Here is a 112286-nt window from a genome sequence, read left to right on the forward strand (position 1 = left end):
GGGACCGCCCGATGAGTGCCCTTCGACTCGCTGCGCTCGCTCAGGAACCGGCTGTGGTCGCGGCCTTCCGATCCGAAGGGACCGCCCGATGAGTGCCCTTCGACTCGCTGCGCTCGCTCAGGAACCGGCTGTGGTCGCGGCCTTCCGATCCGAAGGGACCGCCCGATGAGTGAACTCGTGCTCCTGCTGCTGCGCATCGGCTTCCTGGTGCTGCTGTGGTTCTTCGTGTTCGGTGTCGTCTACTCACTCCGCGCCGACCTGTTCGGCGTCCGGGTGCGCAAGATGCCGGCCGGTGAAGCGGCCGCTGCTCCCCCGGCCTCCCCCGCCCCCGCGCCGGCGCGTGAGCCGTCGAACGGCCGGGCTCCCACCCACCTGATCATCACCTCCGGCCCCAAGGCCGGGCTCGAGGTGCCGCTGGGCTCGGCGGACTCGCTGTCGATCGGGCGATCCAGCGAGTCGGGCCTCGTGATCCGCGACGACTACACCTCCAGCCACCACGCGCGACTGTCCAAGCGCGGCGACATCTGGACCATCCAGGATCTGGACTCCACCAACGGCACCTATCTCGACGGGCGACGCCTGGGCGACAAGCCCCTCCAGGTCGCGATCGGAACTCCCATCAAGGTGGGCGCCACGACCTTCGAGCTACGATCCTAAGGTCCCGCATCCAGATGGTCTTCGAGGGCTCGAGCGCAGCGATCTCCCACACCGGGAAGGTCCGCTCCAACAATCAGGACTCCGGATACTCCGGTGCGAACCTGTTCGTCGTCGCCGACGGCATGGGCGGTCACGCCGGCGGAGACGTCGCCTCGACCCTGGCCATCGCACGCATGGAGGCGCTCGATCGCGCATACGCGTCCACCGACGACGCGCAGGCCGAGCTGCAGGCGGCGGCCACCACCGCGGCCGGCGACCTCGTGCGAGCGTCGAAGGAGCGCCCCGAGCTCGCCGGACTCGGCACCACGGTCTGCGCCATCGTCATGGTCGACGACTACGCGGTCATCGGCCACATCGGCGACTCGCGCATCTATCTGTACCGCGATGACGCGCTCACCCAGATCACCACTGACCACACGTTCGTGCAGCGCCTGGTCGACTCGGGCCGCATCACGCTCGAAGAGGCCCGCTACCACCCCCGCCGCTCGGTGCTCATGCGCGTGCTCAGCGACATGGACATCGCTCCTGACCTCGACATGTTCGTCATGCCGACGCGGCCCGGCGATCGCTGGCTGCTGTGCTCGGACGGACTGTCCGGCGTCGTCGACGACGAGCACATCGCGAAGGCGATGCGCCTCGGCCTCGCCCCGGGTCGCACGGCCGACAATCTGCTGAAGCAGGCCCTCGACGGCGGCGCGCCCGACAACGTCACGATCGTGCTCGTCGACGTCGGCGGCGCGCATCCCCTCTCCTCCGGCACCCCGACCATCGTCGGCGCCGCGTCCAACCCGTCGGAGCTGCCGGTGCCGGCGCCGCGACCCTCGCTCACCGGGTGGCTGCATCCCGTGCTGCAGGCCGCGAACGAGCCCAGCCACTTCGAACCGGACTCCGACGACTTCTTCGAGGAGATCATCGAGGAGGATCGGCGTCGTGCCCGCCGGCGACGCTTCGCCTGGCTGTTCGCGCTGTTCCTCGCCGTCCTCGCCCTGGTCGGCGCCGGATTCCTCGCGTACAACTGGACGCAGACCCGCTACTTCGTCGGGGCGGACGACGACAGCGTCGTCATCTACCGCGGCGTGCAGCAGAGCATCGGCCCCCTCTCCCTGTCGACAGAGGTCAAGGACACCGGCATCCTGCTCGCCGATCTGCAGTCGTACCAGCGCTCGTCGGTCGAGCGGACGATCAACGCCCGCTCGCTCGCCGATGCGGAGGCGATCACCGATCGCCTCGCGAAGATGGTGCTGCCCGTCGAGCCGCCGCTGCCCCAGCCCTCACCCACCGCGACCACGGAGGTGCCGACGCCATGACCGCCGTCTCGGCCGACACCAGCGTGCTGAAGGCGCTGAAGAAGATCCGGATGCCGCAGAAGCAGCGCAACCGGGAGTTCTGGCTGCTGCTGTTCGCGCTGCTCATCTCCGGGGCGGCGCTGACCCTCGTGCAGCTGGGCGCCCAGCAGGCCATCAACCCCACGATCCTGCTCTTCGCCGGAGGTCTCGGCGTGCTGGTCTTCGCACTGCACGTGGTGCTGCGCATCGTGGCATCCGACGCCGACCCCTTCGTGCTGCCCATCGCGACGGTGCTCACGGGTCTCGGCATCGCCATGATCCACCGCATCGACATCGCGACGAAGCTCACCGGATGGGACGCGTTCTCGAGCAAGCAGCTCGCATGGACGGCGCTCTCCCTCGCCGGCGCGATCGCGATCGTGATCGCGCTGCGCAACTACCGCGTGCTCTACCGGTTCACCTATGTCTCGGGCCTCGCCGGCATCGTGCTGCTGATCCTGCCGTTCATTCCCGGGCTGCGCGCGCGCGGCGTGAACGCAGACGTGTGGGTGTCGCTCGGCGGTGTCGTGTCGTTCCAGCCCGGCGAGCTGGCCAAGATCTGCCTGGCGATCTTCTTCGCCGGCTACCTGGTGCGCACGCGGGAGAGCCTCAGCTCGGTGGGCCGACGGGTTCTCGGGATCACGTGGCCCCGCATGCGCGAACTGGGCCCGGTGCTCGTGGTCTGGCTGCTGTCGCTGCTGATCATCGTGACGCAGCGCGACCTCGGCACCGGTGTGCTGATCTTCGGCATGTTCATCGCGATGCTCTACGTCGCCACGGGGAAGACGAGCTGGGTGCTCATCGGTCTCGCCGGCGTCGCGGTCGGAGTCTTCCTCGCGACCCGTGTGCTCGCCTACGTGCAGGGACGCTTCAGGAACTGGCTCGACGCGTTCAACCCCGATGTGATCTCCCGCGACGGCGGCAGCTATCAGCTGGTCGAGGGCATCTTCGGCCTGGCGCACGGCGGTCTGATCGGCACGGGGTGGGGCCAGGGCCGCCCGCAGATCACCCCGCTCGCGCACAGCGACTACATCATTCCGAGCCTCGGTGAGGAGCTGGGCATCGTCGGGCTGTTCGCGATCCTCTGCCTGTACATGGTGTTCGTGAGTCGCGGTCTGCGCATCGGGATGGCCGGGCAGGACGACTTCGGCAAGCTGCTCGCCGCCGGGCTGTCGTTCACGATCGCGCTGCAGGTGTTCATCATGGTCGGCGGAGTCACCCGGGTGATCCCGCTCACCGGTCTGACCACGCCGTTCCTCGCCGCCGGCGGCTCGTCGCTCGTGGCCAACTGGCTGATCGTCGCGCTGCTGTTGCGCATCAGCGATGCGGTGCGCCGCCAGCCCAGGGTGGTGATCGGCTGATGACCAAAGAGCTGCGCCGACTGAGTTTCGTCATCCTCGCGATGTTCCTGTCGCTGTTCGCTGCGACGAGCTGGATCCAGGTGGTCGACGCCGACAGCCTGGCGCAGAACCCCGCGAACACGCGCACGCGCCTGGACAGCTACCAGATCCAGCGCGGGTCGATCATCGTCGACGGCACCGCCATCGCGACATCCGTGCCGGCCGACGATCGGTACCAGTACCAGCGGATGTACAGCGACCCCGCGCTGTGGGCGCCGATCACCGGCTACTACAACCCCGTGCTCGATTCGCGCACCGGCATCGAGGGCGCCCTCAACTCCGATCTCTCCGGCACCGGGTCGAACGCGTTCTTCGGCGAGATCGAGCGCATCCTCTCCGGTCAGCCGCAGCAGGGTCTCAGCGTCCAGCTGACCATGGATCCGCAGGCGCAGCGCGCGGCGTATGACGCCATGCAGGGCCTGAAGGGCGCCGTCGTCGCCATCGAACCGGCGACGGGCCGCGTGCTCGCCATGGTCTCGACCCCCGGTTTCGACACGAACGCCCTCGCCGCGCACGACCCCGCGGTCGTCGAGGCCGAGTACGACCGTCTGGCGGCCGATCCCGACAAGCCGCTGTACAACCGCGCCATCGGGGGCAACCTGAATCCGCCAGGGTCGACATTCAAGGTCGTCGTCGCCGCCGCGGCGCTGGCATCCGGCGAGTGGACCCTCGACTCGACCTTCCCGAACCCGGCCCGCTACACACTGCCCGGCACGAGCACGACCGTGTCGAACGCGTGGGGCGGCGCCTGCGGCGACGGCGAGACCACGACGCTGGCGCAGGCGCTGAAGCTCAGCTGCAACATCCCGATGGCCGAGCTCGCCGTCGAGCTCGGCGACAAGCGCATCCGCGAGATGGCCGAGAAGTTCGGCTTCAACACCGACCTCGAGATCCCCCTCGCCGTCACGCCCTCGAGCTACCCGTCCGGGCTCAGCGACGACGCGACCGCCCTCACCGGGTTCGGCCAGGGCAAGGTCACCGCGACACCGCTCACGATCGCGATGGTCGCCGCCGGACTGGCCAATGACGGCACGGTGATGAAGCCGCGGATGGTGGATGCCGTGATCGGCGACGACTTCGCCGTGCACACGCAGTTCGACGACGAGGTCCTGGCCGAGGCACTCGACCCCGAGGCGGCCGATGCCCTGACCGCTGTGCTGGTCGAGGGCGTCGCGTCGGGAGCGGCGACGGGTGCAAGAATAGACGGCGTCGATGTCGCCGGAAAGACGGGCACGGCGGAGAACGGCGGCAAGCCGTACACGCTGTGGTTCACAGGTTTCGCGCCTGCGGAGGATCCGCAGGTCGCGGTGGCAGTCGTCGTCGAAGACGGCGGTGGAAGAGGCACATCGGGCAGCGGCAACGCGATCGCCGCTCCGATTGCGAAGAAGGTCATAGAGGCGGTGCTGGGCAGATGAGGCCGACGCAGGGTGTGTCTTTCGGAGGACGCTACGAGCTGTTGTCGCGGATTGCGATCGGCGGCATGGGCGAGGTGTGGGAGGCGACCGACCACGTGATCGGTCGCACCGTCGCCATCAAGATCCTCAAGGACGAGTACATGGGCGATCCGGGCTTCCTCGAGCGCTTCCGCGCCGAGGCTCGCCACGCCGCGCTCGTCAACCACGAGGGCATCGCCAGCGTGTTCGACTACGGCGAGGAGAACGGCTCCGCCTTCCTCGTCATGGAACTCGTGCCAGGCGAGGCGCTGTCGACGATCCTCGAACGCGACGGAGCGCTGAGCCCCGACAAGACGCTCGACATCGTCGCGCAGACCGCGTCGGCGCTGCAGGCCGCGCACGCGGCCGGTCTCGTGCACCGCGACATCAAGCCGGGCAACCTGCTGATCACGCCCGATGGGCGCGTGAAGATCACCGACTTCGGCATCGCCCGCATCGCCGACCAGGTGCCGCTGACCGCCACCGGACAGGTGATGGGCACCGTGCAGTACCTGTCGCCCGAGCAGGCCTCCGGGCATGCGGCGTCGCCCGCGACCGACGTGTACTCGCTCGGCATCGTCGCGTACGAGAGCCTCGCGGGCAAGCGGCCGTTCACCGGAGAATCGCAGGTGGCCATCGCGATGGCGCAGATCAACGAGCAGCCTCCGCCGCTGCCCGATTCGGTGCCGGCGCCCGTGCGCAACCTCGTCATGGCGATGATCGCGAAGAAGCCGGCCGATCGGCCGTCGTCGGCGGCGACGGTCTCGCGCGCCGCGCAGGCCCTGCGCCGCGGCGACCTGAACTCGGCCGCGATCGCCGTGCCCGCCATCGCGGGTGCGGGTGTGGCGGATGCCGATGATGCGACGCGCATCCTCACCGGGATGGGCGGCGAAGAGGCCACGCGCATCCTGCCGACGACCGCCCAGCTTCCCTCCGGAGCAGCCGTCGCCGCGACGACCACCGAGCCGGAGGAGCCGAAGAAGCGCAAGCGCAGCCCGTGGACGTGGCCGCTCATCGCCCTGATCGCGCTGCTCGTGCTCGTGCTCGGCGGCACGCTGATCGCCATGCTCAGCAATCAGGATGAGGCCAAGCCCGCGGCGTCGACGTCGAGCCCGGCGTCGCCCAAGCCGAAGCCGAGCTCGGCCACGCCGAGCGCACCCGAGAAGGCACTCGTCAACGTCGGCGACCTCGATCTCGTCGAGCGGCCGTGCGAGGACGCGAAGCAGACCCTCATCGAGGCGGGTCTCGACGGCGACTGCGTCGAAGGCAACACCGCCGCCCCCTCCTCCGACCGCGAGGGCTGGGTGCAGAGCGTCAGCCCCTCGGGCAACGTCGAAGAGGGCACCGTGATCACGCTCACGACCTACAAGGCCGCGGTCAGCATTCCCGAGCCCGGCTCGGCGCCGAGCCTCAGCGACACCCCGACCACGGGCGCCACGGTCACCCTGAACTGGACGAACTTCGAATGCCCGTCCGGTGTGCCGGCCCTCTCGGCGTACGAGGTCAAGCTCACCAACGCGACCTTCGATGACGGCAGCGCGGATCGCACGTTCAGCCGCGGTCAGCTCAGCGCGCCGATCACCATCACGGGCACTCCCGGTGCCACGGTGACGGCCAGCTACGTCGCGTTCTGCGGAAACGACATGCCGTCCCCGCGTTCGCCGCAGATGGAGAAGCAGATCGAGGCCCCCGCCACCCCGACCCCGCCCGCCGACGGGGGCGCCGGTGAGGGCGCCGGTGACACCGGGGGCACAGCCCCCACCCAGTAATCTGGAAGAGGTCGTCCGAGAGGTCTGAGGGGAGTCGTCTGTGTCGCCAGAGCCGCGCATCATCGCCGGTCGCTACCGCGTCGATGAGGTCATCGGTCATGGCGGCATGGCCAGAGTGCACCGCGGCTACGATCTGACGCTCGGACGCGAGGTCGCGATCAAGATCCTCGACCCGGAACTCGCGCGCGACACCGCGTTCCGCACCCGCTTCCGTCTCGAAGCGCAGGCGGCATCGCGCATGTCGCACCCCTCGATCGTGCGTGTCTACGACGCCGGTGACCCGTCGACGGCGTCGCGGACGCAGCAGCCGGGCGACGCGGCGGAGCAGACCGAGCCGTACATCGTGATGGAGCTGGTGCAGGGCACCCTGCTCAAGGACATCATCGCGAAGGGTCCGCTTCCAGTCGCCGACGCGATCCGCTACGAGGACGGCATCCTCGAGGCGCTCGAGTACTCGCATCGCGCCGGCGTCGTGCATCGCGACATCAAGCCGGGCAACGTGATGATCACCGACAAGGGCACCGTGAAGGTGATGGACTTCGGCATCGCCCGCGCCGTGTCCGACTCGTCGTCGACCGTCGCCGAGACGACGCAGATCCTCGGCACCGCCGCGTACTTCTCCCCCGAGCAGGCCAAGGGCGAGGCGGTCGATGCGCGCACCGACCTCTACTCGGCCGGAGTCGTGCTGTACGAGATGCTCACGGGTCGCCAGCCGTTCCGCGGCGACTCCCCCGTCGCCGTCGCCTACCAGCACGTCAGCGAGACGCCGCTGCCCCCGACAGAGGTCAATGAGCAGCTGCCGCGGTCGATGGATGCCATCGTGCTGCGCGCCCTCGCGAAAGACCCCTACCAGCGATTCCCCGACGCCGGATCGTTCCGCCTCGCTCTGAAAGCGGTCGCCGACGGCCATGCGCCGAGCAAGAGGGACATCGGAGCCCTCACCAGCGAGCTCTACGGCTCCAACCCGCGGCAGGCGCAGGAGACCGCGCGGTCGCTGCGTCAGCTGAGCACGGACACGACGATGACCCGCACGCAGTCCGGCCCGCCGGTGGCCTGGATCTGGGCGGGCGTGGCCCTGCTGGCGGTGCTGCTGATCTCGGTGCTCATCTGGGTGGTCACCCTGGCCATGCAGCCGAAGGATGTGCCCACGTCGTCGGTGACCGTGCCGAACCTCGTCAATCTCACGGCCGACGAAGCCGAGGAGGCCCTGCAGGAGCGAGGGCTGATCCCCGACATGCGCGAGGAGTCGAGCATCGACTTCGACGAGGGCCGCGTCATCCGCTCGGCGCCCACCACGGGCGCGAAGCTGACAGCGGGCACCTCCGTGATCGTGTACGTCTCGAGGGGCATCGACACGGTCGAGATGCCCATCGTCGAGGGCCTCTCGCAGGATGCCGCGAAGCAGGTGCTCGAGGAGGCCCGGCTCGAACTCGGCACGGTGCGGCCGCAGAACGACAAGGACGCTCAGGCCGGAACAGTGCTCAGCGCCAGCGAAGAGGCCGGAGCTCAGGTCGCCCCGGGCACGGTCGTCGATCTGGTCATCGCCAACGGCCAGGTCACCCTCGAGGACATGACCGGCTTCTCGATGGAAGCCGCGAAGGGTCAGCTCGAGAAGCTGGGCCTTGAGGCCGAGCCGGTCGAGCTCGGTCCGTGCGCCGACGGACAGACGCCGAACGTCGTCGCCTCGATGTCGAAGGCGCCGGGCGAAGTGCCGATCCACTCCACGGTCGAGCTGCGCTACTGCGTGCCGCCGGCCGGCTGACGCTGGCTCGCGCTCGACGGCACAGACGAGAGCCAGTTGCCGAGCAGGCGGTGCCCGTGATCGGTCAGCACGCTCTCGGGGTGGAACTGCACCCCGAGAATCGGCAGCGTCTCGTGCTCGACCGCCATGATCGTGCCGTGCTCGGCGCGAGCGGTGACGCGCAGCATCGGCGGCAAAGTCGCATCATCGAGGGCGAGCGAGTGATAGCGTCCCGCCGCGAACGGCGAGGGGATGCCGTCGAACAGGGCTGATCCGTCGTGGCTCACCTGCGAGACCATGCCGTGCATCAGCTCAGGGGCGGCTCCCACCGCGCCGCCGAAGGCCTCGCCGATCGCCTGATGACCGAGGCAGACACCGAGCAGCGGCATCCCCGTCTCGGCCGCGAGATGCACGACGGCGATCGACGCGCCCGCATCGGCCGGTGCGCCCGGCCCGGGAGAGATCATCACCGCGTCGTGAGCGCGAAGGCGCTCCCGCCAATGACGGATCACCTCGGCATCCGGAACTGCGCCTGCGGCATCCGCCTCCACCATCACCACCTCTGCACCCAGCTCACAGAGGTAGCCGATGAGGGTGTGCACGAAGCTGTCGTGGTTGTCGACCACGAGCACCCTCGGTGTCACTGCAGGTCCACCTCGCCGGGGGTGATCAGCGGGCTGATCCAGGGGAACACGTGGAAGAACAGCGCGTAGAGCACGGCCGCAACCAGCAGGAGGACGATGAGCAGGCGCATCCACCACGGACCGGGCAGGAGGCGCCAGAGGGCTGCGTACATCAGCGGACTCCTTCGGCAGACGGAGTGGCTTCCTCGACGGATGCGAGCGACGCGGGCGGTCCCTCAGCGCGCGGCTGGAAGCTCTCGAACACGCCGTACGCCACGATGCGCTCCGCCAACGAGTACAGCGGCGAGCACGCGGTGAGCGTGATGAACCGATCCGAAGGGGCGACCTCCGGCATCTGCGGCACGTCGAGCAGCACGTCCCCCGCGGACGGCTTCACATACTGCAGGTTGCGGAACCGGTACGTGTACCAGCCGCCTTGCGTCTCGACGACGATCGCGTCGTCGAGCCGCAGCTTGTCGATGCGGTTGAACGGCTTGCCCCAGGTCGTGCGGTGACCGGCGAGAGAGAAGTTGCCGACCTCTCCTGGCATCTTCGACTGCTCGTAGAGACCGATGCCGATCCGGTCGAGCGTCCGCTCGCGCGACGTGCCGCCGGCAATGTGCACGTTGTAGTCGTCGCCGAAGCGCGGGATGCGCATGTTCGCGAACACCTCCGCATCCGCCGGGTGCGCCAGCACGGGCGGCTCGTATACCGTCTCGTCGCCCTGCTGCACGACCGGTGGCGGTTCGGGAGGCGGGACCCGCGCCCACTGCTCGGAGAGCTCGGCGCCCTTCGCGTTGTTCTCGGCGCCGATGATCAGATCGCCGATCCACATCTGCCACGACACGAACAGCAGCACCAGCACGCCCGCGGTGAGCAGCAGCTCGCCGAGCACACTGGCGAAAGTCGCGCGGGAGCGACGACGGGCCGGTTTCGAGCGTCGCGACGGAGCCTGAGACGTCGCGAACGCATGCATAGGGGGAAGTCTATTCGCCCGGCTAGAATGATGCGCATGGCACGTGACCGCAATCCTGAAGAACCCGCCGTCGAGCGTCCCGAGGGCGATGCCGCCCCGAACGCCGTGTGGTTCAAGCCCGTCATGGTCGGCTTCATGCTGCTCGGCCTGGCGTGGATCCTCGTCTACTACATCTCCGGCTCGCGCTTCCCCATCCCCGGTCTCGACTCGTGGAATCTCGGGATCGGCCTGGGGATCGCCCTCATCGGTTTCCTGATGACGACGCGCTGGCGCTGACACTCCAGCCGGCGCGGGCCGACGAGCCCGTACTCGACGCCTCCTCACCCTGTGGTGAGGGGGCGTCTCGCTTTCCCCAGGTGGTTGTTAACAACCTCCTCCACCTGTGAATAACACCGGTGTAATTCTCCCCAGGTGTGGACAGCCCTGTGGATAACCGCAGGGAATACTGTGCAGAGCGGTGTGGAGAGCCTGTGCAGAGGATGTGCAGAGGATGTGCAGAACCGCGCTCCCCGCCTCTCGGGCGGCGTCAGAACAGGTTGCGCAGCACGACCGGAGTCACCAGGAAGGCGACGGCCAGAAGCGCGATCGTGAGCACCACGAGCAGCAGGATCTGGACGAGACGCTGCGACTGACGGCGGGTGCGGGCGAAGATCAGGCCGACCAGAGCGCCGACCGCCGCTCCCCCGATATGCGCCTGCCAGGCGATGTTCAGCGTCTGGATGAAGCCGATCGCCAGGTTGATGGCGAGGATCACGAGGATCCCGCGGATATTGGCGCCGATGTGGCGGCCTATCACCAGAAGCGCACCCATCAGGGCGAAGATCCCGCCCGAGGCGCCAACGGTGGCGGCGAGCGGATCGAATACGGCCATCGCCACCGAGCCGCCGAGGCCGCCGATGAGATACAGGGCGACGAATCTCCACCGTCCGAGCAGCGGCTCGAGACTGCGACCGATCATCCACAGCGCGAGCATGTTCAGCAGGAAGTGCGTGATGCCCGAGTGCACGAGCATCGTCGTCAGCAGCCGCCAGGGCTGGAACGAGAAGTCGCCGCCGAACATGTCGGGGAACAGGTAGGGCGCGGCGAAGAGCAGGGTCCGGTCGATGATCGGGCCGAGCAGCAGCTGCAGCACCCCGACGACCGAGGTCACGCCGATGATCGCGTACGTCGCGATCGGCTTCGAGGAGTCGACGCCGGAGCGCCAGGCCCGGTGGGCGCGGCGCTGCGCGGGCGTCTGCGCCTTGCGGTCGGCCTTCATGCACTCCGGGCAGATGACGCCGACGGGCGCCTGGGTCTGGCAGTCGGCGCAGATGGTGCGCGTGCAGCGCTGGCAGAGCACGAAGCTCTGCCGATCCGGATGCCGGTAGCAGAAGTTCTCGCGGTTGCGCGTGAAATCAGGAGAGGTCATCCGGATCGGCTCGAGCGGTCGTTTCTCAGTTGGCGACGATGTCGACCGAGTGCAGCACGACGTCCTCGACGGGACGGTCCTGCGCGCCGGTGCGCACCTTGGCGATCTCATCGACGACGGCCTTGGACGCGTCATCGGCGACGACGCCGAAGATCGTGTGCTTGCCCTGCAGCCACGGGGTCGGGTCGGTCGTGATGAAGAACTGCGAGCCGTTGGTGCCCTCGGCCTGGCCCGTGATGGCGTTGCGGCGCAGACCGGCGTTCGCCATGGCGAGCACGTACGGGTCGTTGAAGTTCAGCTCGGGGTGGATCTCGTCGTTGAAGTTGTAGCCCGGACCGCCGATGCCCTGACCGAGCGGGTCGCCGCCCTGGATCATGAAGTTGGGGATGATGCGGTGGAAGATGACGTCTTTGTACAGCGGGCCCTCGCCCGGCTTGCCGGTGGCGGGGTGCGTCCACGCCTTCGAGCCGTCGGCGAGGCCGACGAAGTTGGCGACCGTGTTCGGAGCGTGGTCGCCGAACAGGTTGATGACGATGTCACCGTGGTTGGTGTGCAGGGTTGCGACGTGAGATGCGTGAGGCATGGCTCCATTGTCGCAGAGCCCTCCTGTGCGGGCGCGGCGTATTGTCTCGTTTCCGCGCGCCGACCGCCAGACTCTGCTCCAATTCAGTGTGTTGTGGTTGGATGATCAGCGGAACGGACATCGACCGACCGACGGGAGAGCAACGTGAATCTCAGCCGCAAGCGCAAGAAGGAACTGCGTCGACTTCAGCAGGACGCCGGACGACTCTGGGAGTCGCAGCAGGTTCTCGTCGGACACGCTGCCGACGTCGCCCGTGAGGCCGGACGCCAGCTGGGCAACTTCAACCGCGAACAGGTCATGCCCTCGGTGCACGACTCGTACGAGCGCCACCTCGCCCCCGCCGTCGACCGCGGCGTGAAGTTCGGCAAGCACGTCGTCGACCACCGGGTCGTTCCGGTCGTGGGCGGCGTCGTCGGCACCGCCCTTTCGGCGTGGGATGTCGCGAACAAGAAGCGCGCCGACCTCGGCTGGGGCCCCCGCCACGTCGCTCCGCAGAAGAAGAGCATGGGCTTCGGCTCGGTCGTCGCGATCGTGCTCGGCGTCGCCGCGGCGGTCGGCGTCGTCGCCGCCGCGTGGCAGGCGCTGCGCGCAGACGACGAGCTGTGGGTCGCCGACGACCCACTGTCTCCGCCCAACGCGTGATCCAAGCCGACCCGCATGAGCGGGTGCGTGCTGCTGCGGCCGCTCGAGGACTCGACATCGAGATCCGAGAGCGGCCGCAGGCGCGCAGTCTGCGCGAAGCAGCCGCGCTTCTCGGGCTGCAGCCGTCCGACATCGTGAAGACCCTCGTCGTGAAGACCTCCGCGACCGGCTCAGCGACGCGCCCTCGATACCTCTTCGCCCTGGTTCCCGGTGGGCGCTCCATCTCGTGGCCGAAGCTGCGCGCCGTCGTCGGCGTGAACAGGCTGCGCCTCCCCGAGCCCGAGCTCGCGCTGGAGGCGGCGGGTTTCGAGCGCGGCACGATCGTGCCGATCGGAAGCACCACCGATTGGCCCGTGTACGCCGACGAGACCATCGTCGGCCGACGCATCGCGATGGGCGCGGGTGCGCACGGTTACAGCCTGTTCACCGATGCCGACGACCTGATCCGCGCGTACGGCGCGACGGTGGCCGACATCTCCCAGCCCGAGCCGCCTGGCGACAGCCCCCGCTGACTCAGGCGTCGCCGTCTATCACGGTGTCGAGCACGCCCGCAGCGACCGCCGCGGTGTCCCGCCACGTCGGCAGGCGTGTGCCGGCGCGCGCAGCCGCCGCCGCGAGACGGGCGCGGTGCGCATGGTCGACGAGCAGCGGGCGCAGCGCGTCGGCGAACGCCGCGGGGTCATCGGACGGCGCGAGCACACCGGCATCCGGTGGCACCGTGTCGGGAACCGCGCCCGTGCGACACGAGACGATGGGCAGGCCGTAGGCCAGCGCCTCGTCGAAGACGAGACCGTACCCCTCGTAACGGGTGGCGAGCGCGAACACGTCGGCTGCTCGGTAGAGGCGGTCGCGCTCGGCGCTGCTCACGGCGCCGGCCAGTCGCACCCGCGACTGCAGGCCCAGTCGCGCTGTCAGCCGGCGCAGCTCGGCGACGTACTCGGCGTCGTGCGGGGTGCCCGCGATCACCGCGCGCCAGGGCACATCGGCGAGATGCGCCAGTGCGCGCAACAGCACATCGTGTCCCTTGCGCGGGTGCTGGATGCCGATCGCCAGAACGAGCGGGGGCGCCACGTCGCCGGCGCGTCCCGGCGACGGATCGGGGGTCGCAGCGGGCGGCTCGGTGCCCGGCCGCGCGACGGTCACCCGATGGGCGGGAACGCCGTACTCGCCGATCAGGATGCGAGCGGTGTGCGGACTGGGAACGAGCACTCCGCGCAGCAGTGCCAGGTTGTCTCGCTCGTTGCGGTACAGATGCGCTCTGCGTGCGTCGTCGAGTCCCTCCTCGTGCGCGAGGGGGTGGTGCACGATCCCGACCATGGGCGCTGCGACCTTCGCGAGGGCTGCGGTGGGCATCGCACCGACCAGGAAACCGTCGAGGATGAGCGGCACCTCGCGATCGACTGCGGCGAGCGCCGTGGCCGCTTCAGCGAGATCGGCCGGGGTGGGCTCGGGGAAAGAGCCGCCGAGCGCGAGGTGGGCGACGTCGCGGCCGAGGTCGCGCAGACCCTCGAGCAGATTGCGTTCGTAGATGTAGCCGCCGGTCACCGTGTGCAGGTCGCCGGGCACAGCGAACACAGCCCGGCTCATCGCTGCTGCTCCGGGGCGTAGCGGCGCAGCACGCGAGATTCCACCGCTCCGACCAGTGCGTAGCCGAGCGCCGAGGCGGCTGTGACGAGCACCGTCGCCCCCGCGAGCAGGTCGTATCCCGAACGCGAGGCCGCCAGCGCCATGAGGTTGCCGATGCCTGTTCCGGTGGCCAGCCACTCCACCACGGTCACGGCGAGCACGGCCGCCGGGACGCTCATCCGCGCGGCGGCGAAGAAGCTCGGCAGCATCGCGGGTACGCGCACGCGCCGCAGGGCGGTGAGGTCGGATGCCCCGTAGCTGCGCAGCACGTCCAGTGCCTGCCCCGGTGCCTGGCGCAGGCCCTGCAGGCAGGCGATGAGCGTGGGGAAGAAGACCATGATCGCCACGAGGACGATGCCGCCGAGCGGTCCTCGACCGAGCAGCAGCACCACGAGGGGCGCGGTGGTGACGATGGGAACGGCGCGCAGGGCGATGGCGAGGGGCATGCTCACCGCTGCGATGCGAGGGGCGAGCACGAGCAGCATCGCCAGCCCCGCGCCGACGGCGAGGCCGGCTAGATAGCCGGGCACCGTGAGTGCGGCCGTCTGGCCGAGAGCCGCGACAAGGGTGTCGCGGATCGCTCCCTGGTCGTCTGCGCCGACGAGCACGCGGCCGACGTCGACCGGCGTGCGGGCGAAGAACGGATTCAGCCCGGTGACGATGATGCCGCCCCACCACAGCACCAGGATCACGACGACGAAGCCGGCGGCGGATGCCATCGCGCCGCGCACCCGGTGCGCGGCCGAGGCCGGCGGGCGCGGCGTGGCCAGGATGAGCGGCGGCGGACCTGCGTGCATCCGGCGACCGACCGCACCGACGAGCGCGTACGCGAGCACCGAGACCACGGTGGCGACGGTCGCGATCGCCCAGGTCAGCTGAACGTCGAGGTCACGCGCAGCACGCACCGTCAGCACCCCGAGACCGCTCTCGGCGCCGGTGAACTCCCCCACCATCGCGCCGAGGAACGCCGCTGGTGCGGCGATCCGCAGCCCCGCGACCAGGTAGGGCAGGCTGGCGCGCGCCCGGACGTGGCGCAGTGCCGCCGCTCGCCCCCGCCCGTAGCTTCGGACGAGATCGAACCAGCCGGCCGGGGCCGCCCGCAGACCGACCAGCACCGGGATCATGGTGGTGTAGTAGACCGCGAGCGCGGCGAGGGCGATCTGCGGGCCGTCGTCCGGGCCGAGCATCACCCGCAGCACCGGCCCGGTCGCCACCAGCGGAAGACAGAAGACGACCAGTGCCACCGTGCTGACCACCGGCTGGGTGCGCGGCAGGACGACAGCGAGCGCGGCTAGGGCGACGGCGGCGAGATTGCCGACGACGAAGCCGATCAGCGCCGTGGTCCCGGTGACCCTCAGCGCGCGCAGCAGCAGTCCGGCGTCGTCCTTCAGCGTGATCAGGATCTCGCTCGGCGCGGCCAGCACGTACGCGCCGGCGAGCAGGCGCGCCACGCCCTCCCAGACCAGCACGACCGCGACCACCGCGAGAAGCGTCCGCAGCCGGCGCCCTGTCGCGTCATGACGGGCGCTCATGCGGCAGTCGTACCCCGCGAGCGGGCGAGCGCGAGCGTCACCTCGTCTACGAGCGCCTCGAATGCCGGGGTGCGGACGATCTGCCCCGCCCTGGGATGTGGCAGATCGACGATCACGTCGTGGACGACGCGGGCCGGGCGCGGGCTGAGCACGACGATCCGGTCGGCGAGTCGCACGGCCTCGACGATCGAGTGGGTGACCAGGAGCGTCGTCGCACCACCCTCGCGCCAGAGCGGTGGCAGGTCGGCGAGCAGATCCTGACGGGTCAGCTCGTCGACCGCGCCGAACGGCTCATCGAGCAGGAGCAGCCGCGGGCGCGTCACCAGCGCACGCGCGATCGCCGCGCGCTGACGCATCCCGCCCGACAGTTCGGCGGGGCGCGAGTCGCCGAATCCGTGCAGTCCCACCAGGGCGATGAGTCGGTCGACGGCATCCGGATCGGCGGGACGACGCGCCAGCTGCAGGGCGAGAGCGATGTTGCTCCGCACGGTGCGCCACGGCAGCAGGGACGGATCCTGGAACGCCACTGCCAGCTCGCCGCGCCCGGCCACCACTGCCGGTGGCGCGTCGTCGATGACGACTCGGCCGCTGCTGGGGTGCTCGAGGCCGGCGACGAGGCGCAGCAGGGTGGACTTGCCGCAGCCCGACGGTCCGACAAGAGCAGTGGTCTGCCCCGCGGTGAAGATCAGATCGGTGGGCGCGAGCACCTCGAGATCGCCGAATGATCTGCTCGCCTCCGCGAGATGGACGATCGGCGGCTCAGTCACCGTGGATCTGCTCCAGAATCGACCGGTCCCACAGGTCGGCATCGACGTCTCGGCCCAGCAGCGCCAACGTCTTGCGGTTGGCCTCGACGGTCTCGTCGGTCCACCACCCGAAGCCGTTCTCATCGGTGAGGTCGGAGAACATCAGCGGCACCTGGCGCTCGGCCTGCAGTCGCTGCACCTCGCGGTCGAGCCCCGCATCGGGGAACATCTTCAGGGTGAGTTCGGCGGCCGCATCCGTGTCTTTGCGGTACTGCTCCCAGCCGCGGATCTCACCGGTCATCAGCGTCACCAGCTCGTCGCGTCGCTCGGCGAGGCTCTGCTCGGTGGCGATGTAGGTCTGCGAGTGCAGCGCGTAGCCGTGGTCGGCCATGAGCATGGTCACGGCTTCGACGCCCTGCACCGCCATCGCCACCGGCAGATCGGTCTCCCAGCACAGCAGGCAGTCGACTTCACCCGCCAGCAGCGGCTGCGCGGAGTACTGCGTGGGTACGACCCGGATGCGGTCGATGTCGACGTCGTTCAGGGTGCACAGCGTCTCGAGCACCGGAGTGTTCGCGATCGCCATGCCGATGCGCAGGCCTTCCAGGTCCTTCGGCTCGTTCACCGGCTTCGCCGGCAGCGACGCGATCACGAACGGGTTCTTCTGCATGGCGACGCCGATGATCTTGAACGGCGCCCCCTCGGCCACCGCCGCGGCCGTGTAGTCGGCTGCGGATATGCCGATCAGCGCCGCTCCCGACACGACCGGCGGTTCGACGGGTGCGTTCGGGCCGCCCTGCAGCAGGCTGACCTCGAGGTTCTTCCACCAGCCGCGGTCGAGGGCGATGTAGCTGCCGGCGAACTGCACCGAGTGCAGCCACGAGAGCTGCAGAGCGGCCTGGGCGGGATCGCCGGCCGACGAACGGCCGCCGCCGGGGGCGCTGCAGGCGACGGCGCCGAGACCGATCATGCCGAGCATCCCGGCGCCGAGAAGCGTGCGACGTGAGAGCACGGGTGTGTGACGCAGGTCGTTCATGGGATCTCCTGGTGTTCGGGGCGGGTCATCGGTTCGGCGGCGGTGCGGGTGCTGCATGTGCATCGTCCGCATGGTGGGTGTGTGCCTCGCGGTGCGTCGACCGGCGACGCCGCGCCCACAGGGCGCCGATCCCGGGCACGGCGGCGAACAGGGCGGTCAGGCCGAAGGCGATGCTGACGGCCAGCGACTGCGATGCGCTGATGCCGGCGATGGGCAGCAGCGCCACCGCGGCGCCCTCGCGCACGCCCCATCCCGCGATCGAGACGGGGATGAGCATGGCCAGCAGCACGACCGGCACGACGGTGACGACCGCCGCGAAGCTCAACGGCGCCCTGACCGCGAGCGCGCAGCAGGCGAAGGCGCCGAGCACGCAGCTCGCCGTCGCCGCAGCGAGCGCAATCTGCTGCCACGGTGCGGCACCGAGGCTGCGGCGCAGCGACTTCGCGGCCCGAGCCAGCCGCCCCGAGCCCGTCCGTCGAGAGCGCAGAGCGACGAGCACGGCGAGCGTCGCGATCCACGCGAGGGGAATCAGCACGGCGAGAGCCGACAGCACGGGGCGAGGCCAGTCGATCGGGGTGCCGACGACGAGCGTGCCCACGAATCCGGCGGTGAGCACGACGAGCATCGCGAACTGCCCGATCGTCCGCTCGACGACGACCGCGCCGGTCGCGGCGGCCACTCCGGCATCGTGGCGCGAGCGCGCAGCACGGCCGACGTCGCCGAGAACGCCACCGGGAACGGTGGTGTTCACCAGCTGCGCCAGGAAGTACTCGCCGATCGCCCGCCGGGCACCCAGCCGGATGCCGAGCGGCGCGGCGGTCAGGCGCCAGCGCAGCGCGCTGAGCACGGTCAGCGCCATGAGCAGCGCCGCGGCGATCGACAGCCATCCGAGGTGCGCTCCGCGCACGAGGTCGAGGGCGGACGCGCCGCCCGCGACGCGCCAGACGAGCAGCAGCAGTGCGACGGCCGCGGCGATCTGCAGCACTCGCACCGGCCAGCGGCGCGCGAATCGCCGCGTTCGCGGATCAGCGGCCGCGCTCATGACGGCACCCGGCGTCGCCGGAGCGCGCGCACGTCGACACCGAAAGACCAGGCGAGCGAGAGTCCGGCCGCCGCCACCAGCCCGATCGCGAGCGGAGCGGGCAGGATCGGCAGCTGCAGCGCGAGCAGCGCGATCAGCTGCACCACGCACACCACTTTGCGGCTGTAGCGCTCGTCGAGTGGGCCGTTGAGCCAGGGAGCGACGACGGCCGCGATCGCGAACAGATACCTGGGCAGGCCGAGCAGCAGGGCGATCGCCCCGGCGGGGCCGTGCATGGCGAGCAGCGCGAGCACCAGACCGAAGGCCGCATCGACCTCCATGTCGAAAGACGCACCGAACGCCGAGACGGTTCGCTGACGGCGCGCGAGGTAGCCGTCGACGCCGTCGAGGATCAGAGCGATCGTGCCGGCCCCGAGGGTGAGCACGACGGCCACGTCCGCAATCGAGTCGAAGGCGGCCACGACACCCAGCAGCAGCGCGACCACGGCCATTCGAATCACGGTGACGACGTTCGCCGCACCGAGTCGGCGGTGCGGGTGACGCCGCGACAGCAGCACGGCGAAGAGCGCCGTGGCCGCGGCGAACGACGTGCCCGCCGTGAGCAGTCCTGCGGCCGGCATTCCGAGCGAGTGCGCGAGTGTCAGCATCCCGGTCATGCTCAGTGCGGCGACCGCCAGGAAGCGGCCTACAGGTGCGAGCCGTGCAGGGCGACGGCCGTCTCGACGACCGTGCCCGCGATCGGCTCTGCCCTGCCGGCGGCCGTCGGATTCCGGCCGGCGGCCGAGCATCCCAGCGGGTGCGGCAGCCATGCTCGCACGATATCAGCGCGCGGCGCTGTCGCGGCGCTCTCGCGCCGCAGTCCCGCCATGCGGCATCGGTCCGCGGAATCTCCGCACTCGCCGGAACGGCTCCCCGAGCAGTGTCAGCCGGCCTGCGCCGGCAGCAAGGCCGCCATTCGCAGACCGATGTCGACGAGCTTCACCCGCTGCAGCGCGGTGACCTCGTCGAGCGTGAACCAGCCCGCCATGTCGGTCGAGCCGTTCTTCTCGAAACGAAGTGCGCCGCCCGTGATCTCAGCGCGGTAGACGATCCGCAGGGTGTGCAGGGGCACCTTGTTCTCGTCGCGGCGCACGCGACGAGAAGCCGGGATCACCCGGGAGTGGATGCCCAGCAGCGCCGTCGTCTCGATGCGGAATCCCGTCTCCTCACGCAGCTCCCGCCGCACGGCGAGCTCGGGATCCTCGCCCTCTTCGAGTCCGCCGCCGGGGAGCGTCCACGCCACGCGTCGGCCCTCGACCCATCGGGCCAGCAGCACGCGGCCGCCGTCGTCGGTGACGATCCCGTAGGCGGCGACGCGCAGATCCATGCACTCACAGTAGTCGCGGTGCCGGCGGCTGCGGGTCAGGCGGTCTCGAGCGGCTCGATGTGCTCTTCGGTGAGCAGGATGCCACCGCTGGTGCTCGCGGAGTTCGACAGCTCGCTGAGCCACTGCTGGCTCAGATCCGGGGCGACGGGCTCGTCGAAGCTGAAGCGCAGGGGGATGGAGGGGTGCAGCCACAGCGTCGATCGTCCCGAGCCGTCCGGATGGCGCCATGACAGCGTGAAGCTCTCGTTGCGACGCAGCTTGAGGGCGATCACGACCTTGAGGTGCGCGAGCGTGCGATCGTCGACCTCGATCGGATCGGGTGAATTGCCGTAGTAGATGAATCCCATTGGTGCTCACCGTACGAGGAACGCCCGGCAGGTGCATCCGCACGCGTCACCGAGCGACGCCGGACGCACGTGCTGTTCGTTCTCTGACCGCTCGGGCCGGTCAATGACCCTGCAGGGTGTCCTTCGCGGACCGACCGTACGTCTGCCGATACAGGGAGTTGAAACGTGAGCTGTTCGCGAATCCCCATCGTCGTGCGATCCGCGTCACCGACTCGTCGGCGCCGCCGTCACGCAGATCGCGGTGTGCGCCGTCGAGGCGAACCCGGCGCAGATACTCGGTCGGAGTGGTGTCGATGCCGCGCCGGAACGCGTACTGCAGCCCGCGCGTCGAGATGTGCACCGCCGCGGCGACGTCGTCGACGGTGATGGGCAGGTGGGCGTGCTCGTCGATGTACGCGAGCGCTCGACGCACGGTCGCGGCGCTGTGGCCGCCGCCGTCGCGAGCGATCGCCGACGAGAAGGTCGAGGGGAAGCAGCTGAGGATGCTCGTCAGGGCGTGACGGATGAGGCCGGCCTCGATCAGCTCGTCTTCCGCGCCGTCCAGCGCCATCGCCGAGGTCAGCAGGTAGTCGAAGGCGCGAACCCATTGACGCGCCGCGAGGTCCGAACAGGGGTGCACCGAGGTCACGCGCAGCGACAGCAGCTCGTCGCCGGTGACACGGCGCGCCAGTTCCTGCGCGCCCACGCGGTCGAGGATGAGCGCTGAGACCTCGGCCGTGCCGTTCCACTCCGCCTCGACCTGGGCGCTGTCGGTGGCCCAGGGCATGCCCGGCTCTATGATCGACCGGCGCGTGCGCACCTCGCTGTCGGCGGCGACGAGTCGGCTCGCGAACAGCTGATCCTCGGGCTGCACCCGGGAGTGCACCTCGGCGGTGAGCGAGTACCGCACGATCGCGACGTCGCGGAGTGTCGCCGATCGCCAACGGAATGCGAAGTTCTCGGGGTCGATGCGCAGCAGCGACGCCGACGGAACGAACGTCTTCCAGATCTCCTCGACGTCATCGACGTCGTCGGAATCCATCCGCAGGATCTCCGCCACGAAACCTCCCGTCCCCACCCTCGGAGTCGTGCTCCGCGCACCCTTCAGAATAATCGGGGATGCCCGTCTGCGCCCGGAACGACGGCCTCGGCGCGCGCGTGGCGTCAGTCGCGCACAGCGAGAAGCGCTCTCTCGAGCCGCGCCACCGCGGCATCCACGTCGTCGAGTTTGTCGAGGCCGAACAGTCCCACCCGGAACGACGAGAAGCCCTCCGGCTCGTCGCAGTGCAGGGGCACGCCGGCGGCGACCTGCACGCCGTGCTGCCGGAACGCCGCGCCGGTTCGCAGCTCGGGATCAGCGGTGTGCACGACCACCACGGTCGGCGAGGCGAAGTCCGGTGCCGCGACCGACGGCAGCCCGTGCTCGGACAGAAGCGCGCGCACGCGGGCGCCGAGCTCGATCTGGGCATCGCGCAGCGCGTCGAAGCCGCGCTCGCGCGTCTCGATCATCTGCCGCAGGTTTCGCGCGATCGTGTCGGTGGGCATGGTCGAGTGGTACCCGGCCGAACCGTCCCGGTAGGCGTCTGAGATGCTGAGCCAGCGGCCCAGATCGAGAGCGAAGCTCGTCGCCGTCCCGGATGCCACCGCCCGGCGTCCCTCGCCGCTGAGCATCACGTAGCCGACCCCCGGCGACCCGCTCCAGCCCTTCTGCGGCGCGGAGAGCAGCACATCGACCCCGAGATCGCGCATGTCGACCCACATCGCACCGGAGGCGATGCAGTCGAGCACGAGCACGCCGCCGACCTCGTGCACGGCGTCGGCGAGCGCGCGGACGTAGTCGTCGGTCAGGATGATGCCCGCCGCCGTCTCGACGTGCGGCGCGAAGACGACCTCGGGGCGCTTCGCCCGGATGGCCGCGACCACCTCGTCGATCGGTGCAGGGCTCCATGCCGCCCGCACGTTGTCGCCGTCTGACCGGGCGAGGCAGACGGTGATGTCGGATGCCACGCCGCCCATCTCGAGGATCTGCGACCAGCGGTACGAGAACAGCCCGTTGCGCACGATGAGGGCGCGCCTGTTCGTCGCGAGGTGGCGGGCGACGGACTCCATCGCGAAGCTGCCCCCGCCGTTGACGAGCGCGGCGCTGTCGGCGTTGTACGCCTCGCAGAGGATGTCGATGGTCTGCTGCATGATGCCGACGAACCTCTGCGACATGTGGTTCAGCGACCGGTCGGTGAACACCACCGAGTACTCGAGCAGTCCGTCAGGGTCGATGTCAGCGTGCGGCAGCGTCATGCGTCCACCCTGCCACTGTCGCGTGTGGAGGGAACAGGGCTTTCCGTGAAGCGGAAGAAAGCCCCGGCGATGCCGGGGCTTTCGATCTTGTGGAGCCTAGGAGATTCGAACTCCTGACATCTTGGTAGGAGGTCAGAATTCTATTACCCACCTAAGCCGTCAAAGCGTTGATTTTCCGGGCTTCTGTTCATCCGCCAGAGCGGTCGGAACAGTATGCCGGGAGCTGTCTGCTTGAATGCTGCTTGAATGGAACCCGCTCAAGGACCCGCCTCCGCGGCACCGTTGAACGCCTGCACGACGACGCCCTGATCACCGAATACCTCATACATCCGCTGCGCCGGGACACCCACACCGATGAGCATGCTGGCGAAATGTGCCTCTCCGCGCCCTGTCCTTGTGGCGCCGCGTCCAGGCTCGAAACGCAACCGCCCGGCTAGCTCAACGCGTGGGAAACCTCGGGCGGTCAGCGCGGAGACGTAATCACTGCCGAGCCGGGCGGGAAGCAGGATGACGGCCTGCTCCACGCGGCCAGCATCGTGCTCGGCGAGAAGCCGCCTGACGAAGAGGTGCGCGCGATCCCAGGGCGGGTTGACGAAGACCTGCGCTGGCGTCCCATCCGGATTCGCCCACGGATGGCGTAGCGCATCGTGCTCCTCGGTCATATGCCAAGAAGCCGGGATGCGCCGGCCCGGCTCTGCGCACGGGTCACCGTCGATCTGTCCGAGCACGTGTATGACGCCTTCGACGATGCGCCACGGTGTCAGCCACTCCTGCGTCTCGCTCTCGCGGGCAAGCTGCAGCCGCAGGGCACCGCGGGCGCGCCGTTCCGCTTCGGTCACCGTGAGCTCACCGCGAATGACGGCGTCGGTCAGCTCGGTATCGTCGGCGAAGGTACGCGCCGCCCGAACCAAGCGCTCACTGACGCCGACTACAGCGGCCGCCTCTGCCTGTGTCAAAGCGGCAGCGCTGCCGCTTTGACCACGCCCACGCGTCGCGAGGGCCGCCGCGGCTGCCGCGCGCTGATTCGGCGTGAGGTGCCGGCGCAACACGTTGGCGCATAACACGAACGCGCGCGCGGTGGCCTCGTTGCCGTCGAGGCGCTCCACGCGAAGCGGTACGCGTGCTCCTTCCGTTTTAGCCCGGCCGCGTTCGTTCCCGTGCTTGGGATCCTGATTTGGCTCCTCTTCTGGTTCGCCGACGGCATCTGGTACCACCGGCTGCTGAGCGGCGCGGGCTATGCAGCTGAACCGGTTGAGAAACAGCTGAAAGCGCACGGTGTCACCGCGGATCTCTCCACCGAGATTCAGAAGGCGAGCCACCGCGAGTGGCTGGGCTGGGAGATGAACTCGACTAGGAAGCTCAACATCTTCTACGGGATCGGTGTGTGCACCTTGACGATCACGGCGTTGGCGCTCCTTTTCCTGACGGGAAGCTTCGACGTCTCTGTCCCGACACCGAGTTCTACGCCAGCGCTGTGACACGCCTGAGACACTGAGGACGATCCAACCACGCCGCGATGATCTGATGGCGCACCGAGGGAGCATGCGAACGTGGCCAACCCGGTCTAGCCGTGACCGCTACTACGATGAGCCGTCAGAGCCTTGAACGGAGACCACCGCTATGCGACTTACTGCGGGTGTACGTCAGCAGCTGCTTGATGTCAATGAAGGTTTCACACGCAAGACATCGTTCGAGAGCAAGAACAGCAGCGACTACCGCACGTATACGATCTCGGGCGGCGAGTTGCACATTCGCGCCAGAGGCAAGGGCTCCTGGGCCGATAGCCGTTACGACAACTCATGGGTTGCAACGGACGAGGACGTTCACAGGTTCCTCCACAAGCACTACGACGAGCTCAATTGGGATGGCGTCGTCCAAACGCCCGCTGTGCGGAAGCCGAAGCTCGCCGCCGAGTCACCGAACGCTGGCTCGGTCTCCGACGTATCCGCCGACGAAAACGAGCAGATGGATCCTCGGGAAGCTCTCGACAAGCTGAAGGACTGGCTCAGTATAGGTTTTGTCGCCGTGGCGACCGTCTACCTCGCTGGCGAATGGGCGTGGAGTCGAGGCATCAAGCCCGCAGTCGACAAGCGGCGCGCAGCGCGTGCCGAGCGTAAGGCAGACTTAGTCAAGCAGAATGAGGATGGCCAAGCAGGAGCATCTGACGAAATCCTCGGGCCGGAGGATTGAATCCGCCCGCGGTCCGCGTCGTCACCGACTTCGAGCTCGACCATGAGCTTGAGCGGCGGAGGGTTTGAGGGGGACCGCGTCCTCCGGGATGGCAAGGTCCAGCCTGCACGGTCCGCTCTGTGGACGGCTCCGCCCCTCGAACGTAGAACAGGGAGGAGCTTCCCGCTCACGACGCACCACGGCGCGTGGAGTGTGCATGCACTCCTTCGCGCTCCCGGATCGCCCCATCTCCATTGCCGGTGATTGGCACCGCAACGTGGTCTGGGTCACGCGAGCCCTCCGAGCGATCCAGCGCACTGACGTCCGCATCCGCACCGTGCTGCATCTGGGCGACCTCTGGCCGGATCCGACCCTCTGCCGCCTTCTCGACACACGCTGCGCTGAGACAGGCATCGAGCGCATCGGCTTACCACCGGCGACCACGAGCCTTGGCCGCTGCTTACCGCTGCGCCAGGGCAGCCCCCGGGGTTCGATTCACACGGCGCACTGTGCGCTCCGAGACGCCGAGGATTGCCGCGACCTCGGCAGACGGGCGGCCCTCACCGCGCATCCGGACGACCTCGCGGCGCTGCGCTTCGGTGAGGCCTGCCGGGCGTCCGCCGACGCGACCACGAGCGCGGGCTGCAACCAGGCCCTCACGGGTTCGGAGGCGCAAGGTTTCGAGCTCCATCTCGGCGACGGCACTGAGCAAAGTGACCAACAGCGTCGCCATGGGCGACCCGTCGAAGACCAGCGCCGGTTGAAGGCAGCGCACCGTGACACCCCGGCCGTTCAGCTCACGAAGGAGCGAGAGGACTTCGACCGTTCGGCGCCCGAGGCGTGAAAGCTCGGCGACCAGGACCTCGGCACCTTCCCGGACGCGGAGCAGGAGCTCATCGAGCCCATCACGCTGCGCCGCGTCGCCGCTGACGCCGTGCTCAACAACGATGTGATCGCGCGCGACGCCGGCTGCGCGCAGTGCATCGAGTTGCCGATCCAGGGCCTGGCGATCTGTTGAAACGCGAGCCAGAGCAAATGTGCGAGAGGTCATGCCGCTCACATGCGCGGCGGCCACAAACGCGCGTCACGCGGGAGCGGACAGATGGTGCGTTTCTGGCCACGTTGCGGACCCGGGATGGCGCGGACGGAGCGCGCCGATCCGACCGGACAACTTGACCGGCCTCAAACCATCGTTTTCAGCAGCAAGCTAGGTACCCACGAGCTTTCGCACAGGCTCCCACAAACGAGTTAGTCCGCGAACGCCCCGGGACTGCTGCACGAATAGGTGACAGGTTGTAGTCACGCCGCCAGTGCGACGGTCGTGTTCATGATGGTCTCGAACTCGATGGGCGTCAAACGGCCCAGGCGGGCCTGGCGTCGGCGGCGGTGGTAGGTGCGTTCGATCCAGGTGACGATGGCGATGCGCAGTTGCTCGCGCGTGGTCCAGGAGCGGCGGTCGAGGACGTTCTTCTGCAGCAGCGCGAAGAAGCTTTCCATGGCGGCGTTGTCTCCGCTCGACCCGACTCTGCCCATACTTCCGACCATGTGATGACGGGTGAGCGCGCGCCGGAATTTTCGGCTTCGGAACTGAGATCCTCGGTCCGAATGCACGATGCAGCCGGCGACGTCACCGCGCATGGCGACCGCGTTCTCGAGCGCTTGGACGGCCAGTCGGGACTTCATCCTTGAGTCGATGGAGTACCCCACGATCCGTCCGCTGAACGCGTCCTTGATCGCGCAGAGGTAGAGCTTGCCCCCGGCGGTTTGGTGCTCCGTGATGTCCGTCAACCACAGCTTGTTCGCAGTCTCGGCGGCGAACACGTGCCGGGTCCGGCCGTGCTCATCGACGACGGCGCAGAGATCGTCGTGCACCGGCGGTCCCGGCTTACGGTGCTTGCCGCGCTTAGGTTTCCCGAACGCGCTGAACCAGCCGTTGCTGGACGCGATCCGCCACGCGGTGCGATCCGACATCGCCTCACCGGCATCGCGGGCTTCGTCGGCGAGCAGCCGGTGTCCGAACTCGGGGTCGTCCCGGTGGGCGTCGAACAGCGCGTTCGCACGATACGCCTCCACCACCTCGCCCGGCGTGATGGGGGTCGCCAGCCACCGGTAGTAGGGCTGGCGGGAGAGCTTGAGCACCCGACACGTCACCGTCACAGGGATCCCTGCATCGGCGAGCTCCGTTACGAGCGGGTACATCATTTTCCCGGCAGGTTCGCCTGCGACAGATACGCCGCCGCGCGGCGGAGCACCTCGTTCTCCTGCTCGAGCAGCCGGTTCCGCTTCCGCAGCTCACGGATCTCGGCAGCCTCGGTGCGGGTCTGGCCGGGCTTGGCGTCCTCGTCGACGTCGGCGCGGCGCAGCCATTTCTGCAGCGTCATCGGGTGGACACCGAAGTCCCTCGCGATCTGCTCGATGGTCACGCCGGGCTCGCGACCCCGGGCAACGCGAACCACGTCGTCACGGAACTCGCTCGGGTAGGGCTTGGGCACAGCAACATCCTTCCAGGCCCACCCCCACGGGCAAGCCAGATCAGATGTCACTTATTCGTGCAGCAGTCCCCCCCAGCTGGGACACGAAGTTGACACTCACCGGAGTGCGAAGACAAAGCTCGGCCATCAAGCTTGGGGATTCAAGCGTGATGGCCGCAGTCATATGCTCGGACCGTGACGGTCGAGGAAGATGATGATTTGGTGGTCGAGTACCTGGCCGCAATCGACGAGCTGTTCGAGCACTGGGAGGCCGTTGATGCGAAGAACCCTCGTCTGGCGCAGCCGGCAGCGAGGAGTGCTTCCCGGTTCAGTAGCAAGGATCTCGCGCGGCTGGCAATTGTGAAGGGACTCGCCTGTTACGTGTTCGACACAGGCAAAGCCATCCGCATTCTTCACACTGCAGGACAGATAAATGCCATGATCCCGTTAGTGAGGTTGGCGTACGAGTCTGCGCTGAATGTTTCGCTCCTCGTTCAGAGTCTGGAGCAGCACGGCGTGGATGCCTTCTTGCACGAGTACTCTCGTCAACGCGCTGCGCTGCAGACGAACGCTTCGCGGTCTCCCGCCGAGGTGTTTCGTGAGGGGGCCCCCGATGTGTCGGGCGTCGACGGGTCGCCTTTCAAGGATTCGCGCGATTCTGTACGTCACCTCCACCAGATCTGTGACGACCTCACACCCGGAGGTCCGGACGCCTACTTGTATTACCGGCTCCTGTCGGCCTATTCACACCCCGGAGTGAGCGTGACAGACCTCTACTTCGAGGAAAATGATCAGCCGGGCCTACCAACCTTTCTCGGAGAAGCGAAGGAAGCGCTGCCACGAGGCATGCTGCTGTTCTTCACCGCAGCGTCGCTGCTGTGGAGCGCGCGGGCATACTCATACCTCACCCGTGACCGAACGGACAGGGATTTCCTCCGTTCAGTTGGCCGCAGAATCGGTGTCGCCGACTCACTGGCTCTGAGTGATGCCTACCGTCGGCGGCACGCTGCTCGCGCTCGGGCAGAGCGAGAGGCACGCCGCCGCAGCCGGTGAGCGAGGATAGCGACCGCCCGTCCATCCTCAGCCTGCGGCGAATGACCTGAAACTTGCGGCTGCAGCTACGACAGGCGTAGCGAAATCGGCGGCCACCGTCCCGAAGTCGGTCGCGCGAGTGCAGGACGCCCAGAACGCGAGTTCTAGCCCGAACGGGCGACTGCCGTGACCAGCCTGGTGCAGGGCTTGCCACCAGAGGTCGACTGCCCTCTCCGACGCATTTCCTGCCGTGAGGTACTGCTCGGGTTTGTGGATGCCAAGCTCTTCGCCGACGCGGATGTCGTCGGCGCCGGCGTGTTCCGTGACTGACGTCTTGAGATGGCTGGCGAAAGTCTCGCCTAAGGTCTCAACGATGAATCCGTCGTATCCGATGGCCGCGGCGAGTAGGAAAGGGGCCCAGCAACTCAGTCGCAACCCAGTCTCGGTCGCACCACGCCGCAGGGCCTCTTCTGCGTCATCGACGACGAACTCTACGGCGTCGAGCGCCTCTCCTTCGGGATGGATGTAGTACTCGGGGTGATTGATTTCGAAATGAGCGCTCGTTTGAATGGCGAGTCGTCGCATCGAGCGGTCGAGGATTGACATGGCTGTGTGTTCTTTCGGATAGGGGATGCGGGGGTCTCGAACGTGGTTGCCGGAAGTAGTCGTTGGGTGCTTCATAAGGGAGAGTGGGGGTCCGGCCGTCCCCCCGGCGACCGGACCCCTTCGCCGCTCACACGCCGACGCGTTCTGCGAACGTGGCGCCGGAGCTGGCTCTCCATCTCTATGCGCGGCGCGATTGCAGGTGCGCACCAATCGCTAGAGACGCGCGCGTCCGTTGGTACCGCGACGCAGCACGCGCGCGCCAGCACGAGCCAACGTGGCATCGCTTGGAAAATGTGTCGTGAGCCACGAGCTCTTCATGTTGCGATTGATGCCGCGCCCAGCCGCGGTCAGCCGCCATCCGTCTCGGGTACGGCGCAGACATGCGAAGGTGGCGCGGGGGATGCCGCGGTAGGACGCGGGGAAGTGTCGTTCGGAACTACTTACCTCAATCTGGATGCCGATGCGGTCCTTCTGCGTGAGCCCCAGCCCGTCAAATGCGCGTTCTGCCTCGCGGCACGCCGTGAGAATGTCCTCGGCACTCATCAGTCGGCTTCGGCATCGTGCTTGCGTGAGGTCGAGGATTACCTTGACGACAGTCGTGTCGGTGACGGGGATGTTGATGGTCTTGGCCACGGGTGACCTTTCTGTGGAGGGAAGTGACGGGGTTCGTCGCATCCCCTATGCCCGAGGTCTCGGCAGTACCAAGGTGACGCCGAGGCTTGGGTACCCCGGTGGATGGCGGGCATCGGCCGCAACGCGGTTGCGCTTGCCATACCTCAGGGGTCGAGCGCGACTGTGTCTGGGCCGGAATCACACCCGCCGAAGAGATACCCGCGCGTGAATTCGAAGAGTTGCGAGCTACGTGTACCAGTCAGGACGGGCGACCGCGTTAGTGCGCTGCCCATCCCGCAAACAGCGGAGGGGTGTTCGAGTTCATCTCAACCGACAGCTCCTGGGCGTTCGCGCTTCATCGCCTGCGCACGGCGACCGCACGACCTGCGCTGCTGCGGCAGTATGTAGCTATGACCGATCCTGGGGCTATGTCAGCGACTGTCAAGCGGAAGCCAGCTGAGCACAAGCAACCGGTTACCTCCATCGGCGTTCTGGTGTGGTCAATGGTGGGCTCTCTGCTATCGGGCGCCGTAGTTGGTTTCGCGGTCACCGCAGCGGTGTCTAAGCCACATCTTTGGGGCTTCGGAGCTTGGTTCGCGGATTTCGCCAAGAGCTCCGGCCTTGCCGGCGTGCTCGCCGTCGTTGCAGCGCTCATCGCGTTCCTCGGGCTCAACCTGCAACTGTCCCACCAGCGCCGTGCGGAAGCTAACCGTTCGTGGTGGGAAAGTTTCCAGTGGGCGTCGTCTCGCACACTGCCAGGTGAACCTGAGCACACCGCGCTCCCGTACGAAGCTATCCTCGGCACGTTCACGGCGTTGTCGGATAGCGCCTCCGATGACGTGCAACGCGGTGCCGTCGGCGCGGTCATGGACATCGCGAGCAAATCGGACAGACCCGGTTTCCCGATGCCGCTCACCCTGGCTAGCGACGACAAGATCCCACAGGCGTTCCAAGAACAGTTCGCCGACCCCGCCGCGGGAACGGGGGAGTTCCTCGCCTTGGCCGAACGCCGTCTGATGGCCCTCACGAACTATGTCGACGCCACTGCGGGAACCGCCGCGGAATCGCCTGCGACTCGGAAAAGACTGCTCGATTCGCAAGTTACCGCGGCACTGATCGGTGCCGGATTTCCGTTGCGCTTCGGGCGCGCTGCCGACCCAGACTTTATCGTGGAAGTCGGAACACGCCGCATCGGAATCGATGTCAGGCAATTCCGTGATGTCGAACGATCCGTATTCACTCGCTCCCTCCTTCACCAGCAGCAGTCATACCTGCGCGGCGGCCTCGACGCAGCACTGCTTGTATCCAACGCGAATCTGCAGCTTCCCGCGGAAGCGGCCGACACTGGCGTGTACGTGTTCCAGTGGAAGGGAATGGACGAGGATGCAGCCCGTCTTGTGCAGCGCATCACCAAGCTGGCGCGGGAGACGGGAACGCAGGACTGACATCTCTTGGTCGTGGAGAAGTCTCGTCCGTTGGTGACGCGATGGGCCGCAGCATACTGAAGACATGGTGCAAACTGGTCGACGGGTAGGGGTGCTGCGCTCCTTGCTGCAGGACGCGGGCCTCCGGTTCTGCCGGAGCGGTACCTCGCTGCGAATGCCTGATCTGACGGCACCCGCACGGGCTGAGGTGCTGCGGATCCACACGATGCTCGGCGGCCTGTCGGCAGCACCGACGCTCCGGCCCGGGGCGTGGGACCTACAGACGCTCGACCGGTTCGCCATCGAGTTGGACGAGGAGTTCCACTTCACCCGCTACCGCGCCTCCACGCTGCAGCAGCCGGCCCTGCAGCACCTCCCGTGGACGGCGACGCATCTCGCGCACTGCGCCGCGTACGAGGCCGCCGCAGCTCGCGGCGGTGGCCGGTGGACGAGTGCATCGACGGAGACGATGTTCGGCCCGTCAGATCCGGTCGGCGTGTTCGGGGAGCGTGGCAGCGCACGGGCGAAGCAGCGCGCGTTGTACGACGCGATGAAAGACATCGCTGCGTCCACGGGTGCGGTGCGTCTCACGCGCATCTCGATCTACGACCGGGTCGGCGAGGCCACGTTGGGCGACATCCTCAACGGAAAGCGCGCGGTGTCAGCGGACGCGGTCCGGGAGGCGGTCGAGGCTCGCGTTCACCCGCCGACGTGACGCGCTGCTCGACCCAGCTGCGCAGTGCCCGCGGGTAGGCTCGGCCCATGAACGCTCAGGCCTCCGACCAGGATGCTGGGGACGCGCAACCGATGCGCGCCGACCGCATTCGCTCGGTGCGGAGCGTTCTCATCGTCGCCGCGGTGCTGGTCGCACTGTTCTATGCCCTCCACGTGGGATGGCTGTTCATCTCGGCGGACGAGGGCGATGTGCCTCCCCTGTCGGCCGTGCCCCTTCCTGCAGGCACGGTGGTGCTCGACGAGACTGTCGGGTGTGGGAGTGGCGGGTGCTCAGTGGTGTACCTCGTCGAGCCTCCTCAGGGTCAGACCGCCTCGGAACTCGCGGCGCAGTTGAGTGCGACGGAGCAGCTGTCAATCTCGGGGAACCTGTGGGACCCGCGCACCATTTGGGTGCGCGCGACGCCGGCGGCGGGAAACTTGAAGCTCACCCTCGACTACAGGTCGGGCGAGTGGGTTCCGTAGGCACTGCGAGGACAGATGGATAGTGTCCGCGTGATCCTCTTCTATCTCGCGCTCAGCGCCGTCATCGGTGTCACGGGCGTCGTCATGGTCCTTGGACAGCAACGTTTCGCGAGGAACGCGTCGCACGTTCCGCAGTTGGCGCGCTACTACTCGAGCCCGCGAGCCGTGACGCTCTGGGGAACGACCCTCGTGCTGGTGTCGGCCGCGTTGGCCACGATCTCTGTCGTGACGCTCTTGGTCTGACTCTGCCAGCAGCACGCGGGTTGGCGAATGTCTGACGAGGACGACATGATATGCCGATGAGACACATCGACTCCCCCGATGGTGCCCGTGAGATCGCGACTGAGATCCTCCGAGAGCGCACGCGACCTCTCGTGCTCATCAGCGCGGCTCCTGACGGCACGTTCTCGTTCGACCCGGACACCGTCGCACACGGGCTGAGCGAGGACGCGGATGTGGCGACCATCTCCACCGGGGAGGCGACCTACGCGCTGGAGAATCTGCTGCCGCCGAAGTGTCACGTGTTTAACGGTGCGGCCCGCTCCTACCCACCCGACTTCGGCGAGGACCCGGACTGGAAGCGATCCCTCCTTCGCTTCCCGGGACGTGACACCGAGGAGCTCATCGAGGATGCGCTGGCGCAGGTGATCGTGCGTCCCGTCGCTGAGCCGGTCCGCCGAGTGTGGACGCGTGCGACGGTGGAGCGGCTGTCCGGCTCTGCCACCGGGAACGTCGCGCGTCTCGCCGACGGGCAACGGGTGATCGTCGTGTCCGATGCGCTCCCCTCCTCCGTCACGCTCGCGGACGGTCTCGTGGAAGGAGGGCCCGTCGAAGGATGGCTGACGGGGATGGATCTTGCCCCGGAGCCGGAACAGGTGGACCTCTCGCGGTTCACGGAGGGGACGGTGACTCTGGCGCGTGTGGTGAAGGTGACCGACCTGCGGGCGAACCTCGTCCTTCATCCGCTGGCGCCCGAGCTGGCGCTGCGCCGCCGCGCGGTGGTTCCCGGGGTCGATGACGGCGCCAACAAGGACGTGAAGGTGAGCGACGTTCTCCGCGTCGGCCAGACCGTCCGGGTTCGCGTCGTGGCAGACAAGGGCGGTATCGGGCTCACGCTCATCGGAGCCAATGACGACCTGTCGTTCGTGCCTCCGCTGCCCATTCTTCGCGGCGGTTCGCCGTGGCTCCGAGAAGGGGTTCACGGTGCGGCCGAAGTGCCCGAAGCAGTGCCCGTCGAAGGCGCTGCAGAGCACACGGCGCCCACACAGAGCGCTGCGCCCACCTCGGCCGCCGGCGAGTCGCTGGCAGACGCAGCAGTGACCCGGGAGCTCGCTCTGGTTCGTGAGGAGCTTGCAGGGCTTAAGGATGCGTTCCTGAGGCTCGGACGAGAGGTTCGAGCGGGCACGGACCTGGAGACACTCGACCAGCTCCGCGACGAGAACGCGAGCCTGTCCAGCGAGCTGCACCGTGCGCGGGTGACGCAGCGTGAGCAGGTGAGCGCGATGGCTCGCCTCCGGCAAGAGGCACGTGATGCTCGCAGCTCTGCACCCGAGCCGCAGGTATCCGGGACACGCACGGATCGCTCGGTGTGGCCGAACGAAGAGTCCTGGTTCCGCCACGAGGTGGTAGCCACCTGGGCCGCGCGGACAGGAGCGTCAGACAAGCGGGAATACCCGCTCACGGACTACGTCATCGGCCCCCGATTCCTCGCCAGCGTTCGCGAGCTCGGCGACGCCTACACGGAGAAAGTCTTCCGCGGCACCGTGGACGCGCTCACGGGGCGCGCAGCCGAGATCACCGGACGGCAACTGCACCGGCTTCGCGAAGGGCAAGGCGGCAGCGATCCGTACGTGACTCGTCACGATGGCGCCATCTGCTGGCGCCTGTCTCTCGAGGTCAACGTCGCCTCCGCACGCCGCCTGCACTACTGGCAGGTGCCGGGTGGAAGCATCGAGCTCAGCCGCGTCGTCCTTCACGACGACATGGAACCGTAGGCAGCGACAGCGCTGGCACCGCACCCAGGCCAGTGCATCTCGCCGCCCGTGTGCGCATTCACAAGCCGTTCCGGCCGCGTCACTCTGACACGTGGTGTGCTGGCGGTCACGTGCGCGCGAAGGCGAGCACGGTATCGAGCCGAGACAAGTCGGCTTCGGTGAGTACGAGCAGGGGGATGCCGTACTTCGCTGCGAGTTCGTTCTTGCGCGCCATCTTGGCGGCATACTCCCTCTTGCTCATCAACCCTGCCGCTTCGACGAACGTGCCGTCTGGCAGCAGCCAGTCCGCTCGTGAACCGTTCGGGTTCAGGTCAGGGTCGTACGGGTACGGCGGCTCGACGTCGTGCGGGATCTTTGCAGACCACAGGTAGTCATCGACGAACCGCTCGAACGCCGACCGGCACTCGTGGCCATCTGCGGCGACACTGATATAGCCGCGCGACGGCCGCCACCCTTCACCGAGAACTCCGGCTTTCGCCAGCCACGCCACCCATCCGCGCTCGGTCGGCGCAGGGAGCACCTGCTGCAGGAGAATCAGGGTGACCGGGTCGATGGCTTCATCAGCGAAGAGTGCGGGGAGCATCGACTGTGAGATGACTCGACCGGCGTAACGGATGACCTCGCTTACGGCTGCGGTCGCGCCAGCTTCGAGCGCGGGCGACCGTGACCCCGCGACACCGTCGGGAAGGATCCGAACGCACAGATGACAGACCGCAGCGGTTCGCAGCTGGGCGACATGTCCGGCGGCGAGTTTCGAGGGGGTGAACGTCCGCCCACACAGGGCGCAGTCCTGCGGTACCAGAGAGGTCGGCACGAGCCAGTCGAGGTCGTCTATCGCGGCAACGACGGCGGCGACCACGGCAGTGAAGCGCCATTCCTCCGCGTTCGTTTCATCAACTCGCATCCACATCGGCTTCTTGTCGCTGTGGCCGAGCAACCACTGGTGATCGCCCACCTTGTACGGTGTCACGGCTCCCCACCACTCCGGGTGCGAGTCATGCAGGAAGAGGGCGGTCAGCGAGGGCGCGTGGGACGGAGATATCGCCATCGCTCTCTCCCACTGTGCTTCCCAGTTCTCTGGCAGCGACACCTGTGTACGGGACGCGGCGTCACGTAGCATCGCGACGGTTTCGGGCTCGAGCACACCATGCTGGTACGACCAGAACCCTTCCACCGGGTAACCTTCGAGCGCCGGCGACGGGATGAAAGGATCGGCCACCGGCACGGCGAAGATCTCGTCGACGGCGAGCGCGACATCGTCGGGCACACGAGCGGCCGCATCTGGAGTGAGGGTGCGCACCACAGCGCTCTTGCTCTGACCGGTGTCCGGGTATATCGGGCCGTCCAGGACATGACTCCACCCCCACATCTCGGCGTCCCAATCCAGCTTGTCCCGGAGGCGAGCGGGCAGCGCCCTGGTCCCGGCCGATTCGACTGCCATCCCCATGAATGCGAGCACACGTGTGACGTGCGGGATCAGCTCCTTGGACACGACGCACAGGGCTTGAGCGTCGAGGTCGTAGAGTGCCACCCTCGGCGAACTTCGCGGGCTCGGGAACGTCAGCTCGAACACCATGACGTTGCCCCATGCTCCAATCACCGTCGGCTTCATCCGCAGCACACCTTCACCGCCCCGGGGCACATCCAGCGATGGACGAACCTCGAACCCTGCCGCAGTCATTGCCGCGGCAGCCGCCGAGCGATCTTCCTCCCGCTCGACGATGAGCAGATGGTGGGAGATGAGGTACGAGCCGATCTTCTTCCGGCCTCGTCGGACGAGCATGGTCGGCAGCCTCGATTGCGGGCTGTTGTGCGCGGAGATCGCCTCTCCGACAGTCTCGTCAGGAACGAAGGGCGTGGTGAATTCCGGGATCAGTTGGCGCATGGCTGCGTCGCGTGAAGAGGCCGTCGACATGCACCCCAGTATGTCGGAGAGCGGTGACACCGACGCCGGGGTAGACGGACGGCGCCAGCCGCCCCGCGAGCGTGAGCGAGCCCGTGCGCGACATCGCGGCTCGGCGGACGTACAAGGCCGAGAGCCGGGTCAGACGTGCAGCCGTGTGACGGATTGGCGCCGCCGATTCTGAACAGCTGAGCAACCCGAGGCCCATAGTAAGAGAGCTCACTCCCTCCCTCCTCCGTTCCCGCCCTTCACCCATCGGACTTCGTCCTCCGGGTTCGGTTGGTCGGTCATCGGTCGGTCGTTCGCTCGGTCACTTCGTTCCCTTGCGCTTCGCGGCGGTGTGGCGCGTCGTGTGCGTGTTGGCGTGATGTGTCGGGCTGTGGCGTGATGTGCGCTGTGCGGTGGCGCGATGTGGTCGCTGGTGGCGTGATGTGCGTTGTGTCGTGATGTGCGTTGTGTCGTGATGTGCGTTGTGTCGTGACGTGATGTGGTGGCTGGGCGCGGGCTGCGGGGGCGCGGGAACTGGCCGATGTCGTGATGGAGCATTCTGCCCCGTGATGTCACCTGGATGATTGGGATTCGCTGTGCTGTGCATGATGCCGGTGAGCACGTGATGTGTCATGACGGATGCAGGCCCGACGCTCCCCCACGAGAACGTCGCCTGCGGTGTTCGAGCAGGCGCATGAGCTTCGACACGACGGTGACGTCTGCGGCACCAGAGTGAGAAGAACATGCTCCACGCGGTGGCGCGAAACCCGGAACCACAGTGACCGGAACAGACCGCACCGTGAGAAGCAGGAAGCGACGGGACGCCGCGCCGACGCTGGGACTCGCGAACCTGCGAACGAACCCAGCATGGAGGCGCATAGAGGCAGACCGGCGCAGCCTGAATCGAACAGAAGTGCGTGCGGGGACGGGAACAGGGGTGGAGGGGGAGCGGGCGGTGTGGCTCCGCGGGCCTCGGATGGGCGAAAAGCGGCTCGAAAAGACGGTGGATCTGCGAATTTCTGGCGCGCTTTCAGCGGACCGCACGCCTTCGCATAGCCGAAAAGCTCCTCGTCCCCGCGCGGACGCCGAGAGGGCGGCTTCCATACAGGTGCCCACCGCGCACGGGACCATCACCTCAGGCCCCGGGCCGTGTCGGTGTAGCCAGTTGGGCGGACCAAGCCCGCCTAAGTCACCGCCCCACCGCCCGTCGATACGGCCTCACCCACCCACCGTTCGCTGCGCGGTACGCCGCGCGCGCTTTACGGTTCTTCTCCGCTGCTTGTTCTGGTGTCCGCAGGCCGCTCATGCTGCCAGCGCAGCGCTTCCCAATTCGGCACATGATTTAGGCCTTTCTCCAGCGGGTGCCCAGGACGACCGGCGTCACCCGGATGGGAACTCCGCGACATTCCGCGGGCAGATGTTCAGCAAGCACCGTGACCACACGGTCCACGTGTTTCGCCGGCGTTTCGATGACGAGTTCGTCGTGGAGAGGCATCCAGATGTGCACACCCTTCGGCAACGCATTGTGCACCCGCAGCACCGCTGCCTGGAACGTGTCGTACGCGGTGCTCTGGATGATGAGGTTCGGTCGGGCGTGAGCCGAACCGACGACCCCGAGCGGGCGGCCGCTGTCCAGCGTCATCGGACCGATGCCGGTCTGCGCTTTCAGCCAGGCGGCCGCCTTCGAATACGGACGCCACAGGTCGGCTCGAATCGCCTTCGCCTGTTGCGTCGTCACGCCGAGTTGCCGCGCTGTGCGGCCTGCGGCCGCCCCGTACATCGACGCGAGCATCGCCACTTTGAACCTGTTGCGGGTCTCCCTATCCGCCTCGAAGCCGGCGCGGACTGCGGCGTCCAGGTATGGGTCACCCGTCGCGAGGTCGTGTGCGAGTTGCTCATCGCCGCTGAGCCCGTGCGTTCACGGTGCGAGCCCTTAGAGAGCACCTAGATGACCTGCAAGATGCCGTCGAGGGGCTTGATTTCACCGTTGTCGTCGTCGAGCTGGATCCGGATCACGTCGAATTCTGACTTAGGCCACCGCGCGTGAATCGCGCCGCGCGGCAGCCCAGCAGGGTCGGTGTCAGGGCCCTGCTTGAATACTGCGCGAATACAACGCACGCACCGACCTGTCCATATACGAGAAAAGCCCGATTCCTCGGGCTTTTTCGTGGAGCCTAGGAGATTCGAACTCCTGACATCTTGCTTGCAAAGCAAGCGCTCTACCAACTGAGCTAAGGCCCCCCACGGTGCGAGCACCGCGGTCAATAATACATGCCGCCGGGTTCGAGACCGCAATCGCGGCCGGCGGCCAGGGCATCCGCGCGTGTCGGGGGACTGCCGGCACCGAGGTCAAGTCCCTGTCGCTGAGCGTGCGTCGGGCGGATGCTGGCGACATGGATCCGGAGATGACGGCCGACGGTCACCACATCATCGTCGACGGACGGCGGTGGCGGGCGACCGACCCGTCGATCCCCGACTCATTCCGTCAGGAGCTGGTCGACGAGCTCATGTCGGCGCGACGCGCCGTGAAGGCGGGGGAGAGCGACGCCCGACGCCGGGTGAACGATGCGAAGACCGCCCTCGGCGAGAGGGGAGCGCCCTGGTGGGACGAGCGCTCCGGCGCTGACTTCGACGAGCGGATCGCCGCGGCCGTGCGCGCGCTCGTGCGCAAGCGGCAGGGGTCCTCGATCTGCCCGAGTGATGTCGCTCGCACGGTCGGTGCGCACTCGTGGCGATCGATCATGGATGACGTGCGGCGCGTCACCGCTCGGCTCGCGGACGAAGGGCAGGTCATCGTCACCCAGAAGGGTGAGCCGGTGCGCATCGCCGATGCCCGCGGGCCTGTCCGGATCGTGCGCGGTCCTGACCTGTGAACGAACGAAGAAGGCCCCGCCGGAGCGGGGCCTTCTTCGTCGTCTTCGGTGGGGCTACCAGGACTTGAACCTGGGACCTCTTCATTATCAGTGAAGCGCTCTAACCGCCTGAGCTATAGCCCCGTCAACCTCCAAGACTTTACCGGATAATCCTGCGCAAAAGCGAATCGAGACCGGCCAGCGCACCGGCCGGGCGTTTCGACCTCACTCCCCGGTGCCGCCGGGTCGCAGAGTGGCGGACCCGGCCGAGACGCTGCCCGTGATCCGGTGCCTGCTGTCACTGCTCTGATCGAGGCTGCTGTCCAGCGATCCGGCACTCACCTCGCGGCGCAGGTCGTACTCCTGATCGGGCAGGGTGAGATCGAGTGCGCCGGCCGACACCGAGAAGTCGACGCTGTCGGGCACGGTGGTGAGTGCCGATACCACCCGACCCGCGCTGATCCGGTACTGGGCCTGCTCCACGCCCCGCAGCTCCACGTCCGCCCGCCCGGCGTTCAGCTCGATGTCGATGGTGCGAGCATCACCGGTCATCGCGAGCGATCCGGCGTTCACGTCGACCGCGAGATCGGCGAACTCACCCGTGACGTCGAGCTGCCCGGCGTGCAGCGTCAGCTCGGCATCCACGCCCTTCAGATCGAGCGGCAGCACGAGTGTCACCCGCTCGTCGCCGCGCAGCCAGTCCGGACTCCACCAGCCGAACCCGCGATCGGGGCCGCGGACCTCGAGCCGGCCGTCATCGGCTCGCAGGGTCCACCCGCCGGTCGACGCACCCTCGACCCGAAGCTCGGCGTCGTCGACGTCGTCGAACACGATGCGCATGTCCGCCCCGCCCACCTCGACGTCCATCGAGCTCACGCCGCCGACATCCGCGGTCAGCTGCCCCGACTGCGGGCCCATCTGCTGCAAGCCGGTCACGGCTGCGGATGCCGCTGAGCCGAGCAGCACGACTCCGCCGACTGCGGCGATCACCACGGTGATCGCGCCGATGCTCTTCTTCGTGCCGCTCATCGCAGCCCTCCCTGGTCGTTGCGGCCGGCGTCCGCCGAACCGTGGTTCTCGATGTGGGCGAGTGCGGCCAGCACTCGCCGGTTGCCGTCTTCGGGCTCCAGCCCGAGTTTCTGGAAGATCGCGGTGATGTGCTTCTCGACACTCGCTTCGCTGAGGAACAGCATCCCGGCGATCGTGCTGTTCGATCTGCCCTCGGCGATCAGCGCGAGCACTGTGCGCTCCCGCTCGGTCAGTCGCAGCATCCGCTCGTCGCGGTTGCGCCGACTGAGCAGCTGCGCGACCACCTCAGGGTCGAGCACCGTGCCGCCGGCCGCGATCCTCTCGACCGACTCGACGAACTCGGCGACGTCCGCCACCCGATCCTTGAGCAGATAGCCGAGGGCGCCGCCGTGCGTCTGCCCGCTCTGGGCGGCGATGAGATCGCTGGCGTAGCGCTCCTCGACGTACTGCGACAGCACGAGGATGGGCAGCGCGGGCTGAGCGGCTCGGATGGCGAGCGCTGCGCGGATCCCCTCATCGGAGAACGTGGGCGGCAAGCGGACGTCGAGGATCGCCAGGTCGGGCGCGGATGCGGTCACGGCATCCATCAGCCCGGTCGTGTCGGGCAGCGCCGCGACCACCTCGTGTCCGGCATCGTCGAGCAGGCGGACGAGCCCTTCGCGAAGAAGAACCGAGTCCTCGCAGATCAGGATGCGCATGGCACGCTCACCTCCAGGCTGGTCGGACCGCCGGTCGGGCTGTCGAGACGGAAGGTGCCGCCGGCGGCGAGCACCCGGTTGGTGATGCCGTCGAGCCCCCCACCGGGCTGCACCTGCGCGCCTCCCATGCCGTTGTCCTCGACCCGGGCCCACAGTCCGCCGTCGCGGCTGCGCACCACGACGCGGCATTCGCTGGCCCTGGAGTGCTTCGCCGCATTGGTCAGCGATTCGGCGATCGCGAAGTACACGGCGGCCTCGGCGTCGCGGCATGCGGCGCCCGCACCCGTCGCCGACGGGTCGATGCGCACATCGAGGTGCACCGGGATGTGGGATCTGCCGGCCAGGGCCGAGAGCGCGGCGTCGAGGCCGCGATCGTCGAGCACGGAGGTGTGGATGCCCCTGGCGAGCTGTCGCAGTTCGGTGATCGCCGCCTTGGTCGAGGTGTGCGCCTCGTCGATCAGCTCCTTCGCCGCTGCCGGATCGGCCTCGATCTTCTGCTTGGCGAGCCCCAGCGTCATGCCCACCGACACCAGTCGCGGCTGGACGCCGTCGTGCAGGTCGCGTTCGATGCGGGTGCGCTCGAGCTCGGCCGCCCGCACCGCGCCGGCGCGCTGGGCCGTGGTGGTGCGTACCTGGGCGGTGAGCTCGGCCTCGCGATTGGGGATGACGAGCGCGCGACTCAGCACACGATGCAGCAGAGCGAGGGCGATGATCCCCGCGCCGCCGACGATGACTCCGACGATCCCGATCAGCGGGGCCCATTCGACCGCGAGGTAGCTGCCGAACGGCCCGGCGACGCTGCCCTCGGATGACAGCGGTGCGAAGGCGAAGAAGACCGACCACACCATGCCCCAGAACACCCGAAGCACGATCGTGCCGAGGATGCACGCGAGAAGGAAGTGGAGAATCGTGCGCCACATGCGCCCGTCCACCGACTGCCGGGCGAGGGTGCGCAGCCAGCCGCCGAAGCCGGGCCTCGCGCGCTCGCGCCATCGCAGGTCGGGAACGTCGACGCTGTAGAGGCTTCCGACGCGCCGGATCTCGAACCATGCCACGCCGTAGAGCGCGTAGACGACACCGACGAGGAAGAGCAGGCCGACGCCGAAGACGAACAGCAGCGCCAGTCCGACTCCGAGCACCGCGCTCAGCGCGGCGAGTGCTGCCGAGCCGATGGCGCCCAGCGCCGCGAGCTCGAGCACGGTCAGGACGACGCGCAGCGGGGGCCGCGGGGCATCCGCTCTCGGAGGAGCCGCCGGAACTGGCGCCGGTGGGGGCGCGATGTGCGCGGACTCAGGGCGGGGCGGCACCGGGGGAGTCGGGTTCGTGGTCATGACTCAAAGCTACGGTTCCCCTGAGCATCCCGACACGGAGCCAGCCGGAGATCCGGGTTCGGGTTTTCCCTACCCGCCATCCGGACGCGACGTGGTTCACTGACTGCATGAGCGCAACTGAGGCAACGCACGGCGACGAACCGCACACGGGTGGAACAGGTCAGCGACTGAACTGGCTGCGCGCCGGGGTGCTCGGCGCCAACGACGGGATCGTGTCGGTCGCCTCACTCGTCGTCGGCGTCGCCGGCGCGACCACCGACAATTCGGCGCTGCTCGTCGCAGGACTCGCCGGCCTGGTGGGCGGTGCCATCTCGATGGCGCTGGGGGAGTACGTGTCGGTGAGCAGCCAGCGCGACACCGAGCGCGCGCTGATCGAGAAGGAGCGCGAGGAATTGCGCACCATGCCGGAGGAGGAGCTGGCCGAGCTCGCCGGGCTGTATCGGCAGCGCGGGCTCAGCGAGCAGACCGCGCAGCAGGTGGCGATCGAGCTCACCGAGCACGACGCCCTCTCCGCTCACCTCGAAGTCGAGCTCGGCATCGACCAGCACGATCTGGTGAACCCGTGGCACGCGGCGCTCTCATCGGCGATCTCGTTCACGATCGGAGCGCTGCTTCCGCTCCTGGCCATCCTGCTGCCGCCGCCCGCGTGGCGGGTGCCCGTCACCTTCGCGGCCGTGCTTCTCGCCCTGGCCGCCACCGGCCTGATCTCCGCGCGGGTGGGCGGTGCGTCGGCGACGCGGGCATCCGTGCGACTCGTCATCGGCGGCGCGGTCGCCCTGCTCGTCACCTGGCTGATCGGCACCCTGCTCGGGACCACCGGCGTGGTGTGATCGCGCGAGTGCGACCGCTCGGGAGGGGAGAGCCCTAGATGGAAAAAGACCCCCGGCCACGACGGGCCGGGGGTCCTCTTTGCGGAAAGATCAGTTCGACATGAACCCGACGAGCAGTCCGCCGGTGACCTTCACCGCCAGGTTGTAGATACCGGCGATGACCGCGCCGAGCACCGTGAACACGATCAGATTCAGGATCGAGACGACCGCGCCGAAGGCCATGATCTGAGGGAGCCCGATGAGGCTCGACAGATCGATGGCTCCGTCGGTGAGGGTGCCGAGGATCTTGCCGACCTGCGCGATGACGTTCGTCGCCTGCAGCACGAGGTAGACGAGGAAGAACGACACCATGGTCACGATCGCCAGCGCCACCGCTCCGAGGAACGACAGCTTCACGGCCGACCAGAAGTCGACGTAGACCAGACGCAGGCGCACCTGCTTGCCCCCGGTCTTGCGCGTGGACTTCTTCGCCAGCTTGTCAGCGACTGTACTCATCTATCGGTGCTCTCTTCGGATCAGGCTTCGGGGGTGTCAGCGGGTGACGTGGCGGGCTCGGAGACCTCGATCTCGCCGAGAGACTCGTCGTCTTCCTCTATACCGCGCTCGCTGTTGCGGGCCACGGCGAGGATGCGATCGTCACCGGTCATGCGGGCGAACACGACTCCCATCGTGTCCCGACCCTTCGCCGGCACCTCGGCCACGGCAGAGCGTACCACCTTGCCGCTGGAGAGAACCACCAAGACCTCGTCGTCCTCCGAGACGATGAGCCCACCCGCGAGAACACCTCGTTCGTCGCTCAGCTTCGCGACCTTGATGCCCGTTCCGCCGCGCTTCTGCACCTTGTACTCGGAGACCGACGTGCGCTTCGCGTACCCCCCGTCGGTGACGGTGAACACGAACGAGTCGTCGTGGACGACGGATGCCGAGAGCAGGCTGTCGTGGTCGTCCTTGAACTTCATGCCGCGCACGCCCTCGGTGGCACGGCCCATCGGACGCAGCGCCTCGTCGGTGGCGTGGAAGCGCACCGACATGCCCTTCGCGCTGATGAGCAGGATGTCGTCATCGGAGTTGACCAGCTCGGCGCTGACCAGCTCGTCGGTCTCGCGCAGCCGGATGGCGATGACGCCGCCCTGCCGGTTGGTGTCGTAGTCGCCGAGGCGGGTCTTCTTCACCAGACCGCTGCGAGTGGCGAGCACCAGGTAGTCCTTCGCCTGGTAGTCGCTGATGGCGAGCACCTGCGCGATCTTCTCGTCGGGCTGCAGGGCGAGCAGGTTCGCGACGTGCTGCCCCTTCGCGTCACGGCCGGCCTCGGGCACCTCGTAGGTCTTGGTGCGGTAGACGCGACCCTTGTCGGTGAAGAACAGCAGCCAGTGGTGGGTCGTGGTGACGAAGAAGTGCTCGACGAGGTCGTCGGCGCGCAGCTGCGCGCCCTTCACGCCCTTGCCACCGCGATGCTGCGAGCGGTAGTTGTCGCTGCGCGTGCGCTTGATGTATCCCTCGCGGGTGACGGTGACGACCATCTCCTCGACGGGGATGAGGTCCTCCATCGACATGTCGCCGTCGAACCCGTGCAGGATGTGCGTGCGGCGCTCGTCGCCGAAGCGGTCGACGATCTCGGTGAGCTCGCGGCGCACGATGTCGCGCTGACGAGATTCGGTCGCGATGATCTCCTTGTAGTCGGCGATCTTCGCCTCGAGCTCGGTGGCCTCGTCGATGATCTTCTGGCGCTCGAGGGCGGCGAGGCGGCGCAGCTGCATCTGCAGGATCGCCTCGGCCTGGTCGTCGTCGATGTCGAGCAGCCTCTTCAGGCCCTCGCGCGCTTCGTCGACGGTGGGGGAGCGGCGGATCAGGGCGATGACCTCGTCGAGCGCGTCGAGCGCCTTGAGGTAGCCCTGCAGGATGTGCATGCGCGCCTGCGCCTTGCGAAGCCGAAAGGCGGTGCGGCGGACGATGACGTCGAGCTGGTGGTCGAGCCAGTGCGTGATGAACCCGTCGAGACCGAGCGTGCGCGGCACGCCGTCGACGATCGCGAGCATGTTCGCGCCGAAGTTCTCCTGCAGCTGGGTGTGCTTGTAGAGGTTGTTCAGCACGACCTTCGCGACCGCGTCGCGCTTGAGCACGATGACGAGGCGCTGACCCGTGCGGTCGGAGGACTCGTCGCGGATGTCGGCGATGCCGGTGATCTTGCCGTCACGGGCCAGGTCGCCGATCTTCACCGCGAGGTTGTCGGGGTTGACCTGGTACGGCAGCTCGGTGATGACGAGGCAGGTGCGGCCCTGGATCTCCTCGACCTCGACGATCGCGCGCATGGTGATCGAGCCGCGGCCGGTGCGGTACGCCTCGTGGATGCCCTTGGTGCCGAGGATCTGCGCGCCCGTCGGGAAGTCGGGGCCGGGGACGCGCTGGATGAGCCCCTCGAGCAGCTCCTCGCGGGGGAGCTGCGGGTTCTCGAGCGCCCACAGCGCGGCAGCCGCCACCTCGCGCAGGTTGTGCGGCGGGATGTTCGTCGCCATGCCGACCGCGATGCCGATCGAGCCGTTGACGAGCAGGTTCGGGAACCGCGCCGGCAGGACGTCGGGCTCCTGGGTCTGGCCGTCGTAGTTCGGCGAGAAGTCGACCGTGTCCTCTTCGATGTCGCGCACCATCTCGAGCGCGAGGGGGGCCATCTTCGTCTCGGTGTAGCGCGGAGCGGCGGCGCCCATGTTGCCGGGGGAGCCGAAGTTTCCCTGACCGAGCGCGAGCGGGTAGCGCAGCGACCACGGCTGCACGAGACGCACGAGGGTGTCGTAGATCGCCGTGTCACCGTGCGGGTGGTACTGACCCATGACCTCGCCGACGACGCGCGCGCACTTCGAGAACGACTTGTCGGGGCGGAATCCACCGTCGTACATGCCGTACAGCACGCGGCGGTGCACGGGCTTGAGGCCGTCGCGCACGTCGGGCAGCGCACGACCGACGATGACCGCCATCGCGTAGTCGAGGTACGACCGCTGCATCTCGGACTGCAGGTCGACCTGGTTGATGCGGCCGTGCTCGTGGCCCGCGGTGATGTCGGGGCGTTCTTCGTCAGTCATGTGTGTTCTTTCAATACCGGTCGTTGAGCGAGCGCAGCGAGACGAAACGCGCTATCAGATGTCGAGGAAGCGGACGTCCTTGGCGTTGCGCTGGATGAAGGTGCGCCGCGACTCGACGTCCTCGCCCATCAGCACGCTGAAGATCTCGTCCGCCGCGGCGGCGTCGTCGATGGTGATCTGGCGGAGGGTGCGCGTGGTGTGATCCATCGTCGTCTCCCACAGCTCCTTGGCGTTCATCTCGCCCAGACCCTTGTAGCGCTGCACACCGGCATCCTTCGGCAGGCGCTTGCCGTTCTCGGCGCCGTGCGCGAGCAGCGCATCGCGCTCGGCATCGGAGTACACGTACTCGTGCGGAGCGTTCGACCACTTCAGGCGGTACAGGGGGGGCATCGCGAGATACACGAAACCGGCTTCGATGAGTCCGCGCATGTAGCGGAACAGCAGCGTGAGCAGCAGGGTCGTGATGTGCTGACCGTCGACATCGGCATCCGCCATCAGCACGATCTTGTGATAGCGGGCCTTCTCGATGTCGAAGTCCTCGCCGATCCCGGTGCCGAAGGCCTGGATCATCGCCTGGACCTCGCGGTTGCCGAGCGCCTTGTCGAGCCGCGCGCGCTCGACGTTGAGGATCTTGCCGCGCAGCGCCAGGATCGCCTGGGTGTGCGGATCGCGTCCCTGCACAGCCGAGCCGCCTGCCGAGTCGCCCTCGACGAGGAAGATCTCGCTGATCGAGGGGTCCTTGCTCGTGCAGTCCTTCAGCTTGTCGGGCATCGCGGCCGACTCGAACACGCTCTTCCGGCGAGCGGTCTCGCGGGCCTTGCGTGCGGCCAGACGCGCGGTCGCGGCATCGATCGCCTTGCGGATGACGTTCTTCGCCTGCTGCGGGTTGCGGTCGAACCAGTCGCCGAGCTGGTCGTTCACGATCTTCTGCGTGAACGCCTTCGCCTCGGTGTTGCCGAGCTTGGTCTTGGTCTGGCCCTCGAACTGCGGCTCGCCCAGCTTGATCGAGATCACCGCGGTGAGGCCCTCGCGGACGTCGTCTCCGGAGAGGTTCTCGTCCTTCTCCTTGAGCAGGTTGTTCGCACGGGCGTAGCGGTTGACGAGGCTGGTCAGCGCGGCGCGGAAGCCCTCTTCGTGCGTGCCGCCCTCGTGGGTGTTGATCGTGTTGGCGTAGGTGAACACGTTCTCGGTGTACGACGTGGTCCACTGCATCGCGAGCTCGAGCGAGATCTTGCGCTCGGTGTCCTCGGACTCGAAGGCGATGATCTCCTCGTTGACGACCTCGGCCTTGCGCACCTTGTTGAGGTACTCGACGTAGTCGACCAGGCCGCGCTCGTACAGGAACACCTCGCCGGGCTGACGGGTGACCACGGTGCCGTCGACCTCGTCTTCGACGGCAGATGCCGGACGCTCGTCGCGCAGAGCGATCCGCAGTCCCTTGTTCAGGAACGCCATCTGCTGGAACCGGGTGCGCAGCGTGTCGTAGTCGAAGTCGACCGTCTCGGTGAAGATCGCGGGGTCCGGCCAGAAGGTGATGGTCGTGCCGGTCTGGTCGGTCGCCTCGCCCTTCTCCAGCTTCTGCTGCGGAACCCCGCCCTCGGCGAAACGGTGCCGCCAGACGAAGCCCTTCTGTCTGACCTCGACATCGAATCGCGTGGAGAGCGCGTTGACCACCGACGAACCCACGCCGTGCAGACCACCCGAGACGGCGTACGCGCCGCCGCCGAACTTTCCACCGGCGTGCAGGATCGTGAGCACGACCTCGACCGTCGACTTGTCGGGATCGGAGGAGTGCGGATCGACCGGGATGCCTCGGCCGTTGTCGACCACGCGCACCGCGCCGTCTTCGAGGATGGTGACCTCGATGTTGTCGGCATGGCCGGCCAGGGCCTCGTCGACCGAGTTGTCGACGATCTCGTACACCAGGTGATGCAGACCGCGCGGGCCGGTGGAGCCGATGTACATGCCAGGGCGTTTGCGGACGGCCTCGAGCCCCTCGAGGATCTGGATCTGGTCGGCCCCGTAGTCGCCGGAGACCTTCGCGGAACTGTTCTCGATCGGTGCGCTCGTCGAAGCGTCGTCGGCGTTGTCTTCAGGCGTCATCAGAAATGGTTCTCCACATCGAAAGTACTCCCTCATTCTAACGGGTTCCGCAGGTCGAAATGCGCCTCAAACGCCGTGTGATCGCTTCTGAGCGCGTGAAGGTGCGGGCGTGGTGTCCTACCCGTAGGTGTCGCGTGGACCCCGTCCGGGCACAACCCGCGGACCCCACTTCCACGACGGGACGTCCGGACCGATGAACCGGATGTTCTGCACGCCGGCGTCCGGATACCGATTTCCGATCTCGGTCATGATGACTGTCCGCATGAACTGCAGGTTCTTCGCCCACGCCGTCGAATCGCACTTCACGGTGAGCACCCCGCGCTCGAGCGAAACAGGTTCGGAGTGCTTCGCCGTGTCGGCGCCGGCGAGCTCGGCCCACTGTCTGACCAGGTCCTCGGCGGCGAGGGTCTTCTCCCACCCCGAATCCTTCGTCAGCTTCGCCAGCACATCACCGAGGGTGCCGGGATCGCGCCCCTTGGTGAACGGGGCGTGGTCGTCGTCGACCTCGATGCGCTTCTTGCGCTTCCAGTTCTTCGCGCTCGGCTTGAGTCCGCGCAGACGCAGGTAGGTCGCGATCGTCTCGGGAGGCTGCGGATCAGGCATCCGGATCCCCCCGATCGTCGCTGATCGTGCCGGCGCTGATCCGCACGACATGGCGGTGCAGCGGCTCGGGGATGTCCGCCTCGACCGCCGCGGTGACGATGACCTGCTCGTATCCGGCCGTCAGCATCGCCAGACGCTGTCGCCGGTCGGCGTCGAGCTCGGCGAACACGTCGTCGAGGATGAGCACCGGGTCGCCGGCCGGCGACTCGGTGCGCAGCAGCTCGGCGGATGCCAGTCGCAGGGCCAGCGCGACCGACCAGGATTCACCGTGCGACGCGTACCCCTTCACCGGCAGGTCGCGCACCCGCAGGATCAGGTCGTCACGGTGCGGACCGACGAGGGTCAGACCGCGTTCGATCTCCTTGGCCCGCTTGGCCTGCAGCGCCGACCGGAACTGCTCGGCGATCTCGCCGCGGGGATCGACGTCCGCATCGCCCGCGTCATCGGATCCCTCCTCCGGATCCGCGCCGCGCACCGACAGCGCCCAGTCGAGCTGCGGTCGATGGTCGGCGCCCGCGATCGCCGTGTAGGCGTCGGTCACCGGCCCCTGCAGGTCGGCGGCGAGCTGCAGCCGGGCATGGATGATCTCCGACCCCAGGGCCACGAGCTTGTCGTCCCACACGTCGAGGGTCGACAGTCCCTCTCCGCGCACTCCTCGGGCGCGCGCCGACTTCAGCAGCGCCGTGCGCTGACGGAGCACCCGTTCGTAGTCGGCGATCACACCTGCCATGCGAGGCGTGCGCTGGATGAGCATCTGATCGGCGAATCTGCGGCGCGACGACGGGTCGCCTCTGACGATCTGGAGGTCTTCCGGAGCGAAGAGGACCACGTGCGCATAGCGGGGGAGCTCGTTGATCTTCGAGGGGGAGCCGTTGATGCGCGCCCTGTTCGATCCCTGCCGGTTCAGCTGCACCTCGACGAGCACCTTGCGCTCACCGTGCGCCAGACGTGCCCGGATGACGGCGAAGTCCTTCGTGTCCCTCACCAGGGGCGCGTCCGAGGACACCCGGTGCGAGCCCAGCGTGGCGAGGAAGACGATCGCCTCGGCGAGGTTCGTCTTTCCCTGGCCGTTGCTGCCCACCAGCACGTTCGGACCGCGGTGGAGGGCCAGCTCGGCGGTCGCGTAGTTGCGGAAATCGACCAGGTTCAGGTGCTCCACAATCACCGCTTCAGCCTACCTTCGGGCCCCGACATCGACCCCGGAGAGCCGATGCCCGCGATCACCGCAGCAGCAGGTTCGGCTGCAGCAGGTACTTGAACGAGTCCAGACCAGCCTGATCCACCGACGTCTGGCTGGTGATCAGCACCGGGCTGAGCTTGTTCGCGTTGTCGTTCGAGGTGAAGGTCACGCGGGTGAACTCGCTCTTGACCGCGCCGAGCGCCTCGAGCAGGTACTGCGGGTTCAGACCGAGGGTCACCTCGTCGCCCCCGTTGAGGTGCGCATCGACGGACTCGGATGCCCGCGCCTGCTCGCTGCCCGAGGCATCCATCGTCACGCCGTCGGGACCGAAGGTGAATCGCAGGGGCGCCGAGCGGTCGAGCACCAGCGCGACACGTCGGACGGCCTCGATCAGCTCCGCCGTGTTGACGACCGCGTAGTGATCCGTCTGCTCGGGGAACAGCCGGCGCACGGGCGGGAAATTGCCCTTGATCAGCAGCGAAGTGACGGTCTTGTTGCCGGCGGTGAAGGCGATGATCTCGCGGTCTCCGGCTCCCGAGAAGGCGACCGAGATGGTGCCGGCGTGCGCGAACGTCTTGCCGACCTCGGTCAGCGTGCGCGCCGGAACGAGGGCGGACTGCTCGGCGACCTCACCGTCCCAGGGCACGTCGCGCAGCGACACCCGGTAGCGGTCGGTGGCGACCAGGCTGAGGTTGTGATCCGCGACCTCGAGCTGCACACCCGTGAGCACCGGGGTGACATCGTCGCGGGACGCGGCGAACGCGACCTGCGCGATCGCGGTCGCGAACTCCTCGGCGGGAACGACACCGGTGGAACCCGTGACCTCGGGGATCGAGGGATATTCCTCGACAGGCATGGAAGCGAGGGTGAAGCGGGCGGATCCGCACGTGACGGCCACACCGCCGTCTTCCTCGACGGCGATCTCGATCGGGGCGTTGGGCAGGCGGCTGGCGATGTCCGAGAGCAGCCGGCCGTGCACGAGGATCGTGCCGGGTTCGTCGACGGTCGCCTCGATCGTCGTGCGGGCGGATGCCTCGTAGTCGAATGCCGACAGGGTCAGTCCGTCACCGGCGGCCTCGATGAGCACGCCGGCGAGGATCGGCTGCGGATTGCGCTGCGGAAGCAGCTTGACGACGAAGGACACAGCCTCGCTGAACACATCGCGGTTGACCTGGAACCTCACGGGCGCTCCCTCGTTGCCTCGGCTCGCTGCAGTGGACGCACTGCAGGCGATCCCATGCTAGCCGCAGGTGGCGAGCCCTCCACCACCGGGATCGGGTCGACGACGTCCGTTCGTCCACATCCGTCTGGTCATCGGATGAGCCCTGTCCTGATGGATTTCTCTTAACGGTGTTAACAACTGTGGATTCTGTGGATAACTCGGTGGATATCAGCCGAGAGTAGGAAACTACATGCGTGTCACATGTGGAATCCCTGAGGAATCCGCGGGATACCGGGGTGTGGGGCATTCGGTCGACAACGTCGGTTATCCACAGGCAGGGGATGGCGAAGGCATCCGAAGGCCGAAGTTTCCACAAGTTATCCACAGGGCCTGCGGAGAACCGTCGCGATTTGCCTCGCGATCAGGCGTGTCGCAGCCTCAGCGGCGACTGATCTGAGTGGTGATCTCGGTGACCTGGTTGTACAGCGATCGACGCTGCTTCATCAGCTCGCTGATCTTCTTGCACGCGTACATCACCGTCGTGTGATCGCGGTTGCCGAAGAGCTGGCCGATCTTCGGAAGAGACAGACTCGTGCGCTCCCGGCACAGGTACATGGCGATCTGCCGGGCGGTCGCGATCTGCTGCGAGCGGCTGGATCCGTACAGGTCATCGACCGTGAGCTTGAAGTACGCCGCCGTGGCCGTGATGATGTCGGTCGGCGAGATGATGTTGTCTTCAGTGGTGTCGACGATGTCGCGCAGGACGGTCTGTGCCAGGGAGATGTCGAGCATCGAGCGGTTCAGGCTCGCGAACGCCGAGACCCGGATGAGGGCCCCCTCGAGTTCGCGGATGTTCGACGACACGACGGTGGCGATGTACTCGAGCACCTCGTCGGGGATGTGCAGCGACTCGCTCTGCGCCTTCTTGCGGAGGATTGCGATGCGCGTCTCGAGATCGGGCGCCTGCACATCGGTGATCAGGCCCCACTCGAAGCGGCTGCGCATGCGGTCTTCGAAGCCGGTGAGCAGCTTCGGAGCCACGTCGCTGGTGATCACGACCTGCTTGTTGTGATCGTGCAGCTGGTTGAAGGTGTGGAAGAACGCCTCCTGCGTCTCGGCGCGACCCTGCAGGAACTGGATGTCGTCGATGAGCAGGATGTCGACCTCGCGGTAGCGGCTCTGGAAAGCCGCACCCCGGTTGTTGGCGATCGAGTTGATGAAGTCGTTGGTGAACTCCTCGCTCGAGACGTACCGCACCTTCACCCCGGCGTAGAGCGACTGGGCGTAATCGCCGATCGCGTGCAGCAGGTGCGTCTTGCCCAGGCCCGAGTCGCCGTAGATGAACAGCGGGTTGTACGCCTTGGCCGGGGCCTCCGCGACAGCGACCGCCGCAGCGTGCGCGAAGCGGTTGGACTGCCCGATCACGAAATTGTCGAAGGTGTACTTCGGGTTCAGCCGCGATTCGTGGCGGAGAGGGGCCGGCTGCTGCTCGATCGGCGACTCAACCCGAGCCGGCTCGGCGATCGGGAAGTCGGAGACGGCGATCGGGGCGGTCGGCTGGTCGACGAGCTCGTGGTTCACGACCGTTCGATACGAGGCGACCTCGTCGCCGATCGCCGCGAGCGCCTCCATCATGGGCACCCGCAGCCGCTTGTTGATCTGCGCCGCGGTGAGGTCGTTCGGGACGTCGAGGTACAGCACTCCGCCCATGACCCCGGCAGGCACGACGAGACTCAGAAACCCGTGCAGCTGCGGGCTGACGCGATCGTCGTCAGCGAGACGCTCGAGCAGGGTCGACCAGATCGGCACATCGGGATGGGCGGCAGAGGTCATGGTGCTCCGGGCGAAGTTGTGGAAAACGCGCCGTCAAGCGTGATCTTCCCCTGTGGATAACGTCGGATGCCACGGTAGTCACCGGTGCGGTTAACAGCAAGCCGTCCCCGGAAAGACGCGGGTGTGTCGCGTGCGGGCGAGATGTCCACAGTTGTGGATAATGGGTGTGCGCAACTCACCGTCGACTGCCTGATCACTCGGGGTGCTCGCCTGTCGCATCCGTGGGCGGATTTGCCCTGCGTCGCGGCAGGTCGTACCCTTAATCGGTTGACTTATGCCATTTAGGCAGTACCCCCCGTCCCCGGTTGCTGAGACCCGGTGACACCATTCCCGGAGTGATTCCATGAGCAAGCGCACTTTCCAGCCCAACAACCGTCGTCGCGCCAAGAAGCACGGCTTCCGTGCCCGCATGCGCACCCGCGCCGGCCGCGCCATCCTGGCGGCCCGCCGCGCGAAGGGCCGCACCGAGCTCTCGGCCTGACAGCTCAGTGCTCGCCCGGCCGAATCGACTCACCCGCGGCGTCGACTACCGACAGGTGGTCCGCCGGGGAACACGATGCGGCGGGTCGCGCCTGATCACTTCCGTGCTTCGCGGCGCGGACGATCGGGCTCCCCGGTTCGGGTTCATCATCAGCAGGCAGGTAGGAACCGCTGTGGTTCGAAATACCGTTCGCCGACGCCTGAAGGCGGTGTGCGCGGAGTTCGTCGACATGGTTCCTGAGGGCACGGATGTCGTCATCCGTGCCCTTCCTGCATCCGCTGACGCGGATTTCGCCTCCCTCCGCACCGACGTCGAGCGCTGCCTGCGCCGCGTGCTGGTCGGATCGGCACGGACATGAGCGCGCTGCCGTCCTATGCATTCGGAACGGCGCGGTTTCGGGCATCCGATCTGGTCCGGGGCGTGCTTCTCGTTCCGCGCAACCTCGTTCTCGCGCTGCTCTCCCTCTACCGCGCGGTGATCTCCCCGCTCTACGGGGACGTGTGCAGGTATTACCCGTCCTGTTCCGCGTACGCTGTAGGAGCGGTTCAGCAGAACGGCGCCCTGTGGGGAGCAGTGCTCTCGGCATGGCGCGTGCTGCGTTGCAATCCGTGGAGCGCGGGTGGCGTCGACGACGTCAAGCCCCACGCTCACTTCCGATACGACCTGACCCAGCGAGGGTTCGTCGTACCTGCTCGAAAGGACTGAACAGTGGACTTCCTGGGAATCATCCTGTGGCCGCTGAAATGGGCTGTTGAGCTCATCCTCGTCGCCTGGCACTGGCTGTTCACGGCGATAGGAATGGCGCCGGCGGAAGGCCTGACGTGGGTTCTGTCCATCATCGGCCTGGTCATCGTCGTGCGCGCTGCCGTCTTCCCGCTGTTCGTGAAGCAGATCAAGAGCCAGCGCAAGATGATGGAAATCGCGCCTGAGCTGCGGAAAGTTCAGGAGAAGTACCGCGGCAAGAAGGATCAGCTCTCTCGCGAGGCGATGAGCCGCGAGACGATGGCGCTGTACAAGAGGCACGGAACGACGCCGATGTCGAGCTGCCTCCCGCTGCTCGTCCAGATGCCGATCTTCTTCGCACTGTTCAGCGTGCTCAACGACGTGCAGAAGATCCGCGTCAACCCCGATTTCAGCGGTGTCGGGCTGCTGAACAACGAGCTCACTCAAGAGTTCTACGACGCGAAGCTGTTCGGCACGGTGTCGCTGCACGACACGCTCGGAGCCGCAGTAGACGCCCAGAACGTCACGGCTATCGTGCTGCTCGCGACGCTCGTCGTGCTGATGATCGGCTCGCAGTTCTACACCCAGCTGCAGATCATCTCGAAGAACCTGTCGCCGGAGGCCAAGACCGGCCAGGCGTACCAGATGCAGAAGATCATGCTCTACATCCTGCCCCTGGGCTTCATCTTCTCGGGTGTCTTCTTCCCGCTCGGTGTCGTCGTCTACTGGTTCATCTCCAACCTGTGGACCATGGGCCAGCAGTTCCTCGTCATCCGCGAGATGCCGACTCCGGGCTCCGAGGCGGCGAAGGCGCGCGAAGAGCGCCTGGCGCGCAAGGGCAAGGCGATCAACGCCCAGGGAAAGGTCGTCCCGATCGCGGTGTACGAGGCAGAGCAGCAGCAGAAGCTCGAGGAGATCGAGAAGGCGAAGGCGGTCGCACCCAAGCGTGAGCAGCCGATGGGCAAGAAGCGAGCGAAGAAGAAGGGCTCGAACTGATGACCGATGATGTGAAGACCGCTCCGTCGGTCGAAGAGCTCGAGCATGAGGGCGATGTCGCCGCGGACTTCCTCGAGGAGCTGCTCGACATCGCTGACATCGACGGCGATCTGAATCTCGATGTCCGCCAGGGGCGCGCGTACGTCTCGGTGGAGGCGGAAGGAGACGGACTCGCGGTGCTGTCGCAGCCCGACACCGTTCAGGCCCTGCAGGAGCTGACCCGTCTGGCGGTGCAGAGCAAGACGGGTGCGTTCTCACGACTGATCCTCGACGTCGGCGGCTCCCGCGACACTCGTCGGCGCCAGCTGGAGCAGTTGGTGGATGCTGCGGTCGCCAAGCTCGATGCAGGTGCCACCCAGGCATCCCTGCCCGCGATGTCGAGCTACGAGCGCAAGCTCGTGCATGACATCGTGTCGGAGCGCGGCCTCACCTCCGAGTCGTATGGCGACGGTGCCGATCGTCACACCGTGATCTCTCGCGGCTGACGGTTCACGTGAAACGAGCGGCGGCGTCATGAGCACTCCCATCGTCGAGTCCGAGCCTGCGGTCGCAGCAGAGCTGTTCGGTGACCGCATCGAGCTGGCACGGCGGTTCACTGCCGCGCTCATCGCCGAGGGTGAGCTGCGCGGATTGATCGGCCCGCTCGAGTTGCCCCGGATCTGGACCCGTCACATTCTGAACTCCGCGATCGCCGCGCCCCTCTTCTCAGGGTCGGTCGCGGACGTCGGTTCGGGCGCGGGACTGCCTGGTCTCGTGTTGGCGATCAGTCGGCCCGATGTGCGCTGGACGCTCATCGAGCCGATGGAGCGGCGGGTCACCTGGCTCAACGAGCAGGTCGACGCTCTTGGTCTCGACAACGTGACCGTGATGCGCGCACGTGCTGAGGACGTGGGTCTCGAGTTCGACGTGGTCACGGCTCGCGCGGTGAGCGCGATGCGCACGCTCATCCCGATCACGGCCCCGCTGGTCAAAGACGGCGGCGAGCTCATCCTGCTCAAGGGACACAACGTGCCCGCAGAGATCGACTCCGCGCAGAAGGTGCTCAAGAAGCACAGGGTGACCGACGTGACTGTGCAGGTGCTGGGGGAGGACCTGCTATCCGAGCCGACGCGCGTCGTCCGCGCCCGCGTCCGCGCCTGACTCCCGCGCGAGGGCATTGTTTCACGTGAAACACCCCCGCACCCCCGCTCGTTGAGCGAGCGCAGCCGGTCGTTGAGCGAGCGCAGCGAGTCGAAGCGCACTCTCATGAGATCCGGTGCACGCCAAGCCCGAAAGCGCAGGCGCCTCCGGCTCCACACCCGCGTGGGCGTCGCCGACCCGGCGCCGATGTCAGCCGGCAACGCATCGACAAGCCGCCACTCTGCCCGCAGGGCGCACCCCAGCCCGCACGCCCCGTTGGCCAACCCGGTCGTTGAGCGAGCGCAGCGAGTCGAAACGCACTCCGGCGCGCTCGGCGCTGATCCCACGGTGCCAACACCTCGGTCTGATCCTCGATCTCGAAGATCGGTTTCACGTGAAACACTGCTCGTCAACAGGGCCCCTCCGATGCCGACCGCGAGCCGTCAAGGGCTCGGCTCCCGGTCGTTGAGCGAGCGCAGCGAGTCGAAACGCACTCCAGGCCCACTCGGGACGACGTCGGATTCTGTGGATCACGCATCTCACGCGCGGGGAGGCGCGCATCCGGTGCGCCTTCCTGAAGATAGGTTTCACGTGAAACGTGGTCCGTCATAGGATCCCTACGACGCCGGCCCGGTCGTTGAGCGAGCGAAGCGAGTCGAAACGCACTCCCGGCCCGCTCGGGACGACGTCGGATTCTGTGGATCACGCATCTCACGCGCGGGGAGGCGCCCGCATAGTGCCCTCAAGATTGGTTTCACGTGAAACGGTGCCCGTCAACAGGATCCCTCCGATGCCGGCCAGCACCGGTAGGGGCTCGGCTCCCGGTCGTTGAGCGAGCGAAGCGAGTCGAAACGCTGTCCCGGCACGCGGGTAGCCCCCGAGATCGAACGCGATGCTGGCGAGCACGGATCGCAGGCAGCTTGCACGACACCGGCGTGTAGCGTTGCTCTGCATTGCAGTGTCACGGCCGGTTTGACGGTCCCAGCGCCCGTAGCCAGACGTGTTTCACGTGAAACGTTGACAAAGACGTTGGCTGTTGGATGCCCTGTCGTGGGTAGCGCCGTCGCTCCCGACGCCATGAGGCAGCATCCGCGCGTATGCGCCTTGCTGGATCGGCGCCGATCTGATGTCCCGCATGCGATCGTTGACCGTCTCTGCACATGTGGGCCGGTCGCTGTATTGCCCACACATGCCGTAAACGCAGGTACAGCGGCGGTGCCTGCTCCTCTACAGTTCCTCAATGACTGGATACACGTACATTCTTCGATGCGCTGATGGAACCTTCTATGCAGGCAGTACCAAGCACCTTGACGACCGACTTACTGCCCATCAGCTCGGGCTCGGTAGCGACTACACATCGAACCGCCGCCCGGTAGAACTGGTGTGGTGGTGCGAGTTGGATCGCATCGACGAAGCCTTCGCCCTCGAGAAGCAGATCCAGGGATGGAGCCACGCAAAACGACGGGCATTCATCGAGGGCGGTTTTGACGCGATCAGAGGTTGGAGCTCGCGTGAGCGAGCTTTGCGTTCGCGTGAGTGATCGACGAGCAAAGTTTCACGTGAAACACGACCGGACAGGCGGTTCAGGTCGTTCAGTCGACGGACGCATTACCGGAGCGCGACGCGTCTCATCTACCGATGTCCCGGGGCGGCGAAACATCGATGCAGGGTGCCCGGGTTCCGGTGGATGGCATGCCGATGATCGCCGGGTGAACCCCGGGCGTCTGTACGCTTGAGCATCCAACTGCTGGCGCGACCCGCGGACATCGGCTGCGGCGAAGCCGCGACGTACCGCGCAGGATGCCCGTGGGCGACGGTATCCGATGTGTCTTTCCGACGCAGGGCTATCCAATTGGCCGACGTGCTTCATATGAGCCGTGGTCGGTTGCGCTGGTCGGCAGATGTCAAGGGAGTGAGAATGCGTGCGGGCGACCGCAACTGACAGATTCGTCTGGCCGGCGGGACCAGGTCAAGGTCAACTGCGTGGCCTTTGTGCTGCATTTCGGCTCGTCGCTACGCTCCTCGCTCAATGACCGGTGGTGGCCAATGCGGCGACATGATCTTCGTCGGTGGGGTCCTCGCTCAATCCGGTGGTGGCCGACGCGGAGGGAACTGGGACCACCGTTGCGCCTATTGCCGAGTGCGCGGACGCGCGCAGCTACGGGTGCACATAGGGCGGGTGCTGACCGCGGGGCACCGCGGAGCGAGTGTTTCGCGCGGGACGAGGGCATTTCGGCTCGTCGCTACGCTCCTCGCTCAATGACCGGTGGTCGCCAGTTGCGTATCGGGTGAGCGGTGATACCGGGATTCCCGAGGTGTGTTTCACGTGGAACGCCGGGCATTTCGACTTATCGCTGCGCTCCTCGCTCAATGGCCGGTGGTTGCCAGTTGCGTAGCGGGTGAGCGGCGACATCGGGAGCCGACGGGGGAGTGTTTCGCGTGGGACGAGGGCATTTCGACTCGTCGCTGCGCTCCTCGCTCAATGACCGGTGGTCGCCAGTTGTGTATCGGGTGGGCGGTGAGCGCGCGGGAGCTGGCGGAGCGAGTGTTTCACGTGGAACGCCCGGCATTTCGACTCGTCGCTTCGCTCCTCGCTCAATGACCGGTGGTCGCCAGTTGTGTATCGGGTGGGCGGTGAGCGCGCGGGAGCTGGCGGAGCGAGTGTTTCACGTGGAACCCCGGGCATTTCGACTCGTCGCTGCGTTCCTCGCTCAATGACCGGGGGCGCGGGGATGGTCGCTGATGGCGCGGTGAGTGGGGGAGTCGGAGGTATCACGTAGAGTGGAGGACGGTCCCGAAAGGAGTCGATGTTTCACGTGAAACCATCCGACAACGCATCGCCGAACAACGATTTCGGGATGGATACCCCGCTTGCTCGGGAACTGGCAGACCTCTCCACGAGACGTAAGGCCCTCAAGACGATCGAGGTTCAGTTCAGCGGCGAGACCCGCGTCTTCACGGTGTCGAACCAGAAGGGCGGTGTCGGGAAAACCACGACGGCCGTCAATCTGGCATCCGCCCTCGCCGATCTCGGCGCGAAAGTACTGGTGATCGATCTCGATCCGCAGGGAAATGCATCGACGGCCCTCGGAGTGAAGCACTCGGCTGACACCAAGAGCATCTACGACGTCCTCATCAACGATCTCCCGTTCAGCGAGATCGTTCAAGACAGCCCGGAATCCGAGAACCTTCGCTGTGCGCCGAGCACGATTCACCTCGCGGGCGCGGAGATCGAGCTGGTATCGCAGGTCGCGCGAGAATTCCGTCTGCGTCGCGCACTGGAGGAGTTCCTGCGCGACGATCCGGTTGATTTCGTCATCATCGACTGCCCGCCTTCTCTCGGGCTGCTCACCATCAACGCTTTCACGGCGGCATCCGAAGTGCTCATCCCCATCCAGTGCGAGTATTACGCGCTCGAGGGTCTGAGCCAGCTGCTCGGCAGCATCCAGATGATCCAGAAGCACCTCAATCCAGAGCTTCACCTGTCGACCATCCTGCTCACGATGTACGACGCGCGCACGCGCCTCGCCCAGCAGGTCGCCGACGAGGTGCGCACACACTTCCCGCAGCAGGTGCTCAACGCCGTCATCCCACGTTCCGTGCGGGTGTCTGAGGCTCCCAGCTTCGGACAGACCGTCATCTCGTATGACGGCACGTCGGCCGGAGCGGTGGCCTACCGGGAAGCAGCAGTCGAGATCGCGCAGCGCAACGAATCCGCCGCGCAGAACAAGGGAGCATGATGGCCAAGCGCACTGGACTCGGTCGGGGAATCGGCGCACTCATCCCGACGACGGATCAGGCTGAGCGGCCGGTCGACGTCTTCTTCCCCGGCGCGTCGAAGGTGAAGACGGATGCTGCGCCCGCAGCGTTCGAGCAGGGGAGCCCCGCCGCTGAAGATGCGGAGCTGTCGCAGGTCCCCGGCATCCGTCTGATCCAGATCGACCCGAACAGCATCGTCCCCAACCCCCGCCAGCCTCGTACGCACTTCGACGAGGACCACCTCGCCGAACTCATGCACAGCGTGCGCGAATTCGGGGTCCTGCAGCCGGTCATCGTTCGGCAGAACGCCGACGGCGAGTATGAGCTGATCATGGGGGAGCGGCGCACCCGCGCCGCCCGTGAGGCCGGCCTGACCACGATCCCTGCGATCGTCCGGGAAACGGCAGACGAGGACCTGCTGCGCGACGCGCTTCTCGAGAACCTGCACCGATCCCAGCTGAACCCGCTCGAGGAGGCATCCGCCTATCAGCAGCTGCTGGAGGATTTCGGGATCACGCAGGAAGAGCTCGCCGCGCGTATCGGGCGCTCGCGTCCGCAGATCAGCAACACCATTCGGCTGCTGCGTCTGCCGTTGCCCGTGCAGCAGCGCGTGGCGGCCGGGGTTCTCTCGGCCGGTCACGCTCGTGCGATCCTCTCGGCCGAGACGCCCGAGCAGATGCAGCGCCTCGCCGACAAGGTCGTGAACGAAGACCTCTCGGTGCGAGCCACGGAAGCCGCCGCGAAGACCGTATCGGCCACGGGTGCGACGACGAGCAAGCCCACCGCCGGTGCGCGCCGCGCGTACCTCGACGAGGTCTCGCACAAGCTCGGCGACCGTCTGAACACACGTGTCCAGATCGCTCTCGGTGCACGAAAAGGCCAGCTCAAGATCGAATTCGCGTCGATCCAGGATCTCAACCGCATCCTCGCCGAGCTCGGCGAAGAGGAGTTCGGAACGCGCTGACCCGAATCGGCGTCCGCTCTCAAGACGGGTGAGCACCGGGGTGACCCGGTGCTCACCTGTTCTTGAGCGCGCAGGCCCGCCGGCGGTTCGGGGCGCACACCGTTCTGTACCGCTTTTCGATCGCCTTCGCACGCCCCTTTCTGCACCCGACCTGCTTCGGTAGCATCCGGAACACCGGCAGAGGAGGGGCATCATGGCACAGGCAAACAGCTCGGGCACATCAGGCTCGGGCACAACAGGCTCGGGCACAATAGGCTCAGGCACAGCGAACGGCATCCGCGGACGCGTCATCGGGGTGAGTATCGCCGCCGCGCTGGGAGGATTCCTGTTCGGCTTCGACACCGCGGTGATCAACGGCGCGGTGGACGCCCTCGCGGGTGCATTCGATCTGGGCGTGGGCCTCAAGGGCTTCGCCGTCTCATCAGCGCTCATCGGCTGCGCGGTCGGCGCGTGGTTCGCTGGTCCCCTGGCCAACCGGTTCGGTCGCATCCCCACGATGCTCATCGCCGCCGTGCTCTTCCTCGTCTCCGCCATCGGGTCGGGACTCGCCTTCGGCGTGATCGATCTCATCATCTGGCGCGTCGTCGGCGGTCTGGGTGTCGGCGCCGCCTCGGTCATCGCCCCGGCGTACATCGCCGAAGTCTCGCCCGCGCATGTGCGAGGACGGCTCGGGTCGCTGCAGCAGCTCGCGATCGTGACCGGAATCTTCGTCGCGCTGCTCTCGGATGCTTTGTTGGCGGGCGTCGCAGGTGGGGCTGCCGAGCCGCTGTGGGGGCTCGACGCCTGGCGCTGGATGTTCATCGCCGAGGCGATCCCCGCCGTCGTCTACGGGATCATGGCGATGCGACTGCCGGAGTCGCCCCGGTACCTCGTCGCCCGCGGCAACGTCGACAAGGCAGCCGAGGTGCTGACCCTGGTCACCGGCACGATCGACGTGAAGGCGAAGATCACCGAGATCTCCGGCACGATCAACACCGAGCGCACCGAGTCGCTCAGCGATCTGCGCGGGAACCGCTTCGGCCTCAAGCCGATCGTCTGGGTCGGCATCCTGCTGAGCATCTTCCAGCAGTTCGTCGGCATCAACGTGATCTTCTACTACTCCACGACGCTGTGGCGGTCGGTCGGCTTCGACGAGTCGGATGCCCTGACGATCACGGTCATCACCTCGGTGACGAACATCGTCGTGACGATTATCGCCATCCTGCTGGTCGACCGCCTCGGTCGCCGTCTGATGCTCATGGTGGGATCGATCGGCATGGCGGTGACGCTGGGACTGATGGCGGTCGCCTTCTCGTTCGGAACTCTGGATGCCGAGCGCGCGGTCTCACTGCCCGACCCGTGGTCGACGGTCGCTCTGATCAGCGCGAACGCGTTCGTGGTGTTCTTCGGCGCCACCTGGGGGCCGCTGGTGTGGGTGCTGCTGGGCGAGATGTTCCCCAACTCGATCCGCGCCGGCGCTCTCGCCGTCGCCGCGGCCGCGCAGTGGGCGGCGAACTTCTTCATCTCGACGACCTTCCCGGCGTTCGCCGAGATCGGCCTCACCTTCGCGTACGGCTTCTACGCGTTCTTCGCCCTGCTGTCGTTCTTCTTCGTGTACTTCAAGGTCGCCGAGACGAAGGGCAAGGAGCTCGAATCGATGACGGAGGATGGCAAGGTCGAGCGCCGCACCCGTGCGCCACGCTCGTAGACTTGTCTGGTGATCCCCTCGTTCCCCCGCCGAGCAAGCCTCGAAGTGCTGCGCGCGGAGGCGGGCGACGAGCGCTCGGTGCTGGTGCACGAGCGTCTGCGCAGCGGAGAGGATCCCTGGGACTTCATGTCGGAGCTGCCGTCGGTCGATGAGCTCGTCGTGCTTCTGCTGCGCACCGACGTGTACGAGGATCGGGGCGGCAATCCGCGCGATCCTCGCTGGAACGACAGCGTGCTGCGCAGCATCGCGCACGAGTACCCGGAACTGAGCACGACGGTCTGGCGGATGCTGGCGGCGTAGCGCTGCCGTGGGTGCGTTCGACCGCAGGGATGCAGAAGAGCCCGCCACCGTGAGGTGACGGGCTCTTCTGAAGACCGGGGGATCAGCCGATGAACGGGGCGAGCTCCTGCTCGAGCGCGAACTTCGGCTTGGCGCCGATGATGGTCGTCTTGACCTCACCGCCCTGGAACACCTTCATCGCTGGAATCGAGGTGATCTGGTACTTCATGGCCAGATCGGGGTTCTCGTCGACGTTGAGCTTGAGGATGGTGATCTTGTCGGGGTTCTCGGCCTGGATCTCGTCGAGCACGGGCGCGACCATGCGACACGGCCCGCACCACGCGGCCCAGAAGTCGACCAGCACGGGTCCGTCGGCCTGCAGAACGTCCTGCTCCCAGGTGGCCTGAGTGGTTGCCTTGGCAGTCATGGATTGTCTCCTTGTTCGGTGTCCATCTGGTCAAACGTCAGATGGCCGGTTTCTGTTCCCGCGACCGCGCAGAGCGGCGGCGGGGTTCGGTCTCAGCCGACGATGATCTCGGCGGCCACGGCGGCCGGCTCTTCGACCGAGGCGTCTTCGAGGTCGGCGATGAAGTGCTCGGCATCGAGCGCGGCGACGACACCCGATCCCGCGGCAGTGGCAGCCTGACGGTATGTCGGGTCGATCACGTCACCGGCGGCGAACACACCGGGGACCGAGGTGCGCGACGAGCGACCGTCGACCCAGATCGTTCCGGCATCGGTGAGCTGCAGCTTGTCGTGCACGAGGTGCGTGCGCGGGTCGTTGCCGATCGCGACGAAGACGCCGTCGACGGCGAGCTCACGGGTCGAGTCGTCGACAGTCGAGCGCAGCCGTACGCCGGTCACCGAGTCGCCGCCGAGGATCTCGTCGACGGTGCTGTTCCAGACGAACTCGATCTTCTCGTTGGCGAACGCCCTCTCCTGCATGATCTTCGATGCGCGCAGGGAGTCCTTGCGGTGGATGACGTACACCTTCGATGCGAAGCGGGTGAGGAAGGTCGCCTCCTCCATGGCCGAGTCGCCGCCGCCGACGACCGCGATCTCCTTCTCGCGGAAGAAGAAGCCGTCGCATGTCGCACACCACGAGACGCCGTAGCCGGAGAGGCGCTCCTCGCCCTCGATGCCGAGCTTGCGGTAGGCAGAGCCGGTGGCGTAGATGATCGTGGCCGCCTCATGAACGGCGCCGCTGCCCAGGGTGACCTTCTTGACCGGTCCGTCGAGCTGAAGCTCGGTGACGTCGTCGTAGAGCACCTCGGTACCGAACTTCTCGGCCTGCGCCTGCATCTTGGCCATCAGATCCGGACCCTGGATCCCCTCGGGGAATCCGGGGAAGTTCTCGACGTCGGTCGTGTTCATCAGCTCGCCGCCGACCTCGACGGAGCTGGCGACCAGCAGCGGCGTGAGGTTGGCGCGCGCCGCATAGATCGCGGCCGTGAATCCGGCTGGTCCGGAGCCGATGATGATGACCTGACGCATGTGCTCTCCTAAGGCTGCGGATGTCCGGCAGGCGCGGGATGATCCGCGTCGTCTGCTTCAACCCATGGTAGCCGCGCGGCATTCCCCTGCGCGGGGCGGGTGTGCTCGGTGGAACGACGAATCCGGATGCCCGGTCGGGACGACCCGGAGGGGGTCAGCGTCCGGGCAGGATCCGTCTGATCAGTCTGCGGGCCGCGCTCATCTCCGGTGCCCGCAGCACGAGCAGGACGAGAGCGTAGACGATCACGGCGACGAGCCCGATGACACCCGTTCCGACCGCGCCGAGCAGCTTGTCGACGAACGTAGAGCCGGTCTGCCCCGCCGTCCAGCCCGCGTCTGCGCCGAGCAGCAGGTACGTCCCCCACCCGGCGAGTCCGGCGGGCACCGCGGCGATCGCGAAACGACCGAGAGAGAGCAGCGTCTGCGGCAGCTCGAGACCGCCGAGGCGGTGGCGCAGGATGAGCACCGCGATCACCGTCTGCACGAGGCCGGCGATCGACTGTCCGAGCGCGACGGCCGCGGCGAGCTGGCTGAGCGGGGCCACCGCGGCGGCGAGGTACGAGAAGCCGATGATCAGGCTCACCTGCACGAGGGTGAACACGAACGGTGTGCGGGTGTCGCCGAAGGCGTAGAACGCGCGCTGCACGATGAACAGCACCGACAGCGGCAGAAGTCCGATGAGGTAGCAGACCAGCACGGGCGCCGCGGCGACGGCATCCGCGGGGCTCTCGGTGAAGATGCGCGTGGCCGGCACCGCGGCGACGGCGAGGGCGATGCCCGAGCCGATGATGAACAGCGACACGACCCGGATGCACCGGGCGACGTCGCTGCGCACCTCGTCGCGCCGGTTCGCGTGCGCGTGCTCGGCGATCTGCGTGAAGTACGGGGTGCCGATCGAGATCGCGAAGATCGAGTACGGCAGCATGAACACCAGCCAGGCGGCCTGCATCATGAACACCGACGGGTGGTCGCCCGACGAGTCGGTGACCACGCGCGTCTGGATGAGTCCGGCGATCTGGCCGGCGATCACCATGAGGAAGGTCCACCCGGCGAGCGTGCCGACCTGCCCGAGGCCGACGCCCTTCCACCGGAAGTCGGGGCGCAGGCGCAGCCCGGTGCGTCGCCAGGCGAAGAGCAGCAGCAGGGCCTGCACCGTGATGCCGAGCGTCGCGGTGCCGCCGAGCACGGCGATCATGGTCGGATCCCAGACGTCGACGCGGCTCTGATTGCCGCCGAACAGCGCGATGAAGACGAGGAAGCCCGCGATGGAGATGATGTTGTTCGCGACGGGGGTCCACGTGTACGGCCCGAAGACGCGCTTGGCGTTGAGAGTCTCGCCGATCAGGGCGTACAGGCCGTAGAAGAAGATCTGCGGCAGGCACCAGTACGCGAAGGCGGTGCCGAGGGCCAGCTGGTCGGGGCTGAATCCGTTCGAGGCGTACAGCCCGACGAGCCAGGGGGCGGCGAGCATCGCCGCGGCCGTCGCGCCGAGGAAGACGACCGTGCCGAGGGTGAACAGCTTGGATATGTAGCCCTCACCGCCGTCGGCGTGGCTGGCGGACTTCACGATCTGCGGGATGATCACCGCGGTGAGGATGCCCGTCTGGATGATCGTGAACACGTTGTTGGGCAGCTGGTTCGCGACCCCGAAGGCATCGCCCGCCTGACCGATCGTGCCGATCGCGGCGACGAGCACGATCGTGCGGACGAGACCGGTGATGCGCGAGATCAGCGTCCCTGCACCGAGAATGGCGCTGGCGCGGCCGAGACTTGTCACTGCTCTCCTTCTGCGGACCCGTTCGGCCCCTGGGTTCGGTGCCGGGCATCCGCTCTGCGCCGACGCACCATCCGCACGCTCCCGAGGATCAGCAGCACGACGATCACGCCGCCGAGGATGCCGAGGCCGATGCCCTCCCAGTCGGCGCGCAGCGTGACGTCGGCGACCTCCGGCTGCCCGATGGGCACGCCCGTCGGGCTTTCGAGCCAGAAGCTCACGTCGACGCGGCCACTTGCGACGCGCGCCTCGATCGGCACGTCGACGCGCGTCGAGCTCGAGGCGAGCGCGGTCACCTCGGTCGCCGGCTGGATGTCGAGACGGTTGTCGGACGGCGTGCTGTACAGGGTGACCGAGACCGGCCACGGCAGGTCGTTGCGCACCCAGACCGGCAGCGGTGCCGCCGAGGTGAACAGCTGCACGGGTTTCGGCTGCACGACGTTCACCGACGTGAGGGTCGTCGTCACGCGCGCGGCGTGGGCGGCCGCACGCTCCGTGAACTCCTCGTCGTCGAGGCCGACCCCGATCACTCTGAGCATGCGGATGCGGTCCGGCACGAGCAGGACGGCCGGCTCCTCGAGGATCGTCGCAAACGCGGTGAGCCGGTCTGCGGCGGCCATCATGCTGTTCAGCTCGCCGACGCGCGCGCCCGGCGTCGTGTCGGCGAGCGAGACGGATGCCGGTTCCCCCGCGCGCAGCGTGCTCAGCGTCGCGCCCGGGGTGGCGAACGAGACGAGGGCCGTGCGCAGCGCCTCGGCGGAGCGGGTCTCGGATCGCTCCAGCGCGACAGCCGTGAGCGCGCTGCGCTGCTCGGCGAAGAAGAGGTGCCCGGCGGCCGCGGCCATCTCGGCGTCCGCGGAGGCGGAATCGGTGCGCTCGACGGCGGCGGACAGCCGAGCGGATGCCGCCGCATCGGTGATCAGCAGGTCGTGTGCGTCGACCGCGCTGTGCACGGCCGCATCGTTCTGCACGGACGTGGAGGGCAGGATCGTCGTCGTCTTGTCGCCGAGGTACGTGGCGAACGCGGCGAGATCCTGCCCGGTCACCGACGGACGCGGCCAGAGGATGCTGCCCTGGGCACCGCGCACGGCCGTCAGCTCGCCGCTCTCGGGCAGGTCGGGCTCCGCCGTCGGGAGGGGAGTGGGGGTGGGCTCCGATGTCGGCTCCAGCTTCGGATCCACGGCGGGGAAGTCCGCGGGGTCGAGAAGCGGGGTCAGGTCCGGGGTCCCCAGCAGCTCTGAGCGACCGGCCTGGGCCTGGACCGTGGCATCCGCGTCGCCGAACTGCAGGGTGAACATGTCGTTCGGCAGCGCCTCGAACCGGTCCAGCCACTGGGTGGAGCTCGCGGGAGCGCGGTCGCCGAGCACGCGGATCGATGCGGGGATCGCCGGGTCGATCGCGAGAATCGCGCTGGTGCCCGAGACGGCGTCGATCAGTTCGGCGAGCGATCCGCCGTCGGAGGTGAGCGTCGTCAGCTCGTCGGCGGTGAGCAGGGCGCCGTTCTCGGGTGTCGCCGTGACCGGCACGATCACGGCCGTGCGCGCGTCGGAGGGCGCCGGGACGACCAGCACCGATCCGGCCGTGACGCTCAACGGCATGCTCTTCGCGCCCGCATCAGTGGTGATCGTGCCCGTGAGTCGAGCCTTGAGCGGATAGACACCGGGGGCCAGCTCGCCCAGCGCGGTGGGCTCGACGGTCAGGTCGATCGTCTCGGCAGATCCGTCGCCGACCGCGGGTGAGCTCTCGACCGCGACGGTGCGGAAGGCGCCGCCGACGGCGTCGCCGTCGAGCCAGGCATCGAGCGCGGCGCCGTCGGCGAGGGCCGTGGTGTTCAGCTCGACGCTGACGCTGCCCGCGGTGAGGTCGCCGTCGGTGGGGTTCTCGATCGTCACGCTGCCGAGCAGGGGCGTGCCGGGCGCGACCTGGCCGGTGTCGCCGACCGAGAGGAACATCTCCACGGCCGACTCGGCCGGCTGCTCGGCATCCTCGGCGGCGGCCGGGGCGGGTGCGACGGAGAGGCCGAGGGAGCCGACGACGAGTGCCGCGGCGAGGCGGCCCAGCAGCCGCCGCGCGCGCGGGCGTCTGCCTTCGCGATGGAGTGTCGAGATCATGATTGCGGGTCGCCGGATGCCAGCACCGACGACGCCCCCGATTCTAGGCCGCACCGGCATGGGAACCCTGAAGGCGCGTAGAGTGACCGCCGTGCCCGAACGCGCCCAGCCCCGCCCCGACTCCTCTCTGTCACGGGCGCTCGCCGCGGACCTGGACGCAGCCGACTTCCGCTCCGAGCCGCTGCGGTCGCTGTGGGGCGAGGAAGCCGACGATGCGCTCGGCCGCGGGCTGCGGGAGCCGATCCTGCGCGCACTGGGATCCCGCGACGACGTGCTTCCCACGCTGGGCCGACTGTGGGTGCTCGGGATGCCGCAGCCGCAGCACGCCGTCGATCGCGCGCTGCCCGGGGTGGGCGTGGCAGGAGCGGTCGCGTTGGGCCTCGTCCGCGTCGACGGTGAGAGCGTGCACCCCGAGGCCCTGATCCGCCCCCAGTCGTTCGTCGATGCCGACGGGGTGGGCGAGTGGTGGATCGCCAGCGACCTCGACGAGATCGCCCTCGGCACGGCACTGCCCGCCGATCACGTGCTCGGCGTCGGCGGTGCGTCGCGCACGCTGGCCGAGCTGATCATCCCCGTGCCCGTCGAGCGGGCGCTCGACCTGGGCACCGGATGCGGCATCCAGGCCCTGCTGGTGTCGCGGCACGCGGTGCGGGTGGTGGCCACCGACATCTCGGCACGCGCTCTCGCCTACGCCGAGCTGAACGCGCAGCTCAACGGCGTGCACAACATCGAGTTCTGCCTCGGCAGTCTCTTCGAGCCGGTGGCGGGGGAGAGGTTCGACCTGGTCGTGTCGAATCCGCCGTTCGTGATCACGCCGCGCGCGACCGGGGTGCCCGAGTACGAGTACCGTGACGGCGGCCTGGTCGGGGATGCCCTCGTCGAGGAGTTCCTGCGCCGCGCGCCCGCGCATCTCGCCCCCGGCGGCATCGCGCAGCTGCTCGGCAACTGGGAGTCCCGCGCCGGTGCGCGGGGGCTGGACCGTGTGCGCTCGTGGGTCGACGACGATCTCGATGCGTGGGTGATCCAGCGCGAAGAGCTCACGCCGCTCGGATACGCCGAACTGTGGATCCGCGATGGGGGCGCGCTGCCGCGCGATGCCGACTTCACCCGCCTGCTCACCGCCTGGCTCGACGACTTCGCCGACCGCGGCGTGACGGCGGTCGGCTTCGGGTACATCCTGCTGCGCCGTCCGGCGCCGGGTGCCGCCGTGCTCCGCCGCTGCGAGAGCATCTCGCAGCCCGTGTCGAACCTGGGCCGCGCGCTCGGGGCGGGTCTCGCCGCACACGACGCGCTGGCCGACGGCATCCCGGACCGCCTGATCGTCGCGCCCGACGTGACCGAGGCGCGGCACCTCATGCCAGGGGAGGACGACCCGAGCGTCATCGAGCTGCGCCAGGGCGGCGGATTCGCGCGCACGATCGGCGTCGACAGCGCGCTCGCCGGTTTCGTCGGAGCGTGCGACGGCGAGCTGACCGTCGGGCAGATCGTGGCCGCGCTCTCCGATCTGTTCGACGTGCCGCTCGCCGATCTCTGGGCCGACATCGAGCCGCGCATCCGCCGCCTGGCGATCGACGGGCTGCTGCTTCCCGCGGGGGAATAGCCGCCTTCTTTCATGCGTTTGCATACGACATGAAGGCATTCGGCTTCCTCTCCTTCGGGCACTACGCAGACGTGCCCGGCTCCCTGACCCGCACCGCCGGCGACATGCTGCGCCAGACGGTCGAGATCGCCGAGGGCGCCGACGAGATCGGCGTCAACGGCGCGTACGTGCGCGTGCACCACTGGGCGCGCCAGGCCGCGTCGCCCATGCCGCTGTTGTCGGCCATGGCCGCGCGGACGAAGCGCATCGAGGTGGGCACGGGCGTGATCGACATGCGCTACGAGAACCCGTTCCAGTTCGCCGAGGAGGCTGCCGCGCTCGACCTCATCGCCGACGGCCGCATCGCCCTCGGTGTGAGCCGCGGGTCACCCGAGACGGCACTGCGCGGTTACGAGACCTTCGGCTTCCGCGATGAGGAGGACACCGAGCGCGGCAGCGTGCTGGCGCGGGAGAAGTTCGACCTCTTCCTCAAGGTGATCGACGGCGAGCGCATCGCTCCGGGCGACCCGCGCATGGTCGGAGCAGGTCACTACCTCGCCATCGAGCCGCAGTCGCCCACCCTGCGGGAGCACATCTGGTGGGGCGCCGGCTCGCGGGCGACGGCCGAGGCCACCGGGCGGATGGGCCTGAACATGATGAGCTCGACCCTGCTCACCGAGGCGACCGGCCAGCCGTTCCACGAGCTGCAGCGCGAGCAGATCGACCTGTTCCGTGCCGCATACCGGGATGCCGGCCACACCGGCGCACCACGGGTGTCGGTGAGCCGCAGCGTGTTCCCGCTGGTCAGCGACCGCGACCGGGCGTACTTCGGTCTGCGCTCCCGCGAGAACAGCGACCAGGTCGGCATCATCGACGGCTACCGCTCCACGTTCGGCAAGACGTACGCGGCCGAGCCCGACGAGCTGATCGAGCAGCTGAAGGCCGACGAGGCCGTGATGGCGGCGGACACGCTCATGCTCACCATCCCGAATCAGCTCGGCCCGGAGTACAACCTGCACGTGCTGCAGGCCTTCGCCGAGCACGTCGCCCCCGCGCTGGGCTGGAAGCCGAACACCGAGGGGCCGGTGCAGGGCGACCCGATTCGCTGACCGCCGTCTGCGTCTCGGGCGCGTGCGGAACCGGTGAGCGCGCGCGGCGCCGGTACCCTTGAATCCATGCTCAATATGGCCGAGGGCCTGTCCCGACTCGGCGCGCTCGCCGCGAACCCCGTCGTCAGCACCCTCGCGACCGCCTTCGCGGATGCGGGCTTCGACCTCGCCGTCGTCGGCGGTCCGGTGCGCGACGCGCTGCTCGGCCGCGAGACGCACGACCTCGACTTCACGACGAACGCACGCCCCGACGACATCCTCCGGATCGTCACCCCGATCTCCAGCACCCAGTGGGACATCGGCCGCGCCTTCGGCACCATCGGCGCGCGGGTACAGGGCGAGCAGGTCGAGATCACCACGTACCGTGCCGACAGCTACGACGGCGTCACCCGCAAGCCGGTCGTCGAGTTCGGCGACACCATCGACGGAGACCTGCTGCGGCGCGACTTCACCGTCAACGCCATGGCGCTGCAGGTTCCGGCGGTCAAGCTGATCGATCCGACGAGCGGTGTCGAGGACCTCGTCTCTGGCATCCTGCGCACGCCGATCGACCCGGCGATCAGCTTCGGCGACGACCCGCTGCGGATGCTGCGGGCGGCGCGCTTCAGCGCCCAGCTCGGCTTCACGATCGAGGATGCCACCTTCGCCGCCGTCGAGAAGCTGCGCGAGACGCTGACGATCGTCAGCCCCGAGCGCGTGCAGGGCGAACTCGTGCGGCTCATGCAGACCGACGACCCGGTCCGCGGCATCCGTGTGCTGGTCGAGAGCGGACTGATCGAGGAGTTCCTGCCCGAGGTGAGTGCGCTGCGACTCGAGGTCGACGAGCACCACCACCACAAGGACGTCTACGAGCACTCGCTGACCGTGGTGCGTCAGGCGATCGAGCTCGAGAAGTCCCGTAACCCGGGCGCCGCAGCCGACGTGCCGCTGCGCCTGGCCGCTCTGCTGCACGACATCGGCAAGCCGCGCACCCGCAAGCTCGAGAACGGCGGAGGGGTCACCTTCCACCATCACGACGTGGTCGGTGCGCGCATGGCGCGAAAGCGCCTGCAGGCCCTGCGCTTCGACAGCGCCACGACCGATGCGGTCGCCAAGCTGATCGAGCTGCACCTGCGCTTCTTCGGCTACGCCGAGGGCGCCTGGACCGATTCCGCCGTGCGGCGATACGTCCGCGACGCCGGCGACGTCGTCGAGCGCCTGCACATCCTCGTGCGCGCCGACGTGACCACCCGCAACCGGCGCAAGGCCGCTCGCCTGGCCTCCGCCTACGACGACATCGAGCGGCGCATCGTCGAGCTGCGCGAGCAGGAGGAGCTCGACAGCATCCGTCCCGAGCTCGACGGCAACCAGATCCAGCAGATCCTGGGCATCACCCCGGGGCGCGAGGTCGGCGAGGCGTACCGCTTCCTGCTCGAGGTGCGGCTGGATGAGGGTGTGATCGGCCCGGATGCCGCGGAGCAGCGTCTGCGCGAATGGTGGGCCGCGCGCGGCTGAGCTGCGCGGCATCCGGACCGCACGGGTGTCAGGGCACGACCACCGCGCGACCCTGCACCTTGCCGTCGTGCAGTCGCGTGTACGCGTCCACGGCCTGCTCCATCGAGTAGCGCTCGACGTGCACGCCCACCGAACCGGTCTGCGCGAGGGACAGCACCTCCATCAGCTCGCTGCGCGTGCCCCAGTACGGGGCCCGCACCGACGCGCCGAAGGGGGTGGAGAAGAACCCGGTGGGCAGCAGCCCGCCACCGATCCCGACGATCTGGATGTCGCCGTCGACGGCGACGACCTGGCGCGCGATGTCGAGAGTCGGCTGCACGCCGGTGAAGTCGAACACCGCCTCGGCGCCTCGCCCGTTCGTGAGCCGCCGGATCTCGTCGACGGCCGAGTCGTCGGACATCAGGGCGTGATGGGCTCCGACGTCGCGAGCCAGCGCCAGCTTCTCGTCGGCGATGTCGAGGGCGATGACGGTCGCCGAGGTGACCGCGCGCAGCACTTGGATGCCCACGTGTCCCAGACCGCCGGTGCCGATGACCACGGCGGTCGTGCCGGCGACGAGCTTGTCCTTCGACGACATGATCGCGTGGTACGGGGTGAGCCCCGCGTCGGTCAGCGACACGGTCTCGACCGGGTCCATGTCGCCGATCGGAACGAGATGGCGGGCATCGTCGATGATCACGTACTCGGCCATCGCGCCAGGGGAGCCGAGCCCGGGAGGCTGGATGCCGAGCTCCGCAGCTCGCGTGCAGTAGTTCTCTGCGCCGCGCGCGCAGGCGTGACATTGCCCGCATCCCCACGGTCCGTAGATGGCATAGGAGGCGCCGAGCTCGATGCCCTCCACGCCGTCGCCGAGCTTGTCCGCGATGCCGACCCCCTCGTGCCCTAGCGTGAGCGGCAGACCGTAGATGTACTGCTCGGCCGGCAGGCCCATCACGAACCAGTCGGAATGGCAGAGGCCCGCGGCCGTGACCTTGATGCGTATCTGACCCGGACCGGGCTCGGGAGTCTCGATCTCGACCAGCTCTGGTCCCTGTCCGATCGTGCGGTACTGGATGGCCTTCATCGTGCTACCCCTTCGCGTGAGACCACGGCGGCGATCGCGACCGTGTGCGTCTTCAGCATCCCCTATCGGCGGGCCCGCCGGAACCCCGGCCGGCCGGGAATATCCCTGTGTGCGAGCCGGGTCCGATGGTGCACGCGCGGCGCGAACCGAGGGGTGTGATCGCCGGGCATCCGATCTACACTGGGCAGACCCGTCAGCGCTGATCGGAGCGTCCATGCCGTCACCGTGGTCGTCATCGCGCGATGCCTTCCCTGAGGTCTCGCGACTTCTGATCGAGCGCGCGCACGAGGAGCTCGTCGCCGGCAACCTCGATGACACCCGCCTGCAGCAGGTGCGACCGCTGGTGCGCGCCTCATGGGAGCGCGCCTGGCAGAGCCGCGTGGGCGCCGAGGGCCGGCCGCCCCTGGAACTCGGGCAGGAGACGCTGGAAGCGTATCGTTCCGGGCATCCGCTCGCCTCGGTGATGGATCTCATCCGCTCGCTGCTGCTGCCAGGCAGCGCGGAGGACTCCGGCGTCGTCGTCGCCGTCGGCGATCACGCCGGGCGCCTGCTGTGGGTGGAGGGAGATCTGCGCCAGCGCCTGCTGTCGGGCGAGATGGGATTCGTCGAGGGCGCCAACTGGTCGGAGCAGATGGTCGGCACCTCGGCCCCTGGCACCGCCCTCGCCCTCGGCGAGTCGGTGCAGATCCACCACGCCGAGCACTACAACCGCCTCGTGCAGCCCTGGTCGTGCACGGCCGCGCCCGTGTTCGACCCCGAGACGCGGCGCGTCCTCGGTGTGATCGACGTCACGGGTGGGGCGGAGGCGGTCACGCCGCAGGCGCGGATGCTGGTGGATGCCACGGCTCGAGCCGTCGAATCCGAACTGCTCGTCGCCCGGCTGCGGGCGCGCAGCGGGGCGGGGCGCAGCGGGGCGGGGCGATCGTCCGGGCGAGTGCGTCGCTCCACCGGGCGCGCCCGGCTGCAGGTGCTGGCCCGCGATCGCGCGCGGCTCGAGCTGATGGCCGATGACGGCGAGACGGTCGTGGAGCTCAGCGCGCGGCACGCCGAGATCCTGCTCATGCTGGCCGTGCACCGCCACGGGCTCTCGGCTGAACGGCTCACCGAGCTCGTCTACGGCGACTCCGCGACGGCCGACACGCTGCGGCCGGAGATGGTGCGGCTGCGCAAGATCCTCGAGCGCGTCTCACCCGATCTCGTGCCCCAGTCACGCCCCTACCGGCTCACGGCACCGCTCGAGACCGACGCGCAGAACGTGCTCTCGCTCCTCGACCGAGGGGCGCACCGGGTGGCCCTGAGTGCCTACACCGGCGCGGTGCTGCCCGAATCGACGGCTCCCGGCGTCGAGGAGTTCCGCGACACCGTGCGCGCGGCGCTGCACGAGGCGATGGTCACCGAGGCCAGCCTCGACGTGCTCCTCGCCTACGGGGAGATCCCCGAGGGGCAGAACGACGCCGAGGCGCTGCGGCTGTGCCTCGAGATGCTGCCGGCCCGCTCGCCGCGACGTGCAGGCCTGGTCGCGCGGATCGAGCGTCTCGACGCCGGGTGACCCACATCCGTTCGAATCGCTCACCTTGTCGCTGCCGGTCGCCCGTTCCGGCCATTTGAGCGATTCGAAAGCCGGAAGGGTCCGCCGCAACCGACTGCAACGTTGCGCACCCGGGTGCAACGTCCGGCGACCTACCTTCGTATCCAACAGCCGCGCAGCATCGAGGCCGCGGCCCGTCGAAGGAGTCACCGATGACCATCGTCGAAGAAGACGTGTCCACCGCCTACGCCGCCCCCGGCCAGCCCGGCGCGGTCGCGAACTACCGTGCCCGCTACGGCCACTACATCGGCGGCGAGTTCGTCGAACCGGCCAAGGGCCAGTACTTCGAGAACATCAGCCCCGTCAACGGCAAGCCGTTCACCGAGGTCGCCCGCGGCACGGCGGAAGACGTCGACCGCGCGGTGGATGTCGCCTGGAAGGCGTTCGAGTCGTGGAGGCGCACCTCGCCCGCCGAGCGCTCCGTGATCCTCAACAGGATCGCCGACCGCATCGAGGAGAACCTCGAGATGATCGCGGTCGCCGAGACGTGGGAGAACGGCAAGCCGGTGCGTGAGACGCTCGCCGCCGACATCCCGCTCGCGATCGACCACTTCCGCTACTTCGCGGGCGTGCTGCGTGGGCAGGAGGGCGGCATCAGCCAGCTCGACGAGAACACCGTCGCGTACCATTTCCACGAGCCGCTGGGAGTCGTCGGCCAGATCATCCCGTGGAACTTCCCGATCCTCATGGCCACGTGGAAGCTCGCCCCCGCTCTCGCCGCCGGCAACTGCGTGGTCATCAAGCCGGCCGAGCAGACTCCGGCGTCGCTGCTGTTCCTGTTCGAGATCATCGGCGATCTGCTGCCCGCAGGTGTCGTGAACATCGTCAACGGGTTCGGCATCGAGGCCGGCGCACCGCTCGCTCAGCACAAGCGCATCCGCAAGGTCGCGTTCACCGGTGAGACCACGACGGGCCGGCTGATCATGCAGTACGCGTCGCAGAACCTCATCCCCGTCACCCTCGAGCTCGGCGGCAAGTCGCCGAACGTCTTCTTCGAGGATGTCGCCCGCGCCGAAGACCCGTACTACGACAAGGCGCTCGAGGGATTCACGATGTTCGCGCTCAATCAGGGCGAGGTCTGCACGTGCCCGTCGCGCGCCCTCATCCAGCGTTCGATCTACGACGGGTTCCTCGCCGACGGACTGGAGCGCGTCGGCAAGGTCGTGCAGGGCAACCCGCTCGACCCCGCCACGATGATCGGCGCCCAGGCGTCGAACGACCAGCTCGAGAAGATCCTCAGCTACATCGACATCGGAAAGCAGGGCGGCGCGAAGTTGCTCACCGGTGGTGAGCGAGTCGACCTCGGGGGCGACCTCAGCGAGGGCTTCTACGTCGCACCGACGGTCTTCGAGGGCACGAACGACATGCGCATCTTCCAGGAGGAGATCTTCGGTCCGGTGCTGTCGGTCACGAGCTTCAGCGACTTCGACGACGCGATCTCGATCGCCAACGACACGCTGTACGGCCTGGGCGCCGGCGTCTGGAGCCGCAGCGGAGACACCGCGTACCGCGCCGGACGCGCCATCGAGGCGGGTCGCGTGTGGACGAACACGTACCACCAGTACCCGGCGCACGCCGCGTTCGGCGGGTACAAGCAGTCGGGCGTCGGTCGCGAGAACCACAAGATGATGCTCGATCACTACCAGCAGACCAAGAACCTGCTCGTGTCGTACGCGGAAGGGCCGATGGGCTTCTTCTGATCGGCATCCAGGGTCTCGGGCGGCGTCGCGTGACGTCCGCCCGAGACCGACGGATTCGAGAGGAGCGGATGATGGTGAGTATCGGCAGATACCAACGGGTGGATGTCTCGGATGCGGCCGCCGAGCTGCTGCGTGAGCTGACGACGCAGCACGGACCCCTGATGTTCCATCAGTCGGGCGGATGCTGCGACGGCTCGTCACCCATGTGCTACCCGGTCGGCATGTTCATCACCGGCCCCAGCGACGTGCTGCTGGGCCGGCTCGAGGTCGACGGTCTCGACCCGATCGAGGTGTTCATGTCGGAGTCGCAGTTCGAGTACTGGAAGTACACGCACCTGACCATCGACGTCGTCCCCGGTCGTGGTGCCGGGTTCAGCGTCGAGGGCCCGACGGGCATGCGGTTCCTGATCCGATCCCGGATGCTGAACGACGCCGAGCTGGAGTACTTCGGGCTCGCCCCGGCGTAGGCATCCGGCCTCGGGTGGGCCCATATGGTCGCGTCGTGCGCGGGGAGGCGACCCTTCGGGACGCGCGCGCCCTGGGTCAGCGGAAGAAGACGAACGACAGCAGACCGATAAAGTGCGGCAGCAGCGTCACGCCGAACACGAAGATGATGATCACGAGCGTCACCCAGGAGAAGCCCTTGCGCAGGCGTCGGCCCTGCGGCGCGACGCCTGCGGGCGGCCGCAGCATCCCGGCGGGCGGGGCGAAGGGAAGCACGGCGGGCGGGCCGGGGGGCGATGGCAGGCGGGTGGCCGGATGCTGTGCTGCGGAGTGCTGCGCGGATCGCAGCCGGTCATCCCGCCAGCGCGCCCACTGGTCGAATTTGCCGAGCAGTGCGCCGACCGTGCCGAACAGCCACGCCCAAGTGCTCACGTCGGTGGTCGACACCGGCCGGCGCAAGTACAGGAACAGCCAGTCATCGACGATCTCGACGTCGAGCTGCGCGGCGTGGTCGATGAATCTCGCCATGATGTCGGGGGTGAACAGGTAGAGCGCGTCGGCCTCGTACCCGCTCGGGCAGTACAGCGTGAAGTGCTGGTCGAAGTCGCCCTCGAGCGAGAGCCGCTGGTCCTTCGAGAACGTCGCCGGCAGGTTCGACCCGAGCGAGTTGTTGCCCAGCGCGTCGAGCACGATGTTGGGCAGCGGCACGTCGAGCTTCACGGCGACATACCCCCAGCTGTGGGTGGTCTTGCTCTTCCCCGACCCGGTCGTGTAGCGGTAGTTGCCGAACTCGACGAAGCGCGGCTCCTGCCCGCGGACGAGCTGAGACGCCATTCGCGAGTTGCCGAGGTGGAAGATCATGCCCGGCAGCGGCGGGTCGCTGACGAACGGACGGAACGCCATGCCGTTCGCCTGCGCGAACCTGGCTATCCGGTAGGTGCTCTCGCGTGTGCGGCGGCGAGAGATCACGAGAAGGGGGATGGTGGTTGCGGCGATCACGAACGGGATCAGCGCCGGCAGCGAGAACAGCGCCCCGAACCCGGCGTCCCCGGAGGCGATGCCTGCGATCAGCCCGAACAGGGTGACGCCGATGGTCGGCAGGAACACCATGCCGAAGACGACCGCGACGATCACGCCGATGACGATCTGGGCACCCGGCGTCGGGTTCTGCGCCTTGACCGTCCGCCAGAACGCGCTCACAGCACGGGCGTCGACCGGTTCAGTGAGGGGGCGCGTCTCGAACGGGTGCTGCGGGGGCGGCGCCGGCATCATGGGTCAACGGTACCTGCCATGATCGATGGGTGACTCAGACCCGAACCCTCCCCAGTATCAACGGCCGCACGTTCAAGATGGTGTCGTCGACGACGTCCGTCGTCAACCACGACGCCCCGAGCGTCTTCCACTATTTCGAGCAGGACGGTGTGATCTGGGGCGACTACACCGGTGACACGGTCACGATCGGCCGCTTCGTGGGAACCCGCACCGGCGACACCATCTGGGTGTCGTTCGTGCACGTGCTGGCCGCTACGGGCGAGGTCGTGACCGGCGACGGCGAGAGCGAGATCGAGATGGACGACGACGGGATGCTGCGCCTGGTCGAGCATTACGAGATGCACGGCGCCGCGCAGCTCAGCGTGTGCGTCGAGACCGCCTCTGCCTGACCCGGTCGTCGCGGTCACCGCGGCGGCAGGGCGCCTCTTCCCGCCGTCGCCGGCGTCCACTGCGTCATGCCCAGCGGAACATCGAGGCTGCGCTCGGGTAGGTCGGGGGGAAGCACGAACGGCCGACGTATCACCTCGTCGAGTACGACGACGCTGACCACCGTGCGCACTTCGGGAAGCTGAGCGATCACGCCGGTCGAGAACTCGTGCACACCGCTGACGTCCGTCGCGCGGATCAGCAGCATGGCGTCGTGCTCTCCGGTCGTCACGGCGCAGTACTCGATGTCGGGCATCTCGGCGATCTGCGCCCGGAATGACGCCCATGCCTGCGGATACACCGTGACGAAGATCAACGCCCCGATCGAGAGTCCCGCCTTGGCGGGGTCGACCCGCGCGCTGAAGCCCGTGATGACACCGTCCGACACCAGCCCCTCCACTCGGGTGTACGCGTTGGCTCGCGAGATGCCGACTTTCTCGGCCAGCGCGGCGATCGAGATGCGCCCGTTCTCGCGAAGAAGATCGAGGATCCGATACGAGACCGGATCGAGGGCAGCGGCACTTCGTCCAGAATCCCGGGTGCCTTCAGCGTCAGTGCTGGACATTCTGCATCCTAATCTTCATCGTCCGGACAGGCTTTGTCTTCATGACGCAATGTCATTGGACAAATCGTCGCACACCATGGGAATCTGATCACGGTCGTCCACCATTGGATGCCCAGGACTCCCGATCCACCCCGCCAATGGAGGTACCCATGCTGTCGACGCTGCGCACGCCGGCGATCGCCCTCGGAGCGATCGCGCTCCTCGCCCTGACCGGATGCTCGGGAGGAAACTCTGCGAACAACGACGGCGGGGCGAAGTCCGGTGGTTCCCTGGTCATCGACACCGCGTTCTCGGTCGAGACCGCCGACCCCGGGCACACCTACGACCCGACCGGCAACATGCTCGCCAAGGCGATGTACGAGACGCTCGTCGACTTCAAGGGCTCGGACGTCTCGACCCCGATCCCCGGGCTCGCCTCGTGGGAGGCCAACGACTCCGCCACCGAGTTCACCTTCACGCTCGAAGACGCCCGCGTCTTCTCGGACGGCACCCCGATCGAGGCGAAGGACGTCGTCTTCTCGCTGCAGCGTATCCAGGGCATGGCCGACGCCAAGCCGAACTTCCTCCTCTCCGGCGTCACCATCACGGAGGTCGACGAGAAGACGATCCTCTTCACCACCGAGACGCCCCTGCTGCAGCTGCCGGCCATCCTCGCCAATCCCGCTCTCGGCATCGTCAACGCCGACGTGGTGATGAAGAACGGCGGCAGCACCGACGGCTCCGACTCCGCGCAGAAGTACTTCGACGGTGCCTCCGCAGGCTCCGGCCCCTTCGTGCTCGACACCCTCGACCTCAGCTCGCAGATCGTGCTGAAGAAGAACGACGAGTACAACGGCGACGAGAAGCCGGCCTACGACCGCGTCGTCATCCGCAACGTCTCCGAGAGCGCCACCCAGCTCGCCAACCTCAAGGGCGGCGATTCGATGGTCGCCATGGATCTCAACGGCGACCAGGTCAGCGGTCTCGGTGACGGCCTCAACGTCGACTCGGTGCCGTCCGGGCAGACCATCTTCCTGCTGCTGAACCAGTCGACCGGCGTCGCCGGCGACCTGGCCAACGTGAAGCTCGCCGAAGGCATCAGGTACGCACTCGACTACCCGGCTCTGCTCGAGCTCGCCGGCGCCGGTGCCGAGCAGGCCACCGGCGTGATCCCGCCCGGATTCGAAGGCGCCCTCGACAAGGGCGTCACCCAGGACCTCGGCAAGGCGAAGGCGGCCTTCGACGCCGCCGGCTACACCGGTCAGACGCTGAAGCTGCAGTTCCCGAACGACTACCCCGTCGGCGGGGTGGAGTTCACGCCGCTCGCCGAGCGCATCCAGGCGCAGCTGAAGGACGCCGGCGTCACGGTCGAGCTCGCCCCCGCTCCGTTCGCCACCGAGCTCGACGCGTACGTGAACGGCACCGAGGGCTTCGGCCTCTGGTTCTGGGGCCCCGACTACGCCGACTCCGCCAACTTCCTGCCCTTCGGACCTGGTCTGAAGGTCGGTCTGCGTGCGGGCTGGGAGCAGTCGGCCAACCCCGAGATCGCCGCCATCGCCGCGGATGCCGCCAGCGCGACCGACCCCGATGCGCGCACCGCCGCGTTCACGGAGTTCGCTGAGACGATGCAGGCGAGCGGCCCGTTCGTGCCTCTGATCGTGCCCGGCCGCAACATCGCCACCTCTGACAAGGTCGACGGCGCTGTCTACAACTCCGTGTGGGAGATGGACATCGCCGAGATCACGCCCGCCGGCTGAACGGAACGACCGTGATGACCACAGTGGCTGTGCAGACACAGGCGCGGCGCAAGAAGTCGCCTCTGGCGGGGTACCTGCTGCGCCGGGCCGGCACCTCGGTGCTGCTGCTGATCGGCGTCACGGTCGTGACGTTCCTCCTCACCAACCTGGTGCCCGGAGACCCCGTCTCCGCGGCACTGGGTGAGGGGGCCTCTCAGAACCCCGCGACGCGCGAAGCCTTCATCAAGGCGCAGGGACTCGACCAGCCCCTGTTCGTGCAGTACTTCATCTACATGGGCAAGCTGCTGCGCGGCGACCTCGGCACCTCCCTCGTCACCGGGCAGCCCGTGACCGCGGATCTCGCCACTGCCGTGCCCGCCACGATCGAGATCGCGCTGTGCGCGATCGTCCTGAGCCTCGCGGTCAGCCTCGTGCTCGGCACGCTCGCCGCGTACCGGCGCGGCATGGTCACAGACCAGATCGTGCGTGTGGTCACCCTGATCGGGCTCAGCGTGCCGACCTTCTGGCTGGCGCTCGTGAGCTTCTACGTGTTCTTCCTCAACCTGCGCATCGCCCCGGGGTCCGGTCGCGTCTCGCCGTCGATCATCCCGCCGCCCCGGGTGACCGGGCTGTACACGATCGACTATCTGCTGAACGGCGACGGCGTGGGCTGGGCCGACGCCATGGCGCACCTGGCGCTGCCGGTGATGGTGCTGTCACTGGTGACGATCGGTCTGCTGACCCGGTTCATCCGCACGTCTGTGCTCGAGGTGCTCGACAGCGACTATGTCCGGGCGGCTCGCGCGAAGGGCCTGCCGGCCATGCGCGTGGTGCTCGACTACGTGCTGCGTGGAGCGGCTCTGCCGGTGCTGACCGTGGTCGGCGTCGCCTTCGGCTCACTGCTCTCGGGCACCGTGCTCGTCGAGTCGGTGTTCGCCTGGCCGGGCCTCGGCACGTACGCCTACAACTCGGCGGCCAACCTCGACCTGCCAGGGATCATGGGCGTCGGCCTCATCGTCGGCGTCATCTACCTGGTCATCAACTTCATCGTCGACCTGCTGTACGGCGTACTCGACCCGAGAGTGAGGATCGCATGAGCTCTCGCGCACCCCGCATGCCCGGGCGGCTCAGGCTGCGCTGGCCGCGTGCCTGGCGCACCCCCCTGGGCGTCATCGGCACCGTCGTCGCCGCCGCGTGGATCCTCGTCGCCTTCACCGCGCAGTGGTGGGTGCCGTTCGAGCCGAACGCGCAGGTTCTGCCGCGCCTGCAGACCCCCGGCGTCGACACGCTGCTGGGCACCGACGGCAACGGGCGCGACATCTTCTCGCGCCTCATGACCGGCGCCACCGTCACCATCCCGCTGGCGCTCACCCTCGTCGTCGCCGCCCTCGTCATCGGCGCCGTGATCGGCGCGCTCGCGGGGTACTTCGGCGGATGGGTCGACGAGACGCTCATGCGCATCACCGACCTGTTCATGGCGTTCCCGACCGTGATCCTCGCGATGGTCGTCGCCGCGTCGCTCGGCCCGTCACTGTTCAACGCGGTGATCGCCGCGGTGGTCGTGTCATGGCCGCAGTACTCGCGCGTCACTCGCAGCATCGTGCTGTCGCTGCGCAACCAGAACTACGTGATCGCCGGTCGCCTCCTCGGCCACTCGCCGGCACGCACGCTCGTGGTCGACATCCTCCCCAACGTCGCCGGCCCGCTGCTGGTGCTCGCGACGCTCGACATCGGTGCGGCGATCCTGCTGCTGTCGGGTCTGTCATTCCTCGGTCTGGGCGCGCAGCCGCCCACGGCCGAATGGGGATCGATGATCTCGGCCGCGATGCAGAACTTCGACGCGTGGTGGCTCGGAGTCTTCCCCGGCCTCGCCATCCTCACGGTCGTGCTCGCGTTCAACTTCCTCGGCGACGCGCTGCGCGACATCCTCGACCCGACCGCCGAGGTGACGCACGAGAAGCAGACCGAACTGGTCGCATCGAGCGGAGGCGGCGCATGAGCATCCTCGACATCCGCGACCTCACGGTCGACATCGGACGCCCTCTCGTGAAGGGCCTCTCGGTGCAGCTCGACGCCGGGCGCATCCACGGGCTCGCCGGAGAATCCGGGTCGGGCAAGACGCTGACCGCCATGGCCGTGCTGGGCCTGCTTCCGCGTCACGCACGGACCGGCGGCTCCATCCGGCTGGGCGACACCGAACTGCTCAGCCTGGGCCGGCGCGCGATGAACCGCATCCGCGGTCGGCGCATCGCCATGGTGTTCCAGGACCCTTCGTCTTCGCTGCACCCGCAGATACCGGTCGGGCGTCAGCTGACCGACCACATGCGCGTGCACCTCGGGCTGCGCGCCGCGGCCGCCCGCCAGCGCGCCGTCGAGCTGCTCGAACGCGTGCAGGTGCCGAACCCGGAAGATGCGCTGCGCCGCTACCCGCACCAGTTCTCGGGCGGTCAGCGGCAGCGCATCGCGATCGCGTGCGCTCTCGCGTGCGATCCCGAGGTGCTGCTCGCCGACGAGCCGACGACAGCGCTCGACGTGACCGTGCAGGCCGGCATCCTCACGCTGCTGCGAGAACTGGCAGACGAGCGGCAGATCGCCGTCCTGCTCGTCACGCACGACCTCGGGGTGATGAGCGCGATCGCCGACGTCGTCACCGTGATGAAGGACGGCAGGGTCGTCGAGCACGCCGATCGAGAGACGCTGTTCCGCGACCCGCAGCACGAGTACACCAGGCAGCTGCTCGCCGCCCTGCCGGGTTCACGCATCGAAGGAGTCGACGATCATGGCGCATGAGACCGTCCTCGACGCTCAGGGCATCGTCGTCCGCTACCCCGGCAACCCGCCCGTCGTCGCGGTCGACGACGTGTCGCTTCAGGTGCATGCCGGTGAGACCGTCGCTCTCGTCGGAGAATCCGGCAGCGGCAAGTCGAGCCTCGCCCGCGCCGCCGTCGGCATCGAGAAGCTCGCGGGCGGCACGGCCCGCTTCCTCGACGGCGAGGTGACGCCGCTGCGGGTGCGCCGGCGCCCGAAGCACCTCACCGGCATCCAGATGGTGTTCCAGGATCCATCGACCTCGCTCAACCCCCGTCGCCGGATCGGCGACCAGGTCGCCGACGGCATCGCCACCGCGCGAGCGCGCGGTGCGGAGGGCTCGACGGTCGAGGAGTGGCTCGAGAAGGTCGGTCTGCCCACAGCATCCGTCTCGAAGTTCCCCCACCAGTTCTCGGGCGGTCAGAAGCAGCGCATCGCGATCGCGCGGGCGCTCGCCGCTCGCCCGCAGCTGCTCGTCGCCGACGAGCCGATCTCGGCTCTCGACGCGTCGACACAGACCAGCGTGGCCGCGCTCATGCGCGATCTCGTCAAAGAGGCGGGTGCCGGGATGCTGTTCATCTCGCACGACCTCGCCGTCGTGCAGCGCATCGCCGACCGGACGTTCGTGATGTTCGGCGGCCGCGTGCTCGAATCCGGGCCGACCGCGCAGCTCTGGGCCGACCCGCAGCACCCGTACACGCAGGCGCTGCTCGCGGCGATCCCCGAGCCCGACGGCGCAGGCCGCATCCCGGCGGCACCGTCCGCCGCCGAGCGGGCGATATGGGCCGACGTGCCCGCCATCCAGCGCTGACGACGTCACCCGCTGTTCACCGGGCGGACCGACGCCCGTAAGAGCGGCCAGGCACGATGACGCCGTGCCCGCACCGTCGATGACCGTGATCGTCCCCGCGAAGGACGCCGGCAGGTTCATCGGCACGGCTCTCGAGACCCTCGTCCGCCAGTTCCCCGACGATCACGCGCTGAAGCTCGTCGCGATCGACGACGGCTCGAGCGATGACACCGGGGTGATCATGCGCCGGTACGCCGAGCGGTTCGCGCATGCCGAGGTGATTCGCAACGGCACCCCCAGAGGGCTCGCCACCGCCCGCAATCAGGGCCTGGCGTACGTCGAGGGCGACTCCTTCTGCTTCCTCGACGGTGATGACTGGATGCAGCCCGGCCGGTTGCCTGCCCTGCAGCGCGCACTGCGCGCCCTCGGCTGCGACTTCGTGCGCACCGATCACGTCACGGTTCAGGGAGCGGAGCGGCGGCTCGTGCGCGCCCCGTTCACCCATCGCGGGATCGTCGTCGATCCGCGCGAGGCGATCCTGCCCGTCGAGGACCGCACGATGGTCGACTATCCGTTCGCGTGGGCGGGTCTGCTGCACCGCCGGATGCTCGACAGCGGCGTCGCCGCGTTCAGCAATGGTCTGTTCACCGCCGAGGACCGCCCCTGGATCTGGCGGCTGCACCTGCACGCGCGGTCGTTCGCCGTCGTCGACGCCCCGCACCTGCTGTACCGCCGGGGTCTCTCCGACTCGCTCTCCAAGACGCTCGATCGGCGCCAGTTGCACTTCTCCAGGGCTCTGAGCGAGGTGCTCGATCTCGTCGAGGCGGATCGGGATGCCGATCAGCTGCTGCCCAAGGCGGTGTTCAGCGTGCTCGCGCTCAGTTCGCATCACCTCGTGCGCGCTCGCCGCATGCAGCCTGCCGTGCGGAGAGAGCTGCGTGCCGGCATCCGGGATCTCATCGCTCGCCTGCCTCGCGACCAGGCGCGGACGGCGAGCGACCGCATCGGCGGCTCCCGTAGGCGGGTGCTCGCGCGGGTGCTCCGGGACGCGGATCACGCATGAGCGGGACGATTCAGCTGTTCGCCCTGCACAGCGCCTACGGGCTGATGACGGCAGTCGCCGCCATTGATGCAGGGCTGCTGGGAGATGACGATGTCGAGCGCATCCTCGTGCCGATGAGCACCGCCGCGGTGCCCGAGACCGCACCCGATCTCGAGAGCGTGCCCCGGCTGGCCCCGCTGCGCGCGCGATTCGACCGCATCGAGCCGCTGAACCCACTGCTCGATCCGCTGCACCCGACCACCTGGCACCCCGGTGAGCAGGAACTGCCGATGCTTGAGCGGCTGCTCAGGCGTACGTGGGCCCTCCACGACGCCCGGCTCGAGCTGTTCGTGCAGTCGCCGCAGGTCGCACCGGCGCGCACGCTGATGGCGCTGTTCTCGCAGGCGCAGCTGAATGTCATCGGCGACGGGCTCATGACGTACTCGCCGATCCGCAGCGCCATGCCACGGCAGGTCACCGAGCGCGTCGCCCGCGTCGTGCACCCCGATGTCGTGCCGGGCGTCGTACCGCTCGTCTTCGCCGAGACCGGCGCGATCCCGGTGCCGGTCGACCCTGCGGATCACGGGCGGGTGCTGTGCGAGGTGGGGCAGGCGCAGCCGGATGCCGCTCTGGACGCCCTCGTGTCGCCCGACGTCCCGACGGCACTGGTCATCGGGCAGTACCTGTCGGCTCTCGGGCTGATGAGCCAGGACGACGAGACGTCATTGCAGACGCGGATGATCGACCGGGCGGCGGATGCCGGCGCGCAGCGCGTCGTGTTCAAACCGCACCCCTCCGCGCCGCCTGCGTTCTCGGATGCGCTCGGGCAGCGGGCATCCGCTCGAGGGGTCGCCTTCGCCACCTACGCCGGCGACCAGCCGGCGGAGTACGTCGCGCACCGCCTGGGGGCAGCGGCGGTCATCGCCGGGTTCTCGACCGCTCTGCCGACAGCGCGAACGGTGTTCGGGATCCCCGGACACGCCGTGGGATCCGACACGGTGCTCGCACGACTCACACCGTACGAGAACAGCAACCGAGTGCCCGCCGCCATCGTCGACGCCCTCGAGCGCGGCATCGCGACGGATGAGCTGCAGGGCATCGTCGACGCCGTCGGATACGCCATGCAGCCCCACATCGTCGGGCATCTTCGGCCGCGCGCGATCGCGGCGCTGGCGGCCATGACCGGCCGCGACCGTGAGCGATACGTGCCATCCGACCGACTGCGCGCCCTCGACCTGCCCGGTGCGCCCGCGCGGGGTCGGTGGCAGCGGCCGGGTGGCCAGGCCGGGGGAGTCGGGCGCTGGGAGGAGCTGCAGCTCACCGCAGCGGGCGCGAAGCGCCGCGCCCGCAGAGTCTGGAAGGCGGCAACCGGCCGATGACCGAGAACGAGCTCACTGTCGCGATCATCCCCGCGCGCGGCGGGTCGAAGGGCGTGCCGGGTAAGAACCTGCGGCGGGTCGGCGGGATATCGCTGGTCGAACGCGCGGTTCGCGCTGCTGTCGAGGCTCGAGGCGTGGACCTGGTGGTCGTCAGCACCGACGATGCCGAGATCGCACGCGTCGCCGCCGCGGCGGGTGCGCGGGTCATCACGCGCCCAGCCGATCTGTCGAGCGACACCGCGACGTCCGAGAGCGCGGTGCTGCACGCCCTCGACGCGCTCGCCGCCGACGGCGTCCTGGTCGGCACCGTGGTCTTCGTGCAGGCGACGTCCCCCTTCATCCCGAGCGAGGGCATCGCCGAGGCCGCCGCGCACATCGCGACCGACCGCTACGACAGCGTTTTCTCCGCTCACGAGACCTATGGCTTCCTCTGGCGACGGGATGCCGATCAGCTGGCCACCGCGGTCAACCACGACGCCTCGAACAGGCCGCGCCGGCAGGACCGCGAGCCGCACCACCTCGAGACCGGGGCGTTCTACGCCTTCACCGCCGATGGCTTCCGCACGGCGGGTCACCGGTTCTTCGGCCGCATCGGCATCGTCGACGTGCCCGAGACCTCCGCCATCGAGATCGACGACGAGCACCAGCTCGCCGTCGCAGACGCTCTCGCGGCGCTCGACCCCGCACCGGATGCCCCGATCCCGGCATCCGTGCTCGTCACCGACTTCGACGGGGTGCACACCGACGACACGGCCACGGTCGACACCGAGGGCCGCGAGTCGGTGCGGGTGAGCCGGGAAGACGGTATGGGCGTCTCGCGGCTGCGCCGCGCGGGTATCCCGATGCTCATCCTCTCCACCGAACTGAACCCCGTCGTCGCTCGTCGGGCTGAGAAGCTGCAGGTGCCGGTGCTGCACGGCATCGAAGACAAGACCGCCGCTCTGGAGTCGTGGGCCGCCGAGAACGGCATCGCGCTCGCCGACATCGCCTACGTCGGCAACGACGTGAACGACCTCGCCGCCCTCGACATCGTCGGCTGGCCGATCGCCGTGGCGAACGCCCACCCCGCCGTGAGGGCGGCCGCGCGCGTCGTCCTGACTCGTCGCGGTGGCGAGGGAGCGGTGCGCGAGGTTGCCGAGCGCATGCTCGCCGCGCGCTGATTCCCGCCGCCCCGGTTCGCCGTACGAGCGTCGGCAGCCGGTCACCGGCTCGACGCCGCAGGTTCACCCGAGCCGCGTAGACCGGGAGGACACGACCGGAAACGGAGGGTCCTCATGACCGTCACCATCGCAGACCGCGTGATCGGCGGGGGCCGTCCCACGTATGTCATCGCCGAGATCGGCCTGAATCACAACGGCGATGTCGAGATCGCCAAGCAGCTCATCGACGTGGCCCGCGCCGCCGGCGCCGACGCCGTGAAGTTCCAGAAGCGCACTCCGGAGATCGCCACTCCCGAGCACATGCGCGACGTGTCCCGCGAGACGCCCTGGGGCACCATGAGCTACCTCGACTACCGCCGCAGGGTCGAGTTCGACCGCGAGCAGTACATCGAGATCGGCGACTACGCGACGATGGCAGGCCTGCACTGGTTCGCCTCGCCGTGGGATGTGCCGAGCGTCGAGTTCCTCGAGGACCTGAACGTGGTCGCCCACAAGGTGGCATCCGCCAGCCTCACCGACACCGAGCTGCTGCAGGCGCTGCGCGCGACCGGCAAGCCCGTCATCCTCTCCACCGGCATGTCGACGATCGAGCAGATCGACCGGGCGCTCGACACGCTGGGCACCGACCGCACCATCCTCATGCACGCCACCTCGACGTATCCGATGGAGTCGGGTGAGGCGAACCTGAAGATGATCGCCACGCTGCGCGACCGCTACGCGGGCGTGCCGGTCGGCTACTCCGGCCATGAGCGCGGCCTGCAGATCTCGCTCGCCGCCGTCGCGCTCGGCGCAGTGGGGGTCGAGCGCCACGTCACACTCGACCGCGCAATGTGGGGCTCGGATCACGCCGCGTCCCTCGAACCGGCGGGTCTCGAGCGCCTGGTTCGCGACATCCGCGTCATCGAGGAAGCACTCGGTGACGGAGTCAAGCGCGTCTATCCGGGCGAGCTCGCTCCCATGGCCAAGCTGCGTCGCGTCGGGGCATGACTTTCCCCGGCAGCCGGCCGCCCCGCCTGCGGGTGGTCGCCATCGGCGACGCCGACTCGTTCGTGAAGTGGGCCGCCCACCTCATCGACCAGGTAGACGACATCAGTCAGCACCTGCTGCTGGTGCACACGCCGCTGGTCGTGAGCGATGCGCAGCGGGATGCCGCGGTCGCCGGCACCCGCTTCGCTGACCACCCCGCGTCGATCACGCGGATCGCCTTCGACGACGTCGCCGACTGGCTCGCCAGAGACACTCCCGACGTCGTCGTGCTCGCGGGTCGCGCCCCGTTCGTGCGTCTGCTCGGACGCGAGATCGACCGGCTCACCCGCCGTCCTGTCGTGGTCAGCGGTCTGCCGGGTATGTCGATCCCAGCGCTGCGCGGCGCACTCGAGTATCGCCGGCACTGCGACCTCGTCGTGGTGCACTCGCACCGCGAGGTCACCGCGTACACGCGCCTCGGCCGTGCCCTCGGCGCCACGGTGCCCGTGGGGCTCGCGACGTTTCCGTTCGCGAAGCCGGCTCGGGTGGCGAGCACAGGCACCGACCTCGTGTTCGCCGCGCAGGCGCTCGTGCCGGGTGATCGTGCCGAGCGGCGCCGCATCGCCGAGGTCCTGCGCCTCGCGGCGGTGGCCGACCCGTCGCGCCGCGTCGTCGTCAAGCTGCGCTCGCGGCCAGGTGAAGTCGAAGCGCATCAGGAGCGCGACGGCTACACCGACCTGCTCGAGAACGCCCCCGAGAACCTCGTCTTCTCGTTCGCGCCGATGGCCGAGGCACTGGCCACTGCCGAAGGCCTGGTCACGGTGAGTTCGACGGCGGCCGTGGAGGCGCTGGCCGCGGGCGTCCCGGTGATCGCACTCGACGACTTCGGCATCCGGCCCGACCTGCTCAACCGCGTCTTCGACCGCAGCGGGCTGCTCGGCGGCGGAGACGACGTGGTGGCGCGGCGCTTCCGGCATCCGGACCCGCAGTGGGCGGCGGCCAACTACTTCCACGATTCGCGCGATTCGCGATGGTGGGAGCAGGTGCGCGCGCTGGTCGCGCAGCGACGCCGCGGCGCCCTGCCCGTGCGCACGGTGCCATTGCCGCGCGGCGGTGCCCTGCACGCAGCGTGGCACCGCCGGATGGTGCTCGGCGACGCCGACCGCACACCGTCGGGACGCATCGCGGCCGTGCTGGTGACGCCGGCGATCGCAGCGCTGGCCGCGCTGAAGCGCCGCCGTAGCCGAGCGGCTGTTCCGGATGCCCTGGCAGCGGACTTCACGCTCGCGCCGAGCCCGCTCGCAGAGCCGGTGCGACGACGGTCGGAAGCATCCGCGTCGATCCGGTAGACTGTTGTGGTTGTCTGCCCGTCGGCATCCATTCGGGAAGCCGCGACAGACGACGTGCTACACACCCTCCTGCTTCCGGGAAAGTCCCGGGAGCCGTTCTAGTCCGAAGGAGGTGGGTAAGTGACGCACCAGTACGAGCTCATGGTCATTCTGACCCCCGAGCTGGACGAGCGCCAGGTTGCCCCCAACCTCGACAAGTTCCTGAAGGTCATCACCAACGATGGTGGCTCGATTGACAAGGTCGACATCTGGGGCAAGCGTCGTTTCGCCTACGAGATCAACAAGAAGAACGAGGGCATCTACGCCGTCGTCAACTTCACCGCCACCAGCGAGGCCACGGTCGAGCTCGACCGTCAGCTGAAGCTGAGCGAGCTCGTGTTCCGCACCAAGGTTCTGCGTGCCGAAGAGGCACAGGCCATGGTCGCCGCCGAGGCCAAGCGCGCCGCCGACAAGGCTGCTCGCAAGCCCAAGACGGCCGCGCGCCGGGCTGAGCCTGCCGAAGCCAAGGCCTGACGCTCATGGCCGGCGAAACCGTCATCACCGTGGTGGGCAACCTCACCGCAGACCCCGAGCTGCGTTACACGCAGAACGGACTGCCGGTGGCGAACTTCACCATCGCCTCGACCCCGCGCACGTTCGACCGTCAGGCCAACGAGTGGAAGGACGGCGAAGCGCTGTTCCTCCGCGCCTCGGTGTGGCGCGAGTTCGCCGAGCACGTGGCAGGTTCCCTGACGAAGGGCATGCGCGTCATCGCGCAGGGCCGTCTGCGTCAGCGCTCCTACCAGGACCGCGAAGGCAACCAGCGCACCTCGATCGAGCTGGAGGTTGACGAGATCGGTCCGTCGCTGCGATACGCGACGGCACAGGTCACGCGGGCCGCATCCAACGGTGGCGGTGGACAGTCGCGTCCGCAGCAGCAGCAGCAGGTCTCGGACGAGCCGTGGTCGACCCCCGGTTCCTCGAGCGCTGACGCCTGGAGCACTCCGGGCAGCTTCGGCGACGACACCCCGTTCTGAATTCCGGGTCCCTGAGCCTGTCGAAGGGCTCGGGCATCCGATCATCTCTTAAGGAAGAAACATGGCTGGAAAGTCGAGCGGCGATCGCCGCAAGCCGCGGAAGGGTGGCAAGCCCACCGCTCCCGCGAAGTCCATCCGCGTTGGCGTCATCGACTACAAGGATGTCGCGACGCTTCGCAAGTTCATCTCGGAGCGCGGCAAGATCCGTGCCCGTCGTATCACCGGTGTCTCCGTGCAGGAGCAGCGTCTGATCGCCAAGGCGATCAAGAACGCTCGCGAGATGGCTCTCCTGCCCTACGCCGGCGCTGGCCGCTGAGGGGTACGGACATGGCAAAGCTGATTCTCACGAACGAGGTCGCCGGGCTGGGTAGCGCCGGAGACGTCATCGAGGTCAAGAACGGGTACGCCCGCAACTACCTCGTCCCCAAGGGCTACGCCGTGGCGTGGACCCGTGGTGGCCAGAAGCAGGTCGAGTCGATCCAGGCAGCCCGCAAGGCCCGCCAGATCCACGACCTCGACGAGGCGACCGCACTCAAGAACAAGCTCGAGGGCACCAAGGTGCGTCTGGCCGTCAAGGCCGGCGCCGAGGGTCGCCTGTTCGGCTCGGTGAAGACGGCCGATGTGGCCGACGCCGTCGCAGCTGAGGGCCTCGGCTCGATCGACAAGCGCAAGGTGCACTTCACCTCGCCGATCAAGACGACGGGCGAGCACGAGGCGACGGTTCGTCTGCACGACGACGTCACCGCCGTGATCACCCTCCAGGTCACCGCCGCGAAGTAATCTCGCTGCACCAGCAGGCCCCCGCCATCTCCGGATGCCGGGGGCCTTCTGCATGCGTGCCCGATGAGTTCGCCCCTGTCGCGTGGTGCGTGGTCGAATACGTACGCTTCCGCGGGCGCTCGCGTGCGTTTTCGACCCCGCACCGACGCTGCGTCGGAGCGTCGGAGCGTCGGAGCGTCGGATGCCGGTCGACGGATGCCGGTGGGCATGCCGGTGCGGCGGATGCGCTGTCATGTCGCATCCGCCGCACCGGCTGTGGTCAGGCCGCTGCGCGGGCGCGTCGGACCAGCGCGCCACCGATGAACAGCATCAGACCGGCCAGCAGGGCAAGGGCCGGGGCCATCTCACCACCACCGGTCATGGCCAGCGCCCGGGTGCCGCTCGCGGCGGGGATCACGGAGGCAGCGCGCGGCGACGTCACGAGGGCCGCGGGGTCGATGCCGGCATCCGTCGCCTGGTCGGCGCCGGGCTCGCTTCCCTGGTCGGTGCCGGGGACGGTCCCCGGGTCAGTGCCCGTGTCGGTGCCGGGATCGGTGCCTGGCTCGGCCCCCGGATCGGTTCCCGGGTCAGTCCCGGGATCAGTACCGGGGTCGGTACCGGCATCGGTGTCGCCGGGAGTGGTTCCCGGGACCTCCACCGTGCTGTCGCCGATCAGGGAGATGCCGTTGCCGCCGATCGTGATGGGCGCGGTGATCGGAAGCAGCACCTGCGTGCCGCCGAGGATCCCACCGCTTCCATCCGTGGTGGGGTCGGCTGCGGGCGCACCGGTCGTCGGAATGCTGTCCGATCCCTGGGCTGCCGTGGCGTCGCCGAGGACGGAGATGCCGTTGCCGGTCACCGTGATCGGTGCGGTGATGGGTGCGAGCACCTGCGTGCCGCCGAGGGTCCCGTCGTTTCCGCTCGTGGTGGCGTCGGTCGCGGGTGCCTCGGTGGGTGCCGATGTGCCCGTGGTTCCGTCTGCAGCCGTGGCCTCGCCGATCAGGGAGATGCCGTTGCCGCCGATCGTGATGGGTGCGGTGATGGGTGCGACCACCTGCGTGCCGCTGACGATCCCGTCGTCTCCGCTCGTGGTGGCGTCGGTCACCGGCGCCGAAGCGGGCTCCGAGGCGGTGTCCGATCCCTGGGCGCCGGTGGCGTCCCCGAGCACGGAGATGCCGTTGCCGGTCACCGTGATGGGTGCCGTCACCGAGACGAGGCCCTGCGTGCCCGACAGGATCCCGTCCGACCCCGACGTGCTGACCGCCGCAGGTGCAGGTGCAGGTGCAGGTGCGGGCGCTGCGGCATCCGACTGAGCGGAGGACGAGCCCAGGACGCTCACGGCGTTCCCCGACACGGTCACCGGTGCGGCCACGTCGATGAGCGCCTGAGTGCCAGAGACCACGCCGTTGTCGCCGCTGGTCTCCGCGGGAGCCGCGGGAGTCGCAGCGGGAGCCGGTGCCTGAGCCGCGGGCGCGGCTTCCGGCATCGAGCCGGCGGCCGCGTCACCGAGCAGCGATACGGCGTTCCCGACCACGTCGACCGGTACCGTGACCGGTGCGAGGATCTGCGTCCCCGAGAGAAGACCGTCCTCCCCATTCGTTTCGGCCGCGTTCGCGGCCGTGGCGCCGAGCAGCGAGACGCCGCCGGCGATGAGCGCGCCCCACAAGGCGTGCTTGACGATAGTGCGCATGAGAATTACTCCTGATCTGTGCGAGAGGAAGATCACACGGTCGTGTGATCCGGGCGTGCCGATGCAGAATCGGCTGCCCTCTCGTCAGTCAGGAGAGACGTCGGTGCTGCCCGCCGGAGAATCCGGCAGAGCAGCATCCACGGGGATGCCCGTCCGGGAAGACGCCCCGAGATCGAGACGTGCGGAGGGAGGGCGGTCGGAACTCGTACCGGGCGCAGGCCCGCTGCCGCCGGCGGCGGAGGTCGGAGCGGCGACGCCGGGAGAGCTCGAGGGCGCACCGGGCTGCTCTCCCGACGGAACGGTCGGCTGAGCGTGGGAATCACGAGGGAGTATCGCACCGGCATCCCGCATCACGGCGGGCAGGGCGGATGCCGACGGCTGCGCCACAGGCGTCACGGCGACGACCGACGCAGGCTCGACAGCCCACCCCGACCCGCTGTCCGCGCCGGGATCCGCCGGGGAGCCGTCGGCATCGAGCGGGACCTCGAGGTCGGGAACCACGGCATCGCCGGTGCTCGGGATGCCCGGCTGAAGCCCGCCGACGACGGGGTCGACCGTGGTGCCGATCACAGGCGGAACGATCTCGAGAACGCTGTCGACGCCCGTCGCCACCTCGTCCACGAGGTCGGTCGCGCCGAGTCCGTCGACGACCGAACCCACCACGGGGACACTGCGGACAGCATCCGTCACCGGGGTGACGATCGCACTGACCGGAGCGGACGCCGCGACGTCCTCGACGGTCTTCGTCACGGTCGACACGGTGTCGCCGGTCTGCGCGATCACCTGCGCCGCGGGCGCGCCGACGACCGGAACCGAGGCCACGGTCGTCGTCGTCTTCTCCACGACCTGCTGGACGGTCGAAGTGACCGGAGCGGCCACCTGCTCGACGGTCGAGGTCGCCGCCTTCGCGACCGGGGCGACCACACCGCCCAGCGTGTCGCCCACCAGCGACGTGAGTCCTGACAGGGGCGCCGGGGTCTCGTCATCCGCTCGAGCCTCGCTGCCGGAGAGCACCGCGCTGAGAAGCGCCCACGCGAGCACGAAGAACGCGCCCCAGAGGTACACCGCAGTGCTGCGGACCCCTGTCGTCTCGACGTTCATGCTCAGCCCCCGTGCAATCCGAGAATTCTCCGATCGTGCCCAGGACGATACCCGACCACCTCGAAACCGTCCACCCCTCGAGTCGGCCGGGAAGCCCGCTCGTCGTCGTGCACTAGGTTCGGGACTCATGACCGCGCCGCTGCTCACCATGCCCACTCCGCGAACGGCACCGCTTCGGGGCGGACCGGTTCTGAACTGGGGTGTCATCGCGCCCGGCGGCATCGCCACCGACTTCGTGCATGCCCTGCACACGCACACCGACCAGCGGGTGATCGCCGTGGCCTCACGATCGGTCGATCGCGCCCACGAGTTCGCCCGGCGGCACAGCATCGCCCGCGTGCACGAGGACTACGCCGCGCTGTACGACGACGAGCAGGTGCAGATCGTCTACATCGCGGCGCCGCACAGTGAGCACCGTCGCCTCGCGCTCGATGCGATCGCCGCCGGCAGGCACGTGCTCATCGAGAAGCCGATCGCCGTCTCCGCCGACGAGGCGCGCGATATCGCCGCCGCTGCCCGCGCGGCCGGTGTCTTCGCGATGGAGGCGATGTGGACCCGCTTCCTTCCGCAGACGGATGTCATGCTGCACCTGCACGAGGACGGCGTCATCGGCGATCCGCGACTGGTCATCGCCGATCTCGGGTTCGCCGCCGACCCGCGTGCCGGCGGACGTCTCTTCGATCCGGCGCTGGGCGGGGGCGCACTGCTCGACCTCGGCGTCTACCCCGTCTGGCTCAGCCACCTGTGGCTGGGGGCTCCCACCGCGGTCACGGCCCGCGGCACCCTCACCGCCTCGGGCGTCGATCAGCAGAGCGCGCTCGTTCTCGACTACGCGTCGGGCGCTCAGGCGCTGCTGAGCACGAGCATCCGGGTGACGTCGCCCGGCTCGGCATCCGTCTCGGGATCGCACGGCGGACTGCAGGTCGATCCGTCGTTCGTCTTCCCCGGGGGATTCTCGGCAGAGCACGGCGACGCACGCGGCCGCTTCGTCGACGTCTCCGGTCTGACCCACCGCGACGGGATGGCCTGGCAGGCCGCGGCCGTCGCGCAGCACATCGATGACGGGCTTCGCGAGTCTCCGCTGCACCCGCTGCGGACCTCGATCGACGTGCTGGCGACCATCGACGAGGCGCGTCGCCGGCTGGCGATCACAGCCTGACGAGGCCTGCGAGGTCTCCCGCGCGCACACCGGCTAAGCCCGGGCGTTCCGGCGTGCGGTTGCGGGTCTTCCGTGGGAGCGCGCCCATGAACCTCTTGACAGGTCGCAAAAACCCGGCGTATCGTGAACGCCGAAGCCGCTGGGAGCGCTCCCACGTAAATCATGGGAGCGCTTGCATGCTTCGCCCGAAGCGCACACAAGGGAGTGACCGTGAAATCAGCACGAAGCAAGATCGCCGCGTCCGTCGCCGGCGTCGCCGCCGTGGCCCTCATCGCCACCGGATGCTCGACGGGGGGTGGCGCCGAAGCGAGTGACGACCAGATCACCCTGTCGATCACGACCTTCGGCACCATGGGCGTCGACGCGAAGTACGCCGAGTACATGAAGCAGAATCCGAACATCAAGATCGAGGCGACCAACCTCGAGGGGGGCGGCGCAGCCCGCGACGACGCCTACGCGAAGATCGCCGCAGGCACCGGGCTCAGCGACATCGTCGCGATCGAGGAGGGCTGGCTCGGCACGATCGCCGAGGTGTCCGACGCGTTCGTCGACCTGCGCGACTACGGCATCGAAGACGTCAAGGACTCCTGGCTCGACTGGAAGTACGAGCAGGGCACCACGGCCGACGGTCAGGTCATCGGCGCCGGCCTCGACATCGGGCCGCAGGGCCTGTGCTACCGCGGCGATCTGTTCGAGGCCGCCGGCCTGCCCAGCGAACGGGAAGAGGTGGCCGCCTACTTCGGTGGTGAGGACGCCACGTGGGATCGCTTCTTCGAGGTCGGCGAGGAGTATGTCGACAAGACAGGCAAGGCTTTCTACCACAGCCCGCGGTTCTTCTGGAACTCGTTCGTCAATCAGCAGGAAGAGGGCTACTACAAGAAGGACGGCGAGACGCTCAACATCGAGGACAACGATGTGCTGAAGGAGCATTTCGCCAAGATCGTCGAGGCCGAGAAGGCCGGGCTCGGCGCAGGCCTTCCCGGCTGGGAGGTCGGGCCCGAGGCCAAGGCCGGCGACTTCGCGGTCTACATGTGCCCGAGCTGGATGCTCGGCATCGTGCAGGGCTACTACGACGAGGGCACCACCGACAGCGGCTGGGACTTCGCGAACGTGCTTCCCGGCGGCGCCGCCAACTGGGGCGGTGCGTTCCTCGGCGTCGCATCCTCGTCGGAGCACAAGGAGGAGGCCGCCAAGCTCGCGCTCTGGCTCGCATCGCCCGAGCAGCAGGCATCGGCTTTCGAGAAGGCGGGGCCGTACCCGAGCACGACCGAGGGTCAGAAGCTCGTCGCCGACACCACCAGCCCCTTCTTCAACGACGCGCCGATCGGCCAGATCTTCGCCGAGCGCTCGAAGGGTGTCGTCGCTCAGGTCAAGGGACCGGAGGACTCCAACATCCAGGACAACGTCTTCGGGCCGATCTTCGACCGCGTCAGCCAGGGCGAGGTCACCGATCCCGACAAGGCCTGGGACGCCGCCATGGAACTGCTCGACCAGATCCCCAGCTGACCGCCCGGGCGGCTCGACGCACGTCGCCGAGCCGCCCGAGCATCCACCCCGCACTCGATCCCGCGATTGGTTCAACGATGAGCAGCACAACCGGCAGAGCCGCCCGCACGGAACTCACGTTCCGTCAGAAGGTCAGTCGTCTCGACCACACCTTCTCCCCGTACCTGTACATCGCGCCGTTCTTCATCCTGTTCGCGCTGATCGGCGTCTTCCCCATCGTCTACACGTTCAACGTGTCGCTCTACGACTGGCATCTGCTGAAGGGCCAGGGCGACTTCGTGGGGCTGCAGAACTACGTCGACATCCTCAACGACCCGTTCTTCTGGAACGCGTTCGGCAATACGTTCAGCATCTTCCTGCTCTCGGCCATACCGCAGCTCGTCATCGCCACGGTCGTCGCTGCGCTGCTGAACCAGGCGATCCGCGGTCGCACGTTCTGGCGGATGAGCATCCTGCTGCCCTACATCGTCGCACCGGTCGCGGTGACGGTGATCTTCCTGCAGGTCTTCAACCAGTACCACGGGCCTGTCGCCGGTCTGCTCGAACTGCTCGGTCTCGATCCGATCCGCTGGTCGTTCGACGTCTTCCCGTCGCACGTCGCGATCGCCACCATGGTGAACTGGCGCTGGACCGGATACAACGCCCTGCTCCTGCTCGCGGCCATGCAGGCCGTGCCGCGCGACATGTACGAGTCGGCCACCATCGACGGAGCCAGCAGGCTGCGTCAGTTCTGGTCGATCACCCTCCCGCTGATCCGTCCGACGCTGATCTTCGTCGTCATCACTGCGACCATCGGCGGGCTGCAGATCTTCACCGAGCCGAAGCTCTTCGACGGCCGCACCTACGGCGGCAGCGACCGGCAGTTCCAGACGATCGTGCTCTACCTGTACCAGCTCGGCTTCCCCATGCGCGACTTCGGCCGCGCGTCCGCGACGGCGTGGATCCTGTTCCTCGTCATCATGCTCGTCGGGCTGCTCAGCTTCATGATCACCCGAGCGATCCGCACCGCCGACGAGAAGACCTCCACGGTGCGCAAGACGCGAGTCCCGTCCCGAAAGCAGACGCCGGTTCCGGCTCACACCCAGCAGGGAGCATCATGACCGCCCTCCTCACCCCCGCACCGGCGCCGGAGACGGATGCCAGGGCAGAGCGCCGCACGACGGCATCCGAGCGCCGCGCTCGCCGCGTGCGCGCCTACGAGCGCCCAGGGATGCTCACGTACGCCCTGCTCATCGCGTACTTCGCCGGCTCGGCGTTCCCGCTGTGGTGGTCGTTCGTCATCTCGTCCCGCCAGTCGTCCGACACCAACCTCGTACCGCCGGCGGTCCTGCCGGGGCCGAACTTCCTGTCCCACGCCGCCGAGGTGTTCGAGACGGTTCCGTTCCTGCTGTCGCTGATCAACAGCGCGGTGATCTCGGCCGCGATCACCCTGTCGGTGGTGTTCTTCTCGACCCTCGCCGGGTACGCCTTCGCGAAGCTGCGCTTCCGCGGCCGCAGCGGACTGCTCGTCGCAGTGATCGCCACCATGGCGATACCCACCCAGCTGGGCATCATCCCGCTGTTCATGCTGATGGCGGAGTGGCGCTGGGTGGGCTCGCTGCAGGCGGTCATCGTTCCCGGCATGGTCACCGCCTTCGGGGTGTTCTTCATGCGGCAGTACCTCGTCGACGTGATCCCGGACGAGCTGATCGAAGCCGCGCGGATGGACGGTGCGAGCATGTGGGGCACCTTCTGGCACGTGGCGCTGCCCGCGGCGCGTCCCGCCATGGCGGTGCTCGGTCTGTTCAGCTTCATGGCCGCGTGGACGGACTACCTGTGGCCGCTGCTCGCCCTCACACCGCGAAATCCCACGGTGCAGACCGCGCTGGCGGCGCTGAGCGCAGCCGGGGGACAGAACCCGGACAACGCCCTCGTGCTCGCCGGGGCCGTGCTCTCGGTGATCCCCCTCCTCATCCTCTTCTTCGTCGCGGGCCGCCAGCTCGTGACCGGAATCATGCAAGGCGCAGTGAAAGGCTGACATGACCATCGAGATGCAGGCGCACACCAGAGACAGCCCCGATTACCGGGATGTCGGGCTGGAGTTCCCCGCCGGGTTCCTGATCGGTGCGGCCACCGCCGCGTACCAGATCGAGGGCGCGGCCACCGCAGACGGGCGAGGCCCGTCGATCTGGGACACCTTCAGCGCGACACCGGGCAGGGTCGTCGACGGCGACACGGGAGATGTGGCCGTCGACCACTACAACCGGCTCGACGCCGATCTCGATCTCATGGCCGACCTGGGGATCGAGGCGTATCGGTTCTCGATCTCCTGGCCGCGCATCCAGCCGACGGGGTCCGGTCCGGTGAACGAGGCGGGCCTGGCGTTCTATGAACGTCTCGTCGACGGTCTGATCGCCCGCGGCATCCGTCCGATCGCCACTCTCTATCACTGGGATCTGCCGCAGGCGCTCGAGGATGCCGGTGGATGGACCAACCGCGAGACCGCCTACCGGTTCGCCGAGTACACCCGTCACGTCGCGGAGGCGCTCGGTGAGCGCGTGCATGTCTGGACGACCTTGAATGAGCCGTGGTGCAGTGCGTTCCTCGGATATGGGTCGGGCGCGCACGCTCCCGGCCGCACCGACGGCGTCGCCGCACTGCGGGCCGTGCACCACCTGAACCTCGCCCACGGCCTCGCCGTTCAGGTGCTGCGAGAGGTGGCGCCGCGCGCGCAGGTGTCGGTGACGCTCAACTTCCACGTGATCCGCGGAGCAGACGGCCCGGACTCCGAGGCCGTGCGCCGTATCGACGCCCTCGCCAACCGGTCGTTCACGCATCCCATGCTCGTCGGCGGCTATCCCGACGATCTCATCGACGACACCGCGGCGGTCACCGACTGGCTGTTCGTGCGGCCCGGCGACACCGAGATCATCCGGCAGCCGATCGACTTCCTCGGCGTGAACTACTACTCCACGACGCGGGTGCGGATGTGGGACGGCATCGCCCCGCGGCAGCGAGCGGACGGGCACAAGGACGTCGGCGGCTCGGCCTGGCCGGGCAGCGACGACGTGGAGTTCCTCACGCAGGACGGCCCGTACACGGCGATGGGATGGAACATCGCTCCCGACGGACTCGAGGAGCTGCTGCTGAGGCTCAGCCGCGAGCATCCGGGACTCCCGCTCGTCATCACAGAGAACGGTGCGGCTTTCGACGACGAGCTCAGCGGCGATCGCGTGCACGACGACGCCAGGCTCGACTACCTGCGCCGTCATTTCACGGCGGCTCATCGTGCTCTGCAGCAGGGCGTCGACCTGCGCGGGTACATGGTCTGGTCGCTGTTCGACAACTTCGAGTGGGGCTACGGCTACAGCAAGCGCTTCGGCATCGTGCACGTCGACTACGAGACGCAGGAGCGCACCGTGAAGGACAGCGGTCTGTGGCTGGCGCGGCTCATCGAGGAGCGCCGGATCCCGGAGTGAGACGCCGCGCCGGCGTGGCGTACGGTGAAGACATCCATCCTCGACAGCGAGGTGCTCACGATCGCGCCGGATGCGCAGCAGGAGACGAAGAGTGACGATGAACGCGTCTCGCAGCGCGCAGCCCTGGGTGCCGACCCTCGAGGAGGTCGCGGCACTCGCCGGAGTGTCGAGTTCGACCGCATCGCGGGTCATCAACGGATCGCCCCGGGTCACCGAGAGCACCGTCGCGCGCGTGAACGCGGCGATCGCGAAGGTCGGATACGTGCCGAATCGCGCGGCGCGCAGCCTCGCGCGCCGCAGCACGCAGACCGTCGCGATGATGATCCCCGAGCGCACGGCGGAGTTCTTCGCCGACCCGTACTTCGCAGAGGTGATCCAGGGCGCCGCGATGTACGCGTCGTCGACCGAGTACTCCCTCACCCTGCTGATCGAGTCGGAGAACGACCCGGAGAAGACGCACCAGCTTCTTCGGCGCGGCAACGTCGACGGTGCGCTGATCCTCTCGCACCACAGTGCCTCCTCGTCGTATCGCGAGCTGGCGCGCACGCTGCCCGTCGTCTTCGGGGTGCGCCCGCCGGGGGAGACGGGCGAGGAGATCCACGTCGTCGACGTCGACAACACCGCGGTCGGTGCACTCGCGACCCAGCACCTCATCGATCGCGGTCGGCGGCGGATCGCCACGATCAGCGGACCGCTCGACACGACGGCCGGGCAGGAGCGCCTGCAGGGGTGGCGCGACGCGGTCTCGGCGGCGGGTCTCGAGGAGATCGCCAGTGAAGAGGGCGATTACACCCCGAGTGGGGGAGCGGCGGCCGCGCGTCGGCTGCTCGACGCGGGGGTGCAGATGGATGCCCTGTTCGTCGCGTCGGCACAGATGGCTGCCGGCGCGCTGGGTGTGCTCAAGGAGCGCGGCATCCGGGTTCCGGACGACGTCGCCGTCGCCACCGTCGACAACAACGTCTTCTCGACGAGCGCGTCTCCGCAGCTCACGACGGTCGATCTGCACACCGCCGCGAAGGGTGCGGCGATGATGGCGACTGTCGTGCGGCTGATCCGCGGGGAGCAGCTGGATGCCGAGGCGGCGCTGCCGCTCGACCTCGTGGTCCGCGAGTCCACAGGCTGTTGACGGGCGCGGCGCGCCCGGGCGGGATCGAGCTTGACTTTCCCCAGGTTCTGCACATCAGGAGCGACGCGCCGGAACCTTCAATCTCACGTTGAAGCGGGATTTCCTCCACAGGCTGGGGAATAGAAGAAAACCTGATCAGACTAGAGAAAAGTCCGAGATATCAAATCTCTCCACCGAGTTGTCCACACCCGTTCTGCACAGACACTCCAGAGTTCTTCGCACACTCTCCACAGAGTTATCCACAGGCCCGGTTGCATGGGGATAACCCGGCTTCTACCTTGGGGGAGACCGGATGTCGGTGGTGCATGTTCTTCTTGTGCCCGAGGCCGACTGCCCGCCGGTCGCAAGCGCCGGTGACGTGTGTCCAGTCGTGCCGGCCGGGAGGAGCACGGTGTCGATCGCAGATATCTCGAACGAGCGTCTGGGTGGCTCTCGCAGCCCCGAGCGCACCCCGCCGCATGATCTCCTGGCAGAGCAGAGCGCGCTGGGCGGCATGCTGCTGTCGAAGGATGCCGTCGCCGATGTGATCGAGATGCTCAAGGGCGCCGACTTCTACGTGCCCAAGCACGAGCTCATCTTCGAGGCGATCCTGTCGCTGTACTCGCACGGCGAGCCCACCGACGTCGTCGCCGTCACCGACGAGCTGATCAAGACGGGCGAGCTGGGGCGCGCCGGCGGGGCCGACTACCTGCATACCCTCACCTCGATCGTGCCGACCGCGGCGAACGCCGGCTATTACGCGGGCATCGTCGCGGAGCGAGCCATCCTGCGGCGCCTCGTCGACGCGGGCACCCGCATCGTGCAGCTCGGCTACGCGGGCGAGGGCGACGCCGCCGACATCGTCAACAACGCCCAGGCCGAGATCTACTCGGTGACCGGCTCCGAGACGGCCGAGGACTACGTGCCGCTCACCGTCGCCGTCGACGCGGCCGTCGAGGAGATCGAGGCGGCCAACGGCCGTGACGGCACGATGACCGGCATCCCGACGGGGTTCCGCGAGCTGGACGAGCTGACCAACGGCCTGCACGGCGGACAGATGATCGTCGTCGCCGCGAGGCCGGCTATGGGTAAATCAACGCTGGCTCTGGATTTCGCCCGGGCTGCGGCCATCGGCCACAACGAGCCGTCGATCTTTTTCTCGCTCGAGATGGGCAAGAGCGAGATCGCGATGCGCCTGCTCAGCGCCGAGGGCGCCATCCCGCTGCAGAACATGCGCAAGGGAACCCTCGACCCGCGGGACTGGACGACCGTCGCGGCCACCCGCGGACGGATCAACGACGCCCCGCTGTACATCGACGACAGCCCGAACATGACCCTCGTCGAGATCCGTGCCAAGTGCCGTCGGCTCAAGCAGCGCGAAGGCCTGCGACTGGTGGTCATCGACTACCTCCAGCTGATGACGAGCGGCAAGCGCGTCGAGTCGCGTCAGCAGGAGGTCTCGGAGTTCTCGCGTGCGCTCAAGCTGCTCGCGAAAGAGCTGCAGGTGCCGGTGATCGCGCTGTCGCAGCTGAACCGTGGTGCCGAGCAGCGCTCCGACAAGAAGCCCGCGATCAGCGACCTGCGCGAGTCCGGCTCGATCGAGCAGGACGCCGACATGGTGATCCTGCTGCACCGCGAGGCCGCGTACGACAAGGACATCCGCCCCGGCGAGGCCGACCTGATCGTCGCCAAGCACCGCAACGGCCCCACCGCGACGATCACCGTCGCCTTCCAGGGGCACTACTCGCGGTTCAAGGACATGGCGCCGGGTGACTTCGGCGGTGGCGGGGGCGGCGACTTCAACTGAGCGTCGCAGCCGGGTGACGCAGCCCCGTCGGAGTGGTTTACTGGCGCGATGGCAGCCACGGCGATGTTTCCGCTCGAGACGGTGCTGTTCCCGTACACACCTCTCGCCCTGCGCGTCTTCGAAGAGCGGTATCTGAAGATGCTCGGTGCAGCTCTCGAATCCCACCAGCCCTCGTTCGGGGTGGTGCTCATCGAGCGCGGGTCAGAAGCCGGGGGAGGGGACACCCGGTTCCACACCGGCACGATGGCGCGGATCGTCGAGGTCGCGGCCACCGAGCGTGACATCGAGCTGCTCGTCGTGGGGGGAGAGCGCATCGAAGTGGGCGCGTGGTGGAACGACGAGGCGTACCCGACCGCCGAGGTGCACACGATCGCCGAACTGACCTGGGATCCGGCACTCGCCCCGCTGCGCGCCGAAGCCGAGAAGCATGTCCGTCGTGTGCTCACGCGCGCTGCGCTCAGCTCGGGCAGTCGATGGGATCCGAACATCGAGATCTCCGACGATCCGCTGGAGTCGTCATGGCAGCTCGCCGCGATCGCGCCGTTGGGGCCCATCGATCAGCTCGAGCTGCTGCGCTCGAGCTCCCTCGCCGGTCTGCTCGCCCGCCTCATCGATCTCACGCTCGAGGCCGAGCAGATCCTCACCGCGACGTTCGACGGCGGCCGCGACGACGGCGAACCCGGGCTCACCGCCTGACCCGCGGGGTCACCACCCCATCGACCCGGGTTCCCCCTTGAACGGGCCGCGGATGCGGGAGGTGATCCAGCCGCCGTAGAACCGGCCCGGCTGCGGAGTGACCTGCTCGTCGCCGACGGTGCAGGCATCCATCTCGCCTGCGTAGACCGCGACCCGCCCACGCAGCGACTCGAAGCCGCGCGCAGGCTGCGGGTACGTCCACGCGGCCCGGCTGACGATCCGTGATCCACCGTGCACGTCGAAGTACGCCGCCCCGCCCTTGAACTCGCAGAACGACGACCCCTCCGTCGGCACGAGCGCACCCTCGAGGAACGAATCGGCGGGCAGGTAGTAGACCGGCGGATGGCTGGTCTCGAGTACGCGGACCGCGTCGATGGTGTCGGCGATCAGCACACCGCCCAGGCGGATCGTGATCCGCTGCGACACCGGCTCGACGCGCGGTGGCCGCGGATAGTCCCACACCGACTCCTCGCCGGCGCGGACGGGTTCGGGCTCGGGCCTTCGCATACCGCGAGGATACCCGCGGCGAGGCGCCGTCGGACCCGCCGAGTGCGAGAATGGCAGCCCCGCTCTCGACCGTGCGAATGGACGTCATGGACCTCTCCGCCACGCCCCCGCCGCTGCGCGGACGCACCGTCGCGGCTCAGGCATGGCGCGACGTCGCCTTCGTGCACTGGCGGGTCGACCCCGAGGTCGTGCGCCCGCTCATGCCCCGCGGCGTGCGACCGGATGTCTTCGACGGGTCGTCCTGGGTGGGACTGATCGCCTTCGAGCTCGGCGCCGCTCGCATCGGACCGCTGCCGCCGGCGCGGCGCTGGGGCACCTTCACCGAGATCAACGTGCGCCTGTACGGCATAGACGACGAGGGCCGTCACGGCGTGGTGTTCGCTTCCCTGGAGGCCGCCAGCCTGCCCGCCGTCATCGGCGCGCGTGCCCTGTTCTCCCTGCCGTACATGTTCGCGCACACCGACAAGCGGCGTCTCGAGGGCTCCGGTCTCAGCCTGCGATACACATCGCAGCGCCACACCGCGCGCCCCGGCGGGCGCGGCCCGGGCTTCGACCTCACGGTCGACGTCGACACCTCCTGCACGGTGCGCGACGACCTGTCGACCTTCCTCACCGCGCGCTGGGGGCTGTTCCAGACCCGGTTCGGGCGCACGCTGTGGCTGCCGAACACGCACGAACCCTGGACGCTGCATCCCGCCCGCGTGCGCCATCTGGAAGACGAGCTGTGCGCGGCCGCCGGCCTTCCCGGCATCGTCGACGCCCCGCCCGAGTCGGTGCTGTTCAGCCCCGGAGTGGATGCCCGCTTCGCGGCGGGTTCGACGATCCGCGTCGCACCCGACCGGCGGTGACCCGCGCTCGCCGTCGGATCCGGGTGGCGCGGGACCGCCCTCAGGCGACCTCGACCGCGGTGCTCTGCGCGGCGCGGGGCTCTCGCGGCTTCCGCCGCGCCCACTTCGCGGGCAGGTTCTCACCGTCCCACACCTGGATGATGCCCCACACCGCGGCCGTCACCGGCACGGCGAGCACCGCGCCGATCAGTCCGCTGAGGGCGGTTCCGACCGCCAGGGCCACCAGGATGACGAACGCGTGCAGCTTCATCGTGCGTCCCATCAGCACCGGCTGCAGCAGGTTGCCCTCGAGCTGATTGACCAGCACGACGACGGCGACGACGAGCAGGGCGCTCACCCAGCCGTTCGCGACGAGGGCGACGAGCGCCGCCAGCACGCCGGCGAGCGTCGCACCGACGATCGGGATGAACGCGAGAAGGAAGACGAGGACGGCGAGTGGCACGGCGAGCGGCACCTGCAGGATGAGCAGGCCGATCAGGATGCCGACGGCGTCGACCAGGGCGACCGTCGCGGTACCCCGCACGTAGGAGCCGAGCACGCCCACGGTCTTGTGCCCGATCCGGCGCGCGCGGCGCTCGCCCTCGCCGTGGAACGGACGCAGCAGGAACTCCCACATCTGCGGGCCGTCCTTGAGGAAGAAGAAGAGGATGGTGACGAGCAGCACGAAACCGGTGACGAAGCTCGCGACCGCGCTGACACCGGCGAGCGCGCCGGAGCCGAACTGCGCGCTCGTGACGAAGTCGGTGAGCGTCTTCGTCCACTCCTCGATCTGCTGCGGGGTGAACAGCTGGAACGGCAGCGTGTCCGTCCACTCGATCACATGGTCGATGCCCTGCTGCGCCTGCGAGTACAGGTCGTCCCACTGATCCCGCACGGCCCAGACGATCATCCAGCTCAGGCCCGTCAGCACCGCGACGATCGAGAAGAGCGTGATCATGGTCGCGGCGAGGTCGGGTACTCGGTGGCGGCGCAGCCAGTTCATCGCCGGGGCGAAGGCGCACGCAAGGATCAGCGCGATCGCCAGGGGGATGGTCACCAGCGTCAGGTACCGGATGACGAACACGATGCCTGCGGCGACGGCGACCACCAGCAGGATCTGGATCGAGCGGATGCCGAGGCGACCGAACCCGTCTGCCCACAGGCTCCAGGGGGGACGCGTCGCGCGGGGTTCGATCGTCGGCTGATCGAGCTGGACGTGCGCCGATCGCTCTCTGCGGAACAGGCTCATGCCATGAGCCTAAGGTCCCTGTACCGCCGAGGTCGTATGCGCCACCATGGGCACATGAACGAAGTCGATGCGGCGAGCCCGCGATCTCAGTCAAGGCGATGGAGTCCGGTGATGCTCGGCCTGATCGCGGTCGTGGTCGTCGTGGTCGCCGTGGCGCTCGTCGCGATCTTCACCCGCGACGGCGACAGCGTGTACCCCGCCGACTCCCCGGAGGGCGTCGTGCAGCGGTACGCGCAGGCGGTCGTCGATGGCGACTCCGCCGCCGCACTGGCGCATCTGGTCCCCGAGTCAGCCGAGGAGTGCGAGCGGTGGGACACCGGCGCGGCCGACTACCGCATCACGCTGGTGCGCAGCACGGAGCGCGACACGACGGCACGGGTCGAGGTGATCGTCTCCGAGGTCGTCGGCGGCGGACCCTTCGGGCGCGACGAGTACCAGAACCAGGAGGTGTTCGACCTCGAACGCGTCGATGGCGACTGGAAGCTCGTGACGACGCCCTGGCAGTTCCGGATCTGCGCCGAGAAGGTGCAGCCATGACCGTCGCGGTGGTGCGGAGGCTCATCGTCTTCGCCTTGCTCTTCGCGCTCGTCTCGATCGCCGCGGTCGGCGTGGCGGGTCTGCTCGAGCGGGTGATCGGGCTCGGCTCCGTGCTCGTCACCGACACCGCCGGGCTCGCCAGGGCACTCGCCTTCGTCCTGATCGGTGCCCCGCTCGCGGTGCTCGTCTGGCGCTGGGAGCGCCGCCGACTGGCCGAGCCGCTGGAGCGCTCCTCGCTCGTGTGGTCCGTGTACCTGGCGGCGATGACGCTGACATCGCTCATCTTCGCCGTCGCGCTCGCGGCATCCGCCATCGCCGCGGGCATCGAGGGGGAGTGGCGGCCGAGCGAGGCGGCCGGGGCAGTCGTCTGGGCAGGTGTGTGGGTGTGGCATCGACGGATGCGTCGCAGTCCGGTCACCGCGCCGACGCGCCTGCCGGCGCTCGGCGTCGAGCTGTCGGCGCTGTTCGGTCTCGTCGTGGCGGCGGTCGGTGCCGGTTCCGCGCTGGCCGCGCTGATCTCACAGGCGCTCGCGCCGGTCGCGCCGGTGTTGCTCGATTCGCGACCGTGGTACACCGCGGTGCTGCAGCCGCTGGTCTGGGCGGCCGTCGGCGCGGTGGTGTGGTGGTGGCACTGGACGCGGGAGCAGGCATCCGGCACGCCCGATGCTCTCGCCCGCGTGCTGCTGGTGATCGTGGTGGCGGGCTCCGCCGGGGCCGCGCTCTTCGGGATCGGCACCGTGCTCCTCACCCTGCTGCGGCTGCTGTTCGACGACGATCCCGCGGCGGAGATCCTGTCGCCGCTCGGTGCGGCCGCCGGCGCCGCCCTGGTGGGCGCGATCATCTGCGACGCGCATGCGCGAATGCTGTCTGCGCGCGGTCCGCGGGTTCGCGGCGCTGCGCGGCTGGCCGTGTCCGGGGTGGCTCTCATCGGCGCGGCCAGCGGCTTCGGAGTCGTGGTCAACGCTCTCCTCGCCGAGATCGACGTGACGCTGCTCGCCGACGACACGCGCACCCTGCTGCTGGGCGGTCTCAGTGCGCTCGTGGTGGGCACGGCGGCGTGGTGGGGCACCTGGCGTCCTGGTCGCGCGGTGACCGAAGAGCAGTCCGGAGACATCGCGCGCCGCGTCTACCTGGTGGTCGTCTTCGGCGCCAGCGCCGTGGTCGCGCTGGTGACGCTGCTGCTCATCGGCTTCCGGCTGTTCGAGGTGCTGCTCGCGGCCGGTGGCGCCTCCCGCATGCAGGGCGGACTCATCGAGCGCATCCGCGCTCCGCTCGGGCTGCTCAGCGCGACCGTGCTCGTCTTCATCTACCACTTCGTCGTCTGGCGACGCGATCGAGCGATCGCGCCGCCCACCAGCAGGGCACCGGGCATCGAGCGCGTGGTGCTGGTCGCCGCTCGCGGATCCGCGCCGCTCGCCCAGCGCATCCGCGAGCTGGGCGGCGTGCGGGTGACGCTGTGGGAGGCATCCGACGATCGCACTCCCGCCACGGAGGCGGATGCCGACGAGATCGTGCGGCGGCTGCACGCGCTCACCGCGACGCGAGCCCTCGTCGTCGCCGGTGCCGGGCAGGCGCCGCGGGTGATCCCGCTGGCGGGATCGGCGGGCTGACCGCGGGAATGAATCGCCGGGGCGTTTAGTTGTAGGTTCAACAACAGTCCCACGGAGGCAGATATGAGCACCAGCGATTCCCGCACCGAGCACGCGTCCGCCGCGGGCCGCGTGCTCGACCCCGCAACCGATATGGATGCCGTCTCGCTGCGCGTCGGCGATCTCGAGACGATGTCGTCGTACTACGCGAACGCCCTCGTCCTGGAGCCGATCGAGGAGAGGACCCGCGGCGCCGAGGTGCACCGTGTGCTCGGTCGCGGCCGCGTGCCGATGGTCCGACTGATCAGCACGCCCGGCCTCCCGCCCGTCGATCCTCGCCAGGCCGGGCTGTTCCACACCGCGTTCCTGTTCGACGATGCGCCCGCGCTCGCTGCGGTCGTGCTGCGCGCCGCCCAGGATCAGCGCGGCTCCTTCACCGGCTCGAGCGACCACCTGGTCAGCGAGGCGTTCTACTTCACCGACCCGGAGGGCAACGGCATCGAGCTCTACGTCGACCGGGATCGCTCCGAGTGGCGCTACGAGAACGGCGAGCTGCAGATGGCGACCCTCCACCTCGATCCGAACGATTACCTTCGGCAGCACCTGGACGACGACACGCTGCGGAGCGTGGCCATGACCGCGGGCAGGGTCGGCCACGTGCACCTTCAGGTCGGGGACATCCCCACGGCCCGCGCCTTCTACATCGACGCGCTGGGATTCGAGACGACGGTCGCCAGCTATCCCGGAGCCCTGTTCGCGTCGGCAGGTGGCTATCACCACCACATCGCGATGAACACGTGGAACAGCGGCGGTGCGGGACCGCGCGCTGCCGGGCTCGGCCTCGGCGACGTGGCGATCACCGTTCCCGGGCGCGACGACCTCGATGCGCTCATCGCGCGGCTGCGCGAACACCGGCTGCCGTTCGCCGACGACGGCCGCTCCGTCATCGTCTCCGACCCGTGGGGCACGCAGGTCACCCTCGCGCTGCCCGGCGCCGACGTCGACGAGGTCCTCGCGCGATGACTCCGACAGGCGCGCCGCGCACCGACTCCCGAGCCTCAGTCGGTCGGCGTGGTCAGCTCATCCGGCTGGCCAGCATCCGCTGATCGGGGTCGAGCCGGGCCAGCAGCGCGACGGTGATCTCATGCAGCTGGCGACGCTGCTCGTCATCGAGCGCGTCGAAGACGAGGGAGCGCACCGTGCTCACGTGCTCCGGCGTCGCGCTGATCACTTTGCGACGTCCGTCCGGCGTGAGCTCCACGGTGGTCGCCCTGGCGTCGTCGGGGGTCGCGACGCGGCGCACGAGCTCGCGGCTCTCGAGCCGGCTGACGGCGTGCGAGAGGCGCGAGAGCGACGCGTTCACGCCGGTCGCGAGTGCGGTCATGCGCATGCGGCGGCCGTCAGCGAGCGCGAGCATCGAGAGGGTCGCGTAGTCGAAGTGCGTGAGCCCCGCATCGCGCAGCAGCTGCGCGTCGATCCGACTGGGCAGCAGCTCCAGCACCGCCGTGAGCGGTGCCCAGGTGCGGCGCTCCTCGTCGGTGAACGATCGTGATGTGCTCATGCGGCGATGGTACCGGGAGCAGTTGACGCTTCAATAATGTCGCGTCACACGCCGCGGTCGGCCAGCAGGACGCGCGCCGCGCGATCACCCGACACCAGCGCCCCGTCGATGGAGGGGCTCTGCCGGTGATCGCCGGCGACGTACAGCCGATCGACCACCCGCGTGGGCTCGGCCCGCAACGGCGGGTGCTGGGCAGGCAGCGCGTGGTGGATGTCGTCGCGTCGCAGCAGCGGCCAGCGCGTCGCATCCGTGCCCCAGATCTCGCCCAGCTGTCGGCGCACCTCGACCTCCCCGGCCACGACCTGCGGGCCGAGGAGGCATGTGGCTTGGACCAGATGCCTGCCGGCGGGCGCGTAGCTCGGGGCGGCGTGCGAGATCACCGCGGTGTTGACGATGGGCCCTGATCGTCGTCCATCGACGGCGATCATGCCCGATGCCGCCGGCGCGGCCTCGGGCGCGAACCACCAGGTCTGCAGCCCGCGGGTGGGCGGCGCATCGACGCCCGTGAGGGCGGTCAGGCGCTCGGGGCCCACTGCGACGATGACGGCGGCGGCCCTCATGGCATCCGCGCCCGCCGCATCGACCTCGACGTGATCCGATGCGGGGCGGACGCGATCGACGCGATGCCCGAGGCGTATCTCGGCGCCCGCCGCGCGGGCCTTCCGCGCCAGCTGCTCCGGCAGCGCCTGGATACCCTCGGCGGGCAGTCCGGGCGTGCCCAGCAGGAACATGCGCACCAGCCACCGGGTGAAGGCGTTCGAGGTGTCGAAGCGTGCGTCGGCGAGGACCCCGCTGAGGAACGGCTCCACCACCTCTGTGCGCAGCGGGCCGCGCAGCCCCGCACTGTCCCAGCTCTGGCGCGCAGACGTGTCGTGCCCGGCCGCCGCGCGGCGACGCAGCCGCGTCGGTGCGAGCAGGGCCGGGGCCGCCCAGCGTGCGAGCGCGATCACGTCCGCGGGGCGGACCAGTCCGCTGCGAAGAGTCTCGCCGATCGACAGCGGATGCCTGCGAGGATCGGCCAGGGTCACCAGCGTCGACCCGCCCACTCCGGCTGCGCTGTCGCGGCGTACCCGCACCCCCACCGGGAATGCCTGCAGTCGCAGGGCCGTCGCGTCGGCCCAGCGCCGCACCGACGGATAGGCGGGGTTCAGCACCTGGAACCCTCGATCGAGGAGGAAGCCATCGACGCGGTCGGTGCGCTGCCGACCGCCGACGGCGTCGGAGGCATCGAGCACCAGCACGTCCAGACCCGCCTCGGCCAGCACC

Annotated in this window: 108 protein-coding genes and 2 tRNA genes (1 of these 110 cut by a window edge); 63 read left to right on the forward strand and 47 right to left on the reverse strand. The window is 68.3% G+C overall.

Annotated elements, in window-relative coordinates:
• Positions 1 to 165: 165 nt before the first annotated feature.
• From AB0O65_RS08195 to pknB, 6 genes are read left to right on the forward strand one after another with little or no spacing between them, the layout of a single operon-like run.
• On the forward strand, positions 166 to 657 hold the full coding sequence (locus AB0O65_RS08195; protein WP_313480195.1) for an FHA domain-containing protein: 492 nt from the start codon (positions 166 to 168) through the stop codon (positions 655 to 657).
• A gap of 14 nt (positions 658 to 671) precedes the next feature.
• The gene (locus AB0O65_RS08200; protein ID WP_313480194.1) at positions 672 to 1964 is read left to right on the forward strand and encodes a protein phosphatase 2C domain-containing protein; all 1293 of its coding nucleotides are present in this window, start codon (positions 672 to 674) and stop codon (positions 1962 to 1964) included.
• Positions 1961 to 3343, forward strand: a complete 1383-nt coding sequence (locus AB0O65_RS08205) for an FtsW/RodA/SpoVE family cell cycle protein (RefSeq protein ID WP_071642794.1) — start codon at positions 1961 to 1963, stop codon at positions 3341 to 3343. The genes AB0O65_RS08200 and AB0O65_RS08205 overlap by 4 nt, the downstream gene beginning before the upstream one ends.
• Complete coding sequence (locus tag AB0O65_RS08210) at positions 3343 to 4797, forward strand: penicillin-binding transpeptidase domain-containing protein (RefSeq protein ID WP_071642796.1); 1455 nt, start codon at positions 3343 to 3345, stop codon at positions 4795 to 4797. Before AB0O65_RS08205 ends, AB0O65_RS08210 begins: the two co-directional genes overlap by 1 nt.
• Entirely contained in the window at positions 4794 to 6584 is a 1791-nt protein-coding gene (locus tag AB0O65_RS08215) for a protein kinase (protein WP_363384062.1), read from the forward strand. Before AB0O65_RS08210 ends, AB0O65_RS08215 begins: the two co-directional genes overlap by 4 nt.
• 40 nt (positions 6585 to 6624) lie before the next feature.
• Complete coding sequence (gene pknB / locus AB0O65_RS08220) at positions 6625 to 8346, forward strand: Stk1 family PASTA domain-containing Ser/Thr kinase (RefSeq protein ID WP_313480192.1); 1722 nt, start codon at positions 6625 to 6627, stop codon at positions 8344 to 8346.
• Here pknB and AB0O65_RS08225 read toward each other — a convergent pair.
• Genes AB0O65_RS08225 through AB0O65_RS08235 form a run of 3 tightly spaced genes read right to left on the reverse strand, consistent with a single transcriptional unit; the run spans position 8322 to position 9924 of the window.
• Positions 8322 to 8969 (reverse strand): aminodeoxychorismate/anthranilate synthase component II, encoded by a 648-nt coding sequence (locus AB0O65_RS08225; RefSeq protein ID WP_271638990.1) that lies wholly within the window; start codon positions 8967 to 8969, stop codon positions 8322 to 8324. The two genes, pknB and AB0O65_RS08225, sit on opposite strands and share 25 nt — an antisense overlap.
• A complete protein-coding gene (locus AB0O65_RS08230; protein WP_271638992.1) occupies positions 8966 to 9121 on the reverse strand; it encodes a hypothetical protein in 156 nt (51 codons plus the stop codon). Before AB0O65_RS08230 ends, AB0O65_RS08225 begins: the two co-directional genes overlap by 4 nt.
• A complete protein-coding gene (locus tag AB0O65_RS08235) occupies positions 9121 to 9924 on the reverse strand; it encodes a class E sortase (RefSeq protein WP_313480191.1) in 804 nt (267 codons plus the stop codon). Before AB0O65_RS08235 ends, AB0O65_RS08230 begins: the two co-directional genes overlap by 1 nt.
• 36 nt (positions 9925 to 9960) lie before the next feature.
• On the opposite strand from AB0O65_RS08235, the gene AB0O65_RS08240 reads away from it, so the two are divergent.
• Positions 9961 to 10200 (forward strand): cell division protein CrgA, encoded by a 240-nt coding sequence (locus tag AB0O65_RS08240; RefSeq protein ID WP_071642807.1) that lies wholly within the window; start codon positions 9961 to 9963, stop codon positions 10198 to 10200.
• 250 nt (positions 10201 to 10450) lie between these two features.
• Here the strand turns inward: AB0O65_RS08240 and AB0O65_RS08245 are convergent, their stop codons facing one another.
• Both AB0O65_RS08245 and AB0O65_RS08250 read right to left on the reverse strand, forming a co-directional pair.
• Complete coding sequence (locus AB0O65_RS08245) at positions 10451 to 11332, reverse strand: rhomboid family intramembrane serine protease (RefSeq protein WP_313480190.1); 882 nt, start codon at positions 11330 to 11332, stop codon at positions 10451 to 10453.
• Between the two features lie 25 nt (positions 11333 to 11357).
• Positions 11358 to 11915, reverse strand: a complete 558-nt coding sequence (locus AB0O65_RS08250) for a peptidylprolyl isomerase (RefSeq protein WP_271638996.1) — start codon at positions 11913 to 11915, stop codon at positions 11358 to 11360.
• Between the two features lie 144 nt (positions 11916 to 12059).
• On the opposite strand from AB0O65_RS08250, the gene AB0O65_RS08255 reads away from it, so the two are divergent.
• A complete protein-coding gene (locus tag AB0O65_RS08255; protein ID WP_313480189.1) occupies positions 12060 to 12557 on the forward strand; it encodes a DNA helicase in 498 nt (165 codons plus the stop codon).
• Positions 12554 to 13069: a YbaK/EbsC family protein gene (locus tag AB0O65_RS08260; protein ID WP_313480188.1), complete on the forward strand. Its 516-nt coding sequence runs from the start codon at positions 12554 to 12556 to the stop codon at positions 13067 to 13069. The genes AB0O65_RS08255 and AB0O65_RS08260 overlap by 4 nt, the downstream gene beginning before the upstream one ends.
• 1 nt (position 13070) lies before the next feature.
• On the opposite strand, the gene AB0O65_RS08265 is transcribed toward AB0O65_RS08260, so the two are convergent.
• From AB0O65_RS08265 to AB0O65_RS08315, 11 genes are all read right to left on the reverse strand, one after another.
• A complete protein-coding gene (locus AB0O65_RS08265; protein ID WP_363384067.1) occupies positions 13071 to 14144 on the reverse strand; it encodes a glycosyltransferase family 4 protein in 1074 nt (357 codons plus the stop codon).
• Positions 14141 to 15715, reverse strand: coding sequence for an ABC transporter permease subunit (locus AB0O65_RS08270; protein WP_313480186.1), 1575 nt, complete (start codon positions 15713 to 15715; stop codon positions 14141 to 14143). The genes AB0O65_RS08265 and AB0O65_RS08270 overlap by 4 nt, the downstream gene beginning before the upstream one ends.
• Positions 15712 to 16482 (reverse strand): ABC transporter ATP-binding protein, encoded by a 771-nt coding sequence (locus AB0O65_RS08275; RefSeq protein ID WP_363384069.1) that lies wholly within the window; start codon positions 16480 to 16482, stop codon positions 15712 to 15714. Before AB0O65_RS08275 ends, AB0O65_RS08270 begins: the two co-directional genes overlap by 4 nt.
• On the reverse strand, positions 16475 to 17497 hold the full coding sequence (locus tag AB0O65_RS08280) for an ABC transporter substrate-binding protein (RefSeq protein WP_313480184.1): 1023 nt from the start codon (positions 17495 to 17497) through the stop codon (positions 16475 to 16477). Before AB0O65_RS08280 ends, AB0O65_RS08275 begins: the two co-directional genes overlap by 8 nt.
• Before the next feature lie 25 nt (positions 17498 to 17522).
• On the reverse strand, positions 17523 to 18539 hold the full coding sequence (locus AB0O65_RS08285; RefSeq protein ID WP_313480183.1) for a lysylphosphatidylglycerol synthase transmembrane domain-containing protein: 1017 nt from the start codon (positions 18537 to 18539) through the stop codon (positions 17523 to 17525).
• Positions 18536 to 19348, reverse strand: coding sequence for a CDP-alcohol phosphatidyltransferase family protein (locus AB0O65_RS08290; RefSeq protein ID WP_313480182.1), 813 nt, complete (start codon positions 19346 to 19348; stop codon positions 18536 to 18538). The genes AB0O65_RS08285 and AB0O65_RS08290 overlap by 4 nt, the downstream gene beginning before the upstream one ends.
• Positions 19349 to 19461: 113 nt before the next feature.
• Positions 19462 to 19905: an NUDIX domain-containing protein gene (locus AB0O65_RS08295; protein WP_313480181.1), complete on the reverse strand. Its 444-nt coding sequence runs from the start codon at positions 19903 to 19905 to the stop codon at positions 19462 to 19464.
• Between the two features lie 35 nt (positions 19906 to 19940).
• Positions 19941 to 20252 carry a hypothetical protein gene (locus tag AB0O65_RS08300; protein ID WP_313480180.1) on the reverse strand — a complete coding sequence of 104 codons (312 nt, stop codon included), beginning with the start codon at positions 20250 to 20252 and terminating at the stop codon, positions 19941 to 19943.
• Between the two features lie 100 nt (positions 20253 to 20352).
• Positions 20353 to 21291: a helix-turn-helix transcriptional regulator gene (locus tag AB0O65_RS08305; protein ID WP_313480179.1), complete on the reverse strand. Its 939-nt coding sequence runs from the start codon at positions 21289 to 21291 to the stop codon at positions 20353 to 20355.
• A 104-nt stretch (positions 21292 to 21395) separates the two neighbouring features.
• Complete coding sequence (locus AB0O65_RS08310) at positions 21396 to 22526, reverse strand: aminotransferase class V-fold PLP-dependent enzyme (protein ID WP_313480178.1); 1131 nt, start codon at positions 22524 to 22526, stop codon at positions 21396 to 21398.
• A 257-nt stretch (positions 22527 to 22783) separates the two neighbouring features.
• Positions 22784 to 23632, reverse strand: coding sequence for a DNA N-6-adenine-methyltransferase (locus AB0O65_RS08315; protein ID WP_313480177.1), 849 nt, complete (start codon positions 23630 to 23632; stop codon positions 22784 to 22786).
• A 51-nt stretch (positions 23633 to 23683) separates the two neighbouring features.
• Here AB0O65_RS08315 and AB0O65_RS08320 point away from each other — a divergent pair, with 51 nt between their 5' ends.
• Positions 23684 to 24004 (forward strand): hypothetical protein, encoded by a 321-nt coding sequence (locus tag AB0O65_RS08320; RefSeq protein ID WP_313480176.1) that lies wholly within the window; start codon positions 23684 to 23686, stop codon positions 24002 to 24004.
• A 142-nt stretch (positions 24005 to 24146) separates the two neighbouring features.
• Entirely contained in the window at positions 24147 to 24716 is a 570-nt protein-coding gene (locus AB0O65_RS08325; protein ID WP_313480175.1) for a hypothetical protein, read from the forward strand.
• Positions 24717 to 25155: 439 nt separating this feature from the next.
• On the opposite strand, the gene AB0O65_RS08330 is transcribed toward AB0O65_RS08325, so the two are convergent.
• A complete protein-coding gene (locus AB0O65_RS08330) occupies positions 25156 to 25746 on the reverse strand; it encodes a recombinase family protein (RefSeq protein WP_363384074.1) in 591 nt (196 codons plus the stop codon).
• Positions 25747 to 25994: 248 nt separating this feature from the next.
• Positions 25995 to 27187, reverse strand: a protein-coding gene (locus tag AB0O65_RS08335; RefSeq protein WP_363384076.1) for an IS3 family transposase whose coding sequence is annotated in 2 segments (ribosomal slippage) — positions 25995 to 26900 and positions 26903 to 27187 — 1191 coding nt in all. Because the reading frame shifts where the segments join, the coding sequence is not laid out codon by codon here.
• Positions 27188 to 27361: 174 nt separating this feature from the next.
• On the opposite strand from AB0O65_RS08335, the gene AB0O65_RS08340 reads away from it, so the two are divergent.
• Positions 27362 to 28219 carry a DUF5677 domain-containing protein gene (locus tag AB0O65_RS08340; protein ID WP_363384078.1) on the forward strand — a complete coding sequence of 286 codons (858 nt, stop codon included), beginning with the start codon at positions 27362 to 27364 and terminating at the stop codon, positions 28217 to 28219.
• Positions 28220 to 28246: 27 nt separating this feature from the next.
• Here AB0O65_RS08340 and AB0O65_RS08345 read toward each other — a convergent pair whose 3' ends face one another.
• Together AB0O65_RS08345 and AB0O65_RS08350 are read right to left on the reverse strand one after the other, a co-directional pair.
• Positions 28247 to 28804 (reverse strand): hypothetical protein, encoded by a 558-nt coding sequence (locus tag AB0O65_RS08345; RefSeq protein ID WP_363384079.1) that lies wholly within the window; start codon positions 28802 to 28804, stop codon positions 28247 to 28249.
• Positions 28805 to 29017: 213 nt separating this feature from the next.
• A complete protein-coding gene (locus AB0O65_RS08350; RefSeq protein WP_363384081.1) occupies positions 29018 to 29437 on the reverse strand; it encodes a hypothetical protein in 420 nt (139 codons plus the stop codon).
• 290 nt (positions 29438 to 29727) lie between these two features.
• Here AB0O65_RS08350 and AB0O65_RS08355 point away from each other — a divergent pair, with 290 nt between their 5' ends.
• The 5 genes from AB0O65_RS08355 (at position 29728) to AB0O65_RS08375 (ending at position 34031) form a co-directional block, all read left to right on the forward strand.
• A complete protein-coding gene (locus AB0O65_RS08355) occupies positions 29728 to 30861 on the forward strand; it encodes a hypothetical protein (protein WP_363384083.1) in 1134 nt (377 codons plus the stop codon).
• Between the two features lie 154 nt (positions 30862 to 31015).
• Entirely contained in the window at positions 31016 to 31555 is a 540-nt protein-coding gene (locus AB0O65_RS08360) for a hypothetical protein (RefSeq protein ID WP_363384085.1), read from the forward strand.
• Between the two features lie 47 nt (positions 31556 to 31602).
• A complete protein-coding gene (locus AB0O65_RS08365) occupies positions 31603 to 32037 on the forward strand; it encodes a hypothetical protein (RefSeq protein WP_363384087.1) in 435 nt (144 codons plus the stop codon).
• Between the two features lie 30 nt (positions 32038 to 32067).
• Complete coding sequence (locus tag AB0O65_RS08370) at positions 32068 to 32280, forward strand: hypothetical protein (protein WP_363384088.1); 213 nt, start codon at positions 32068 to 32070, stop codon at positions 32278 to 32280.
• 212 nt (positions 32281 to 32492) lie between these two features.
• A complete protein-coding gene (locus AB0O65_RS08375) occupies positions 32493 to 34031 on the forward strand; it encodes a hypothetical protein (RefSeq protein ID WP_363384090.1) in 1539 nt (512 codons plus the stop codon).
• Positions 34032 to 34137: 106 nt separating this feature from the next.
• Here the strand turns inward: AB0O65_RS08375 and AB0O65_RS08380 are convergent, their stop codons facing one another.
• From AB0O65_RS08380 to AB0O65_RS08390, 3 genes are all read right to left on the reverse strand, one after another.
• Positions 34138 to 35946 carry a hypothetical protein gene (locus AB0O65_RS08380; RefSeq protein WP_363384092.1) on the reverse strand — a complete coding sequence of 603 codons (1809 nt, stop codon included), beginning with the start codon at positions 35944 to 35946 and terminating at the stop codon, positions 34138 to 34140.
• Positions 35947 to 37264: 1318 nt separating this feature from the next.
• Positions 37265 to 37714 (reverse strand): DNA polymerase, encoded by a 450-nt coding sequence (locus AB0O65_RS08385; RefSeq protein WP_313481105.1) that lies wholly within the window; start codon positions 37712 to 37714, stop codon positions 37265 to 37267.
• 376 nt (positions 37715 to 38090) lie between these two features.
• Positions 38091 to 38163, reverse strand: a tRNA-Ala gene (locus AB0O65_RS08390).
• Positions 38164 to 38168: 5 nt separating this feature from the next.
• Here AB0O65_RS08390 and AB0O65_RS08395 point away from each other — a divergent pair.
• Positions 38169 to 38795, forward strand: coding sequence for a DUF3253 domain-containing protein (locus AB0O65_RS08395; RefSeq protein WP_363384094.1), 627 nt, complete (start codon positions 38169 to 38171; stop codon positions 38793 to 38795).
• 49 nt (positions 38796 to 38844) lie between these two features.
• Here the strand turns inward: AB0O65_RS08395 and AB0O65_RS08400 are convergent.
• The 4 genes from AB0O65_RS08400 to AB0O65_RS08415 form a co-directional block, all read right to left on the reverse strand.
• A tRNA-Ile gene (locus AB0O65_RS08400) sits at positions 38845 to 38918 on the reverse strand.
• 81 nt (positions 38919 to 38999) lie between these two features.
• Positions 39000 to 39803 carry a DUF4097 family beta strand repeat-containing protein gene (locus AB0O65_RS08405; protein WP_191712400.1) on the reverse strand — a complete coding sequence of 268 codons (804 nt, stop codon included), beginning with the start codon at positions 39801 to 39803 and terminating at the stop codon, positions 39000 to 39002.
• Positions 39800 to 40501, reverse strand: coding sequence for a response regulator transcription factor (locus AB0O65_RS08410; protein WP_313481062.1), 702 nt, complete (start codon positions 40499 to 40501; stop codon positions 39800 to 39802). Before AB0O65_RS08410 ends, AB0O65_RS08405 begins: the two co-directional genes overlap by 4 nt.
• Positions 40489 to 41832, reverse strand: a complete 1344-nt coding sequence (locus AB0O65_RS08415) for a histidine kinase (RefSeq protein WP_363384096.1) — start codon at positions 41830 to 41832, stop codon at positions 40489 to 40491. Before AB0O65_RS08415 ends, AB0O65_RS08410 begins: the two co-directional genes overlap by 13 nt.
• A gap of 107 nt (positions 41833 to 41939) precedes the next feature.
• Here AB0O65_RS08415 and AB0O65_RS08420 point away from each other — a divergent pair, with 107 nt between their 5' ends.
• Positions 41940 to 42662: a VIT family protein gene (locus AB0O65_RS08420; RefSeq protein ID WP_071641298.1), complete on the forward strand. Its 723-nt coding sequence runs from the start codon at positions 41940 to 41942 to the stop codon at positions 42660 to 42662.
• Positions 42663 to 42752: 90 nt separating this feature from the next.
• Here the strand turns inward: AB0O65_RS08420 and AB0O65_RS08425 are convergent, their stop codons facing one another.
• From AB0O65_RS08425 to dnaA, 7 genes are all read right to left on the reverse strand, one after another.
• Positions 42753 to 43157 carry a DUF3566 domain-containing protein gene (locus AB0O65_RS08425; RefSeq protein WP_071641296.1) on the reverse strand — a complete coding sequence of 135 codons (405 nt, stop codon included), beginning with the start codon at positions 43155 to 43157 and terminating at the stop codon, positions 42753 to 42755.
• A gap of 20 nt (positions 43158 to 43177) precedes the next feature.
• On the reverse strand, positions 43178 to 45736 hold the full coding sequence (gene gyrA, locus AB0O65_RS08430; RefSeq protein ID WP_071641294.1) for a DNA gyrase subunit A: 2559 nt from the start codon (positions 45734 to 45736) through the stop codon (positions 43178 to 43180).
• A 54-nt stretch (positions 45737 to 45790) separates the two neighbouring features.
• Positions 45791 to 47839 carry a DNA topoisomerase (ATP-hydrolyzing) subunit B gene (gene gyrB, locus AB0O65_RS08435; RefSeq protein ID WP_313481073.1) on the reverse strand — a complete coding sequence of 683 codons (2049 nt, stop codon included), beginning with the start codon at positions 47837 to 47839 and terminating at the stop codon, positions 45791 to 45793.
• A gap of 117 nt (positions 47840 to 47956) precedes the next feature.
• Positions 47957 to 48442, reverse strand: a complete 486-nt coding sequence (locus AB0O65_RS08440; protein WP_363384099.1) for a DciA family protein — start codon at positions 48440 to 48442, stop codon at positions 47957 to 47959.
• Positions 48435 to 49607: a DNA replication/repair protein RecF gene (gene recF / locus AB0O65_RS08445; RefSeq protein WP_313481079.1), complete on the reverse strand. Its 1173-nt coding sequence runs from the start codon at positions 49605 to 49607 to the stop codon at positions 48435 to 48437. The genes AB0O65_RS08440 and recF overlap by 8 nt, the downstream gene beginning before the upstream one ends.
• Positions 49608 to 49662: 55 nt before the next feature.
• Complete coding sequence (gene dnaN / locus AB0O65_RS08450; protein ID WP_363384101.1) at positions 49663 to 50805, reverse strand: DNA polymerase III subunit beta; 1143 nt, start codon at positions 50803 to 50805, stop codon at positions 49663 to 49665.
• Positions 50806 to 51222: 417 nt separating this feature from the next.
• Positions 51223 to 52617 carry a chromosomal replication initiator protein DnaA gene (dnaA, locus tag AB0O65_RS08455; protein WP_071641286.1) on the reverse strand — a complete coding sequence of 465 codons (1395 nt, stop codon included), beginning with the start codon at positions 52615 to 52617 and terminating at the stop codon, positions 51223 to 51225.
• 343 nt (positions 52618 to 52960) lie between these two features.
• Between dnaA and rpmH the strand changes: the two genes are divergently transcribed.
• From rpmH to AB0O65_RS08510, 11 genes are all read left to right on the forward strand, one after another.
• Complete coding sequence (gene rpmH / locus AB0O65_RS08460) at positions 52961 to 53098, forward strand: 50S ribosomal protein L34 (RefSeq protein WP_058724833.1); 138 nt, start codon at positions 52961 to 52963, stop codon at positions 53096 to 53098.
• 7 nt (positions 53099 to 53105) lie between these two features.
• Entirely contained in the window at positions 53106 to 53456 is a 351-nt protein-coding gene (gene rnpA, locus AB0O65_RS08465) for a ribonuclease P protein component (RefSeq protein WP_071641284.1), read from the forward strand.
• Positions 53453 to 53803 (forward strand): membrane protein insertion efficiency factor YidD, encoded by a 351-nt coding sequence (gene yidD / locus AB0O65_RS08470; RefSeq protein ID WP_363384104.1) that lies wholly within the window; start codon positions 53453 to 53455, stop codon positions 53801 to 53803. Before rnpA ends, yidD begins: the two co-directional genes overlap by 4 nt.
• Before the next feature lie 3 nt (positions 53804 to 53806).
• Positions 53807 to 54817, forward strand: a complete 1011-nt coding sequence (yidC, locus tag AB0O65_RS08475) for a membrane protein insertase YidC (RefSeq protein ID WP_313481097.1) — start codon at positions 53807 to 53809, stop codon at positions 54815 to 54817.
• On the forward strand, positions 54817 to 55302 hold the full coding sequence (locus AB0O65_RS08480; RefSeq protein WP_363384106.1) for a R3H domain-containing nucleic acid-binding protein: 486 nt from the start codon (positions 54817 to 54819) through the stop codon (positions 55300 to 55302). The genes yidC and AB0O65_RS08480 overlap by 1 nt, the downstream gene beginning before the upstream one ends.
• Positions 55303 to 55330: 28 nt before the next feature.
• Entirely contained in the window at positions 55331 to 55957 is a 627-nt protein-coding gene (gene rsmG / locus AB0O65_RS08485) for a 16S rRNA (guanine(527)-N(7))-methyltransferase RsmG (protein WP_313481100.1), read from the forward strand.
• A 1219-nt stretch (positions 55958 to 57176) separates the two neighbouring features.
• The gene (locus AB0O65_RS08490) at positions 57177 to 57476 is read left to right on the forward strand and encodes a GIY-YIG nuclease family protein (RefSeq protein WP_363384109.1); all 300 of its coding nucleotides are present in this window, start codon (positions 57177 to 57179) and stop codon (positions 57474 to 57476) included.
• A gap of 1318 nt (positions 57477 to 58794) precedes the next feature.
• Entirely contained in the window at positions 58795 to 59676 is an 882-nt protein-coding gene (locus AB0O65_RS08495; RefSeq protein ID WP_363384112.1) for an AAA family ATPase, read from the forward strand.
• On the forward strand, positions 59676 to 60659 hold the full coding sequence (locus tag AB0O65_RS08500) for a ParB/RepB/Spo0J family partition protein (RefSeq protein WP_363384114.1): 984 nt from the start codon (positions 59676 to 59678) through the stop codon (positions 60657 to 60659). Before AB0O65_RS08495 ends, AB0O65_RS08500 begins: the two co-directional genes overlap by 1 nt.
• Before the next feature lie 250 nt (positions 60660 to 60909).
• Complete coding sequence (locus AB0O65_RS08505) at positions 60910 to 62346, forward strand: sugar porter family MFS transporter (protein WP_363384944.1); 1437 nt, start codon at positions 60910 to 60912, stop codon at positions 62344 to 62346.
• 9 nt (positions 62347 to 62355) lie between these two features.
• On the forward strand, positions 62356 to 62646 hold the full coding sequence (locus AB0O65_RS08510; protein ID WP_177243789.1) for a tryptophan synthase subunit alpha: 291 nt from the start codon (positions 62356 to 62358) through the stop codon (positions 62644 to 62646).
• An 82-nt stretch (positions 62647 to 62728) separates the two neighbouring features.
• Here AB0O65_RS08510 and trxA read toward each other — a convergent pair whose 3' ends face one another.
• From trxA to AB0O65_RS08530, 4 genes are all read right to left on the reverse strand, one after another.
• On the reverse strand, positions 62729 to 63052 hold the full coding sequence (gene trxA / locus AB0O65_RS08515) for a thioredoxin (protein WP_071641267.1): 324 nt from the start codon (positions 63050 to 63052) through the stop codon (positions 62729 to 62731).
• Between the two features lie 92 nt (positions 63053 to 63144).
• Positions 63145 to 64119 (reverse strand): thioredoxin-disulfide reductase, encoded by a 975-nt coding sequence (gene trxB / locus AB0O65_RS08520; RefSeq protein WP_071641266.1) that lies wholly within the window; start codon positions 64117 to 64119, stop codon positions 63145 to 63147.
• A 154-nt stretch (positions 64120 to 64273) separates the two neighbouring features.
• Complete coding sequence (gene murJ / locus AB0O65_RS08525; protein ID WP_363384119.1) at positions 64274 to 65896, reverse strand: murein biosynthesis integral membrane protein MurJ; 1623 nt, start codon at positions 65894 to 65896, stop codon at positions 64274 to 64276.
• Positions 65893 to 68004, reverse strand: a complete 2112-nt coding sequence (locus AB0O65_RS08530; RefSeq protein WP_071641263.1) for a DUF6049 family protein — start codon at positions 68002 to 68004, stop codon at positions 65893 to 65895. Before AB0O65_RS08530 ends, murJ begins: the two co-directional genes overlap by 4 nt.
• 58 nt (positions 68005 to 68062) lie before the next feature.
• Here AB0O65_RS08530 and AB0O65_RS08535 point away from each other — a divergent pair, with 58 nt between their 5' ends.
• The 3 genes from AB0O65_RS08535 (at position 68063) to AB0O65_RS08545 (ending at position 72186) form a co-directional block, all read left to right on the forward strand.
• On the forward strand, positions 68063 to 69604 hold the full coding sequence (locus AB0O65_RS08535; protein ID WP_363384122.1) for a methyltransferase: 1542 nt from the start codon (positions 68063 to 68065) through the stop codon (positions 69602 to 69604).
• Between the two features lie 29 nt (positions 69605 to 69633).
• Positions 69634 to 70692: an LLM class flavin-dependent oxidoreductase gene (locus tag AB0O65_RS08540; protein ID WP_313480457.1), complete on the forward strand. Its 1059-nt coding sequence runs from the start codon at positions 69634 to 69636 to the stop codon at positions 70690 to 70692.
• Positions 70693 to 70758: 66 nt separating this feature from the next.
• A complete protein-coding gene (locus tag AB0O65_RS08545) occupies positions 70759 to 72186 on the forward strand; it encodes a CCA tRNA nucleotidyltransferase (RefSeq protein WP_313480458.1) in 1428 nt (475 codons plus the stop codon).
• A gap of 28 nt (positions 72187 to 72214) precedes the next feature.
• Here AB0O65_RS08545 and AB0O65_RS08550 read toward each other — a convergent pair whose 3' ends face one another.
• Complete coding sequence (locus tag AB0O65_RS08550) at positions 72215 to 73249, reverse strand: NAD(P)-dependent alcohol dehydrogenase (RefSeq protein WP_191712415.1); 1035 nt, start codon at positions 73247 to 73249, stop codon at positions 72215 to 72217.
• 214 nt (positions 73250 to 73463) lie between these two features.
• On the opposite strand from AB0O65_RS08550, the gene AB0O65_RS08555 reads away from it, so the two are divergent.
• The 3 genes from AB0O65_RS08555 (at position 73464) to AB0O65_RS08565 (ending at position 77004) form a co-directional block, all read left to right on the forward strand.
• Complete coding sequence (locus AB0O65_RS08555) at positions 73464 to 74798, forward strand: helix-turn-helix domain-containing protein (RefSeq protein ID WP_071641250.1); 1335 nt, start codon at positions 73464 to 73466, stop codon at positions 74796 to 74798.
• 191 nt (positions 74799 to 74989) lie between these two features.
• On the forward strand, positions 74990 to 76537 hold the full coding sequence (locus AB0O65_RS08560; RefSeq protein WP_191712417.1) for an aldehyde dehydrogenase family protein: 1548 nt from the start codon (positions 74990 to 74992) through the stop codon (positions 76535 to 76537).
• 71 nt (positions 76538 to 76608) lie between these two features.
• Positions 76609 to 77004, forward strand: coding sequence for a DUF779 domain-containing protein (locus AB0O65_RS08565; RefSeq protein WP_363384129.1), 396 nt, complete (start codon positions 76609 to 76611; stop codon positions 77002 to 77004).
• 76 nt (positions 77005 to 77080) lie between these two features.
• On the opposite strand, the gene AB0O65_RS08570 is transcribed toward AB0O65_RS08565, so the two are convergent.
• Complete coding sequence (locus tag AB0O65_RS08570; protein WP_363384132.1) at positions 77081 to 78253, reverse strand: hypothetical protein; 1173 nt, start codon at positions 78251 to 78253, stop codon at positions 77081 to 77083.
• Between the two features lie 29 nt (positions 78254 to 78282).
• Here AB0O65_RS08570 and AB0O65_RS08575 point away from each other — a divergent pair, with 29 nt between their 5' ends.
• Positions 78283 to 78642, forward strand: a complete 360-nt coding sequence (locus AB0O65_RS08575) for a hypothetical protein (RefSeq protein WP_363384135.1) — start codon at positions 78283 to 78285, stop codon at positions 78640 to 78642.
• A 14-nt stretch (positions 78643 to 78656) separates the two neighbouring features.
• On the opposite strand, the gene AB0O65_RS08580 is transcribed toward AB0O65_RS08575, so the two are convergent.
• A complete protein-coding gene (locus tag AB0O65_RS08580) occupies positions 78657 to 79244 on the reverse strand; it encodes an Lrp/AsnC family transcriptional regulator (protein WP_363384138.1) in 588 nt (195 codons plus the stop codon).
• 149 nt (positions 79245 to 79393) lie between these two features.
• Between AB0O65_RS08580 and AB0O65_RS08585 the strand changes: the two genes are divergently transcribed.
• The 14 genes from AB0O65_RS08585 to rplI all read left to right on the forward strand — a co-directional run bounded on the left by AB0O65_RS08585 (position 79394) and on the right by rplI (position 92249).
• Positions 79394 to 80980 (forward strand): ABC transporter substrate-binding protein, encoded by a 1587-nt coding sequence (locus AB0O65_RS08585; protein WP_363384141.1) that lies wholly within the window; start codon positions 79394 to 79396, stop codon positions 80978 to 80980.
• 14 nt (positions 80981 to 80994) lie between these two features.
• Positions 80995 to 82056, forward strand: coding sequence for an ABC transporter permease (locus tag AB0O65_RS08590; RefSeq protein ID WP_363384144.1), 1062 nt, complete (start codon positions 80995 to 80997; stop codon positions 82054 to 82056).
• Entirely contained in the window at positions 82053 to 82958 is a 906-nt protein-coding gene (locus AB0O65_RS08595; protein ID WP_363384147.1) for an ABC transporter permease, read from the forward strand. Before AB0O65_RS08590 ends, AB0O65_RS08595 begins: the two co-directional genes overlap by 4 nt.
• Entirely contained in the window at positions 82955 to 83749 is a 795-nt protein-coding gene (locus tag AB0O65_RS08600) for an ABC transporter ATP-binding protein (protein WP_363384150.1), read from the forward strand. The genes AB0O65_RS08595 and AB0O65_RS08600 overlap by 4 nt, the downstream gene beginning before the upstream one ends.
• Entirely contained in the window at positions 83739 to 84578 is an 840-nt protein-coding gene (locus AB0O65_RS08605; protein WP_363384153.1) for an ABC transporter ATP-binding protein, read from the forward strand. Before AB0O65_RS08600 ends, AB0O65_RS08605 begins: the two co-directional genes overlap by 11 nt.
• Before the next feature lie 64 nt (positions 84579 to 84642).
• A complete protein-coding gene (locus AB0O65_RS08610; protein WP_363384156.1) occupies positions 84643 to 85620 on the forward strand; it encodes a glycosyltransferase family 2 protein in 978 nt (325 codons plus the stop codon).
• Complete coding sequence (locus AB0O65_RS08615; RefSeq protein ID WP_363384159.1) at positions 85617 to 86978, forward strand: polysialyltransferase family glycosyltransferase; 1362 nt, start codon at positions 85617 to 85619, stop codon at positions 86976 to 86978. The genes AB0O65_RS08610 and AB0O65_RS08615 overlap by 4 nt, the downstream gene beginning before the upstream one ends.
• Positions 86975 to 88138 carry an acylneuraminate cytidylyltransferase gene (locus AB0O65_RS08620; protein WP_363384162.1) on the forward strand — a complete coding sequence of 388 codons (1164 nt, stop codon included), beginning with the start codon at positions 86975 to 86977 and terminating at the stop codon, positions 88136 to 88138. Before AB0O65_RS08615 ends, AB0O65_RS08620 begins: the two co-directional genes overlap by 4 nt.
• Positions 88139 to 88252: 114 nt before the next feature.
• The gene (locus AB0O65_RS08625) at positions 88253 to 89125 is read left to right on the forward strand and encodes an N-acetylneuraminate synthase family protein (RefSeq protein ID WP_363384165.1); all 873 of its coding nucleotides are present in this window, start codon (positions 88253 to 88255) and stop codon (positions 89123 to 89125) included.
• Positions 89122 to 90453: a DUF6716 putative glycosyltransferase gene (locus tag AB0O65_RS08630; protein WP_363384168.1), complete on the forward strand. Its 1332-nt coding sequence runs from the start codon at positions 89122 to 89124 to the stop codon at positions 90451 to 90453. Before AB0O65_RS08625 ends, AB0O65_RS08630 begins: the two co-directional genes overlap by 4 nt.
• A gap of 120 nt (positions 90454 to 90573) precedes the next feature.
• On the forward strand, positions 90574 to 90966 hold the full coding sequence (gene rpsF / locus AB0O65_RS08635; RefSeq protein WP_071641240.1) for a 30S ribosomal protein S6: 393 nt from the start codon (positions 90574 to 90576) through the stop codon (positions 90964 to 90966).
• Positions 90967 to 90971: 5 nt separating this feature from the next.
• The gene (locus AB0O65_RS08640) at positions 90972 to 91469 is read left to right on the forward strand and encodes a single-stranded DNA-binding protein (RefSeq protein ID WP_191712420.1); all 498 of its coding nucleotides are present in this window, start codon (positions 90972 to 90974) and stop codon (positions 91467 to 91469) included.
• Between the two features lie 61 nt (positions 91470 to 91530).
• A complete protein-coding gene (gene rpsR / locus AB0O65_RS08645; protein WP_071641238.1) occupies positions 91531 to 91785 on the forward strand; it encodes a 30S ribosomal protein S18 in 255 nt (84 codons plus the stop codon).
• Between the two features lie 11 nt (positions 91786 to 91796).
• Positions 91797 to 92249, forward strand: a complete 453-nt coding sequence (gene rplI, locus AB0O65_RS08650; RefSeq protein ID WP_071641236.1) for a 50S ribosomal protein L9 — start codon at positions 91797 to 91799, stop codon at positions 92247 to 92249.
• A 259-nt stretch (positions 92250 to 92508) separates the two neighbouring features.
• On the opposite strand, the gene AB0O65_RS08655 is transcribed toward rplI, so the two are convergent.
• Positions 92509 to 93918, reverse strand: coding sequence for a chaplin family protein (locus tag AB0O65_RS08655; protein ID WP_363384173.1), 1410 nt, complete (start codon positions 93916 to 93918; stop codon positions 92509 to 92511).
• A gap of 84 nt (positions 93919 to 94002) precedes the next feature.
• Positions 94003 to 95019 (reverse strand): hypothetical protein, encoded by a 1017-nt coding sequence (locus AB0O65_RS08660; RefSeq protein WP_363384175.1) that lies wholly within the window; start codon positions 95017 to 95019, stop codon positions 94003 to 94005.
• 127 nt (positions 95020 to 95146) lie between these two features.
• Here AB0O65_RS08660 and AB0O65_RS08665 point away from each other — a divergent pair, with 127 nt between their 5' ends.
• The 8 genes from AB0O65_RS08665 (at position 95147) to AB0O65_RS08700 (ending at position 104750) form a co-directional block, all read left to right on the forward strand.
• Positions 95147 to 96178 (forward strand): Gfo/Idh/MocA family oxidoreductase, encoded by a 1032-nt coding sequence (locus tag AB0O65_RS08665; protein ID WP_363384178.1) that lies wholly within the window; start codon positions 95147 to 95149, stop codon positions 96176 to 96178.
• 210 nt (positions 96179 to 96388) lie between these two features.
• Complete coding sequence (locus tag AB0O65_RS08670) at positions 96389 to 97684, forward strand: extracellular solute-binding protein (protein WP_256221006.1); 1296 nt, start codon at positions 96389 to 96391, stop codon at positions 97682 to 97684.
• Positions 97685 to 97761: 77 nt separating this feature from the next.
• Entirely contained in the window at positions 97762 to 98784 is a 1023-nt protein-coding gene (locus AB0O65_RS08675; protein WP_363384181.1) for a sugar ABC transporter permease, read from the forward strand.
• Positions 98781 to 99701, forward strand: a complete 921-nt coding sequence (locus AB0O65_RS08680) for a carbohydrate ABC transporter permease (protein WP_071641216.1) — start codon at positions 98781 to 98783, stop codon at positions 99699 to 99701. Before AB0O65_RS08675 ends, AB0O65_RS08680 begins: the two co-directional genes overlap by 4 nt.
• A gap of 1 nt (position 99702) precedes the next feature.
• Positions 99703 to 101142 carry a GH1 family beta-glucosidase gene (locus tag AB0O65_RS08685; RefSeq protein WP_225211050.1) on the forward strand — a complete coding sequence of 480 codons (1440 nt, stop codon included), beginning with the start codon at positions 99703 to 99705 and terminating at the stop codon, positions 101140 to 101142.
• 97 nt (positions 101143 to 101239) lie between these two features.
• Positions 101240 to 102268 (forward strand): LacI family DNA-binding transcriptional regulator, encoded by a 1029-nt coding sequence (locus tag AB0O65_RS08690; RefSeq protein ID WP_071641306.1) that lies wholly within the window; start codon positions 101240 to 101242, stop codon positions 102266 to 102268.
• Positions 102269 to 102659: 391 nt separating this feature from the next.
• Entirely contained in the window at positions 102660 to 104054 is a 1395-nt protein-coding gene (gene dnaB / locus AB0O65_RS08695; protein WP_071641214.1) for a replicative DNA helicase, read from the forward strand.
• A 48-nt stretch (positions 104055 to 104102) separates the two neighbouring features.
• Entirely contained in the window at positions 104103 to 104750 is a 648-nt protein-coding gene (locus AB0O65_RS08700; protein WP_191712426.1) for an LON peptidase substrate-binding domain-containing protein, read from the forward strand.
• A 9-nt stretch (positions 104751 to 104759) separates the two neighbouring features.
• On the opposite strand, the gene AB0O65_RS08705 is transcribed toward AB0O65_RS08700, so the two are convergent.
• Positions 104760 to 105257 (reverse strand): DUF427 domain-containing protein, encoded by a 498-nt coding sequence (locus AB0O65_RS08705; RefSeq protein WP_363384187.1) that lies wholly within the window; start codon positions 105255 to 105257, stop codon positions 104760 to 104762.
• 50 nt (positions 105258 to 105307) lie between these two features.
• On the opposite strand from AB0O65_RS08705, the gene AB0O65_RS08710 reads away from it, so the two are divergent.
• A complete protein-coding gene (locus AB0O65_RS08710) occupies positions 105308 to 106105 on the forward strand; it encodes a DUF2071 domain-containing protein (protein WP_363384190.1) in 798 nt (265 codons plus the stop codon).
• A 40-nt stretch (positions 106106 to 106145) separates the two neighbouring features.
• On the opposite strand, the gene AB0O65_RS08715 is transcribed toward AB0O65_RS08710, so the two are convergent.
• Positions 106146 to 107333 (reverse strand): AI-2E family transporter, encoded by a 1188-nt coding sequence (locus AB0O65_RS08715; RefSeq protein WP_191712429.1) that lies wholly within the window; start codon positions 107331 to 107333, stop codon positions 106146 to 106148.
• 54 nt (positions 107334 to 107387) lie between these two features.
• Between AB0O65_RS08715 and AB0O65_RS08720 the strand changes: the two genes are divergently transcribed.
• The 3 genes from AB0O65_RS08720 (at position 107388) to AB0O65_RS08730 (ending at position 110482) form a co-directional block, all read left to right on the forward strand.
• The gene (locus AB0O65_RS08720) at positions 107388 to 107870 is read left to right on the forward strand and encodes a hypothetical protein (protein ID WP_363384194.1); all 483 of its coding nucleotides are present in this window, start codon (positions 107388 to 107390) and stop codon (positions 107868 to 107870) included.
• On the forward strand, positions 107867 to 109480 hold the full coding sequence (locus tag AB0O65_RS08725) for a DUF5671 domain-containing protein (protein ID WP_363384198.1): 1614 nt from the start codon (positions 107867 to 107869) through the stop codon (positions 109478 to 109480). Before AB0O65_RS08720 ends, AB0O65_RS08725 begins: the two co-directional genes overlap by 4 nt.
• A 63-nt stretch (positions 109481 to 109543) precedes the next feature.
• Complete coding sequence (locus AB0O65_RS08730; protein ID WP_363384201.1) at positions 109544 to 110482, forward strand: VOC family protein; 939 nt, start codon at positions 109544 to 109546, stop codon at positions 110480 to 110482.
• 52 nt (positions 110483 to 110534) lie between these two features.
• Here the strand turns inward: AB0O65_RS08730 and AB0O65_RS08735 are convergent, their stop codons facing one another.
• Entirely contained in the window at positions 110535 to 111020 is a 486-nt protein-coding gene (locus tag AB0O65_RS08735; protein ID WP_363384204.1) for a MarR family winged helix-turn-helix transcriptional regulator, read from the reverse strand.
• A 44-nt stretch (positions 111021 to 111064) separates the two neighbouring features.
• A protein-coding gene (locus AB0O65_RS08740) for an NAD(P)/FAD-dependent oxidoreductase (protein WP_071641304.1) crosses the window boundary here: on the reverse strand, positions 111065 to 112286 show its 3' portion. Its footprint extends 65 nt past the window's final position; the window shows 1222 of its 1287 coding nt (coding positions 66-1287); its start codon lies beyond the right edge, outside the window — the gene reads right to left on this strand; it ends in the stop codon at positions 111065 to 111067.

It is taken from the genome of Microbacterium sp. NPDC077391 (genome assembly GCF_040686955.1).
Lineage (GTDB): Bacteria > Actinomycetota > Actinomycetes > Actinomycetales > Microbacteriaceae > Microbacterium > Microbacterium commune.

Bases quoted from the DNA above. Each gene is read 5' to 3' on its own strand.
- AB0O65_RS08195 (WP_313480195.1), top strand. From the start codon at position 166: ATGAGTGAACTCGTGCTCCTGCTGCTGCGCATCGGCTTCCTGGTGCTG.
- AB0O65_RS08200 (WP_313480194.1), top strand. From the start codon at position 672: ATGGTCTTCGAGGGCTCGAGCGCAGCGATCTCCCACACCGGGAAGGTC.
- AB0O65_RS08205 (WP_071642794.1), top strand. From the start codon at position 1,961: ATGACCGCCGTCTCGGCCGACACCAGCGTGCTGAAGGCGCTGAAGAAG.
- AB0O65_RS08210 (WP_071642796.1), top strand. From the start codon at position 3,343: ATGACCAAAGAGCTGCGCCGACTGAGTTTCGTCATCCTCGCGATGTTC.
- AB0O65_RS08215 (WP_363384062.1), top strand. From the start codon at position 4,794: ATGAGGCCGACGCAGGGTGTGTCTTTCGGAGGACGCTACGAGCTGTTG.
- AB0O65_RS08230 (WP_271638992.1), bottom strand. From the start codon at position 9,121: ATGTACGCAGCCCTCTGGCGCCTCCTGCCCGGTCCGTGGTGGATGCGC.
- AB0O65_RS08235 (WP_313480191.1), bottom strand. From the start codon at position 9,924: ATGCATGCGTTCGCGACGTCTCAGGCTCCGTCGCGACGCTCGAAACCG.
- AB0O65_RS08240 (WP_071642807.1), top strand. From the start codon at position 9,961: ATGGCACGTGACCGCAATCCTGAAGAACCCGCCGTCGAGCGTCCCGAG.
- AB0O65_RS08245 (WP_313480190.1), bottom strand. From the start codon at position 11,332: ATGACCTCTCCTGATTTCACGCGCAACCGCGAGAACTTCTGCTACCGG.
- AB0O65_RS08250 (WP_271638996.1), bottom strand. From the start codon at position 11,915: ATGCCTCACGCATCTCACGTCGCAACCCTGCACACCAACCACGGTGAC.
- AB0O65_RS08265 (WP_363384067.1), bottom strand. From the start codon at position 14,144: ATGAGCCGGGCTGTGTTCGCTGTGCCCGGCGACCTGCACACGGTGACC.
- AB0O65_RS08270 (WP_313480186.1), bottom strand. From the start codon at position 15,715: ATGAGCGCCCGTCATGACGCGACAGGGCGCCGGCTGCGGACGCTTCTC.
- AB0O65_RS08280 (WP_313480184.1), bottom strand. From the start codon at position 17,497: ATGAACGACCTGCGTCACACACCCGTGCTCTCACGTCGCACGCTTCTC.
- AB0O65_RS08285 (WP_313480183.1), bottom strand. From the start codon at position 18,539: ATGAGCGCGGCCGCTGATCCGCGAACGCGGCGATTCGCGCGCCGCTGG.
- AB0O65_RS08290 (WP_313480182.1), bottom strand. From the start codon at position 19,348: ATGGCTGCCGCACCCGCTGGGATGCTCGGCCGCCGGCCGGAATCCGAC.
- AB0O65_RS08295 (WP_313480181.1), bottom strand. From the start codon at position 19,905: ATGGATCTGCGCGTCGCCGCCTACGGGATCGTCACCGACGACGGCGGC.
- AB0O65_RS08300 (WP_313480180.1), bottom strand. From the start codon at position 20,252: ATGGGATTCATCTACTACGGCAATTCACCCGATCCGATCGAGGTCGAC.
- AB0O65_RS08310 (WP_313480178.1), bottom strand. From the start codon at position 22,526: ATGACGCTGCCGCACGCTGACATCGACCCTGACGGACTGCTCGAGTAC.
- AB0O65_RS08325 (WP_313480175.1), top strand. From the start codon at position 24,147: ATGCGACTTACTGCGGGTGTACGTCAGCAGCTGCTTGATGTCAATGAA.
- AB0O65_RS08330 (WP_363384074.1), bottom strand. From the start codon at position 25,746: ATGACCTCTCGCACATTTGCTCTGGCTCGCGTTTCAACAGATCGCCAG.
- AB0O65_RS08345 (WP_363384079.1), bottom strand. From the start codon at position 28,804: ATGTCAATCCTCGACCGCTCGATGCGACGACTCGCCATTCAAACGAGC.
- AB0O65_RS08360 (WP_363384085.1), top strand. From the start codon at position 31,016: ATGCCTGATCTGACGGCACCCGCACGGGCTGAGGTGCTGCGGATCCAC.
- AB0O65_RS08365 (WP_363384087.1), top strand. From the start codon at position 31,603: ATGAACGCTCAGGCCTCCGACCAGGATGCTGGGGACGCGCAACCGATG.
- AB0O65_RS08380 (WP_363384092.1), bottom strand. From the start codon at position 35,946: ATGTCGACGGCCTCTTCACGCGACGCAGCCATGCGCCAACTGATCCCG.
- AB0O65_RS08385 (WP_313481105.1), bottom strand. From the start codon at position 37,714: ATGCTCGCGTCGATGTACGGGGCGGCCGCAGGCCGCACAGCGCGGCAA.
- AB0O65_RS08405 (WP_191712400.1), bottom strand. From the start codon at position 39,803: ATGAGCGGCACGAAGAAGAGCATCGGCGCGATCACCGTGGTGATCGCC.
- AB0O65_RS08410 (WP_313481062.1), bottom strand. From the start codon at position 40,501: ATGCGCATCCTGATCTGCGAGGACTCGGTTCTTCTTCGCGAAGGGCTC.
- AB0O65_RS08415 (WP_363384096.1), bottom strand. From the start codon at position 41,832: ATGACCACGAACCCGACTCCCCCGGTGCCGCCCCGCCCTGAGTCCGCG.
- AB0O65_RS08420 (WP_071641298.1), top strand. From the start codon at position 41,940: ATGAGCGCAACTGAGGCAACGCACGGCGACGAACCGCACACGGGTGGA.
- AB0O65_RS08425 (WP_071641296.1), bottom strand. From the start codon at position 43,157: ATGAGTACAGTCGCTGACAAGCTGGCGAAGAAGTCCACGCGCAAGACC.
- gyrA (WP_071641294.1), bottom strand. From the start codon at position 45,736: ATGACTGACGAAGAACGCCCCGACATCACCGCGGGCCACGAGCACGGC.
- gyrB (WP_313481073.1), bottom strand. From the start codon at position 47,839: ATGACGCCTGAAGACAACGCCGACGACGCTTCGACGAGCGCACCGATC.
- AB0O65_RS08440 (WP_363384099.1), bottom strand. From the start codon at position 48,442: ATGCCTGATCCGCAGCCTCCCGAGACGATCGCGACCTACCTGCGTCTG.
- dnaA (WP_071641286.1), bottom strand. From the start codon at position 52,617: ATGACCTCTGCCGCCCATCCCGATGTGCCGATCTGGTCGACCCTGCTC.
- rpmH (WP_058724833.1), top strand. From the start codon at position 52,961: ATGAGCAAGCGCACTTTCCAGCCCAACAACCGTCGTCGCGCCAAGAAG.
- yidD (WP_363384104.1), top strand. From the start codon at position 53,453: ATGAGCGCGCTGCCGTCCTATGCATTCGGAACGGCGCGGTTTCGGGCA.
- AB0O65_RS08480 (WP_363384106.1), top strand. From the start codon at position 54,817: ATGACCGATGATGTGAAGACCGCTCCGTCGGTCGAAGAGCTCGAGCAT.
- rsmG (WP_313481100.1), top strand. From the start codon at position 55,331: ATGAGCACTCCCATCGTCGAGTCCGAGCCTGCGGTCGCAGCAGAGCTG.
- AB0O65_RS08490 (WP_363384109.1), top strand. From the start codon at position 57,177: ATGACTGGATACACGTACATTCTTCGATGCGCTGATGGAACCTTCTAT.
- AB0O65_RS08495 (WP_363384112.1), top strand. From the start codon at position 58,795: ATGGATACCCCGCTTGCTCGGGAACTGGCAGACCTCTCCACGAGACGT.
- AB0O65_RS08500 (WP_363384114.1), top strand. From the start codon at position 59,676: ATGGCCAAGCGCACTGGACTCGGTCGGGGAATCGGCGCACTCATCCCG.
- trxA (WP_071641267.1), bottom strand. From the start codon at position 63,052: ATGACTGCCAAGGCAACCACTCAGGCCACCTGGGAGCAGGACGTTCTG.
- trxB (WP_071641266.1), bottom strand. From the start codon at position 64,119: ATGCGTCAGGTCATCATCATCGGCTCCGGACCAGCCGGATTCACGGCC.
- AB0O65_RS08530 (WP_071641263.1), bottom strand. From the start codon at position 68,004: ATGATCTCGACACTCCATCGCGAAGGCAGACGCCCGCGCGCGCGGCGG.
- AB0O65_RS08535 (WP_363384122.1), top strand. From the start codon at position 68,063: ATGGGAACCCTGAAGGCGCGTAGAGTGACCGCCGTGCCCGAACGCGCC.
- AB0O65_RS08540 (WP_313480457.1), top strand. From the start codon at position 69,634: ATGAAGGCATTCGGCTTCCTCTCCTTCGGGCACTACGCAGACGTGCCC.
- AB0O65_RS08545 (WP_313480458.1), top strand. From the start codon at position 70,759: ATGCTCAATATGGCCGAGGGCCTGTCCCGACTCGGCGCGCTCGCCGCG.
- AB0O65_RS08550 (WP_191712415.1), bottom strand. From the start codon at position 73,249: ATGAAGGCCATCCAGTACCGCACGATCGGACAGGGACCAGAGCTGGTC.
- AB0O65_RS08555 (WP_071641250.1), top strand. From the start codon at position 73,464: ATGCCGTCACCGTGGTCGTCATCGCGCGATGCCTTCCCTGAGGTCTCG.
- AB0O65_RS08560 (WP_191712417.1), top strand. From the start codon at position 74,990: ATGACCATCGTCGAAGAAGACGTGTCCACCGCCTACGCCGCCCCCGGC.
- AB0O65_RS08565 (WP_363384129.1), top strand. From the start codon at position 76,609: ATGGTGAGTATCGGCAGATACCAACGGGTGGATGTCTCGGATGCGGCC.
- AB0O65_RS08570 (WP_363384132.1), bottom strand. From the start codon at position 78,253: ATGATGCCGGCGCCGCCCCCGCAGCACCCGTTCGAGACGCGCCCCCTC.
- AB0O65_RS08580 (WP_363384138.1), bottom strand. From the start codon at position 79,244: ATGTCCAGCACTGACGCTGAAGGCACCCGGGATTCTGGACGAAGTGCC.
- AB0O65_RS08585 (WP_363384141.1), top strand. From the start codon at position 79,394: ATGCTGTCGACGCTGCGCACGCCGGCGATCGCCCTCGGAGCGATCGCG.
- AB0O65_RS08590 (WP_363384144.1), top strand. From the start codon at position 80,995: ATGACCACAGTGGCTGTGCAGACACAGGCGCGGCGCAAGAAGTCGCCT.
- AB0O65_RS08595 (WP_363384147.1), top strand. From the start codon at position 82,053: ATGAGCTCTCGCGCACCCCGCATGCCCGGGCGGCTCAGGCTGCGCTGG.
- AB0O65_RS08600 (WP_363384150.1), top strand. From the start codon at position 82,955: ATGAGCATCCTCGACATCCGCGACCTCACGGTCGACATCGGACGCCCT.
- AB0O65_RS08605 (WP_363384153.1), top strand. From the start codon at position 83,739: ATGGCGCATGAGACCGTCCTCGACGCTCAGGGCATCGTCGTCCGCTAC.
- AB0O65_RS08615 (WP_363384159.1), top strand. From the start codon at position 85,617: ATGAGCGGGACGATTCAGCTGTTCGCCCTGCACAGCGCCTACGGGCTG.
- AB0O65_RS08620 (WP_363384162.1), top strand. From the start codon at position 86,975: ATGACCGAGAACGAGCTCACTGTCGCGATCATCCCCGCGCGCGGCGGG.
- AB0O65_RS08625 (WP_363384165.1), top strand. From the start codon at position 88,253: ATGACCGTCACCATCGCAGACCGCGTGATCGGCGGGGGCCGTCCCACG.
- AB0O65_RS08630 (WP_363384168.1), top strand. From the start codon at position 89,122: ATGACTTTCCCCGGCAGCCGGCCGCCCCGCCTGCGGGTGGTCGCCATC.
- AB0O65_RS08640 (WP_191712420.1), top strand. From the start codon at position 90,972: ATGGCCGGCGAAACCGTCATCACCGTGGTGGGCAACCTCACCGCAGAC.
- rpsR (WP_071641238.1), top strand. From the start codon at position 91,531: ATGGCTGGAAAGTCGAGCGGCGATCGCCGCAAGCCGCGGAAGGGTGGC.
- rplI (WP_071641236.1), top strand. From the start codon at position 91,797: ATGGCAAAGCTGATTCTCACGAACGAGGTCGCCGGGCTGGGTAGCGCC.
- AB0O65_RS08655 (WP_363384173.1), bottom strand. From the start codon at position 93,918: ATGCGCACTATCGTCAAGCACGCCTTGTGGGGCGCGCTCATCGCCGGC.
- AB0O65_RS08660 (WP_363384175.1), bottom strand. From the start codon at position 95,019: ATGAACGTCGAGACGACAGGGGTCCGCAGCACTGCGGTGTACCTCTGG.
- AB0O65_RS08665 (WP_363384178.1), top strand. From the start codon at position 95,147: ATGACCGCGCCGCTGCTCACCATGCCCACTCCGCGAACGGCACCGCTT.
- AB0O65_RS08675 (WP_363384181.1), top strand. From the start codon at position 97,762: ATGAGCAGCACAACCGGCAGAGCCGCCCGCACGGAACTCACGTTCCGT.
- AB0O65_RS08680 (WP_071641216.1), top strand. From the start codon at position 98,781: ATGACCGCCCTCCTCACCCCCGCACCGGCGCCGGAGACGGATGCCAGG.
- AB0O65_RS08685 (WP_225211050.1), top strand. From the start codon at position 99,703: ATGACCATCGAGATGCAGGCGCACACCAGAGACAGCCCCGATTACCGG.
- AB0O65_RS08690 (WP_071641306.1), top strand. From the start codon at position 101,240: ATGAACGCGTCTCGCAGCGCGCAGCCCTGGGTGCCGACCCTCGAGGAG.
- AB0O65_RS08700 (WP_191712426.1), top strand. From the start codon at position 104,103: ATGGCAGCCACGGCGATGTTTCCGCTCGAGACGGTGCTGTTCCCGTAC.
- AB0O65_RS08705 (WP_363384187.1), bottom strand. From the start codon at position 105,257: ATGCGAAGGCCCGAGCCCGAACCCGTCCGCGCCGGCGAGGAGTCGGTG.
- AB0O65_RS08710 (WP_363384190.1), top strand. From the start codon at position 105,308: ATGGCAGCCCCGCTCTCGACCGTGCGAATGGACGTCATGGACCTCTCC.
- AB0O65_RS08715 (WP_191712429.1), bottom strand. From the start codon at position 107,333: ATGAGCCTGTTCCGCAGAGAGCGATCGGCGCACGTCCAGCTCGATCAG.
- AB0O65_RS08720 (WP_363384194.1), top strand. From the start codon at position 107,388: ATGAACGAAGTCGATGCGGCGAGCCCGCGATCTCAGTCAAGGCGATGG.
- AB0O65_RS08725 (WP_363384198.1), top strand. From the start codon at position 107,867: ATGACCGTCGCGGTGGTGCGGAGGCTCATCGTCTTCGCCTTGCTCTTC.
- AB0O65_RS08730 (WP_363384201.1), top strand. From the start codon at position 109,544: ATGAGCACCAGCGATTCCCGCACCGAGCACGCGTCCGCCGCGGGCCGC.
- AB0O65_RS08735 (WP_363384204.1), bottom strand. From the start codon at position 111,020: ATGAGCACATCACGATCGTTCACCGACGAGGAGCGCCGCACCTGGGCA.